Source organism: Gordonia sp. PP30 (assembly GCF_023100845.1).
Classification (GTDB): Bacteria; Actinomycetota; Actinomycetes; order Mycobacteriales; family Mycobacteriaceae; genus Gordonia.
This window is the reverse complement of record NZ_CP095864.1, coordinates 56,402-171,206: the sequence shown is the minus strand read 5'-3', so window position 1 is coordinate 171,206 and position 114,805 is coordinate 56,402. Positions and strand designations below refer to the sequence as shown.

Annotated in this window: 98 protein-coding genes and 5 pseudogenes (2 of these 103 cut by a window edge); 38 read left to right on the top strand and 65 right to left on the bottom strand. The window is 69.6% G+C overall.

Features of this window, described 5'->3' with window-relative positions:
- On the top strand, window positions 1-2,119 hold the 3' portion of the coding sequence (locus MYK68_RS00790; RefSeq protein WP_247865737.1) for an arabinosyltransferase domain-containing protein. Its footprint begins 1,253 nt before the window's first position; only the last 2,119 of its 3,372 coding nucleotides appear in the window; its start codon lies off the left edge, out of view; the stop codon is at window positions 2,117-2,119.
- A gap of 184 nt (window positions 2,120-2,303) precedes the next feature.
- Window positions 2,304-2,624: a putative quinol monooxygenase gene (locus MYK68_RS00785; protein ID WP_247865736.1), complete on the top strand. Its 321-nt coding sequence runs from the start codon at window positions 2,304-2,306 to the stop codon at window positions 2,622-2,624.
- Window positions 2,625-2,747: 123 nt separating this feature from the next.
- Here MYK68_RS00785 and MYK68_RS00780 read toward each other — a convergent pair whose 3' ends face one another.
- Window positions 2,748-3,227: a DUF2231 domain-containing protein gene (locus tag MYK68_RS00780; protein ID WP_247865735.1), complete on the bottom strand. Its 480-nt coding sequence runs from the start codon at window positions 3,225-3,227 to the stop codon at window positions 2,748-2,750.
- 101 nt (window positions 3,228-3,328) lie between these two features.
- Here MYK68_RS00780 and MYK68_RS00775 point away from each other — a divergent pair, with 101 nt between their 5' ends.
- Window positions 3,329-4,060, top strand: a complete 732-nt coding sequence (locus tag MYK68_RS00775) for a VIT1/CCC1 transporter family protein (protein WP_247865734.1) — start codon at window positions 3,329-3,331, stop codon at window positions 4,058-4,060.
- Window positions 4,061-4,296: 236 nt separating this feature from the next.
- Here MYK68_RS00775 and MYK68_RS00770 read toward each other — a convergent pair whose 3' ends face one another.
- The 17 genes from MYK68_RS00770 to MYK68_RS00690 form a co-directional block, all read right to left on the bottom strand.
- Window positions 4,297-5,850 carry an acyl-CoA carboxylase subunit beta gene (locus MYK68_RS00770; protein WP_247865733.1) on the bottom strand — a complete coding sequence of 518 codons (1,554 nt, stop codon included), beginning with the start codon at window positions 5,848-5,850 and terminating at the stop codon, window positions 4,297-4,299.
- Window positions 5,847-11,318, bottom strand: a complete 5,472-nt coding sequence (gene pks13 / locus MYK68_RS00765; RefSeq protein ID WP_247865732.1) for a polyketide synthase Pks13 — start codon at window positions 11,316-11,318, stop codon at window positions 5,847-5,849. The genes MYK68_RS00770 and pks13 overlap by 4 nt, the downstream gene beginning before the upstream one ends.
- 96 nt (window positions 11,319-11,414) lie before the next feature.
- Window positions 11,415-13,319, bottom strand: coding sequence for a long-chain-fatty-acid--AMP ligase FadD32 (gene fadD32, locus MYK68_RS00760; RefSeq protein ID WP_247865731.1), 1,905 nt, complete (start codon window positions 13,317-13,319; stop codon window positions 11,415-11,417).
- Between the two features lie 144 nt (window positions 13,320-13,463).
- Window positions 13,464-14,462: a TIGR03621 family F420-dependent LLM class oxidoreductase gene (locus MYK68_RS00755; protein ID WP_247868138.1), complete on the bottom strand. Its 999-nt coding sequence runs from the start codon at window positions 14,460-14,462 to the stop codon at window positions 13,464-13,466.
- A gap of 145 nt (window positions 14,463-14,607) precedes the next feature.
- Complete coding sequence (locus MYK68_RS00750) at window positions 14,608-15,573, bottom strand: cutinase family protein (RefSeq protein ID WP_247865730.1); 966 nt, start codon at window positions 15,571-15,573, stop codon at window positions 14,608-14,610.
- Window positions 15,574-15,576: 3 nt separating this feature from the next.
- Window positions 15,577-16,119, bottom strand: a complete 543-nt coding sequence (locus MYK68_RS00745) for a DUF732 domain-containing protein (RefSeq protein WP_247865729.1) — start codon at window positions 16,117-16,119, stop codon at window positions 15,577-15,579.
- A gap of 141 nt (window positions 16,120-16,260) precedes the next feature.
- On the bottom strand, window positions 16,261-17,715 hold the full coding sequence (locus MYK68_RS00740; protein WP_247865728.1) for an alpha/beta hydrolase-fold protein: 1,455 nt from the start codon (window positions 17,713-17,715) through the stop codon (window positions 16,261-16,263).
- Between the two features lie 163 nt (window positions 17,716-17,878).
- On the bottom strand, window positions 17,879-18,892 hold the full coding sequence (locus MYK68_RS00735) for an alpha/beta hydrolase (RefSeq protein ID WP_247865727.1): 1,014 nt from the start codon (window positions 18,890-18,892) through the stop codon (window positions 17,879-17,881).
- A gap of 305 nt (window positions 18,893-19,197) precedes the next feature.
- Window positions 19,198-21,315 carry an arabinofuranosyltransferase AftB family protein gene (locus MYK68_RS00730; RefSeq protein ID WP_247865726.1) on the bottom strand — a complete coding sequence of 706 codons (2,118 nt, stop codon included), beginning with the start codon at window positions 21,313-21,315 and terminating at the stop codon, window positions 19,198-19,200.
- Entirely contained in the window at window positions 21,302-22,219 is a 918-nt protein-coding gene (locus MYK68_RS00725) for a decaprenyl-phosphate phosphoribosyltransferase (protein ID WP_247865725.1), read from the bottom strand. Before MYK68_RS00725 ends, MYK68_RS00730 begins: the two co-directional genes overlap by 14 nt.
- A 10-nt stretch (window positions 22,220-22,229) precedes the next feature.
- A complete protein-coding gene (locus MYK68_RS00720; protein ID WP_247865724.1) occupies window positions 22,230-22,859 on the bottom strand; it encodes a phosphatase PAP2 family protein in 630 nt (209 codons plus the stop codon).
- Window positions 22,840-24,750 (bottom strand): glycosyltransferase, encoded by a 1,911-nt coding sequence (locus MYK68_RS00715; protein WP_247865723.1) that lies wholly within the window; start codon window positions 24,748-24,750, stop codon window positions 22,840-22,842. Before MYK68_RS00715 ends, MYK68_RS00720 begins: the two co-directional genes overlap by 20 nt.
- Window positions 24,751-24,764: 14 nt before the next feature.
- Complete coding sequence (gene glf / locus MYK68_RS00710) at window positions 24,765-26,003, bottom strand: UDP-galactopyranose mutase (protein WP_247865722.1); 1,239 nt, start codon at window positions 26,001-26,003, stop codon at window positions 24,765-24,767.
- Between the two features lie 259 nt (window positions 26,004-26,262).
- On the bottom strand, window positions 26,263-28,014 hold the full coding sequence (locus MYK68_RS00705) for a SpoIID/LytB domain-containing protein (protein ID WP_247865721.1): 1,752 nt from the start codon (window positions 28,012-28,014) through the stop codon (window positions 26,263-26,265).
- A gap of 484 nt (window positions 28,015-28,498) precedes the next feature.
- Window positions 28,499-29,350, bottom strand: a complete 852-nt coding sequence (locus MYK68_RS00700; RefSeq protein ID WP_247865720.1) for an HAD family hydrolase — start codon at window positions 29,348-29,350, stop codon at window positions 28,499-28,501.
- Complete coding sequence (locus MYK68_RS00695) at window positions 29,347-30,123, bottom strand: lysophospholipid acyltransferase family protein (protein WP_247865719.1); 777 nt, start codon at window positions 30,121-30,123, stop codon at window positions 29,347-29,349. Before MYK68_RS00695 ends, MYK68_RS00700 begins: the two co-directional genes overlap by 4 nt.
- A gap of 1 nt (window position 30,124) precedes the next feature.
- Entirely contained in the window at window positions 30,125-30,919 is a 795-nt protein-coding gene (locus MYK68_RS00690) for a lysophospholipid acyltransferase family protein (RefSeq protein ID WP_247865718.1), read from the bottom strand.
- Window positions 30,920-31,149: 230 nt separating this feature from the next.
- Here MYK68_RS00690 and MYK68_RS00685 point away from each other — a divergent pair, with 230 nt between their 5' ends.
- Together MYK68_RS00685 and MYK68_RS00680 are read left to right on the top strand one after the other, a co-directional pair.
- Entirely contained in the window at window positions 31,150-32,739 is a 1,590-nt protein-coding gene (locus MYK68_RS00685; RefSeq protein ID WP_247865717.1) for an MBL fold metallo-hydrolase, read from the top strand.
- Window positions 32,739-33,935 (top strand): CaiB/BaiF CoA transferase family protein, encoded by a 1,197-nt coding sequence (locus MYK68_RS00680; protein WP_247865716.1) that lies wholly within the window; start codon window positions 32,739-32,741, stop codon window positions 33,933-33,935. The genes MYK68_RS00685 and MYK68_RS00680 overlap by 1 nt, the downstream gene beginning before the upstream one ends.
- Window positions 33,936-34,531: 596 nt before the next feature.
- On the opposite strand, the gene MYK68_RS00675 is transcribed toward MYK68_RS00680, so the two are convergent.
- The 3 genes from MYK68_RS00675 to MYK68_RS00665 form a co-directional block, all read right to left on the bottom strand.
- Window positions 34,532-35,149: an AMIN-like domain-containing (lipo)protein gene (locus MYK68_RS00675; RefSeq protein WP_247865715.1), complete on the bottom strand. Its 618-nt coding sequence runs from the start codon at window positions 35,147-35,149 to the stop codon at window positions 34,532-34,534.
- A gap of 100 nt (window positions 35,150-35,249) precedes the next feature.
- On the bottom strand, window positions 35,250-36,251 hold the full coding sequence (locus MYK68_RS00670; protein ID WP_247865714.1) for a hypothetical protein: 1,002 nt from the start codon (window positions 36,249-36,251) through the stop codon (window positions 35,250-35,252).
- Between the two features lie 90 nt (window positions 36,252-36,341).
- A complete protein-coding gene (locus MYK68_RS00665) occupies window positions 36,342-37,166 on the bottom strand; it encodes an MBL fold metallo-hydrolase (RefSeq protein ID WP_247865713.1) in 825 nt (274 codons plus the stop codon).
- 120 nt (window positions 37,167-37,286) lie between these two features.
- On the opposite strand from MYK68_RS00665, the gene MYK68_RS00660 reads away from it, so the two are divergent.
- The 5 genes from MYK68_RS00660 to MYK68_RS00640 are packed head-to-tail and all read left to right on the top strand — an operon-like array spanning window position 37,287 to window position 41,335.
- Entirely contained in the window at window positions 37,287-38,336 is a 1,050-nt protein-coding gene (locus tag MYK68_RS00660; protein ID WP_247865712.1) for a FecCD family ABC transporter permease, read from the top strand.
- Window positions 38,333-39,439, top strand: a complete 1,107-nt coding sequence (locus MYK68_RS00655; RefSeq protein WP_247865711.1) for a FecCD family ABC transporter permease — start codon at window positions 38,333-38,335, stop codon at window positions 39,437-39,439. Before MYK68_RS00660 ends, MYK68_RS00655 begins: the two co-directional genes overlap by 4 nt.
- A complete protein-coding gene (locus MYK68_RS00650; RefSeq protein WP_502798291.1) occupies window positions 39,436-40,326 on the top strand; it encodes an ABC transporter ATP-binding protein in 891 nt (296 codons plus the stop codon). The genes MYK68_RS00655 and MYK68_RS00650 overlap by 4 nt, the downstream gene beginning before the upstream one ends.
- 23 nt (window positions 40,327-40,349) lie before the next feature.
- On the top strand, window positions 40,350-40,817 hold the full coding sequence (locus tag MYK68_RS00645) for a TroA family protein (RefSeq protein WP_247865710.1): 468 nt from the start codon (window positions 40,350-40,352) through the stop codon (window positions 40,815-40,817).
- The gene (locus MYK68_RS00640; RefSeq protein WP_247865709.1) at window positions 40,814-41,335 is read left to right on the top strand and encodes a TroA family protein; all 522 of its coding nucleotides are present in this window, start codon (window positions 40,814-40,816) and stop codon (window positions 41,333-41,335) included. Before MYK68_RS00645 ends, MYK68_RS00640 begins: the two co-directional genes overlap by 4 nt.
- A gap of 643 nt (window positions 41,336-41,978) precedes the next feature.
- Here the strand turns inward: MYK68_RS00640 and MYK68_RS00635 are convergent.
- From MYK68_RS00635 to MYK68_RS00620, 4 genes are all read right to left on the bottom strand, one after another.
- Complete coding sequence (locus tag MYK68_RS00635) at window positions 41,979-42,782, bottom strand: CPBP family intramembrane glutamic endopeptidase (protein WP_247865708.1); 804 nt, start codon at window positions 42,780-42,782, stop codon at window positions 41,979-41,981.
- Between the two features lie 34 nt (window positions 42,783-42,816).
- Window positions 42,817-44,031: a hypothetical protein gene (locus MYK68_RS00630; RefSeq protein WP_247865707.1), complete on the bottom strand. Its 1,215-nt coding sequence runs from the start codon at window positions 44,029-44,031 to the stop codon at window positions 42,817-42,819.
- Window positions 44,032-44,099: 68 nt separating this feature from the next.
- Window positions 44,100-44,780 (bottom strand): class I SAM-dependent methyltransferase, encoded by a 681-nt coding sequence (locus MYK68_RS00625; protein ID WP_247865706.1) that lies wholly within the window; start codon window positions 44,778-44,780, stop codon window positions 44,100-44,102.
- The gene (locus MYK68_RS00620) at window positions 44,777-45,520 is read right to left on the bottom strand and encodes a DUF2470 domain-containing protein (RefSeq protein ID WP_247865705.1); all 744 of its coding nucleotides are present in this window, start codon (window positions 45,518-45,520) and stop codon (window positions 44,777-44,779) included. The genes MYK68_RS00625 and MYK68_RS00620 overlap by 4 nt, the downstream gene beginning before the upstream one ends.
- Window positions 45,521-45,637: 117 nt before the next feature.
- On the opposite strand from MYK68_RS00620, the gene pheA reads away from it, so the two are divergent.
- Both pheA and MYK68_RS00610 read left to right on the top strand, forming a co-directional pair.
- Window positions 45,638-46,570, top strand: a complete 933-nt coding sequence (gene pheA, locus MYK68_RS00615) for a prephenate dehydratase (RefSeq protein WP_247865704.1) — start codon at window positions 45,638-45,640, stop codon at window positions 46,568-46,570.
- Window position 46,571: 1 nt separating this feature from the next.
- A complete protein-coding gene (locus MYK68_RS00610) occupies window positions 46,572-47,216 on the top strand; it encodes a histidine phosphatase family protein (protein ID WP_247865703.1) in 645 nt (214 codons plus the stop codon).
- 39 nt (window positions 47,217-47,255) lie between these two features.
- On the opposite strand, the gene MYK68_RS00605 is transcribed toward MYK68_RS00610, so the two are convergent.
- On the bottom strand, window positions 47,256-47,942 hold the full coding sequence (locus MYK68_RS00605) for a TetR/AcrR family transcriptional regulator (RefSeq protein WP_247865702.1): 687 nt from the start codon (window positions 47,940-47,942) through the stop codon (window positions 47,256-47,258).
- A 61-nt stretch (window positions 47,943-48,003) separates the two neighbouring features.
- On the opposite strand from MYK68_RS00605, the gene MYK68_RS00600 reads away from it, so the two are divergent.
- A complete protein-coding gene (locus MYK68_RS00600; protein WP_247865701.1) occupies window positions 48,004-48,759 on the top strand; it encodes an SDR family oxidoreductase in 756 nt (251 codons plus the stop codon).
- Window positions 48,760-48,791: 32 nt separating this feature from the next.
- Window positions 48,792-49,118, top strand: a complete 327-nt coding sequence (locus MYK68_RS00595; protein ID WP_247865700.1) for a nuclear transport factor 2 family protein — start codon at window positions 48,792-48,794, stop codon at window positions 49,116-49,118.
- 111 nt (window positions 49,119-49,229) lie between these two features.
- Here MYK68_RS00595 and MYK68_RS00590 read toward each other — a convergent pair whose 3' ends face one another.
- Both MYK68_RS00590 and MYK68_RS00585 read right to left on the bottom strand, forming a co-directional pair.
- Window positions 49,230-49,580: a metallopeptidase family protein gene (locus MYK68_RS00590; RefSeq protein WP_247865699.1), complete on the bottom strand. Its 351-nt coding sequence runs from the start codon at window positions 49,578-49,580 to the stop codon at window positions 49,230-49,232.
- 2 nt (window positions 49,581-49,582) lie between these two features.
- Entirely contained in the window at window positions 49,583-50,692 is a 1,110-nt protein-coding gene (locus MYK68_RS00585) for a septum formation family protein (protein WP_247865698.1), read from the bottom strand.
- 57 nt (window positions 50,693-50,749) lie between these two features.
- Here MYK68_RS00585 and serS point away from each other — a divergent pair, with 57 nt between their 5' ends.
- Window positions 50,750-52,006 carry a serine--tRNA ligase gene (gene serS / locus MYK68_RS00580; RefSeq protein ID WP_247865697.1) on the top strand — a complete coding sequence of 419 codons (1,257 nt, stop codon included), beginning with the start codon at window positions 50,750-50,752 and terminating at the stop codon, window positions 52,004-52,006.
- Between the two features lie 398 nt (window positions 52,007-52,404).
- On the opposite strand, the gene MYK68_RS00575 is transcribed toward serS, so the two are convergent.
- The gene (locus tag MYK68_RS00575; RefSeq protein WP_247865696.1) at window positions 52,405-53,595 is read right to left on the bottom strand and encodes an RtcB family protein; all 1,191 of its coding nucleotides are present in this window, start codon (window positions 53,593-53,595) and stop codon (window positions 52,405-52,407) included.
- A gap of 132 nt (window positions 53,596-53,727) precedes the next feature.
- Between MYK68_RS00575 and MYK68_RS00570 the strand changes: the two genes are divergently transcribed.
- A complete protein-coding gene (locus MYK68_RS00570) occupies window positions 53,728-55,296 on the top strand; it encodes an LCP family protein (RefSeq protein ID WP_247865695.1) in 1,569 nt (522 codons plus the stop codon).
- A gap of 60 nt (window positions 55,297-55,356) precedes the next feature.
- Here the strand turns inward: MYK68_RS00570 and MYK68_RS00565 are convergent, their stop codons facing one another.
- From MYK68_RS00565 to msrA, 6 genes are all read right to left on the bottom strand, one after another.
- The gene (locus MYK68_RS00565) at window positions 55,357-56,319 is read right to left on the bottom strand and encodes a DUF5926 family protein (protein ID WP_247865694.1); all 963 of its coding nucleotides are present in this window, start codon (window positions 56,317-56,319) and stop codon (window positions 55,357-55,359) included.
- A 27-nt stretch (window positions 56,320-56,346) separates the two neighbouring features.
- Window positions 56,347-57,129, bottom strand: a complete 783-nt coding sequence (locus tag MYK68_RS00560) for a glycerophosphodiester phosphodiesterase family protein (RefSeq protein ID WP_247865693.1) — start codon at window positions 57,127-57,129, stop codon at window positions 56,347-56,349.
- Window positions 57,126-58,121: a DUF4328 domain-containing protein gene (locus MYK68_RS00555; RefSeq protein ID WP_247865692.1), complete on the bottom strand. Its 996-nt coding sequence runs from the start codon at window positions 58,119-58,121 to the stop codon at window positions 57,126-57,128. Before MYK68_RS00555 ends, MYK68_RS00560 begins: the two co-directional genes overlap by 4 nt.
- Complete coding sequence (locus MYK68_RS00550; RefSeq protein ID WP_247868136.1) at window positions 58,118-58,450, bottom strand: rhodanese-like domain-containing protein; 333 nt, start codon at window positions 58,448-58,450, stop codon at window positions 58,118-58,120. The genes MYK68_RS00555 and MYK68_RS00550 overlap by 4 nt, the downstream gene beginning before the upstream one ends.
- A 460-nt stretch (window positions 58,451-58,910) precedes the next feature.
- Window positions 58,911-59,990 carry a winged helix DNA-binding domain-containing protein gene (locus tag MYK68_RS00545; protein ID WP_247865691.1) on the bottom strand — a complete coding sequence of 360 codons (1,080 nt, stop codon included), beginning with the start codon at window positions 59,988-59,990 and terminating at the stop codon, window positions 58,911-58,913.
- 5 nt (window positions 59,991-59,995) lie between these two features.
- The gene (msrA, locus tag MYK68_RS00540) at window positions 59,996-60,715 is read right to left on the bottom strand and encodes a peptide-methionine (S)-S-oxide reductase MsrA (RefSeq protein WP_247865690.1); all 720 of its coding nucleotides are present in this window, start codon (window positions 60,713-60,715) and stop codon (window positions 59,996-59,998) included.
- Window positions 60,716-60,861: 146 nt separating this feature from the next.
- Between msrA and MYK68_RS00535 the strand changes: the two genes are divergently transcribed.
- The 3 genes from MYK68_RS00535 (at window position 60,862) to MYK68_RS00525 (ending at window position 62,497) form a co-directional block, all read left to right on the top strand.
- The gene (locus MYK68_RS00535) at window positions 60,862-61,011 is read left to right on the top strand and encodes a hypothetical protein (RefSeq protein ID WP_247865689.1); all 150 of its coding nucleotides are present in this window, start codon (window positions 60,862-60,864) and stop codon (window positions 61,009-61,011) included.
- 116 nt (window positions 61,012-61,127) lie between these two features.
- A complete protein-coding gene (locus MYK68_RS00530; protein WP_247868135.1) occupies window positions 61,128-61,751 on the top strand; it encodes a superoxide dismutase in 624 nt (207 codons plus the stop codon).
- A 230-nt stretch (window positions 61,752-61,981) separates the two neighbouring features.
- Complete coding sequence (locus MYK68_RS00525; protein WP_247865688.1) at window positions 61,982-62,497, top strand: cupredoxin domain-containing protein; 516 nt, start codon at window positions 61,982-61,984, stop codon at window positions 62,495-62,497.
- A gap of 347 nt (window positions 62,498-62,844) precedes the next feature.
- On the opposite strand, the gene MYK68_RS00520 is transcribed toward MYK68_RS00525, so the two are convergent.
- The 3 genes from MYK68_RS00520 to MYK68_RS00510 are packed head-to-tail and all read right to left on the bottom strand — an operon-like array spanning window position 62,845 to window position 66,196.
- Complete coding sequence (locus tag MYK68_RS00520; protein WP_247865687.1) at window positions 62,845-63,363, bottom strand: ABZJ_00895 family protein; 519 nt, start codon at window positions 63,361-63,363, stop codon at window positions 62,845-62,847.
- Window positions 63,360-64,115 (bottom strand): energy-coupling factor transporter transmembrane component T family protein, encoded by a 756-nt coding sequence (locus tag MYK68_RS00515; RefSeq protein ID WP_247865686.1) that lies wholly within the window; start codon window positions 64,113-64,115, stop codon window positions 63,360-63,362. The genes MYK68_RS00520 and MYK68_RS00515 overlap by 4 nt, the downstream gene beginning before the upstream one ends.
- Window positions 64,112-66,196 (bottom strand): ABC transporter ATP-binding protein, encoded by a 2,085-nt coding sequence (locus tag MYK68_RS00510; protein WP_502798290.1) that lies wholly within the window; start codon window positions 66,194-66,196, stop codon window positions 64,112-64,114. The genes MYK68_RS00515 and MYK68_RS00510 overlap by 4 nt, the downstream gene beginning before the upstream one ends.
- A 153-nt stretch (window positions 66,197-66,349) precedes the next feature.
- On the opposite strand from MYK68_RS00510, the gene MYK68_RS00505 reads away from it, so the two are divergent.
- Complete coding sequence (locus MYK68_RS00505; protein ID WP_247865684.1) at window positions 66,350-67,069, top strand: TMEM165/GDT1 family protein; 720 nt, start codon at window positions 66,350-66,352, stop codon at window positions 67,067-67,069.
- Window positions 67,070-67,274: 205 nt separating this feature from the next.
- Here MYK68_RS00505 and MYK68_RS00500 read toward each other — a convergent pair whose 3' ends face one another.
- On the bottom strand, window positions 67,275-68,912 hold the full coding sequence (locus MYK68_RS00500; RefSeq protein ID WP_247865683.1) for a TM0106 family RecB-like putative nuclease: 1,638 nt from the start codon (window positions 68,910-68,912) through the stop codon (window positions 67,275-67,277).
- Between the two features lie 128 nt (window positions 68,913-69,040).
- On the opposite strand from MYK68_RS00500, the gene MYK68_RS00495 reads away from it, so the two are divergent.
- Both MYK68_RS00495 and MYK68_RS00490 read left to right on the top strand, forming a co-directional pair.
- Window positions 69,041-69,757 carry a DUF6474 family protein gene (locus tag MYK68_RS00495; RefSeq protein WP_247865682.1) on the top strand — a complete coding sequence of 239 codons (717 nt, stop codon included), beginning with the start codon at window positions 69,041-69,043 and terminating at the stop codon, window positions 69,755-69,757.
- 26 nt (window positions 69,758-69,783) lie between these two features.
- Complete coding sequence (locus MYK68_RS00490; RefSeq protein WP_247865681.1) at window positions 69,784-70,344, top strand: Rho termination factor N-terminal domain-containing protein; 561 nt, start codon at window positions 69,784-69,786, stop codon at window positions 70,342-70,344.
- A gap of 64 nt (window positions 70,345-70,408) precedes the next feature.
- Here the strand turns inward: MYK68_RS00490 and MYK68_RS00485 are convergent, their stop codons facing one another.
- The 3 genes from MYK68_RS00485 to lysX form a co-directional block, all read right to left on the bottom strand.
- Window positions 70,409-71,962: a succinic semialdehyde dehydrogenase gene (locus tag MYK68_RS00485; RefSeq protein WP_247865680.1), complete on the bottom strand. Its 1,554-nt coding sequence runs from the start codon at window positions 71,960-71,962 to the stop codon at window positions 70,409-70,411.
- A 32-nt stretch (window positions 71,963-71,994) separates the two neighbouring features.
- Entirely contained in the window at window positions 71,995-72,483 is a 489-nt protein-coding gene (gene rraA / locus MYK68_RS00480) for a ribonuclease E activity regulator RraA (RefSeq protein ID WP_247865679.1), read from the bottom strand.
- Between the two features lie 176 nt (window positions 72,484-72,659).
- Entirely contained in the window at window positions 72,660-75,980 is a 3,321-nt protein-coding gene (gene lysX / locus MYK68_RS00475) for a bifunctional lysylphosphatidylglycerol synthetase/lysine--tRNA ligase LysX (RefSeq protein WP_247865678.1), read from the bottom strand.
- Window positions 75,981-76,068: 88 nt separating this feature from the next.
- Between lysX and MYK68_RS00470 the strand changes: the two genes are divergently transcribed.
- Entirely contained in the window at window positions 76,069-76,302 is a 234-nt protein-coding gene (locus MYK68_RS00470) for an RNA-binding S4 domain-containing protein (protein ID WP_247865677.1), read from the top strand.
- Between the two features lie 2 nt (window positions 76,303-76,304).
- On the opposite strand, the gene MYK68_RS00465 is transcribed toward MYK68_RS00470, so the two are convergent.
- From MYK68_RS00465 to gltB, 3 genes are all read right to left on the bottom strand, one after another.
- Window positions 76,305-76,463 (bottom strand): hypothetical protein, encoded by a 159-nt coding sequence (locus tag MYK68_RS00465; RefSeq protein WP_247865676.1) that lies wholly within the window; start codon window positions 76,461-76,463, stop codon window positions 76,305-76,307.
- A 202-nt stretch (window positions 76,464-76,665) separates the two neighbouring features.
- On the bottom strand, window positions 76,666-78,120 hold the full coding sequence (locus tag MYK68_RS00460; protein WP_247865675.1) for a glutamate synthase subunit beta: 1,455 nt from the start codon (window positions 78,118-78,120) through the stop codon (window positions 76,666-76,668).
- On the bottom strand, window positions 78,113-82,693 hold the full coding sequence (gltB, locus tag MYK68_RS00455; RefSeq protein ID WP_247865674.1) for a glutamate synthase large subunit: 4,581 nt from the start codon (window positions 82,691-82,693) through the stop codon (window positions 78,113-78,115). Before gltB ends, MYK68_RS00460 begins: the two co-directional genes overlap by 8 nt.
- Window positions 82,694-82,929: 236 nt before the next feature.
- Here gltB and MYK68_RS00450 point away from each other — a divergent pair, with 236 nt between their 5' ends.
- Together MYK68_RS00450 and MYK68_RS00445 are read left to right on the top strand one after the other, a co-directional pair.
- Window positions 82,930-83,940, top strand: a complete 1,011-nt coding sequence (locus MYK68_RS00450) for an alpha/beta hydrolase (RefSeq protein ID WP_247865673.1) — start codon at window positions 82,930-82,932, stop codon at window positions 83,938-83,940.
- 253 nt (window positions 83,941-84,193) lie between these two features.
- Window positions 84,194-84,436, top strand: a complete 243-nt coding sequence (locus MYK68_RS00445) for a hypothetical protein (protein WP_247865672.1) — start codon at window positions 84,194-84,196, stop codon at window positions 84,434-84,436.
- Between the two features lie 312 nt (window positions 84,437-84,748).
- Here the strand turns inward: MYK68_RS00445 and MYK68_RS00440 are convergent, their stop codons facing one another.
- Together MYK68_RS00440 and MYK68_RS00435 are read right to left on the bottom strand one after the other, a co-directional pair.
- Window positions 84,749-85,408 carry a hypothetical protein gene (locus MYK68_RS00440; protein ID WP_247865671.1) on the bottom strand — a complete coding sequence of 220 codons (660 nt, stop codon included), beginning with the start codon at window positions 85,406-85,408 and terminating at the stop codon, window positions 84,749-84,751.
- A 23-nt stretch (window positions 85,409-85,431) separates the two neighbouring features.
- The gene (locus MYK68_RS00435) at window positions 85,432-85,905 is read right to left on the bottom strand and encodes a hypothetical protein (RefSeq protein ID WP_247865670.1); all 474 of its coding nucleotides are present in this window, start codon (window positions 85,903-85,905) and stop codon (window positions 85,432-85,434) included.
- A gap of 149 nt (window positions 85,906-86,054) precedes the next feature.
- Between MYK68_RS00435 and MYK68_RS00430 the strand changes: the two genes are divergently transcribed.
- The 3 genes from MYK68_RS00430 to MYK68_RS00420 all read left to right on the top strand — a co-directional run bounded on the left by MYK68_RS00430 (window position 86,055) and on the right by MYK68_RS00420 (window position 89,269).
- Window positions 86,055-86,648: a DUF937 domain-containing protein gene (locus MYK68_RS00430; protein ID WP_247865669.1), complete on the top strand. Its 594-nt coding sequence runs from the start codon at window positions 86,055-86,057 to the stop codon at window positions 86,646-86,648.
- 167 nt (window positions 86,649-86,815) lie between these two features.
- Window positions 86,816-88,630, top strand: coding sequence for a DUF2207 domain-containing protein (locus tag MYK68_RS00425; RefSeq protein WP_247865668.1), 1,815 nt, complete (start codon window positions 86,816-86,818; stop codon window positions 88,628-88,630).
- 66 nt (window positions 88,631-88,696) lie between these two features.
- Entirely contained in the window at window positions 88,697-89,269 is a 573-nt protein-coding gene (locus MYK68_RS00420; RefSeq protein ID WP_247865667.1) for a LemA family protein, read from the top strand.
- Between the two features lie 157 nt (window positions 89,270-89,426).
- Here the strand turns inward: MYK68_RS00420 and MYK68_RS00415 are convergent, their stop codons facing one another.
- Complete coding sequence (locus MYK68_RS00415; RefSeq protein ID WP_247865666.1) at window positions 89,427-89,678, bottom strand: hypothetical protein; 252 nt, start codon at window positions 89,676-89,678, stop codon at window positions 89,427-89,429.
- Window positions 89,679-89,729: 51 nt separating this feature from the next.
- Here MYK68_RS00415 and MYK68_RS00410 point away from each other — a divergent pair, with 51 nt between their 5' ends.
- On the top strand, window positions 89,730-90,131 hold the full coding sequence (locus tag MYK68_RS00410) for a YccF domain-containing protein (RefSeq protein WP_247865665.1): 402 nt from the start codon (window positions 89,730-89,732) through the stop codon (window positions 90,129-90,131).
- 84 nt (window positions 90,132-90,215) lie between these two features.
- On the opposite strand, the pseudogene MYK68_RS00405 reads toward MYK68_RS00410, so the two are convergent.
- From MYK68_RS00405 to MYK68_RS00395, 3 genes and pseudogenes are all read right to left on the bottom strand, one after another.
- A pseudogene (locus MYK68_RS00405) lies at window positions 90,216-91,910 on the bottom strand (SulP family inorganic anion transporter); the annotation flags it as partial.
- Window positions 91,911-91,932: 22 nt separating this feature from the next.
- Window positions 91,933-92,454: a Rho termination factor N-terminal domain-containing protein gene (locus MYK68_RS00400; RefSeq protein ID WP_247865664.1), complete on the bottom strand. Its 522-nt coding sequence runs from the start codon at window positions 92,452-92,454 to the stop codon at window positions 91,933-91,935.
- A 125-nt stretch (window positions 92,455-92,579) separates the two neighbouring features.
- Window positions 92,580-93,734: an N-acetylglucosamine-6-phosphate deacetylase gene (locus tag MYK68_RS00395; protein WP_247865663.1), complete on the bottom strand. Its 1,155-nt coding sequence runs from the start codon at window positions 93,732-93,734 to the stop codon at window positions 92,580-92,582.
- 230 nt (window positions 93,735-93,964) lie between these two features.
- Here MYK68_RS00395 and MYK68_RS00390 point away from each other — a divergent pair, with 230 nt between their 5' ends.
- Window positions 93,965-94,534 (top strand): DUF2812 domain-containing protein, encoded by a 570-nt coding sequence (locus MYK68_RS00390; RefSeq protein WP_247865662.1) that lies wholly within the window; start codon window positions 93,965-93,967, stop codon window positions 94,532-94,534.
- 24 nt (window positions 94,535-94,558) lie between these two features.
- Here the strand turns inward: MYK68_RS00390 and MYK68_RS00385 are convergent, their stop codons facing one another.
- Both MYK68_RS00385 and MYK68_RS00380 read right to left on the bottom strand, forming a co-directional pair.
- Window positions 94,559-94,972: a PIN domain-containing protein gene (locus MYK68_RS00385; RefSeq protein WP_247865661.1), complete on the bottom strand. Its 414-nt coding sequence runs from the start codon at window positions 94,970-94,972 to the stop codon at window positions 94,559-94,561.
- The gene (locus MYK68_RS00380; protein WP_247865660.1) at window positions 94,969-95,172 is read right to left on the bottom strand and encodes a type II toxin-antitoxin system VapB family antitoxin; all 204 of its coding nucleotides are present in this window, start codon (window positions 95,170-95,172) and stop codon (window positions 94,969-94,971) included. Before MYK68_RS00380 ends, MYK68_RS00385 begins: the two co-directional genes overlap by 4 nt.
- 249 nt (window positions 95,173-95,421) lie before the next feature.
- Here MYK68_RS00380 and gdhA point away from each other — a divergent pair, with 249 nt between their 5' ends.
- Complete coding sequence (gdhA, locus tag MYK68_RS00375) at window positions 95,422-96,765, top strand: NADP-specific glutamate dehydrogenase (RefSeq protein ID WP_247865659.1); 1,344 nt, start codon at window positions 95,422-95,424, stop codon at window positions 96,763-96,765.
- Between the two features lie 293 nt (window positions 96,766-97,058).
- On the opposite strand, the gene MYK68_RS00370 is transcribed toward gdhA, so the two are convergent.
- Both MYK68_RS00370 and MYK68_RS00365 read right to left on the bottom strand, forming a co-directional pair.
- Window positions 97,059-97,493: an AMP-binding protein gene (locus tag MYK68_RS00370; protein WP_247868134.1), complete on the bottom strand. Its 435-nt coding sequence runs from the start codon at window positions 97,491-97,493 to the stop codon at window positions 97,059-97,061.
- 117 nt (window positions 97,494-97,610) lie between these two features.
- A pseudogene (locus MYK68_RS00365) lies at window positions 97,611-98,453 on the bottom strand (IS256 family transposase); the annotation flags it as partial.
- A gap of 52 nt (window positions 98,454-98,505) precedes the next feature.
- Between MYK68_RS00365 and MYK68_RS00360 the strand changes: the two are divergent.
- The gene (locus MYK68_RS00360) at window positions 98,506-100,011 is read left to right on the top strand and encodes an IS1634 family transposase (RefSeq protein WP_502798338.1); all 1,506 of its coding nucleotides are present in this window, start codon (window positions 98,506-98,508) and stop codon (window positions 100,009-100,011) included.
- 16 nt (window positions 100,012-100,027) lie between these two features.
- On the opposite strand, the pseudogene MYK68_RS00355 reads toward MYK68_RS00360, so the two are convergent.
- The 4 genes and pseudogenes from MYK68_RS00355 to MYK68_RS00345 form a co-directional block, all read right to left on the bottom strand.
- Window positions 100,028-100,483, bottom strand: a pseudogene (locus MYK68_RS00355) (transposase); the annotation flags it as partial.
- Between the two features lie 128 nt (window positions 100,484-100,611).
- Entirely contained in the window at window positions 100,612-100,773 is a 162-nt protein-coding gene (locus tag MYK68_RS00350; RefSeq protein WP_247865658.1) for a hypothetical protein, read from the bottom strand.
- Window positions 100,770-101,405, bottom strand: a complete 636-nt coding sequence (locus MYK68_RS20860) for an AMP-binding protein (protein ID WP_502798287.1) — start codon at window positions 101,403-101,405, stop codon at window positions 100,770-100,772. The genes MYK68_RS00350 and MYK68_RS20860 overlap by 4 nt, the downstream gene beginning before the upstream one ends.
- A gap of 134 nt (window positions 101,406-101,539) precedes the next feature.
- Entirely contained in the window at window positions 101,540-102,595 is a 1,056-nt protein-coding gene (locus MYK68_RS00345) for a zinc-dependent alcohol dehydrogenase family protein (RefSeq protein ID WP_247865657.1), read from the bottom strand.
- A 407-nt stretch (window positions 102,596-103,002) separates the two neighbouring features.
- Here MYK68_RS00345 and MYK68_RS00340 point away from each other — a divergent pair, with 407 nt between their 5' ends.
- The 4 genes from MYK68_RS00340 to MYK68_RS00325 all read left to right on the top strand — a co-directional run bounded on the left by MYK68_RS00340 (window position 103,003) and on the right by MYK68_RS00325 (window position 108,365).
- A complete protein-coding gene (locus tag MYK68_RS00340; protein ID WP_247865656.1) occupies window positions 103,003-104,877 on the top strand; it encodes a sigma-54-dependent Fis family transcriptional regulator in 1,875 nt (624 codons plus the stop codon).
- Window positions 104,878-105,085: 208 nt separating this feature from the next.
- Window positions 105,086-106,555 (top strand): circularly permuted type 2 ATP-grasp protein, encoded by a 1,470-nt coding sequence (locus MYK68_RS00335; protein ID WP_247865655.1) that lies wholly within the window; start codon window positions 105,086-105,088, stop codon window positions 106,553-106,555.
- Entirely contained in the window at window positions 106,552-107,520 is a 969-nt protein-coding gene (locus MYK68_RS00330) for an alpha-E domain-containing protein (RefSeq protein WP_247865654.1), read from the top strand. Before MYK68_RS00335 ends, MYK68_RS00330 begins: the two co-directional genes overlap by 4 nt.
- The gene (locus MYK68_RS00325; RefSeq protein ID WP_247865653.1) at window positions 107,517-108,365 is read left to right on the top strand and encodes a transglutaminase family protein; all 849 of its coding nucleotides are present in this window, start codon (window positions 107,517-107,519) and stop codon (window positions 108,363-108,365) included. Before MYK68_RS00330 ends, MYK68_RS00325 begins: the two co-directional genes overlap by 4 nt.
- A 3-nt stretch (window positions 108,366-108,368) precedes the next feature.
- On the opposite strand, the gene MYK68_RS00320 is transcribed toward MYK68_RS00325, so the two are convergent.
- From MYK68_RS00320 to MYK68_RS00295, 6 genes and pseudogenes are all read right to left on the bottom strand, one after another.
- The gene (locus MYK68_RS00320) at window positions 108,369-109,121 is read right to left on the bottom strand and encodes a hypothetical protein (protein ID WP_247865652.1); all 753 of its coding nucleotides are present in this window, start codon (window positions 109,119-109,121) and stop codon (window positions 108,369-108,371) included.
- A gap of 56 nt (window positions 109,122-109,177) precedes the next feature.
- Window positions 109,178-110,446, bottom strand: a complete 1,269-nt coding sequence (locus tag MYK68_RS00315; RefSeq protein WP_247865651.1) for a PucR family transcriptional regulator — start codon at window positions 110,444-110,446, stop codon at window positions 109,178-109,180.
- Window positions 110,443-110,598, bottom strand: a pseudogene (locus tag MYK68_RS00310) (FAD-dependent oxidoreductase); the annotation flags it as partial. The gene MYK68_RS00315 and the pseudogene MYK68_RS00310, both read right to left, overlap by 4 nt.
- Window positions 110,598-110,954, bottom strand: a pseudogene (locus tag MYK68_RS00305) (DUF3556 domain-containing protein); the annotation flags it as partial. The pseudogenes MYK68_RS00305 and MYK68_RS00310, both read right to left, overlap by 1 nt.
- A gap of 46 nt (window positions 110,955-111,000) precedes the next feature.
- Window positions 111,001-112,467, bottom strand: a complete 1,467-nt coding sequence (locus MYK68_RS00300) for a class I adenylate-forming enzyme family protein (RefSeq protein ID WP_247865650.1) — start codon at window positions 112,465-112,467, stop codon at window positions 111,001-111,003.
- Window positions 112,468-112,592: 125 nt separating this feature from the next.
- On the bottom strand, window positions 112,593-113,411 hold the full coding sequence (locus MYK68_RS00295) for an acyl-CoA thioesterase (protein ID WP_247865649.1): 819 nt from the start codon (window positions 113,409-113,411) through the stop codon (window positions 112,593-112,595).
- Window positions 113,412-113,460: 49 nt separating this feature from the next.
- Here MYK68_RS00295 and MYK68_RS00290 point away from each other — a divergent pair, with 49 nt between their 5' ends.
- Together MYK68_RS00290 and MYK68_RS00285 are read left to right on the top strand one after the other, a co-directional pair.
- Window positions 113,461-114,033 (top strand): TetR/AcrR family transcriptional regulator, encoded by a 573-nt coding sequence (locus tag MYK68_RS00290; protein ID WP_247865648.1) that lies wholly within the window; start codon window positions 113,461-113,463, stop codon window positions 114,031-114,033.
- Window positions 114,034-114,042: 9 nt separating this feature from the next.
- Window positions 114,043-114,805, top strand: partial view of a hypothetical protein gene (locus MYK68_RS00285; protein WP_247865647.1) — the 5' portion only. The gene runs 11 nt beyond the window's last position; 763 of the gene's 774 nt are visible here — the first part of the coding sequence; it begins with the start codon at window positions 114,043-114,045; the stop codon falls past the right edge of the window.

Genomic DNA, 114,805 nt, shown 5'->3' with positions numbered 1-114,805 from the left:
CATCGCGACCCGCCGGCTGCTCCCCTACGCGGTGGCGGCGATCGTCGGCGCGTTCACCCTGGCCGTCGCCCCCGGCGGCCTGATGGCGGTGGCCGCTCTGCTGGCCGGTCTGCGTCCCGTAGTGCGCGGCATCGTGTCGCGCCGCACACGCGACGGCCTGCTGCCGCTGCTGGCCCCGCTGCTGGCCGCCGGTACCGCGGTGCTGTTCGCGATCTTCTACTGGCAACCGCTGATGCCGCTCATCGAGGGCAGCACCGTCGCCAGCGACGTCGGGCCGACCCTCGAGTGGTGGCAGGAACCGGTCCGCTACTACTACCTGATCCTGCAGACCGGCGACGGCACCTTCTCCCGCCGCTTCGGCATCCTGGTGATGTTCCTCTGCCTGATCGTGGTGATCTTCCGGCTGCTGTCGAAGAGCCGCCTCAACGGCGTCGCCCGGGCCCCGATCTGGCGCCTGGTCGCGATCATGCTCGGCACCATGTTCTTCATCTCGTTCACGCCCACCAAGTGGACCCACCACCTGGGCATCTACGCCGGTATCGGGGCCGCGATCGTCGCCGCCACCGCGGCGATGATGTCGCCCGCGCTGCTGCGCTCGCGGAGCAACCGCGCGTTCTTCACCGCGGCCGTGCTGCTGGTGACCGCCGTGTCGGCCACCGGCACCAACATGTGGTGGTACGTCGGCAGCTACGGCGTCCCGTGGTGGGACCGCCCGATCTCGGTGGCCGGCATCAAGCTCGGCTGGGTGGTCCTCGCCCTGGCGCTCATCGCCACGCTGGTGGGCCTCTGGTACTACTTCCGCAACGACTACGTCGACGAGGAGAAGCGCACCGGCTACCAGCGCACCGGCCTGAACCGGTTCAAGGTCTCGCCGCTGCCGGTGATCGCCGCCCTCGTGGTGCTGTTCATGCTGGCGTCGTTCGCCAAGGGCGCCTGGACGCAGCGCGACAGCTGGTCGTGGGCCAAGTCGAACGCCCGCGCGCTGGCCGGCAACGAATGCGGCCTCGCCAACGACGTCCTCGTCGAGTCGGACGTCAACGCGTCGATCCTGCGACCGGCCGCGACCGGCGGCAAGCCCGCCCCGTCGCCCACCGCCGCTCTCGCCGGGACCAACGACGGTTTCACGCCGAGCGGTGTGCCGTCGGACGTGTACATCGACCCGCTGGAGCAGAAGAGCAGCAGCGACACCACCGACGACGACACGGCCACCACCACCCTGCCGACCACCGAAGAGGTGACCGGTGAGGACGCGGATCACACCGATCAGACGCAGAGCGCCCCGGCGACCGTGGTGCGTCTCCCGTACGGCCTGAACCCGGCCACCACCCCGGTCCTCGGCAGCTACGGGGCCACCGGCACCGCGTCGGTGACCACGGACTGGTACCAGCTGCCCTTCGCGGCCGGGAAGGCCCCGGAACAGTCGCCGCTGCTCGCGGTGGCCGCCGCCGGATCCGTCCAGGCCATCGACCCGCTGGGCGCGGTGATCCCCGGCCGCAAGCTGGTCGCCGAGTACGCCCGCACCGGTCCGGACGGCCGCGTGGTCCCGGTCGGCCATCCACAGATGCCGATCGACGCGATGGCGCTCAACCCGTCGTCCACCTGGCGCACCCTCCGCTTCCCGCTGAAGCAGGCACCGCCCGGTGCCACCATGGTGCGCCTCAACGTGGTCGACGACGCCGCCGCGAGCGCCGAGTGGGTGGCCTTCACGCCCCCGCGCGTGCCCGCGCTGCGCACGCTGAACGACGTCGTGGGCCGCACCGTCCCGGTGTTCATCGACTGGCTGCCCGGCCTGGTGTTCCCGTGCCAGCGCCCGATGGCCGTTCGCGACGGCGTGCTGGAGCTGCCGCAGTGGCGGATCATGCCGGACGCCGACGCGACGCAGAAGAACAGCCAGTCGTGGCAGGCCGGCAAGTCGGGCGGCCCGCTGGGCATCACCGACGCGCTGCTGTCGAACACCCTGGTGCCGACCTACCTGCGGAACAACTGGGGTCGTGACTGGGGCGGCCTGGAGCGGTTCACCCCACTGGTGCCGAACGCGAAGCCCGCGGACCTGGAGCTCGGCTACCGCACCGTGAACGGCTTGTGGAGCCCGGCCCCGATGCGCTCAGCCGGCTACTGACCCCGAGTCCGCATTCCGTCCGTCCCCCTGGTTTCCGCTCGTCCACCCGGTCTATTCCGTGTGGACGAACGGAGTGCCAGTGGACGAACGGAGTGCGAGTGGGTAGGCGGAATCCGGCCGACGACCGGACGGCGGGCGCGCCGTACGGGCCCGTAGGGACGGGCCGCGCCGTAGCGTGGGCGACATGCAGATCGTGACCGTTCGCTTCTACGTCAAACCCGAACTCGCCGACGAGTTCCCGTCCGCCCTCACCGAGCTCACCGAGGCCACCCGGAACGAGCCGGGCAATCTCTGGTATCTGTGGTCGCGCAGCCTCGACGACCCGAACGAGTACGTGGTGATCGAGGGTTACACCGACGACGGCTTCGCGGCGCACGCGACCAGCGAGCACTTCCGGTCCGGCGGTGCGCTGATCCACCCGTTCCTCGCGCGCACCCCGGACATCATCGCGCGGCGGGTGGAGGGCGACGGCTGGGATCGGCTGACCGTCCTGGCCGTCGACTGATCCGCCCGCATTCCGTCCCTCCCCCTGAACTCCGTTCGCCCACTTCGATTCCGTTCTGCCACCCGGACTATTTCGGCTGGCAGAACGGATTCGAAGTGGAGCGACGGATTCCGGCGACGAGGGTCAGCCCCAGACGGCGCGGGCGCCGCTGTCGCCGGCCAGGATCACCATGGTCAGCGAGGCGACGGCGGCGGCGATCACCGCGAGGGCGGCGAACCGGCGCAGCCAGCGCAACCGGGTGTCACCCGCGGTGCCGTCGGGGCGGTCGATCAGCGCGGTGACCGCCGGGCGGTAAAGCAGCCACTGCATGGCGATCGCCCCGAACATCGGGCCCACCGCCAGGATCAGCGAGTCGCCGATGGAGGCGTGGTGGGCGACGTCCGCCGGTTCGCCGAGCTTGCGATACAGGGCCTCGCCCGCGGTGGTCGCGATCGGCACCGAGATCAGCGTCAGCAGTGCCAGCACCGGCGGGAACACCCCGAGGGCGGTCCGGGCGCGGGGCCACAGCGTGACGACGATCCCGACCAGGGCGGTCACCGGCACGGCCACGACGACGAAATGCACGACCAGCGGATGTAGCGGCAGGCCCGCGAAACTCTCCATGCGCCAGACCCTATCCCGCTCCGTCTTGGCGCGCGCTGAGGACCGGAAGGCTCGCCTCGCCTTGCTTGCACTTGCCCGGCGCGGCGGGCACGGTATGAGCCATGACCGAGACCACGGCCGATCTCCCGCACTCGCACGCCGGCGAGCCGCATCGCAGCGGGCTCGCCAATCGCCTCAACTGGCTGCGCGCCGGGGTGCTCGGCGCCAACGACGGCATCGTGTCGACCGCGGGCATCGTGGTCGGCGTCGCGGCCGCGTCGAGCGACCGCGGCACGATCTTCACCGCCGGTATCGCGGCGCTCGCCGCCGGTGCGGTGTCGATGGCACTCGGCGAATACGTCTCGGTGAGCACCCAGCGCGATACCGAGGCCGCTCTCCTCGCCAAGGAACGGCGCGAGCTGCACGACGACCCCGCCGCCGAACTGGACGAGCTCGCCGGACTCTACGAGGCCAAGGGGCTCAGCCCGGAGACCGCGCACCGCGTCGCCGCCGAGCTGACCGCCCACGACGCGCTCGCCGCCCACGCCGACGCCGAACTGAATCTCGACCCGGAGGAACTCACCCGGCCGTGGGGCGCGGCGCTCTCGTCGGCGGTGTCGTTCACGCTCGGTGCCGCGCTGCCGCTGATCGCGGTTCTGCTCCCGCCGGAGAGCTGGCGCATCCCGGTCGTGGTGATCGCGGTACTGATCGCACTCGCCGTCACCGGCACGCTCGGCGCACTCCTGGGCGGCGCCAAGCCGCTGCGCCCGTGCCTGCGCGTGGTGATCGGCGGCGCGATCGCCATGGCGGTCACCTACGGTATCGGCGCGGCCTTCGGCACCGCGGTGGGCTGACTCTCGTTGCGGGACAGCTTCTTTCGACGACGGCCGGGAGGTGTTCGGCTGAGCCGGCGCGCGAGGGAGCCTCGACGCCGAGCCTCTAGAAAGGTGGCTTCGACACATCGACTCGCCCTGGCTGGCTCAGCCGGCGGAGGGGCTGCATCCTCCGACCGCCCGTTGAGATACTCCTAGCCGCCCGTTGAGCCGGATGAGCCGCTAGACGAATCCGAGTCGAAACGCAGCTCTCGCCGCTAGATCGGCATCAGGTAGTGCTTGCGGGGGGCGCGGATCACGTGCTTGTCGCGGAGCTGGGCGAGGGCCTTGCGGAGTTGCAGGCGCGTCTGCGCCGGCTCGATCACCGCGTCGATGTAGCCCTTTTCCGCGGCCAGGTACGGGTTGGCCATCATCACGTTGTAGAAGTCGATGAAGTCGCGGCGCACCTTGTCCGCGTCGTGCACCGACAGCCCCTCGGTCTGGCGGCGGGTCAGCAGCACGGCCGCCGACTCCGCGCCCATCACGGCGATCTTGGCGGTCGGCCAGGCGAAGTTGATGTCGGCGCCGAGCTGCTTGCAGCCCATCACCGCGTACGCGCCACCGTAGGCCTTGCGCAGCACCACGGTGATCTTCGGGACGTCGGCCTCGACGTAGGCGTAGAGGAACTTGCCGGAACGACGGATGGTGCCCTTGGCCTCCTCGGCGACGCCCGGCAGGATGCCCGGGGTGTCGACCAGGAAGATCAGCGGAATGCTGTACGCGTTGCAGATCCGGACGAAGCGGGTGGCCTTCTCCGATGCGTCGGTGTCGATGGTGCCGGCCATCACCGACGGCTGGTTGGCGACGATGCCGACGCTGTGGCCGTCGACCCGGGCGAAGCCGGTCAGGATGTTCGGCGCGAACAGCTCGCCGACCTCGTGGAAGGCGCCGTCGTCGAACATCTTCACGATCAGGTCACGCATGTCATAGCCGGCGTTGTCGCTGTCCGGCATGAACTCGTTCAACGACAGGTCGGACTCGGTGATCTCCGGTTCCAGCCCCGGGTTGATCACCGGGGGCCGCTCGGACCAGCTCGACGGCATGTACTCCAGGTACTCGCGGACCCACTCGAAGGCGGCCTTCTCGTCTTCCGCGACGTGGTGGATGTTGCCCCAGCGCGCCTGATTGTGGGCGCTGCCGAGGTCCTCGGCCGAGGTGTCCTCGCCGTTCACCGCCTTGAGGATGTCCGGGCCGGTGACGAACATGTAGCTCTTGTCCTCGACGCCGACCAGGATGTCGGTGTTCGCCGGAGTGTAGACGGCGCCGCCGGCGCACTTGCCGAGGATCACCGAGACCTGCGGCGACAGGCCCGACAGCAGGTCGTTGCGGCGGCCCATCTCGGCGTACCAGGCCAGCGAGGTGACCGCGTCCTGGATGCGAGCGCCGGCCGAGTCGTTGATACCGACCATCGGGCAGCCCAGCTTGCCCGCCCACTCCATGATCGCCGAGACCTTGCGGCCGAACATCTCGCCGACGCTGCCGCCCATCACCGTCTGGTCGTGGCTGAACGCGGCGACCGGCCGTCCGTGGACCAGACCGTGTCCGGTCACCACGCCGTCGCCGTACCCGGTCTCGCCCGCTCCCGGCGCCTTGACCAGCGCACCGACCTCGACGAACGTCCCCGGGTCGAACAGCATCTCCAGCCGCTGACGCGGCGAACAGATCCCCTTGTGGGCACGCTTGGCGACCGCCTTCTCGCCGCCCGGTTCCTTGGACAGTTCGAGCTTGGCGCGCAGGTCGGCGAGCTTGCCCGCGGTGGTGTGATCGGTCATGCGCCGCTTCCCTTCCGGTTCACGTCAGCGATCCGCTGCGTCAGATCGGCGGCCACCTGGGCCACGTAAGGCTCGTCGACGATCGACAGGTGGTCGCCGCCGATGTGCAGGATCTCCAGATCGTCGACCACCTCGCCCCAGCGTCCGTCCTCCGGGATGTCTGCCCACTGCGGTTCGAGTTCGATGGCGCCGTCGTGCATCTTGTCGGCCCGGTAGAGCACCACCTTGCCGCCGTACGGGGTCGGGTGGATGTTGCTCAGCGCCCGGTTGTCCAGGAACGACGTCCGCTGGTGCTCGATGATGCCGCCCGGAATCTTGGTACCGGACATCGAGATCATCTCCATGATGATGGCGAACTGCTCGTCGTCGTCGGCCTCCACCAGGCGGTCCATCGGAATCGGGATGGAGTCGTCGAGGTCGTAGGTCTTGACCGCGAAGTCCTTCCAGCGCTCCAGCCGCGCCCGCTTGGTCTCCGGGGTCTCGACCATCTCCTCGCGCGGACGCACGACGTCGATGAGGCCGACGAAGGCCACCTCCTCGCCCTGCTCGCGCAGCACCTGTGCGGCGCCGTAGGCCAGCGCACCGCCCAGCGACCAGCCGGACAGCACGTACGGACCGTGCGGCTGGATCTCGCGGAGCTTCGGCAGGTACTGGCGCACCCGCTCCTCGATGGTGCCCTCGACGCGGTCGAAACCGATCACCGGCTGATCGTCGGGCAGCCGCTTGAGCAGCGCCTCGTAGGCGGAGGTGTTGCCGCCGGCCGGGTGGAAGACCAGTAGCGGCATCGGGTCGCCTGCTTGCGTGTCGAACTCGTGCTGGCGCTTGCCGTCCTTATCGGGCACCCGGAGGTACCGCACGAAACCGTCGATGTCGGCCGCCGCCTCCATGTGCTGGCGGACGTACTCGCTCATCTCCTCGATGGTCTCGGCGGCGAGGATGTCCTCGACGTCGATGTTTCCACCGGTGCGGTCGTTCAGGCGGTCGGTGAGCTTCTTCGCGGTCGCCTCGTCGAGGACGGGGAGCTTGTTGAACACACCGCCCGCCGACTTGCCGGTGACCACGGCGTAGGCGCCGAAGGTGAGACGCTCCGGGGCGTCGCGCGGGGGCACGTCCGCGCCCGCCGCCGCGGCGACCTGGGTCTGGTCGGTCAGGTCGGTGGACTGGGGCTGCGGCGCCGGTTCGGGGGTCGTTTCGACACGGGCTCCTTCGTCGCCCGGCGGGGCGGGCTGCTGAGAAGCCGGCGGGACGGGCTGCGGAGAAGCGGGCTCGGGGGAGGTCTGCGGGGCGGGCTGCGGGGCCGTCGTTTCGACAAGGGCTCCTTCGTCGCCCGGCGGGGCGGGCTGCGGGGCCGGCTGCTCCGCGGCCTTGCGGGCGTTGGCCTCGTCGATCAGGGCGGAGAGGGCGGCGGTGTCGAGTTCCTGGCCGTCGGCGGTGCCGGAGGCGAGGAGGTCGACCTGGTCGCGGTTCTCGACCGCGAAGGTCACGAACTTGGTCACGTCGGCGAGGTTCGCCTGCCGCATGGCCTGCAGTTGCAGCTGCGGGATGTCGAACTCGTACTCGACGCGGTTCTTGATGCGCACCGCCATCAGCGAGTCCAGTCCCAGCTCGATGAGCGGGATCTCGCGCGGCAGGTCGTCCGGGTCGTAGCCCATCGACTCCCCGACGATCAGCGCGAGGCGCTGCTCGACGGTCTCCCCCGACTCCGGAGTCCACTTGCGGCCGATGTCGTCGACCACCTCGTCCTCGACGACGACCGGGCCACCGCCGAAACCGGTGTCCTCCGCGGCGGGGGGCGTGGCTTCGACGCGGGCTCCTCCGTCGCCCCGTGGTTCCTGAGCGGAGCCGAAGGGCTCAGCCGGCCGGCGGCCGGGGACGGTACCCGTCACCGCGGCCTCGAAGAGGAGGGCGTGGCCGTGGTCGGCGTCGGCGAAGACCGCGACCGCGCCGCCACCGGGATGGCGGGTGTAGACGGTGGTCAGCGTGCCGTCGCCGGGCAGGTCGCCGAGCACGTCGGCGGCCGCCACGGCGGCGTCGTCCAGCACCTGCTTGGCCGCGGCGAGGACCAGTTCGCGCGGATCGGTGACCGCGGACGCGGCCACCTCCCACGCGTGCCGCCCGTCGGGCAGCGCGACGTGCGATCCGGGGACCGAGGTCAGGCCGGAGCCGCTGCTCACCGCGGCGGTGAGCCAGTACGGCTTGCGGTCGAACCGGGTGCGCGGGACGTTCGCGTAGGGCAGGTCCTGGCCGGTGCCGAACAGCGAGCCGACATTCACCGGGTGGCCGTGCACCCACAGCTTCATCAGCGCGTTGACCACACCGTAGTTCTCGTCCTCTTTGCGGCGGAGGGTCTCGATCAGCTCGACGTCGTGCAGTCCCGCGCCGAACGCAGCGGCCGCGACCGAGATGAGCACCGCCGGGTTCGGCGAGAGCTCCAGGAAGGTCCGGTGGCCGTTCTCCACGGTCTTGGCGATCGCCTGGGCGAACCAGACGCTGTGCCGCAGGCCCTTGGTGAAGTACTCGATGGTGTGCACCGGCTCGGCACCCGGGCGGTAGAACACCTCGCGGTCGACCGAGCTGTAGAAGCCGACCGACGGGCGCTGCGGCACGATGCCGGTCAGCTCGTAGGCCAGCTCGCCGAGCAACGGATCCATCTGCGAGGTGTGGCTCGCACCCTTGGTCTGCAACTTCCGGCCGAGTTTGCCCTCGGCCTCGGCGCGGGCGACGATCGCGTCGACCTGCGGCTCCGGACCGCCGATCACCGTGTGCGTCGGCGCGGCGTACACGCAGATCTCCAGGTCGGGGTAGTCGGCCAGGACGCCGTTGATGTCGTCGGCGCTGTACTCGACCAGCGCCATCAGCCGGATGTCGTCACCGGACAGCATCGACTCGCCCTCGCCCATCAGCCGCGAACGCTGACAGATGACGCGGGTGGCGTCTTCCAGCGAGAGCCCGCCGCTGATGTACGCGGCCGACGCCTCACCCATCGAATGCGGAACCAGCACGCCCGGCTCGGCGCCGAAGTGCCGCAAGGTGTCGGCGAGCGCCACCTGAATGGCATAGATCCCGACCTGCGCGGCCTCGATGCCGTAGGTCTGCGCGTCGTCGAGGAACATCTCGACGATCGAGTAGCCGAGTTCGTTCTGCACGCGCTCGTCGACGCGATCGATGTACTTCGCGAACACCGGATTCTCCGTGTACAGCTGCTTGGCCATCTTGCGGTGCTGGCTGCCGAAACCGGACAGCAGCCACACGGCCGACGCCGCATCCGGCGAATCCGCGGTGTACACGAACGGCAGCGCCTTGCCTGCGGCGACGGCCCGCAGGCCCTTGAGCGCGTCCTCGTGGGTCCGCGCCATCACGACCGACCGGGTGCGGCCGTGGTTCCGGCGCGACAGGGTCCGGCCGATCTCGACCAGCGGAGTGGCCCGGCCCTCCTCGGTCTCGAGCCAGTCGGCGAGGTCGGCCGCGGTCTTGCGGCGGCGCGACGGCAGGAAGCCGGAGACCACCAGCGGGACCACGGAGCCCTCGACGGCGCACGGCGCGAAGCCCTCTGCCGGATCGGTCTCGGCGACCTCGGCGACGGTCTCCGGCTGCTTGGCCTGGGCGGCCAGGACGGCGCGCTCGGCTTCGGTCAGGTAATCATCGTCATCGTCCTGGTCTCGACTCCGCTCGACCATCTTGGGGTCGTCGTCATCGTCCTGGTCTCGACTCCGCTCGACCATCATGGGGCCCTGGAGGTCCGACGGGAGCACCTCGCGCACGACGACGTGCGCGTTGGTGCCGCCGAAACCGAAGCCGGACAGGCCCGCGACGGCGTGGCCGGAGTAGCGCGGCCAGTCCGAGTTCTCGGTGTTCACCTTGAGATTGGTGGCCTCGAACTGGATGTACGGGTTGGGGCCCACGTAGTTGAGCGACGCCGGGATGACGTCGTGCTGCAGCGACAGCACCACCTTGGCCAGCGCGCCCGCGCCGGCCGCCGACTCCATGTGGCCGTAGTTGGTCTTGGCCGAGCCGAGCAGCGCCGGGGCATCCGGGGTGCGGCCGCGGCCGACCACGCGGCCGAGGGCGTCGGCCTCGATCGGGTCGCCGAGGACGGTGCCGGTGCCGTGCGCCTCGATGTAGTCGACGGACCGCGGGTCGATCGCCGCGTCCCGGTAGGCGTCGCGCAAGACGTCGACCTGGGCCTCCGGGTTGGGCGCGAAGATGCCGTTGGAGCGGCCGTCGGAGTTGACCGCCGAACCGGCGATCACCGCGAGCACCTGGTCGCCGTCGCGCCGGGCGTCGGACATCCGCTTGAGGACGAACACACCGCCGCCCTCGGCGCGAATCATGCCGTCGGCATCGGACGAGAAGGCCTTGATCCGGCCGTCCTTGGCCTGGGCGCCGATGCTGTCGAAGCCGAGGGTCACCGCCGGGGTGATGATCATGTTGACGCCGCCGGCCAGGGCGACGTCCGTCTCGCCGCTGCGCAGGCTGCGCACCGCCTGGTGCACCGCGACCAGCGACGACGAGCACGCCGTGTCGATGGCCACCGAGGGCCCGCGGAAGTCGAAGAAGTACGACACCCGGTTCGCCACGATCGACGTCGCGGTGCCGGTGAGCGCGTACGCCGCGGTCTCGCTGGCGCCCTCGCCGAGCCCGAGGGTGGCGAGCATCTGGTAGTCGTTGGTCGACGTGCCCATGAACACGCCGACCGGCGCGCCCTTCAGGTCGCTGGCCGGCAGGTGCGCGTTCTCCAGCGCCTCCCAGGTCAGTTCCAGGGCGAGGCGCTGCTGCGGGTCGACCATCTCGACCTCGCGCGGGCTCATCTGAAAGAAGTCGGCGTCGAAGCCCTTCACGTCGTCCAGGTAGCCGCCGTGCACGTTGGCCTCGGCGATCACCTCGGCCAGTCGCGGATCGGCCTTGAACTCGGTCCAGCGGTCGTCGGGCAGGTCGGTGATGCCGTCGACGCCGGCGATCAGCGCCGCCCACGTCGATTCGGGGGTCTGCCCGGCCTTCGGGAAGCGGGTGGCGAGGCCGACGATGGCGATGTCGTCGTCGGCGCTGCGCTCGCGTTCCCAGTAGCGGTCGGCGTCGACGTCCAGACCCTCGTCCGGATCGCCCTCGATGATGCGCTTGGCGAGCATCGCGATGGTCGGGTGGTTGTAGGCCGCGGTCGCGGTCAGGATGACGCCGGTGCGGTCCTCGACGTCGGCGGCCAGCGCCACCGCGTCGCGGGACGAGAGACCGAACTCCTCCATCGGGCGGTCGTCGGAGATCTGCTCGATCGGCAGGCCGGTGGTGGTCGACACCCATTCGCGCAGCCAGTCGCGCAGTTCCTCGACGGTCAGGCCGCCGGCCGTCTCCCCCTCGGTGCCGGAGGCGCCGGTGGATTCGGTGCCTGCGCCCGCGGCGCCTGCGTCCTCATCGGAGGGGACGACCCCCGCCTGCGCGGGGATCTGGGTACCGGTGTTTTCAGTGTCAGACATCGCCTACAGCCTACTGATCGGGAACATTCGAGAGGTATGCGTCAAGCCCGGTATGTCGTGGACATACCGGGCCGTTCGCGGTGAAGTGCACGAGATCTAGTCGCCGGCGTCCGGGAAGGCCGTCTGCTGGTAGCCGCCGCGCAGGGTGCCGTCGATGTACGCGGCCTTGGTGGCCCGGCGCGCGATCTTGCCGCTCGACGTGCGCGGGATGGAACCCGCCGGTACCAGGAGCAGGTCGCGGACCATCACGCCGTGGCGGCCGGCGATCGCGGCGCGCACGGCGTCGGCGATCTCCTGCGGATCGGCCTTGCGGCCCGGGCCGCGTTCGGCGACGATCACCAGCTGCTCGGAGGCGTCGTCGGGATCGGCGGTCAGACCGGAGAAGCCGCCCTCGAAGACCTCGGCCGGCAGCTGGTTGGCCGGGACCGCGAACGCCGCGATGAAGCCGGGCCGCAGGTTGGCGCTGGCCTCCTGCGCGCTGAACTCGAGGTCCTGCGGGTAGTGGTTGCGGCCGTCGACGATCACCAGGTCCTTGACCCGGCCGGTGATGTACAGCTCGCCGTCGTAGATGACGCCGTAGTCGCCGGTGCGCATCCACTGCGCGCCCTCGGGGGCGCCGGCGGAGTGGCTGCCCTCGGGCAGCGGGTGCGCGAGGAGGTTGTGGAAGGTCTCCTCGGTCTCGGAGTCCTTGTTCCAGTAGCCCTTGCCGATGTTCAGGCCGTGCAGCCAGATCTCGCCGACGCGGCCGTCGGCAACCTCGGTGGCGGTGTCCGAATCGACGATGCACGCCCACTGGCTGAGCGCCACCTGACCGCAGGAGACCTGGGCGATCGCGTTCTCGGCGTCCTCGGCGACCGGGACGAACTCGCCGGCGTTCAGCTTCTCGCGGTCGACATAGCTGATCTTGGCGGCGTTGTCGCGCTGGGTGGCGGAGACGAAGAGGGTGGCCTCGGCCATGCCGTAGCAGGGCTTGATCGCCTTCGGCGACAGACCGTAGGGCTCGAAGGCCTCGTTGAACTTGCGCATCGAGCTGACGGTGACCGGCTCCGAGCCGTTGATCAGGCCGATCACGTTGGAGAGGTCCAGTTCCTCGCCCTCCCGCGGCAGGCCGCGGGCGGCGGCGTGCTCGTAGGCGAAGTTGGGGGCCGCGGCGTAGGTGGGCGCGTGATCGTCGGCGGCGGCCAGTTCCTTGATCCATCGACCCGGGCGCCGAACGAACGCGGCCGGGCTCATGATGGTGATGTACTTGCCGCCGAGCGCGGGCAGGATCACCGTCAGCAGGCCCATGTCGTGGAACATCGGCAGCCACGTGACGCCGCGGGAGTTGCGGTCGATCTCGATGCAGTCGTAGATCTGCAGGCAGTTGGCGGCGACCGCCTCGTAGGTGATCTCGACGCCGGCCGGCACGCGGGTGGAGCCGGAGGTGTACTGCAGGTAGGCGACGGTGTCGCGGTTGTGGTCCTTGCCGGCGACCGGGGCCACCCAGGTGGAGCCGACCGAGTCGGGCACGGCGTCGACGGCGATGACGCGCGGGCGCTCCTTGGCCGGACGGTCGGCGAAGAAGTCGCGAACCGCCTCGGCCGACTTGGTGGAGGTCAGGATGGCGGTCGGCCGGCAGTCGGCGAGCACCGCGGTGAGACGGTCGGTGTGCCCGGGCTCGTCGGGGCTGAACAGCGGGACGGCGATATTGCTGGCGTACAGCGCGGCGAAGAAGCCGATCACGTATTCGAGCGACTGCGGGGCCAGGATCGCGACGCGGTCGCCGGGCTTGGTCACCTGCTGAAGGCGTGCGGCCACGGCGCGGAGCCGCTTGCCGAACTGGGCCCAGGTCAGGTCTTGGGGTTCACCGTCGCGCTCGCGGCTGTAATCGATGAACCGGTAGGCGAGAGTGTCGGCCTGATCCCGGACGTTGCGTTCGACGTAGTCGACGAGCGTGGCGTCCTCGGTGAACCGAAGGTTGCCGTTCTCATCGAGAAACTGCTCGAACTCGGTATTCAGCATTCCAAACTCCTGTGCCGCTGCCGCGGCGTCTTCTCAGTCATCCTGTCGGCTCCGTTGCACTCACCCGCGGTGTCGTCGCCCTGTCCATTTCTCCCGCTCTCCGATGGTTCTCATCGGTCCGGGACACGCAAAACCGGTCTGATTCTACTCCTCGCGCAAGAGCGGGATGACGGGTGCGAATGCATCCATCTGCGTGGGGAACACACCGACGTAGCTCATCGTCGTCCGGCGACGGACCTCGCGGATGTGCTCGGCGATCTCCTTGACGGTGCCGAACGCCAGATACGGGGAGGCGAGGAGGTCGTCGACGGTCAGTTCCGCGTCGCGTTCGATGGTCGGCGGATACCCGCTGTCGAGAGCCTTCAGGGCCAGTTCGGCGGCGGCGACCCGGTCGTCGGTCGGCACGACGGCGGCGATGGTCCAGTTCAGTTCGATCTCGTCGAACCGCTCCCCGGCGGCCTCCCGGATGCGGTCGACGCGCTCGAGCGTGCTCTCGATCGTCATATCCGACAGCCGCAGCTTCCCGTCGGGCGTGGAGCGGGTGGCCACCGAGATGATGTCCGCATGCCGCGCGGCCAGTGCCAGCATCCGCGGCCCTCCGCCGCCGACCGCGATCGGCGGGCGCGGGCCCTGCCGCGGCCGTGGCGAGCCCTGTAGCCCGCTGATCCGGTAGAACTCCCCGGCGAAGTCGACCGTCTCGCCGCGCAACAGGCCGTCGAGCACGGTGAGCGCTTCGTCGAGCCGGCGGATCCGCTCCCCCGGGGGCCCGAAGTCGATGCCCGCCTGGCGGAACTCGTCTTTCAGCCAGCCTGCGCCGATGCCCAGTTCCAGTCGCCCTCGCGAGAGGACGTCGATGGTGGTGGCCTCCTTGGCCAGGATCGCCGGATGGCGGAAGCCGTTGGCCAGCACCGACGTCGCGAGCCGGATACTGCTCGTGGCCTGTGACAGCGCGCCGAGCGCCGCGAGGGGGCCGACCTGATTGCCGAGATGGTCAGGTACGGCGAAGGTGTCGTAGCCGAGGTCCTCCGCGTGCTGGGCGAGCCGGATGAAGTTGCGGGCGCCGCCCTCGTCCTTGTTGCCCTCGCCGCCGGCGCCGAATCGGAAGCGGCGCAGTCGAGAGGTGCGCGTCGCCGGATCCAGCATCGCCGTTCCGGTCACGCGTCCACCTCCTCGCCACCCCCGGCCACCGCGGCCCGCGTTCATCCGAACGGGGGACGCTCACTCAAATGTCACGAAAAGGTTAACGCAGCCGGGGAGCCGACCCCAAAGTCTTCGCGGTGTTTCCGTATCACCGATGTTTCGGGCGCGGGGCCTGCTCGATCAACGCGGTCGCCCACCTCAGCATCCACTGCGTCGCGGTGGCGCCGTCGTCACTCCAGTACTTCTTCGTGGCGTACATCGCATGCACCGGATTGTTCGCCGCATTCGCGAACTTGCCGACGGCGTCGAACGGGTTGGTGATCTGCGGGGCGTCGCAGATGAGGTCGCCGGGAGCGCAGATCGAGTAGGTCCGGTCGGTGAGCGTGCCGAAACCGCCGGTCCGCTTGCCGCTCATCGTGATCCCGGGGATCCGGAGGCCGCCGAGGCTCACCTCCGCGCCCTGCCCCTGCGGGCTCGGGCCGACGTCGTGCTGCTCGCCGGACACCCGGCGGCCGTCGGCGATCAGGCCGACGCCGAGCACCAGGTCCTGGTCGGCGGCCGGGATCGGGCCCTTGCCGTTGCCGATGTCGCTCGCGATGTCACCGGTGATCACCGCGCCCTGCGAGAAGCCCATCAGGATGTACCGGGTGAGCGGGCAGTGCTCGTGGGTCGCGGTCAGCTTGGCGTCCGCCTTCCGGCGGCCCTGGTGCCGCGACCAGTCGTAGTCGCGCTGGTTGTCGCCGAGCACGGTCGGATTCCGGAACTGCGCGACGTAGGGCACGGTGTACACCTCGGCGCGGCTGCGCGGGAACTTCTCCTGCAACGCGCGGGTCACCCGCAGCATCAGCGACTTCGGGTTGGCCGTGGGGTGATACGGATCGTCGTTCGACTTCGACTCCCAGGTGCCGGGAATCGAGAGGACCAGCACGTCCGGGCAGTCGGCGGGCTGGGCGTTCGGCCGGTGCGGGGGCGCGGACGTGGGCGGGCTCGTGGGCGGCCCGGGCGGCGGCGGGGACGGCCGCAGGAACTGAATGATCAGCACGATCACCAGAACGAGGGCGACCAGCGCCAGGAGTCCGACACCCCACGCCAGCTTGCGGGCATGGCGTCGCATGTATCAGCAGAGATTCTTCTCGGCGGCGGAGATCAGCTTGTCGGCCTTGGCGCCGGCCTCGTCCTCGGTCTTGGTCATCGGACCGATGGCGGCGCGCACGTAGACCTTGATCATCATCGGATCGGTCTTCTTCTTCTTTTCCTGGCACACGTAGTGGCCCATGGTGAGCGCGATGTTGTTGTCGTCGTCGCCCATGAACGCCACATTGTCCTGCTTCAGCGCCGCCAGGTAGCGCTTGTCCTTGTCGGTGAGCTGCTGCTGGCCCTGCTTGGAGCCCGGGAAGTTGCCTGGCACCGTCGTGGACTTGTCCGGCTTGGTGGCCGGCAGCGTGCTGGTGGCCTTCGACGCGTTGGACGCGGCCAGCTCGGAGGCCTGCTCCTCGGCCGACGAATCGGTGGTACCGCTGCCGGGCATGGTCCGGGTGGTGACCTCCTGGGAGAGCGGTGCGCTGGCGGTCGACGAATCCCCGCCGCACCCGGCGAGAGCGACCGCGGCAGCAGCCAGGGCGACGCACACGAAGACGCCGCGAGAGAACTTGCCAGTCATGGTTGAAAGGCTACCTTCCGAATCTCGCAATTCTGCACCTCGCAGGGTATTCACCTGCGTAAACACGGCAGATCCTCAGCCGATTATCAATAACGACGACGTCGCTGCGGCGCAGGTCACCGATCGTGCGCCGCAGCGGCGTCACTTCACCTCGACGCGCGTGCCGCCGGTCGGCGTCCAGCTGATCTTGCCGTGGACGAAGGTGTTGAACTTGACCTTGCCGTCCTTGCTGGTGAGTTCGTCGCTGATCGGGAGTCCCAGGCGGTCGAAGTTCGGCACATAGGCGCCGCCGATCGCACCGCCGACCACCTTGGGCCCCTTCGGGCCGGTGAAGATGCGCCCGTTGCGGAAGTCCTGCGCCATACCGCCGGGCACCGGGTACTGCGGGGTGAGGCAACCGCCGAGCGAGCGGACCTGCTTGGCCTTCTTGAAGGCGTCGCCGACCGCGCAGGCGACGCGGTCGCCGGACAGCCCGAGGGCGCTGGCGGCCTGCGGCCACGCCTGCTTCATCTCGAACTCCCAGTACGGCCAGGTGTGCGTGCCCGACGGGCGGTACACGGCCTGCGCCGGGATGCCTAGCTGATTGAGCTTGGTCGCGAACTGCTGGCTGGTGGTGCGGGCCAGCACCTCAAGGCCGACGCCCGAATAGTTGGTGGCCAGCAACGGGATCTCGCTGGGCTTGTCGTACGGCCCCACCACGCCGTTGCCGGACGAGATGTACAGGCTGGTGCCGCGCAGCTGCTCGGCCAGCAGATACGGGTCGTGCTCGGCCCACGCGGGATCGCTCGGCGGACCGAACATCTTCTGCGAGTCGTAGCCGCCGCCGTCGCGCAGCGCGAACTGCACGGCCTGCGGCATGCCGTAGGAGGTGAGCTGCAGGATGCCCGAGTACGACGCGGCGAACTTGAAGAAGCCCGGATTGCGCGCGGCCAGCATCATCGCGGCGCTACCGCCCATGGAGAGGCCCTGGACGCCGCGGACGTCGGTGGAGCGCCACTGGTTCTGCAGGATCGGCGGGAGCTCGTGGATCAGGAAGGTCTCCCACTTGTAGTTCTTGCCCTTGTCGGGCTCCTTCCAGTCCGTGTAGAAGCTCGACTCGCCGCCCACCGGCAGCACCACGTTGACGTTCTTGTCCTGGTAGAAGCGCTCGATGTCGGTGTTGATCAGCCAGCCGTTCTGATCGTCCTGCGCGCGGAGCCCGTCGAGGGTCAGCAGCTGCGGGAACTTGGCCGTCGGCTTGTACCACCAGTCACGAGCCAGCAGCAGCTGCACCTGGATCTCGGTGTTCATCGCCGGGGAGAACACCCAGATCGCCACGCGCTGGCTGCTGTACCAGACGATCTTGGTGACGCGGGCGGGCGCGGCCGGGGCGGCCGGCGGCGCGGCCGGCGGGGCCGGCTTGTCCGCGGGCTTGGCCGTCGGCGGAGCGGGCTTGTCCGCGGGGGCGGCGGGCGCCGCCGGCGGGGCCGCGGGCGCCGGATCGGCGACGACGGTGCCGGCGAACGGTGCCACCAGCACGACACTCAGCGCCGCGGCGACCGCCGCCACGGTCACCCGTCGACCACGCTTGCGCTTCGTCGTACTCCACACCGTCACGTGCTGCTCCTTCAACTCACTCACGAACCCCGCGGGTCGCCGCGCATCCGACGATGCGAAACGCCCCACGTGTGTTCTTACACGTGGGGCGTCTCGTTGTCCGTGCGCCACGCTGTGACGCATGTGAATTGTGTGACTAAAGTTTCTCAGCCACGGCGGCGGGTCAGTTGAAGAAGCCCTGCCGCTTCGCGTTCCAGACCATGTCCTGCCAGTAGCCCCACGCGTGGGTACCGTTGGCGTAGTAGGTCATCGGGTTCAGACCCTGGATCCGCGCGCTGGTCTCGAAGGCCTTCGCCTGGGTGAACGCGAGCAGTTCCAGCGGGGTGCCCTTGAAGAGGTCGTCGCCGACGTTCTGCGGGTAGTTGTAGCGACCGAAGAGGCCGTTGCCCGAGCCGATGAACAGCTTCAGACCGTGCATGCGGTTGATCAGCATGGTCGGATCGTTCTGCACCCAGCGCGGGCTCCACGGCGGGCCCCACATCGAGTCGACGTTCCACGGCTGCGGCGCGACGTCGAGCATCGCGAGCCGGATCATGGTGCGCATGCCGGGCGCGCTCAGGTAGTCGTAACCCGACATCGAGGCGGCGGCGTAGTAGAGGTCGCGACGCTGTGCGGCGTGGGTCAGCGCGGCGTTACCACCGGCCGAGATACCCATGATGGCGTACTTGCCACCCTTGCCCGGCAGGGCCGGCAGACCGGAGCGGCCGCTGCGGAGGTTCGCGGCGAGGCGGTCGATGACGCAGCCCCACTTGTAGGCCTGGCGCTGACCGTTGAAGTTCGACGGCGCATCCCAGTTGGTGTAGAAGCTGGCCGGGCCGCCGATCGGCTCGACGACGTTCACGCCCTGCTTAGCCAGGTTCTGGATGTTGGTGTTGATCTCCCAGCCGCTCAGGTCGTACTGGGCGCGCAGGCCGTCGAGCATGATGACGGTGCGCTTGTTACCCGGCTTGGCCCAGATGCGGACCTTGACGTGACCGGGCTTCATCGACTTGTTGCCGAACGCGCCGTTGGTCGGCATGCCGCACGAGTCGGTCCAGTAGGTCTTGCCTCCGGGCGCCAACGCACTGGCCTCACCCGTTCCGATCGCGGTGCCCACCAGACCGAGGACGGTCAGGACGGCGACCAGAACCGCCGTCAGCCGGCGACCGGCCTGCGGCTTGCTCTTAGCTACGCGCATTGCTGCTCTCTTCCTTGAACTTACTCAGCTGCCAGGATCCGCTCAGGATCACCCACAGCCGCCTCGTTTGTGTCAGCCGCCTCGCAACTCACACACGCCTCATCCGTAACCGGATGGACGGAAGCCTATCTCTCTCGCCCTCACCACTCAAAAACTGTGACGCTGATCACAGTGTCGGTGCTGGCATCTCCGTCATTCAGGCCTCATGATCTCGCGATCCGCGGCCGTCCCGACATTGATTCCATCGAGGGCTCGACGTAGGACGTTACCTTTTCGAGATCAAATCCGCCATTCTGTGGTCACCGTCACTGGGGACGGTCGGTCACCGGTTTGAGCCCGCACCGCAGGATCTCGTACTCGGGAGTACGTGAGATGCGGTAGCTGTTGAACTCGAACGACTGCCGCAGATTGTGCCGGAATCGGGCGAACGACCACACACCCTTGTACGAGCTGAACCGAGCCTGAGTGGCCGGACACGTCAGCGCCACGTTCGCCTCCCGCACATCGATCGACTCCACGTACGCGGGCAGTCCCGGGCCACCGGACACGCCGCCCGACTCGGCGATCACCCAGGCCGTCGGCAGGTTCTTGTCGTGCCCGATGCGGCCGTCCTTGAGTCGCTCGGTGTGCGCGGCCAGCGGATAGGCCAGCCCCATCTGGTCCACCACGCGCACGTCCAGCGGCGCGTTCATCCCCGTCATACCCAGATTCAGGAAGTACACGGTGGTCTTGTCCTTCTGCCCCGCGGGCAGACCGCCGCGCAGCCGCGCCACATACCACTCGTCGTAGTTGCCCGAGGGCAGGATGATGCCACCGGTCCCGTGGAGCTCGTTGATCTTCTCCACCATCGCGCGCATGCGCGGGTATTCCAGATAGTCCTTCGCCGTCACCGGGTTCTCGATCGCCATGTTGGCGACGTAGAACCGGCGCTCGTCGACGATGCCGTTGCGGCTGATGTCCATCGGCGCCTGGGAGAGCACCTTCTGGGAGACCGCCGCACCCCACCAGACGGTGCCGCCGACGCACAGGATGATGAACGCCGCCGCGGCGAGCCGCCAGCGCGACACCGCGGTGCGGGCCGTCGCCGGGATCGTCGCGGGCACCACCATCACCGGCAGCAGCAAGATGAACAGCGGGGCCAGCAGCACCCGGCCGTGCATGAAGTCGCCGCCCTGGCGCAGCCAGTAGAGCGTCAGCAGCACTCCGGCCACCAGGATCGTGATGACCACGGTCGACGGCTGCTGCAGGCGGGCCTGGAAGTCGATCCACCGCGCCGCGAACCGGCGGGGCGACGAGTCGACCGGCTCCAGAATGTCCGGGATGTCGTCGGCGATGTGGTCGTGCGGATCGATCTGCTCGGGGTCGTGGCTGCTCCGTCGCGGCCCGGTCACCGCGAGCACCACGCCGACCAGAATCGCCAGGATGACCGGAAGCAGAAGAATATAAGGACTGAACAGATTGTCCAGATAGGTGAAGCCCTGCCCCCACTTGGACCCGCTGGCGTCCTTGGCGATCGCCGGGTTGGGCACCAGGATGGCGTAGTAGCCCATCCGGAAGATCTGATAGCCGACCGGCACCACGGCCGCGACCACCACCATCGACACGCGCAGCTTCCAGCCGATCGGCGCGCAGAACAGCACCAGCAGCACCAGGCCGCCCAGCACGGTGATCTCCGGCCGGATCAGCGGCGCCAGGCCGGCCACGAAGGAGAGGCCGAGGAAGGCCGTGCGCGCCCGCCAGTCTGTCCGCTCCGGGTCACGGCGCGACCAGGCCAGGAACAGGCACCACAGGCAGGCGATCCAGAAGATCACCAGACCGTTCTCCAGGCCGCTGGTCGCGAAGTCGCGGGCCGGCGGCAGCGAGATGTAGACGATGGAGCCGAGCGGCAGCAGCAGGGTGACGCCCGCGGCCGCCCGGCCGCGCGCGCTGAGCCAGCGGTCGCCGTACAGGCGGGCCGTGCCGTACATGGCGATCGGGATCGCCGCGACGGACAGCACCAGGGCCACCCAGAGGGCGACGTACTCGAGGTGCCCGTCACCCGTCCCGTTCGCATCGCTCCCGGCCCCGGTGACCCAGGAGAAGAACCACAGCAGATAGGTCCACGCGGTCGAGGTGTTGGCCTCCACGCGCTCCCCGGCGTTGAAGACCGGGCCGTTGCCGGCCAGCAGATTCCGGATGGTGCGCAACACGATGAGGCCGTCGTCGGCGATCCAGCGGCGCTGCCACGCACCGATCGCGAAGAAGACGGTGACCAGCACGGTGCCGATCAGCCACGACAGCCCGGGACCCAGCAGCCGGCGGTCGCGCCACGCCGGGCGGGTCGCTGAGGCATCGCCGGAGTCCGGGGCGGGGGCGTCACCCGGCACGTCACGCCGGGACCCCGGCACGTCACGCCGGGACCCCGGCACGTCACGATGGGACATAGACCGCAACCGCCACGAGCACCACCCAGGCCACCGCGAGGAACTGCAGGACGCGGTCGCCGAGGGCGATCTCCTCCGGCTCGCCGGCCTCGCCGCCGTCGACGTCGACCGCGTACCGCAGGATCGCCACGGTGAACGGGACCACCGAGATGGCGTAGAAGACGTTCTGGCTGTGCTGGCCGTCGAACGCCCACAGGCCGTAGCAGAGCACCACGGCCGTGGCCGACAGCGTCCAGACGAAGCGCAGGTAGGTGGTGGTGTAGTACTCCAGCGACTTGCGGATCTTGGCGCCGGTGCGCTCGGCGAGCTGCAACTCCGCGTAGCGCTTGCCGGCGGCCATGAACAGCGAACCGAAGGCCATCACCAGCAGGAACCACTTGGACAGATCGATCTCGGCGGCGACACCACCGGCGATGGCCCGGAGCAGGAAGCCCGAGGAGACGATGCAGATGTCGACCACGGCCTGGTGCTTGAGCCCGAAGCAGTAGGCCAGCTGGATCGCGAGATAGACGGCGATGGTGACCGCGGTCTGCCAGTTGGCGATGAACGAGATGCCGATCGCCGCGGCCATCAGCACCACGGCCAGCACATACGCCAGGCTCTGCGGCACCACCCCGGCCGCGATCGGGCGGAAACGCTTGGTGGGGTGCTGACGATCGGCCTCGACGTCGAGCGCGTCGTTGATCAGATAGATCGACGACGCCGCGAGACAAAAGGCGACGAACGCGATACCGACGCCGGCCATCTTGTGACCGTCGGTGAGCGCGTCGGTGCCGGCGACCAGCGGTGCGGCCAGGACGAGGACGTTCTTCACCCACTGCCGCGGGCGCAACGCCTTGACCAGGCCGGTCGCCAGGTTCTTCGGCGGCCCCACGACCTTGCCCTCGATCGGCTCCTCGCTCATCAGCAGTTCCTCACTTGGTCGGTGCCGACGGCGCGAACCGGTCGGGCAGATGCTTGTCGGCCGCGATCACGGCACCGGCGCTGAGCCCGCCGATCAGCGCGCCCGCCGCTACATCGGAAGGGTAGTGGACGCCGAGCACCAGCCGGGACAGCAGCATGGGCGGAACGATCACCGCGGGCAGGACCGCCGGGTTCAGTCCGGCGGCCCGCCCGAGCAGGATCGCCGCCGCGGTGGTCGACGTCGCGTGGCTGGACGGGAAGCTCAACTTGCTCGGTGTACCCACGCCGACGGTGATCGCCGGGTGATCCGGGCGGCGGCGCCGCACGATCCGCTTGATGATCACCGAGGCCGCGTGGGCGCCGAACGCGCCGATACCGGCCTCGGCGTATCTGCGCACGCCCACGTCGTCGCCGCGCCGGGCGGCCAGCAGCCCGCCGGCCGCGGCCAGGGCCAGCCAGCCGAGGGAGTGCTCACCGAAGTGGCTCAGGCCGCGAGCGCCGGAGACGGCGCCGGGCACGGTCAGCAGCGCTGACTGCACCGCGACCAGTGCCTTCTCCTCACCGCGCGGCGGCACTGACAGGAACTCCCGGCCGGCCGATCCCTGGCCGGCCGATTCCCGGTCAGTCGATTCCGTAGACATGCGCCCAACTCTCCTTGCTGGCCAGTTCCTGGTGTGCGGCCCGGTACTGCGCCCGCATCTCGTCGAACCGCTCACGCAGCTGCTTCTGCAGCCGCGCCGACTCCATGCCCAGCGCGAGCATCTTCTCCCGGTCGCGCTGACGGTAGACCACGCCGCGGCCGTCGGCCGTGGTGACCGTGACCCCGTCGACCCGGCCCAGCGAATACCAGCGCGCCTCGATCGGCGGGTAGTTGGCCTGCGGGACCTCGTGGTGCCGCGGATCGGCTGGTCGTGCGTTGTTCACGACCGCACCCAGCAGCGCCTTCACCTTGGCGACCGGGCCCTTGGGCTCGTTGACGCCCAGGTGCGTGGCCTGCCCGGTGGTCTTCGGCAGCGACTGCGCCGACGGCAGCACGACGGCGTCCGGGTACTCCTTGCGGATACCGGCGACCTTGCCCAGTGCCGACGGCAGGATCTCGCGGATGTGCATGGGGCCGGCGAGGAAGTCGCGGATCGCCTCGTTCTGGATGGCGACGGTCGAGTACTCCAGGCACAGCAGATGCTTGGCGGTGGCCTTGGTCATCGACGTCAGGATCCCGTTGATCGGCCCGTCGGTGTAGAGCGAGGCCACCACCAGGCGATTACGCAGGTGGAAGTAGGCCTGCCAGTCGATGGCATCGTCCTTGTCGCTCCAGGCCATGTGCCAGATCGCGATCCCCGGCACGGTGGCCGTCGGGTACCCGGCCCGGCCGGCTCGCAGCGCGTACTCCCAGTCGTCCCACTTGATGAACAGCGGCAGCGGCAGCCCGATCTCCTCGGCGGCGGCGCGCGGGATCATGCACATCCACCAGCCGTTGCCTTCGACGTCGATGCGCCGGTGCAGGTTCTTGGAGTTGTCGCGGTCGCTCAGCGGGTACTTGCTGAAATCGTGGTCGTACTCGACGAACGGCGCGGCGGTCCACATGAACTTGTGGTGGTCGATCACCTCGCCCATGCAGTGCAGATGACTGCGGTCCTGCAGGTTCAGCATCTGGCCGCCGACCAGCATCGGGGTCTTGGCGAAGCGGGACAGGGCGAGGGCGCGCAGGATCGAGTCGGGCTCGATCATGATGTCGTCGTCCATGTACAGGATGTACGGGCTGTCGGTCAGCCGCAGCGCCTCGAACATGATGCGGGAGTAGCCGCCGGAGCCGCCGAGATTGCCCTGGTCGAAGATGTGCAGGCGATCGCCGAGGGCATCCGCCGCCTCCGGATAGCCGTCCTGGTCCTTCACCTTGCGGGTGCCCTGGTCGGGCATGATCACCGCGTCGATCACCGCGTCGACCAGCGGATCGGAGGTGAGCGCCGCGAGCGCGGCCACCGCATCGGCGGGGCGGTTGAAGGTCGGGATGCCGACGGTGACGTTCGGCGATCCCTGAGTCGGCGCCTGCGGCGCGTACCAGCCGGCCGCGGTGATCTCGGTCGCGGTGTCGGTGGTGACGTCGAACCAGATCCAGCCGCCGTCCTCGAACGGCCCCAGATCGGTCTCGAACTCGAAGACGCCCTTGCCCTCGTCGTCGATCTCGACGAGGTCGCCGCCGATGGCGATACGGGAACCGTCGATCTTGGAGCGGTACAGGTCCACCCGCGCGCTGCCGGTCAGCTCGATGCGCAGCACCACCGACTCCAGCACCGACCAGCGCCGCCAGTACGACGCGGCGAAGGCGTTGAAGTAGGTCGCGAAGCTGATCTCCGACTCGCCGCCGATACGGACGCTGGTGCGGTCGGGGGCGTGGGCGCGCGACTCGTTGCGATCGGACTCCACCAGGTAGAGCGAGCGCACGTCGAGCGGCTCGCCGGGGCGCGGGAAGATCACCCGCTGCAGCAGGGACACGGCCCGGCTGCCGGTGGTACCGGGATCGGTGGAAGTCATGGGTGGCAGCTCCGTCAGTCCGCGTCGGGCCGGTCCGCCAGCGGCGCACCGTCACGCAGGTGCGGGGCCAGCGTGTTGTCGAACATGGTCAGCGCACTGGCGATCGCCATGTGCATGTCGAGGTACTGGTAGGTGCCCAGGCGGCCGCCGAAGAGCACCTTGTTCTCGGCGGTCTCGGCCTTGGCGAGCTCGCGGTAGGCGGCGACGCGCTCCCGGTCCTCGGGGGTGTTGATCGGGTAGTACGGCTCGTCGTCCTCGCCGGCGAAGCGGCTGAACTCGCGCATGATGACCGTCTTGTCGTTCGGGTATCCGGTGCGCTCGGGGTGGAAGTGCCGGAACTCGTGGATCCGCGTGTAGGGCACGTCGGCGTCGTTGTAGTTCATCACCGGGGTGCCCTGGAAGTCGCCGGTCGGCAGCACCTCCAGCTCGAAGTCCAGGGTGCGCCAGCCCAGGTCGCCCGCCGCGTAGTCGAAGTAGCGGTCCAGCGGGCCGGTATAGACCACCGGCGCATCCGGGTTGGCCGCGCGCAGTTCGTCGCGCACCTCGAACCAGTCGGTGTTCAGGCGGACCTCGATGCGCTCGTCGGCCGCCATGTTCTCCAGCCACGCGGTGTAGCCGTCGACCGGCAGGCCCTCGTAGGTGTCGTTGAAGTAGCGGTTGTCGAAGGTGTAGCGCACCGGCAGCCGGGTGATGTTGCCCGCCGGGAGATTCTTCGGGTCGGTCTGCCACTGCTTGGCGGTGTACGCCTTGATGAACGCCTCGTACAGCGGGCGGCCGATCAGGCTGATCGCCTTCTCTTCCAGATTCTTCGCGTCCGCGGTGTCGATCTCGCTGGCCTGCTCGGCGATCAGCGCGCGGGCCTCGTCCGGGCTGAAGTAGCGGCCGAAGAACTGCGACACCAGGCCCAGCCCCATCGGGAACTGGTAGGCCTGGCCGTCGTGCATGGCGAAGACCCGATGCTGGTAGCCGGTGAAGTCGGTGAACTGGTTGACGTAGTCCCACACCCGCTGGTTGGAGGTGTGGAACAGGTGCGCACCGTACTTGTGGACCTCGATACCGGTCTCCGGCTCGGCCTCGGAGTAGGCGTTGCCGCCCAGGTGGTGCCTGCGCTCGACGACGAGGACCCGCTTCCCCAGTTGCGAGGCGGCCCGCTCGGCCACGGTCAGGCCGAAGAAGCCCGAGCCGACGACGATCAGGTCCACGCTCGGGGTCGTCGTCCCCGTCGGATCCGGGTGATTCGCACTGTCAGTCACAACTGTTCAGGCTATCGGACCGAACCTGAGTATTTCGCGAGGCCGTGTCTCCTACGTCGTCTCCTCCGTCTTCTCCGAAGGCATCGGTGGATCAGCCGGGCGGCCGGCAAGGCGGAGGAGGGAGCCATAGCGGCGCCATACCGTCCGACCACAACGCCGCCAGGCGCTGCGCGGGCCGCCGAGGACCGGAAGAGACTCGGGAGACACGGCCCGGGCACGACGGACTCGGCCGCCGGGGACAGCCGGTCCCGCCTGCGGCTCAGCGCAGCGCGTCCTGGGTCGGGAAGCCCAGAACCTTCAGGCCGCCCGCATTGAGGAAGTCGGTCAGCGCCTGACCGAACAGCGCGTGCGCACCGGTCAGCGGGCTGTAGTAGATGACGCCGTTCTGCAGCACCTGGACCAGCCCGTGGATGCCCTTGCCGTCGGTCACCAGTTCCGGCTTGGCGACGGTGCCGGTGGAACCCTGCGAGTTGTCACTGCGGGGCTCGCTCACGGTGCCCATCGAGCCGTTGGCGTTGTCACTGCGATCGCGGCTCACCGTGCCCATGGAGCCGTTCGCGTTGTCGCTCCGGTCGCGGCTCACGGTGCCCGTCGAGCCGTTCGAGTTATCGCTGCGTTCCAGGGCGACGCGCTTGCCGGCGAGTACCCCGGTGCCGGTCGCGATCATCTGCTGGATGAGCGGGGTGAGCTGGCCGGTGACGGCCGTCATGTCGCTGAGACCGAACGCGGACAGGTCCGGGAGCTGGCCGGACAGCAGATCGGTGAGCGGGCTCAGATCGAGCAGGTCGAGCAGGCCGCCGCCACCCGGAGCCGCCGGACCCACCGGGGGCCGCACGATCTTCGGCATCGTCTTCTGGCCCTGCACCGAGAACCAGTCGGACTTGAGCTGCAGTTTCTGCCGGACCTCGTCGCCCGTCGCCTCGACGGTGCGACCGGTGCCGACCACCCGCACCTTGCCGACGCGGCCGCTGCCCTCGCCGAGCCCGTTGGCCTCGATCACCTCGAAGCTCTTGAGGGTGCCGACGCCGAACGCCGACGCGATGCTCGACGGGCTGACCGTGGCCGTCCAGGAGTGGGTCGGCGAGATGGAGTCACCGGCGTCGACGACGGCCGGGAAGTCCCCGCCCGCGGTGTATCCGCCGGTGGACGCCGAGAACTCGGTGAGCGCGGGCTTGCCGTTCCGCATGCGGACCTGGCCCGCGGTGGCATCGGCGGCCCGGTTGGTGCGCGGGTCCTCGCCGGAGGCTCCGTGGTACATCTGCGACTGCTGCGTGTTGTCCATCTTGCGGCCGGCGGCCAGGCCTGCCAGCACATACGACCGCGCGGCCACGGCCTGCGCCTTCAGCGCCTCGAAGCCACCCGCATCGGCCCACGCCGGCAGCGATTCCTTGGGGATCACACCCTTGACGTAGTCGTCGACGCCGACCTTGTTCAGCACGCCGTCGGGCCCGGTCCCGATGGAACCGCGGTACGCGTCGCCGCCGTCGCAGAAGGTCAGAAGTTCGTTCGCCGGGCGGCTCGGTCCCGGGTTGATCGGATCCACCCACTGAGCAGGCACCGTCTTGACCACGGCACCGCCGCAGCCCTGAGTGATGGTGGCGTTGCCCCCGGACAGGCTGACTGCCTGCCCGGGAGCCACCGTCTGGCCACCCACCTTGGCACCCGCGTCCGCGCGGACACTCACCGACTTCTTCTCGCTCAGCGAGACCGTGACGTCGGTGTTGCCCACCTTCCCGGCGGTCGTGTTGCCGTAGTAGTGGCTCAGGATCTTCTCCGCGTTCCAGCCCTGTTTCGCGTAGCCGAACGCACCCCACTGGCCCATGCCGCGACCGTGGCCGTTGCCGTGTCCCTGCAGCGTGATGGGGGTATCCGCGCGCAGCGAGATACCCGCATCCTCGATCCACTGCCCGCCACCGGCGGCGAGACCACCGGCCAGCAGGACGGGCGCCAGCCCGAGGGCGGCGTAGGTGAGGGTCCGCTTCTTGGCTCGGCCGGGTCGGGTCTTGGGCACTGCACTACCTCGTTCGCGCGGGACCCCAGCTGCAGCATGTGGCCCGTGTGATTAATGGGACTCCTGTGACAATAGTGATTTTTGGGGCCGCCCCACAAGCCGACGCGGTCACAACCGGGTCACGCTTATCGAACAGGAATCGAACAGTCCAGGTGGCGTCGGCCGGCCGGCGATCCGCGACGGCGTGGCACCGCGGGGAACGACGCCCGCAGCGATCCGTCGCGGATCGTGTCGGGGCCGAAAATCCGTCGCGCATCCGATACGAGACTCGCCGGAATCCGCGACATCTGTCCGCCGGCGACAGCATCCGCGACAGATCGCGCCCGTCCGGTCGAGCGGCGCGCCGCTCCCGGCCGTCAGCTCCGGGATCACCCGCCGAGTCGACGCGGCCACGGCCGCCGCGTCACGACGGCCGACCGATCATGACGGCCCGCATCCAGCACCATCTCCAGCACGCGGAGCGCCCTGCTCCGTCGGCCGGCGGCTAGAACCAGCGTTCGAGGACACGCGCGAGGCCGTCGTCGGCGTTGGAGAGCGCCACCTCGTCGGCGGCGGCGATCGCCGCCTCGTCGCCGTGACCCATCGCCACGCCGAGACCGGCCCAGCGAAGCATCTCGATGTCGTTGGGCATGTCGCCGAACGCGATCGGGGACTCACCGGCGACGTCGGTGTGGGCCATCAGCCACGACAGTCCGCTGGCCTTGCTCACCTTCGGGCGCGACAGCTCGATCAGGCCGGTGTCGATGGAGAACGTCACCTCGGCGAGTCCGCGCAGTGCGGGACGCACCCTGTGGGCCATCTCGCGCGAACTCAGCTGCGGCACCCTGGCCAGCAGTTTCACCGCGGGCGCGGCGAAGATCTGCTCGTCGCTAACCTCGACGTGGTCGGGGTTGAGCCACGCGTGCTCGTACCCGGCCGTCGCCACGAAGGGCGCGGTCGCCGCGTCGGCGCTCGCCAGGTCGGCGAGCGTGCCGACTCGTTCGACCGCCAGGCCCGGGGCGGGCAGCCGCTCGGCGACGATGTCCGCGAGCCGCCGCAGCACGGCGGGTTCCAGCACGTCGCGATAGAGGATCCGGTCGGCGGCGACGTCGTACACGATGGCCCCGTTCGCGCAGATCGCGTACCGGACGGCGGCCGGCGAATCGGCGAGCTGGTCGGCGACCTGCGGGATCCACCGCGGCGGGCGGCCGGTCGCGAGCACCAACTCGACACCCCTGGTCCGGGCCCGCTCGAGCACCGCGCGCGTACGCGCGGACACCCGCTCGGCCGGATCCAGCAGCGTGCCGTCGACGTCCGACACGATGACGCTAGGCGGACCCCAGTCGCGGGCCGTCATCGGTCCTCCGCTTCCCGCGCGGCCTTCTCGGCACGACGCCGGGCCTTCTCGACGGCCTCCGCCTCCTCGATGGCATGCGCCTCGTCGGGGGTGGGCGCGCTGCCGCCGAGCCGGGCCGGCAGCCAGTCCGCGCCGCGCGGCGCCTCCGGATAGCCGGCCTGCACACGATGGAGCAGCGCTTCCATCACGTCGTACAGCTCTCGGGTCGCCTGGTCGACGTCGACGTCCGGCGCGTAGTGGACCGGTGCGCCGTACCGGACGTCGACCGGGATCCGCGCGAAACCCATGTGCCGCGCGGTGCCCTTGCTCCACTGCCGCTGCGCACCCCACACGACCGCGGGGACCACCGGCATGCCGGCCTCGGCGGCCATCCGGACGGCGCCGTTCTTGAATTCGCGCAACTCGAAGCTGCGGCTGATCGTGGTCTCCGGGTAGACCACGACGGCCTCGCCGCCGCGCAGCGCTTCGACGGCGGCCGCGTACGCCGCGCCGCCTGCCGAGCGGTCCACCGGCACCGCTCGCGCATGATTCACCAGGAATCGCATGATCGATATGTCCATCACCTCGGACTTGATCAGGAACCGGCCGCGTCGTCCGGCGCGGTAGAGCCCCAGCCCGGGCGCGATGAAGTCGGTGTATCCGGTGTGGTTCAGCGCGAGCACGAACCCGCCGGTGGCCGGGATGTTCTCCAGCCCGAAGTAGCGCCGCCGCATGCCCTGCACACGGACCAGCGTCCCCGCGGTCAGCTCCAGTGCCCGGAAGACCGGTTCCATGTCAGGCCTCCCCCGCGCCGCCCTCACTCGCCTCGTCACGCGCGGTGCGGCGCGCGGCCTTGGCCTCCGCGTCGGCGGCATCCATCGCGTCGGCCTCGGCCAGCGTCGGAGCGCCACCGCCGAACTTAGCGGGCACCCAGAACTCACCAGCCGGGTAGGGCCCGTTCCACTCCGCGTACATCTCCTGCAGCTCGGCCAGCTTGGCCGACATCGACTCGTGCAGGCGCGCGGTGATCTCATCGGCGGTGCCGGTCGGCAGGATCGGCTCGGCGACCCCGATCGCGATCTTGAACTTGTTGCGGCCCATCGCCTTCGGATGACCCTTGGTCCAGATGCGCTGCGCGCCCCAGATCACCGTCGGGATGATCGGCGCCCCGGACTCCAGCGCCATCCGCGCGGCGCCGGACTTGAACGCCTTGATCTCGAAGCTGCGGCTGATCGTCGCCTCCGGGTAGACGCCGACCAGTTCACCGCTCTTCAGGTAGTCGACGGCCATCTGATAGCTCGCCGCACCGTCGCCGCGATCGACCGGGATGTGCTTGAGCGCGCGCATGATGGGGCCGCCGACCCTGTTGTCGAAGACCTCCTTCTTCGCCATGAACCGCACCTTGCGCTTGTGCTGCAGGAAGGCGGGGATACCGGCGAGCGTGAAATCGAGGTAGCCGGTGTGGTTGATCGCGACCACTCCGGGGCCGTCGACCGGGACGTTCTCCACCCCGGAGATCTTGAACTTCAGGCCCTGGGCCAGCCACAGCGTGCGGGCGGCACCGATCACCGTGTCGTATACGGGTTCCATGCGACCCGAGCTTAGTCGGTTCCCGGCCACCCACCAGGTGTCCGCCGCGCGGCGAGGCCGCCGCCGCCCGGCAAGCGGCTACTCCGGCGGTCCGGCACCGGGCCGCGATCCTGCGACGAAGCTCACCGCCGCCGGGGTCCGCACGCGGACCAAAGCCCCGGGCACGGCGCCGCGGGGCCCCGATAGGCTGGTGGGTACAGCCCTTGCTCTACCCCGAAAGGTCGCAGCCCGTGCAGATCACCTCCATCGGCCACGCCGGCTTCCACATCGAGACCGCGGCCGGGTCGATCCTCTGCGACCCGTGGGTCAACCCCGCGTACTTCGCGTCGTGGATCCCCTTCCCGGACAACACCGAACTGGACTGGAAGGCCCTCGGCGACTGCGACTATCTGTACGTTTCCCACCTGCATCGGGATCACTACGACGAGCAGAACCTGATCGAGAACGTCAACAAGAACGCCACCGTTCTGCTGCCCGACTACCCGGTGCCGGACCTGAAGCGCGACCTCGAACGCCTCGGCTTCACCAAGTTCGTGGAGACCCAGGATTCGGTGAAGCACACCGTCTCCGGCCCCAAGGGCGACCTGGACGTCATGATCATCGCCCTGCGTGCGCCGGCCGACGGCCCGATCGGCGACTCCGGCATCCTGATCGACGACGGCGAGACCGTCGTCTTCAACATGAACGACGCCCGCCCCGTCGACCTCGACGTGGTCAAGGAGGAGTTCGGGCACGTCGACGTGCACCTGCTGCAATACTCCGGCGCCATCTGGTACCCGATGGTCTACGACATCCCGCGCAAATCGAAGGCCAACTTCGCCAAGCAGAAGCGCCAGCGCGGCATGGACCGGGCGCGCAGCTACATCGAGCAGGTCGGCGCCACCTGGGTGGTTCCGTCGGCGGGGCCGCCGATGTTCCTGGACGACGACCTGTACGGCGTCAACGACTTCAACACCGGCAGCGAGGCCGACCAGGCGTCGATCTTCCCGGACCAGGCCGAATTCCTGGAGCAGATGACGACGCACGGCACCGACGACGGTGAGCGGCACCGCGGCCTGATGATGGTGTCCGGGTCGACGGCGACGTTCACCGGGTCCGCGCTCGACGAGATCGAGCACCCGTACCCGCCGGAGCAGGTCTTCGGCGAGAACAAGAAGCCGTATCTGGACCGCATGAAGGAGAAGTTCGCGCCGATCATCGCGGCGGAGAAGGCCACCTGGGCCCCGGCCGACGGCGATCCGCTGCTGCCGCAGCTCAAGGAGCTGTTCGAGCCGATCATGGCGCAGTCGGACCTGATCTGCGACGGCATCGGCTACCCGGTCGGGCTCGTGGTGGGCGACGAGACGTTCGTCCTCGATTTCCCGAACCGTGAGGTCCGGATGAAGCAGGACGGCGACGGCAAGTACCGCTACGGCTTCCGGATCGCCCCCGAGCTGGTCCGCACCGTCCTGCGCGACAACGAGCCGGACTGGGTCAACACCATCTTCCTCTCGACCCGCTTCACCACCTGGCGGATCGGCGGCTACAACGAATACCTCTACACCTTCTTCAAGTGCCTCACCGACGAGCGGATCGCGTACGCCGACGGCTGGTTCTCCGAGGCGCACGAAGACGACGCGTCCGTCGAACTCGACGGCTGGGTGATCCAGCGCCGCTGTCCGCACCTCAAGGCCGACCTCGGCAAGTTCGGCGTGGTCGAGGGCAACAAGCTCACCTGCAACCTGCACGGCTGGGAGTGGGACCTCAATTCCGGGCGCTGCCTCACCTCGAAGGGCCACGAATTGCGCGCCGAGAAGGCCGGCGAGCCCGCCACCAGCTGATGAGCCTCCCGCTCTCCGGTTACACGGTCGTCTCGGTCGAACAGGCGGTGGCCGCACCCCTGCCGACACGGCAGCTCGCCGACCTCGGCGCACGGGTGATCAAGGTGGAGCGGACCGACGGCGGCGACCTGGCCCGCGGCTACGACCACTTCGTCGAGGGCACGGCCGCGCACTTCGTGTGGCTCAACCGCGGCAAGGAGTCGCTGGCCGTCGACCTCAAATCGGACCGCGGGCGAGCGATCGTCCGGCGTCTGATCGACGACGCCGACGTCTTCGTCCAGAATCTGGCGCCCGGCGCGGCCGACCGTCTGGGACTGGGTGCGGCCCGGCTCCGCGACGCGCACCCCGGGCTGATCGTCGTGAATCTGTCGGGCTACGGCAGCGGCGGACCCTACGAACGGCGCAAGGCGTACGACATGCTGGTCCAGGCCGAGGCCGGGCTGATCTCCATCACCGGCACCGCCGACCACGCGGTGAAGACCGGTATCCCGACCTCCGACATCGCGTCCGGCATGTACTGCGCACAGGCGGTGCTCGCCGCCCTGCTGCGGCGCGAGCGCACCGGGGAGGGCGCCGACATCGAGGTCTCGATGTTCGAGTCCACCTTCGAGTGGATGGGCTACCCGATGTATTCGCAGCTCTACACCGGCCAGCAGCCGCCGCGGATGGGCGTCGGCCACGTGTCGATCGCACCGTACGACTCGTATCCGACCTCCGACGGCGAGATCCTGATCGGTATCCAGAGCGACAACGGCTGGCGCGCCCTGATGACCGAGGTGTTCTCGCGGCCCGACCTGGTCGACGACCCCCGCTTCGCCACCAACGTCGACCGCGTCGCGCATCGTGCCGAATGCGACGAGGTGGTCGCCGGGCTGACCGCGGCGTTCACCGCCGACGACCTCTCCGCGCGCCTCGCGCGGGCCGGTGTCCCCGCCGCCGAGATCCGCGACGTCGGAGCGGCCGCCGGTCATCCGCAGCTGACCGCGCGCGACCGCTGGCGCCGGATCCGCACGGAGAACGCCGAGGTGGATGCGCTCCTCCCGCCGGCCACCTTCGCCGACCACGAAGCCCCGATGCGCGACGTGCCCGCCCTCGGTCAGCACACCCGCTCCATCCTGTCCGCCGCTGGCCTCTCGGACGACGAGGTGGCCGCCGCTTGTGCCGAGGGTGTCGTCCACGCGCCCCCAACCCGGTGATCCCGGCGAATCGGCCGGCCCCACCACCCCGCGACCCAGACCCACCACCAGGCTGAGCCCGACAACCAGCCCCCACCACCCGCTAAACCCGGCAACCAGCCCCAACACCCGCTAAGCCGGGCGGCCCGCCACCGCCGCCCGTTGAACCCGGCAACCAGCCACCAACACCCGCTAAGCCGGGCGGCCGCCCCCGCAGCCCGTTGAGCCCGGCAACCAGCCACCACCGCCCCCTGAGCCGGGCGACCCGCCACCGCAGCCACTTGAGCCGTGGGCCCGCCTCCGCAGCCCGTTGAGCCGGGCGGCCCGCTAGGGCCGTCCGTGTCGAAACGACCCTTTCAGCCGGTCCCCGAGCGAAGGTGACCCGCCCGGCCGCGAAATGTCGCGGATCCTGTCGCCGGTCAGCAGACGTCGCGGATCTTGCCGGATCCACCGTCCAAGTCGCTACCGATTTCGGCCCGACAAGGTCCGCGACAGATCACGCCGGCCCGCTCAGCCGACGTTCGGGAGCAGCGGGTTCCATCCCGCGGGCGGGGTGACGCCGCCCGGCGAGGCGACCTGACCGCTCCGGCCGCACCCGCCGGTGGTCCGGCCTGATCTCAGCGAGCGATGTCGACGACGAGCCGCGTGGGACCGCTCAGCGTGGTGATCCGCACCCCCGGGCGGTCCGCGGCCACCCCGATGAACGCGTCGGCCTGCCCCTCGAAGACCCCGGTCAACGTGACGCGGGTGATTCCGCCGGTGCCGGTGACCGGGTTCGGCCCGGCGTACGCGGGAACACCGGTGTCGGCCGGGTAGCCCAGACCGAGGATCGTCAGCGCGATCACGGTCCTTCCGGGCACCTCGACGGGGTCGCCGCTTCCGGGCCGGCGCGGGTCGTCGGTGAACGACGCCCGCCACCCCGGCGTGCCACGACCACCGAGTTCGAAGACCACGCGATCGAAACCGTCATGACGTCCCACCCGGACATCGGTCACCGAGAGCCGGGCATCGCCGGAGGCCGCCCGGGATTGCGGCAGCGCGCCGGTCGGCAACGGCTCCCCCACCGTCGGCGTCAGGGTCTCGACGCTCGTGACGGTGCGGGTCGTGGTCGCGGTGGACACCGGAGCCACCGGCGAACCGCTGGCCTGGCTCGATCGCCCATCGTCGTCACCGCAGCCGGCCAACAGCACCGTCGCACTCGCTCCGGCAGCCAGCACCGCCACGTATCTCCGCATATGCCCGGTTTACTCCTCCGCGCACCATTCCGCGAGCATCGAACTCGTCTCGCTGTTCCTCCGGAACCGGGCCGGATCAGCCCGGCCCCGCGGCACCTGGTCAGCCGCGGCCCGGGGGCATCGGACCCCAGCCCGGCGGCGGGGTCACGCCGCCCGGCGAGCGCGGCGACGGATACCGCCCGGTCGGCGGGTACTGCCCGGTCGGCGGATACTGCCCCGTCGGCGGGGGCGCCCACGGGCGGGGCGAGCCCGGCATCGTCGTTCCGGGCAGCGGCGCACCCGGCATCGTCACGCCCGGCCCGTATCCGCCGGGAACGGGCGGCACCGGAGCCTGCGCGCGCGGACGGGCGAAGACCCCGTTGTACAGCGCGTATCCGGCCACCGCGAGCAGCGCCAGCGACACGATCAGCGCGAAGATCAGCGCCCAGCCAGCGCTCTGATCGACGTACATGTTGCGCCTGAGCACGCCGTCGGCCTCCCCGACGGCCTTCGTCGGCGTGACGTAGTCCGCGTACGTCGACGCGTCAGCCCGATCCACCACGGCGGTGCCGGGAAACGGCTGTACGGCGACCGCCCCGGCCGGGTCGGACATGAACACCGCGGTCGCGATCAGCACACTCACACCGGCGGCCCCGCCGATCAGCGTGGCGATCGCCGGCCGCAGGCCCCACGCGATCAGTCCACCCGCCGCGACGACCACCAGCCCCAGCACCAGCAGCGTGACGCCGGGGGCCGCGCCCGACCAGCTCTCGAGCGCCGACCGGATGTCGGCCTGGTCTTCCCGCAACCGCTCCCGGCTGTCGGAGGTGCCGGTGATCTCGGCGGTGGCCGAGCCCCAGCCACTGACCGAGATCGAGACGGTGCCGCGGTCGTCGGTGTCTTTGGAGATCAGCTCACCGTCGAACCAGCTGCCCAGCGGCAGCAGGATCAGCAGCACGCCCAGCGCCGCCGTCACGATTCCGAGCACCAGCTGAAGCTTGGGCGAGCCGGCCACATCGAGCCGCCGCAGCGGGCCCGGCGACGGCGGTACCGGTGGGACCGGTCCGCGCGGCATCGGTCCCGGCGGGCCGTACGACCACCCCGGTCCAGCGGGAAACGACACGGTACGGCTCCTCACTGCCGGGACGGCGCGACCGAACATCCCGGCGAATCGTGCTTCAACCTACCAACCGCGCGAACCGGACACCCCGGCTCAGCCCATCTCGGCGAGGTGCCGCTCGATCGTGGCCTCCTCGACCGCGTCGGCGTACCAGGGACGACGGCCCCCGACCCGGTACACGACACCGCGGCCCAGCATCTCCCCGGCCGTCGTGTGACCCTCGTCGAGCAGTGCCCGGATACGGTCCTCGCGGGCGCCGAGCGCCGCGGTGTGCGCGGCCAGATCCCGCAGGTAGTCCGCCCGATCGAGGTACGGGCCCTTGTGGTGGAAGGTCGCGTAGACGGCCGCGTCGATCTCGGCACATCGGGCCAGCGACGCCCGCACCTCGGGCAACCGCGAATCGAGGTCGGCGTAGACCGGCCCGAACGACATCAGATCGACGTCGGCCAGGAAGAACACCCCGTCCGGTTCGATGAAGAACCCGCAGTGGCCGCCGGTGTGACCCGGCAGCGGCACCACGCGAATGGTCACCCCGCCGCCGACGTCGATCACCTCGTCGTCGTCGAACGCGGTGGCCCGGGTGAGCGGGGACCAGCGGAATTCCCGTCGCAGCTCCTCGCCGACAAGACCGTCGGGCACGTTCATGTAGCGGCGGAAGGTGTCCCAGTCGGCCACAGCGGGCAGGTCCCGGTGGTGGACCGCGACCGGGACATCGGTCTCGCCCAGGCCGACCACGTGATCCTCGTGGTAGTGGCTGAGGAGCAGCAGATCGGCCGGCCACCGGGTGCAGTCCAGTGACGAATCGAGCTGGACCGTCGTCTGGCCGCCGGTGACCCGGAGCGGATTGCCGTGCGGGTACGCGCCACCGCCGCTGCCTCGAAGTACCACGACGTGTTCGCTGAGCCGCACTTCCTCCATGCCGCCGACCCTAATCCCCGGGCCGCGAACACACCGCCGAACCATTCCCTCCCCACCCCGAGTAAGGCTAGGCTCACTGAAATAGTGGGGCCGCGGGTCCCTCGACACAGAAGGGACGACGTGACCCAAGCAGTCGCTCCTGCCCCGGCGCCCGCCCCACCGGATCGGGCGCCGCGCCGCGGGGCGCTGACCCGCGCCACCGTGATCGGCGGCCTGCTCGCCCTCCTCGTACTCCTGCTGCTGGTCGGGCTCTTCGTCGGCAGCGGCGACATCACCGCGGGTCAGGCCTGGAACGCGCTGTGGGGACACGGTGATCCGACCGACGTCATCATCATCCGCGACGACCGCGTGCCCCGCACCCTGCTCTGCGCGGTGGTCGGTGCCGCCCTCGGTGTGGCAGGCGCCGTGATGCAGGGACTGACCCGCAATCCGCTCGCCGACCCCGGCATCCTCGGCGTCAACGCCGGCGCCTACTTCGCCATGGTGGTCGGCTCGGTCGCCTTCGGCGCGGCGGGTGCGAGCTACACGTGGTGGGCACTGCTCGGCGCGTTCGCCGCGTCCGGCCTGGTCTACTTCGTGGGCTCCCGCGGACCCGGAGGCGCCAGTCCGGCCAAGCTGGTGCTCACCGGCGTCGCACTCGCCGCCATGCTGAGCGGACTCGCCTTCGCGCTGACGATGATCCATCCGAGCACGTTCGACGCCATCCGGGGCCTGCTGATCGGCACGCTCGACGGCCGCGGCTGGGATCAGCTGACGATCGCCTGGATCCCGGTGCTCGCCGGTCTCGTCGTCTCGGTGGCCCTCGTCGGCTATCTCAACGCGCTGGCGCTGGGCGACGATCGTGCCAGTGCCCTCGGTGTCCCGGTCACCGCCGTCCGCGCGATCGGCTTCGTGGCCGTCACCCTGCTCTGCGGCGCGGCGACCGCCGCCGTCGGGCCGATCACCTTCGTCGGGCTGATGGTGCCGCACGCCGTGCGCATGCTGCTCGGCCCGGACAACCGCTGGGTGGTGCCGGTGTCGATGATCGGCGGCCCGATCATCATGGTCGCCTCGGACCTCATCGCCCGGGTCGCCACCCCGAGCGAGCTTCCGGTCGGCATGGTGACCGCGTTCCTCGGTGCGCCCGTCCTGATCTGGCTCGCCCGCAAGGATCAGGGGCCGAGCCTGTGACGACCTCCCGAAGCCGGTCGAGCGACGTCGAGACCACCGCCCCGCCCCCGGCGCCCTGGCCGCGCCGCATCCGGTTCCTCCGGCTCGGCCCGGTCAGCCTCAAGATCGATCTGCTCGCCACCGCGGTGACCGTCGTGCTGGTGGTCGCGACCGCACTGATCGCGCTCTGGTCGCTGGGGATCTCGACCACGTCGTCGCCGAACCTCGGCCTCGGCGAGATCTTCCGCGTGCTCGCGGGCCTGCAGAGCGGATCGGCGGCCGATCGCGTGGTCGCCGCCGCCCCCGCGGTGATCGTCGCGGTGCTCGGCGGCATCTCCCTCGCACTGTCCGGTGCGATCTTCCAGACCGTCACCCGCAATCCCCTCGGCAGCCCCGACATCATCGGCTTCACCACCGGCGCCTACACCGGCGCGCTGGTCGCCATGCTGGTCTTCGGGCTGGGCAGCGCCGGGACCACGGTCGGCGCGCTGATCGGGTGTCTGGCCACCGGCGTCGCCGTCTACTTCCTCGGCATGCGCGGCGGTACCGGGAACTACCGGTTCATCGTCGTCGGCATCGGCATCTCGGCGATGCTGGTCTCGTTCAACGGCTACCTGGTCGCCACCGCCGACGTACAGAACGCCGGGTCGGCGGCGGCCTGGGGCATGGGCAACCTGCGCGATCTGACCATGAGCGAGACCGTTCCGGTGTTCGTCGTCCTGGCGATCCTGCTTCCCGTGCTCGCCGTCGTGACGCCCCGGATGCGGATGTTCGAGCTCGGCGCCGACTCGGCACAGAGCAAGGGCGTCAACACCGGGCGCACCGAACTACTGCTGCTGGTCGTGGGTGTCGGCTTCGCCGCGGCGACGACCTCGGTCGCCGGCCCCATCGCCTTCGTCGCCCTGGTCGCCCCGCAGCTGGCCGCGCGGCTCACCCCGAGCGCCGGTATCCCGCTGGTCACCTCGGCGGCCGTCGGGGCCACCCTGCTGGTGTCCAGCGATGCCATCGCCCGCACCGTGCTGGCCCCCACCACTCAATTGCCGGTGGGTGTGGTGACCACCGCGCTCGGCGGCGTCTACCTGCTGTTCCTCCTCATGGCCCAGGCACGAAAGGCCCGACTGTGAATCCGCCCGCCCAGCCACCCTCGAGCCCGCCCGCGAACCGGTCGACCCCGGCCCGGCTCACCGTCTCCGGACTGCGCGTCGGCTACGGCGACCGCGTCATCATCGAAAACCTCGACGCGGTGATCCCGGACGGCTCGTTCACGGTGATCGTCGGACCCAACGCGTGCGGCAAGTCGACGCTGCTCCGTTCGCTCTCCCGGCTGCTCAAACCGGCCGCCGGCGAAGTGCTGCTCGACGGGCGTCCGGTGGGCTCGTTCAAAGGCAAGGCCTTCGCCCGGGAGATCGGTCTGCTGCCGCAGCAGTCCCTCGCACCCGAGGGCATCACGGTGATCGACCTGGTGTCACGCGGCCGCTTCCCCTACCAGTCGATGTTCCAGCAGTGGACCGACGACGACCAGCGCGCCGTCGACCAGGCGCTCGCCGCGACCCGGCTGACCGAGCTGTCGACCCGCACCGTCGAGGCGCTGTCCGGCGGTCAGCGGCAACGCGTCTGGATCGCGATGGCGCTCGCCCAGGAGACCCCGATCCTGCTGCTCGACGAGCCGACGACCTACCTCGATCTGGCCCACCAGCTGGAAGTGCTGCAACTCTGCGCGGAGCTCAACGCGGCCGGTAAGACACTGGTCGCGGTCCTGCACGACCTCAACCAGGCGGCTCGCTTCGGCACCCACCTGATCGCGATGCGCAGCGGCGCGATCATCGCCAGCGGGGCGCCCGCCGACATCCTCGACGCCGCGCTCGTCGAGCGCGTCTTCGGTGTCCGCTCGCAAGTGCTGCCCGATCCGGAGACCGGCACGCCGATGGTCGTGCCGCTCGCCGAGAGCCCCGTCGACTTCCGTTCACTGCCCGGTGACACCGCGAATCTTCTTGCCACCCAAGACAACTGAATCCCCCAAGGAAAGGACCCACCATGTCGAAACGGCGTCTCGGAGCGCTCCTCGGCCTCCTGGCAGCACTCCTCCTCGCACTCACCGCCTGCGTCAAGACCGACGACGACGGCTCGAAGGACGTCTACAACGACCCGTCGGCCAATCCGGGGTTCTCCCTCCCGGACAATCCCCGCGTGGTGGCCCTCGGCTGGTCCGACGGCGGCATCGCCCTAGAACTCGGGGTGAAGCCCGTCGCGCTCTACGATTGGATGGCCTTCGGCCCGGAGACCAAGGGCGTCGGCTCGTGGGACGCCGCCAAGTTCGGCGACGTGACCCCGACGCTGCTGTCCGCGCAGAGCCAGGGCGCCTTCAACTACCAGCAGATCGAGGAGCTCAAGCCCGATCTGATCCTCAACGTGCGGGCCAAGGACGACCCCAAGGTCACCGACCGGCTGGCCAAGATCGCGCCGGTCGTCACCGCCCCGAAGGCAGCGGCGACTTCGCGGTGAACTGGAAGACGCAGACCGCGCTGATCGGCAAGGCGCTCGGCAAGTCGGATGCCGCCGACAAGCTGATCGCGGACACCGAGGCCACCTCGAACCGTCTGAAGGCCGCCAACCCCGCGCTGAACGGCAAGACCTTCGTGAACGCGGTGAAGTACGGCACCGCGTACGGCGCCTACCTCGCCGGCGACGCCCGCTTCGACATCTTCGCCGGTCTCGGTCTGGTCCAGAACCCGCCGGTCACCAAGCTGGCGAGCTCCGGCTTCTTCGCCAGCGTCCCGGTGGAGCGAGTGGGCGACCTCAACGCCGACGTCGCCCTGTTCTCCACCATCAGCCTGCCGTTCAGCGATCTGCAGAACGACGCCCGCCTGAACTCGCTGGCCGTCGTGCGTGACGGCCGCGCCGTGGAGATCCCCGAGGACGACCCCGCCAACAAGGGTCTCGCCGCCGGCACCCCGGTGTCGCTGAAGTTCTCGCTGGACGAGATCACCCCGAAGCTGGCGACCGCCGTGGCCAAGCTGTAGCGATCCCGCCGCGGCACGCGGCGGGCTCGACTGCCTGGTCGGGCCCGCCGCCTGCCGGGCTGGTCGAGCCCACATCGCTCAGAGTCCAGCGGTCGGGCCGTAAGGCGAGACCGTTCCGAAGGCACGCCCCAGACCCGACCGGCTCGCCTACCCGGTCTCCATCTGTCGCGGATCTTGCCGCCAGCCGACAGACGTCGCGCATCCTTTCGGATCCGTCGACATATCCGCGACAGATTTCGACCCCGGCAAGATCCGCGACACCTCACTCCGGCACAGCCTCCGGGGCCGGAGCCGCCACGTCGCGCCTCGACCTAGGGCTCACGCCGTCGCTGGACCGGCCGACCGCGCCCCACCTAGGCCTTCGCCTCCGCTCGGGAACCACCGATCGGGCCCGCACACGCTTGAGAGCCGGTTGAGCCCCCACGCATCTGAACAGGTCACGCCCACGCCGCCTGAGCCCCACGACTCCGCCCAGGGACCACCGGTCGACCGGGGAGCGAGACCGCGCCAGAGGCACATCCCGGTTCGGGCTGACCGTACTGTGGCGTAGTTCCCGGGCCCGGCTCGCCGGAGTCGGCATCCGCGCAGGTCGGCACCCGGTCGGATCACCGGCCGCGGAATCTACGTCACAGTACGGTCGTTCTCAGCCGGTGAGCCAGCCGAGGTGCGGGGCGAGCAGGGCATAGCCGACGAAGGCGACCACGTCGATCACCGCGTGGGCGATCACCAACGGCCACACCCGCGCGGTGGCCTGATACCAGCGGCCGAAGACCAGGCCCATCACCACGTTGCCCAGACCCGCGCCGAAGCCCTGGTACAGGTGATAGCCGCCGCGCAGGATCGCGCTGCACGCCAGCGATCCGTTCGGGCCGAGGCCGAGCTGGCGCAGTCGCACCAGGAAATAGGCGACCACGATCACCTCCTCGGCCCACGCGTTCCCGATCGCGATCAGCACCAGCGTGAGGTACTGCCACCAGGGTCCGTCCGTCGAACTCGCGACCAGCTGCGCGTTGATCCCGAGCGCCCGGGCCACGGCGACCAGTCCCAGTCCGGGCAGCCCGATCAGCGCGGCCAAGGCCAGGCCGGGCGGCACGTCGCGCCGGGCCGGCCGGGTCAGTCCCACCTTGCCGAGCGCGATCCCGCCGCGCCACAGCAGGTAGACGCCGAGCGCGCCGATCGCCAGCAGCCGCCCGGTGCGCATCAGCTGCTCCAGGAAGTCGATCACGCCGACGGTCGACGCGCTCGGATTCAGCGCGACGGTGGTACCGCCGATCCCGCCGCGCAGCTGAGCATCGAGCAGGTCGAGGAGAGCGGACAGCGCGGAAAAGCCGAAGGTGAGCGTCCCGACGATCACCAGCTCGATGATCAGCGCCCGGCGTGCACGCGGATCGATCTCGACCGGCACCGCCGGTTCGGGGGCCGCACGCACCCGCTCCCAGAAGCTCACTCGTGTCAGCGTAGAGGCGGGCGCCGCCGGCCGGTCAGCGCCCGTCCCGGTACTGCTCGCGGATCCGCACGCTCTGCGGACTGAAATACTCCCGCGTCCTCCGGTTCCACAACAGATACGAGAAGAAGATCGGCACCACGAGGACGAGCGCCAGGAAGACCACGACGAGGACCACGCTCGGTCCCACGGCACCGCCACCGCCCGTACCGTCGGCCGCCGTGAACAAGACGAGACCGGACAGCACGAGGAGCACGACCAAGAGCACCAGCGCGATACCCACCGTGACCAGGTTGATGATCGTGATCACCGTGAAGTAGATGTACGCCCCGCGCGAGCCACGCAGCAGCAGGAGTCCCGCCCACAGCTGAAGTCCGGTGGTCACCAGGGCGATGATGTCGAGCACCATCACGACCGTGCCCCAGCCGGCCAGCCACGAGTCGTAGTAGGCGTAGTCGTACCAGTACGACGCACCGGTGATCGTCAGCACGAGAAGTGCGACGCTCGTCAGGACCCCGACGACGGCGCCGATGATGCACCACCAGGCGAGGAAGGTCGTCTGCCACGGACGTTTCAGCGCCGTCTCGATCGCCCGCCCCTGCCCCCACGGATCGGCCAGCGAATACGGCATCGCGACCGGAATCGGCGGCGGAGCGACGGGAACCGGCGGCGCGGCGACCGGGTCCGGGAGTGCGGGCACGGCGAGCGGCGCTGCCGGGGTCGCCACCCGGGTCGGCGGGCGTTCCACGGCCGGACGTGCGGCGGGCACCGGAGGCCGTCGCACCGGACGCGGCGGAAGCGGTGCGACCGAACGTGCCGGAGGCGGCGTGACCGGACGAGCCGACGGTGGAGTGGGCCGGGCCGACGACCGGGGTTCCGCCGAGGCGGTCTGCGGCGGCCGGGCGCCCAGGGGCGGGATCGGCCGCTGTGGCGCGGGCGGCGGGGTAAGCCGGTTCTGCGACGGCGGCGGAGTGGGCCGATTGTTCACCGACGGCTCGCGGGGAGGCGACGGAATCGCCGGGCCGGGGCCGCGGTTCTCCCGCGGATCCGGGCGGTCTGCGCCGCGCGGATCCAGCGGCTCGGCCTCGTCGCCCGCGGCGGTGGGCGTCGACACCGCCATGACACGCGTCGCCCCGTCGGCCTCCGGTGCGGTACGCGCGGGAATGCGGATCAGGCGCACATCGTTGACACCGTGGTCGTGCGGCAGGTCGGGGTCCGACGACGGCGCCGATCTTCGTTCGTCGGACGGCATGAGGTGATCCTAAGACGTGGCCGCCGAACCGCGCGTCACCCATTCGGCCGAATCGGGCGGCGAGCCGGTCAGGACCGGCGCAGCTCGTTCGCCACGAAACTGACGCCCCGGAAGAACGGCCGCGGCGCCGCGAAGCCGGCCGCCGCACCGAGCGTCCGCAGCTCCGGTTCCGCCAGCGGATGGAAGTCGGTCTGCAACCGCTCCCGCATCGCGGCCAGCCCCTCCGGCGCCACCCCGCGGGCGGCGGCGTATTCGGCGATCACGTCGAGGTCGTCCTCGTCATGCTCCATCAGGTCGCAGAGCAGCAGCGACGCACCCGGACGCAGCCGCCCGGCGATGGCGGCGAGATAGTCACGCTTGGCGTCGTGCCCGGCGACGAAGTGCATCACGAGCAGGCTCACCGCCGCATCGAACGGTTCGCCGGACGGCAGGTCGTCGACGTAGCCCTCGTGGAAGCGCACCCCGCTCAGGCCCGCCGTCGCGGCGCGGCGCCGGGCCACGGCGAGCATGTCGGGTGACGGGTCGACGCCGACCAGCTCCCAGCCGGGGTTGGCCTGCGCGAGCGCCAGCGTCTCGGTGCCGGTGCCCGCGCCGACCACCAGCACCCGGGCGCGTTCGGGCAGGCGCGCGGCGAGGACCGCCGCACTGATCTCGTGGAGTTCCACATAGCCGGGGACGAGATTGACGATCCGGGCGTCGTAGCCGAGGGCGTTGCTCGCCGCGAACCGGTTGCCGAGAGTGCTGGTCACGCCTCGACCACCAGCTCGTGAAGGGCGGCGGAGAGGTCGCCCACTTCGGCGCACGGCCGCACGAACGGCAAGCGCACGTCGGCGTCGTCGGTGGGGGTCTCGATGCGGAAGGTGATACCGAACCGGTCCAGGCCGAGCGGCCGGACACGACCGCGCTGCAAGTGCTTCGGGAAGCGGCTCGCCAGGCGGTACACCAGATCCTGGTGGTCGGCGTCGAGGTGCGAGAGCCACTGGCCCTCGTACTCCCAGAACGGATCCGGCTGCGCGCCGGAGAGGGCCGCGGCATCCACCGACGACGCCCCCGCCGCGGTGGCGATCACCGCGTTGTCGAGATGCAGCCGGAGCAGGCAGTGCCCGTGTCCGACGTCGAGCAGCCGGGAATCGGGATGGTCGCCGGCGATCTCGATCGCCAGTTCGCGCTCGAGTTCGGTGGGCACCGAGTGCACCCGGCCGGACAGCCAGATCAGCGATCGCACGCGCTCGCGGAGGCTGATCGGCGCGCAGTCGGCGAGTTCGAGCATCGCCGGCACCCCGTCGAGGGCGGGTCCGGCGAGCGCGCGGGCCGGGGCATCGTCGGGCACCACCATGAAGGCCTCGGACTCTAAGAGATGCACCATCGCGACGGCCGCGGGCGCGCAGCCGTCGACCGACAGCGTGCCCTCGTGGGCGCGCCGGCACGCGGTCTGGATCCGCTCGGCGTCGCACGGAACCGCCATCGCGGCGGCGTCGGTTCCCTGCATTGGTCGACCTCCCCGGTCTGATTTAGGTGAGCCTTACTTATGGTCACCTAACTTAGACGCGCGCCGGGCGGGCCGTCAACAACCATCCACCGATCAGGGACCGACTACCCTGGGCTCGTGCCCACCTTCGCTTACTTCGGCCCCGCCGGAACCTTCACCGAGATGGCGCTGAAATGCCTGCTCGACCGAGGCGCGGTCGCGGTCGACGACGCCGCCCAGACGGTCGCCGCGGGCTCCCCCACCGCCGCCGTCGCGATGGTGCGAGACGGCGCCGCGGACTACGCCTGCGTGCCGATCGACAGTTCCCTGGAGGGTTCGGTCCCCGCGACGATGGATGCGCTGGTCCCGAAGGGCGACGAGCACCGGGTCCAGGCGTACGCCGAGGTCGCCCTCGACATCGCCTTCACGATCGCCGCCCGCGGGGACATCCCGGCCGGCGACGTCCGGACCATCGCCGCCTATCCGGTCGCCTCGGCACAGGTGCGCGAGAGCGTCGCCGCGGCGTTCCCGAATGCGGAGTTCGTCCTCGCCTCATCGAATTCCGGCGCGGCCCTCGACGTGGCCGAGGGCCGGGCGGATGCGGCCGTCACCACGCCGATCGCGGCAGAGTTGCACGACCTGACCCCGCTCGCCGAACACGTCGCCGACGCCGACGACGCGGTGACGCGTTTCCTTCTCCTCGGACGTCCCGGCACCCCGCCGGCGCGCACCGGCGCGGACCGCACGTCGGTGATCCTCGATCTGCCGAACGCACCCGGCAGCCTGGTCGCGGCGATGACCGAGTTCTCTTCTCGCGGAGTCGATCTCACGCGCATCGAGTCCCGCCCGCGCGGAGCCGGCGCGGCCGGCCAGTACCGCTTCTACCTCGATGCGGCCGGGCACATCGATGACGCCGCGGTGGGCGAGGCACTCCGCGCGCTGCACCGGAGCGTCGAGCGCGTGGTGTTCCTCGGCTCCTGGCCCGCGGACCGCAACGGCGGCGCCACGCCGCCGCCCGACCACTCGGAGAGCGTCACCTGGTTCGCGGCGCTGCGCGAAGGCGGCGACTGACATGGCGCGGCTTCATCTGGTCCGCCACGGCGAGACCACCTCCAACGTCTTGCAGCGGCTCGACACCGCGCTGCCCGGTGCGAACCTCACCGATTTCGGCGCCCGCCAGGGGATCCGGTTCGGATTGACCAATCCGCTGACCGCCCCCGCCGTGCTGCTCAGCTCACAGGCGCGCCGGGCACGACAGACCGCCGAGCTCATCGCCTCCGCGTGGGGGATCGACACCGCCGCGATCGACGACGTCCACGAGGTCCAGGCCGGCGACCTCGAAGACCGCAGCGATCGCGAGGCGCACGAGACCTTCCGCCAGGTGGTCCACGCCTGGCACCGCGGCGACCTCGACACCCGGCTGCCCGGCGGCGAATCCCTGGAGATGCTGCACCGGCGGTACCTGCCGGTGATCGACCGTCTCGCCGCGGAGAACCTGCGCGGGGACGCCGCACGCGACGTCTACCTGGTCTCGCACGGTGCCGCCATCCGCCTGATCGCCGCGCATCTGGCCGGCGTCGACGCCGAGTTCGCCCTGCGCAATCACCTCCGCAACACCGACTCGGTGGACCTGGAACTCACCGACGACGGCTGGCGACTGCTGCGCTGGGGCAACCGCACCGACTTCGTGTCCGACGACGTCGAACCCCTCGGCTGAGACGCGCCCGCACCGGGGTCCGGGAGATCCGCCCGGGCCTCACCTGCCGGCCGACGCGTCCAGCATCCCGAGCCATTCGATGAGCAGACGCGTCTCGGTCCCGCCCAGAACCTCGGGGTTCGCCGCCGCGATCTCGATCGCGGCGGCGAGCGGACTGTCGGTCCGCACGCCCGCGCCGGTGATCGCGGCGAGTGTGGCCTCCCGCACGGCGTCCGAGAGCGCCGGATCGGGGGTCGCCTGGATGATCTGGCGCAGGGTGACGCCGATGTTGGTCGCCAGCACGTGCGCCGCCGCCTGCTCGGCGGGCACCGCCAGCCTGCCCTGTCGTGCCGCCCGCTCGGTGAGCGCGCCGAGGATCGCGGTCGCCCTCCCCTGCGCGGCGGGCGAGTAGCCGGGGCGGACCTTCCCGTACATCAGCGTGTAGAAACCCGGGTTGTCCAGCCCGAAAGCCACGTGCGCATCCCAGCCCGCACGGATGTCCTGAATCGGATCGCCCGACGACTCCATGGCGGACTTCTCCCCGAGATACAGGTCGAAGCCCCGCTCGATCACGGCCTCGATGAGCCCCTGCTTGGACCCGAAGAAGTGATACAGGGTGGGCATCTTGACGCCCACGGCGTCGCAGACCGCACGCAGCGAGAAGTCCTCGCCGGGCGCCGAGGCGATCAGGTCGGCGGCGGCGACGATCATCCGCTCCCGTGTATCACTGTTCGCAGTCTCTGTCATGTTGCTATGCTAGCGTCTGTATCACCGATATGGTGCTACATACCAACGATATGGAGCAGACATGGCCGAGTACACACTCGCGGGAAAGAACGTCCTCATCGCCGGCGGCGCCAAGAATCTGGGCGGCCTGATCGCCCGGCAGTCGGCCGCGGCGGGGGCGAACGTCGCCATCCACTTCAACTCCGAGGCGAGCCGCGCGGATGCGGAGGAGACCTTGGCCGCCGTCCAGGGCGCCGGGGTCAAGGGCGTGCTGATCCAGGCGGATCTCACCGTTCCCGACAACGTCACGCGGCTGTTCGAGGAGGCCGAAGCCGGAATCGGGACGATCGACGTCGCGGTCAACACCGTCGGCAAGGTACTGCGCAAGCCCATCGTGGAGACCACCGAGGACGAGTACGACTCGATGTTCGACGTGAACGCCAAGTCCGCGTACTTCTTCCTCAAGGAAGCCGGCACCCGCCTCGCCGACCACGGCAAGGTCATCACGATCGTCACGTCGCTGCTGGCCGCCTTCACCGACGGCTACTCGACCTACGCCGGCGGCAAGTCGCCGGTGGAGCACTTCACCCGGGCCGCCGCCAAGGAATTCGCCGACCGCGGCATCTCGGTGACGGCCGTGGCGCCCGGCCCGATGGACACGCCGTTCTTCTACGGTCAGGAGACGCCCGAGCGCGTCGCCTTCCACAAGTCGCAGGCCATGGGCGGCCAGCTGACCCGGATCGAGGACATCGCACCGATCGTCGCGTTCCTCGCCACCGACGGATGGTGGATCACCGGTCAGACCATCTTCGCCAACGGCGGCTACACCACCCGCTGAACCCGATCACCCGCATACGACAGGAGAGTCCCATGACACCACCCATCCCCGAACCCGTCGCCGCCTTCCTCGCCCGGGTCAACGCGCACGACGAGGACGGCTTCCTCGACGCCTTCACCGACGACGGCGTGGTCGACGACTGGGGCCGGATCTTCACCGGCCGGGCGGCGATCAAACAGTGGAGCGACAAGGAGTTCATCGGCTCGAACGGCACCCTCACCGTCGAGGAGGCCGACGCGGACGGCGGCCGGGTCACCGTCGTCGGCGACTGGCGCTCGACGCACGCGAACGGCCGCTCGAAGTTCGTCTTCGACGTCGACGGAGACAAGCTCACCAGGATGACCATCCGCGAAGGCTGAGCCACGGGGCCCGTCGATCGGGTCCGCGACGGCCGACGACGCCGACGAGGCACCCGGCACCATCCGAGTCACCCGCCACCGTCTCGGATGTCGGCGGGTGCCTCGTCCGCCTCAGCCCCAGCCGTGGTCTTCCAGCCAGTGGTCGTCGATGCCGAAGTGGTGGCCGATCTCGTGGAGGACGGTGATGGCGACCTGCTGGCGGACCTCGTCGGGGGTGCGGCAGACGGACAGGATGATGTCGCGGTAGATCTCGATGGTGTCGGGCAGGAACCCGGCGTACTGGGTGGTGCGCTGGGTCAGCGCGACGCCGGTGTAGAGCCCGAGCAGGTTCCGGTTCTCCGGGTTGAACGGCTCGATCATGATCACCACGTTGTCCATGGCGCGCATCAGCTCCTCGGGGAGCAGATCGAGCGCTTCACCGACGAGGATCTCGAAGTTCTCGTCGGACATCGCGACGGCCATCGTCACCCTCCCGAGGGGGCCGGGACTTCCTGGCCGTTCGGCGAATACCCGGGCGGCAACGGCACCGGGGTCGGCAGCGCGCGTCCGGGCGGACCCTGGGCCGGCGGCACCGGAAGCTTGCCGTTGACCAGGACCTGCTGGCGGGCGTCACCGACCAGCTTGGCGAAGCCACCACGATCGGGCACGGCGACGTAGCAGACCACGCGACGGCTGCCCGTCATCCAGCTCACCTCGGAGATCACCGACCACTGGACGTTGAGGGTGGTGTTATCGAACTTCTTGGCGCCGCCGAAGAATCGGTTGGTCTGGTTGGGACAGATCGTCTTGAGATAGTCGTTCTGCGCGGCGACGCCCGGCCACGGCTTGCCGGAGTCACGGGAACCGAAGCGCTGCGACAGGTCGACCACGCCGGTGGTCTGGAAGGCGTGCGGTTCCGCGCAGTCGACCGGCTCGCCGGTCGGCTTGCGGGTGGCGTCGTCGAATCCGATGCAGGTGCCGTCGGGCCAGGCGAACGACTGGTCGGTGTCGGCGGCGCGACCGGCGAAAAGCTCCTGAGCGCCATTCGGGCCGGGCTGCTCGATACCGCAGCGCAGCACGCGCGCGCCGCGCTCCCACTGCGCCTTCGGCGGGTACATCAGGCCCACCGCGAGCCGGCCCTGCGGATCCAGGCCACCGCCGAGGTAGCGGTCGACGATCACGCCGCACTGTTCGTCGCGGATGGCGGCGAACCGCTCGGGTCCGGGCCACGGCGCCGTCGGGCCGAATTCCGATCCGGGGAACTGGGCGGTATCGACGGTGCCGGCCACCTCGAACCGGTGCTGGTCGGCGCAATCGACCTTCGCCGGGGTGCCGGCCGCGCCGTCGCCCCAGGTGAGGCAGTCGCCGGCCTGCGAACGGGTGAAATCGGTCTCGGTGTACGAGCTGCCCTCGCCGATCACGGTGTCGCCGAGCTTCGCGCTGTCGGAGAAACCACCGCGGGCGAAGAGCACCCCGCCGGCCGCCACCGCGCCGACCAGCACCGCGACCAGCGCGACGACCAGGCGGGTCGCCGAGATGCGGCGCGCGGGAGCGGCGTCACCGGCGTCGCGGTTGTCTTCTTCGGGAGAACTCATCGTCGTCCATCATGCCTGGTGCTGGTGGAGGGTGCGTCGCGAGTAGGCTAGTGAGTCGTGATTGACCTGAAGATTGCGCGGGAGAACCCCGATCTGGTCCGCGACTCGCAGCGTGCCCGTGGTGAGGATCCCGGCCTCGTCGACCAGCTGCTGGAGGCCGATGCGGCGCGTCGTGCCGCGATCGCCGAGGCCGACGCCCTCCGCAACGAGCAGAAGGGCTTCGGCAAGCTCGTCGGCAAGGCGTCCGGCGACGAGAAGGCCGCGCTGCTGGCCCGCGGCAAGGAGCTCGCCGAGCAGGTCAAGGCGGCCGTCGCCCGTCAGAACGACGCCGAGCAGACGTTCACCGCCGCGCACCGCGCCATCTCGAATGTCATCTCGGAGCAGACCCCGCCGGGTGGCGAGGACGACTACGTGGTCCTCGAGCACGTCGGCTCACCGCGGGAGATCGCCGACCCGAAGGACCATCTCGAACTCGGCGAGAAGCTCGGCCTGATCGACATGGGCCGCGGCGCCAAGGTCTCCGGCTCGCGGTTCTACTTCCTCACCGGCCCCGGCGCCATGCTGCAGCTCGGCCTGCTGAACATGGCCGCCGCGAAGGCCACCGCCGCCGGTTTCACCATGATGATCCCGCCGGTGCTGGTGAAGCCCGAGGTGATGGGCGGCACCGGGTTCCTCGGTGCGCACGCCGACGAGGTCTATCACCTCGACAAGGAGGACCTGTACCTGGTCGGGACCTCGGAGGTGCCGCTGGCCGGGTACCACGCCGACGAGATCCTGGATCTGTCCGACGGTCCCAAGCGGTACGCCGGCTGGTCGACGTGCTTCCGCAGCGAGGCCGGGTCGTACGGGAAGGACACCCGCGGCATCATCCGGGTCCACCAGTTCGACAAGGTGGAGGGCTTCGTCTACTGCAAGCCGGAGGACGCCGAGGCCGAGCACCGGAAGCTCCTCGACTTCGAGAAGTCGATGCTCGCCGCCATCGACGTGCCCTACCGGGTGATCGACGTCGCCGCCGGCGACCTGGGCAGCTCGGCGTCGCGCAAGTTCGACTGCGAGGCCTGGATCCCCACGCAGAACACCTACCGCGAACTCACCTCGACGTCGAACTGCACCACGTTCCAGGCACGACGGCTCGCCACCCGCTACCGCGACGAGAACGGGAAGCCGCAGACCGCCGCGACCCTGAACGGAACGCTCGCGACCACCCGGTGGATCGTGGCGATCCTGGAGAACCACCAGCAGCCCGACGGCTCGGTGGTCCTGCCCGACGAGCTGGCCACCTTCACCGGTTTCCAGGTCCTCGAGCCGCGCTGACCTCGAGTGGATCGAGTCGTAGGCGGGCCGACGACTCGATCCGCGGGGCGTTTCGACACGGTTCGTCGCGAAGTTTATCTAGAGCCCCGTCGAAAGGCTCCTCACCGGCGGGGCGGGCTACGAGGGGTCCCCGACGGGCGGTAGCGGGGCCCTCGCCACGCTACGAGGAGATCCGCGAACGGGCCGCAGCGGGGCCCTCGCCGCGCTCCGAGAGGTCCCCAACAGACCGCAGCGGGACCCCCGTCGCGCTACGAGAGGTCCACAAACGGGCCGCGACAGACCCTCGCCGCGCTCCGAGAGGTCCCCAACGGGCCACGACGGAACCTTCGTCGCGGCCCGTTGAGGGGGTCCTCACGGAGTAGCCGGGGTCCGGCGAGCGCGGTTTCGATGATGATCGATCAGCCCTTGACGCAGAGGATGGTCCGGAGGCGGGTCACCACCTCGACCAGGTTCGACTGCGCCTCGATCACCGAGTCCAGGTCCTTGTAGGCGCCCGGGATCTCGTCGACCACGCCGGCGTCCTTGCGGCACTCGATCCCGTCGGTCTGCGCGCGCAGGTCGTCGACGGTGAAGGTCCGCTTGGCGGCGGTGCGGCTCATCCGCCGGCCGGCCCCGTGCGACGCCGAGTAGAGCGACGCCGGATTGCCGAGCCCGCGGACCACGTAGCTGCCGGTGCCCATCGACCCGGGGATCAGCGCGAGGTCGCCGGAGCCCGCGCGGATCGCACCCTTGCGGGTCACCACGTACTCGGCGCCGTCGACCGTCTCGCTGCCCACGTAGTTGTGGTGGACGTTGATCTCGTCGGTGAAGGCCGCCTGCGGGAACTGCTCGGCGACGACACCGCGGAACAGCGCCATCATGACCGCGCGGGAGTGGGCCGCGTAGTCCTGCGCCCACCGCAGGTCGTAGAGGTAGGCGTCCATCTCCGCCGAACCCGACAGGAAGTAGGCCAGGTCGCGATCGGGCAGGTCCTGATTGTGCGCCAGGCCCTTCGCGGTCGCGATGTGCCGCTCGGCGAGCTCCTTGCCGATGTTGCGCGAACCCGAGTGCAGAGTCAGCCACACCGCGTCGCCGTCGTCCAGGCACACCTCGATGAAGTGATTGCCGCCGCCGAGGGTGCCGACCGCCTTGGGCGCCCGGTCCATCGCACGAGACACGTTGGCGTGCAGCCCCTTCGCCGCCTCCCAGAGGTGATTGGACTGCCGCTCGACGGCGCCACCGAACCGGCGGGTGCGCACCTGCTGCTTGTGCACCTTGAAGCCGACCGGAATGGCCGCCTCGATCGCCGAGCGCAGCGCGCCGAGGCCATCGGGCAGGTCGGACGCGGTGAGCGAGGTCTTGACCCCGGCGACGCCGCAGCCGATGTCGACGCCGACCGCGGCGGGCGAGACGGCGTCTTCCATCGCGATCACGGAGCCGACCGTGGCACCCTTGCCGAGGTGGACGTCGGGCATGACGGCCACCTGTCGCACGGGGTCGAGCCGGGCGATGTTGCGCAGCTGATTCAGCGCGGCCTGCTCGATCTGGTGCTCGTGGGCCCAGAGGCGGACATTGGACTGACCGGTGAGTGTCACCGGGAACGCGGACATGATTTCTTGCCTTTCCGATTGATTGCCCGCGACACGCTACGGCACCGCGCGTGCGGCGCGCCACGCATTTTCCCTGCGCATTCCCCCGCCGGATTCAGCCTCTTCTGATCACCCGCCGGTACTCTTGCGACGATGAACGCTCAGCCTCCGCAGCCGCCGCGCATGCCTGGCGACGGCGGCCGCCGCGAGGGAGCCCCGAACAATCCGCCCGGCAGGCCGCCGCGACGACCGGTGCCCCCGCCCGCGCAGGGCCGGCCCGCACCGGCACAGCCCGCGCCCGGCCGTCCCCTGCCGCCGCCCCCGCGGCACCCCGCCGGTCAGCAGCAGCCGCCGCCCGCCCGCGGCCAGCACGAACGGCCCCGGCACGTCGAACCGCCGACCGCCTACGCCCCGGGCCCGGTGGCACCCCCGCCTCCGCAGGCCTGGTCCGCCGATCCGCCGCCCCGACCGGGCCCGCCCCGTCCGGATCCGCGCTGGGCGCGCACGCTCCCCGGCGCCCCCGACGACCAGCGCGAACCCCTCCCCGCGGTGGCCCCCGACGGCTACGCGCCGCGGCAGGAACCCGAACCCGTTCCGGGCGGCCCGCGACCGGCCGGACGACGCCCCGCCGACGCCCGCGGACCGTCACCCGCCGAGCGGTCGGCCGGTTCCCGCAGCCGTCGTCCCCGCGACGGCGGCGACGGGCGCCCGCCCGCCGGGCCGGATCAGGGCTCGGCGAAGAAGCCGAAGAAGGTCCGGCATCGCCGCCGCAAGCGCCGGATCCTGCCCTGGTTCCTGGTGATTCTGCTGGTGCTGGTGATCACCCCGGTCGGCCTGATGTTCTACTACGACAGCAAGCTGCACCGCACCGACGCGCTCGCGTCGTACAGCGGCCGGCCGTCGAACACGCCCGGCACTACCTGGCTGATCGTTGGCACCGACTCGCGCGCGGATCTGAGCCAGGCGCAGAAGGACAAGCTCGCCACCGGTGACAGCGACGGCGCCCGCACCGACACGATCATGCTGGCGCACCTGCCGCCGCGCGGGAAGCCGATGCTGATCAGCATCCCGCGCGACCTCTACGTGCCGATCCCCGGCATGGGCAGCCACAAGATCAACGCGGCATTCAACGAGGGCGGGCCGAAACTGCTGGTGCAGACCGTCGAGAACCTCACCGGCCTGCGCATCGATCACTACGCGGAGATCGGCTTCGGTGGTTTCGACCGGCTGGTCGACGCCGTCGGCGGGGTGACGATGTGCCTGGACCAGCCGTTGCACGACCCCAAGGCCGGCCTTCATCTGAAGGCCGGCTGCCAGAAGCTCAACGGCGCGCAAGCGCTGGGGCTGGTGCGCACCCGCGCGTTCCCGAACGCCGACCTGGAACGCGTGGTGAACCAGCGCAAGTTCCTCACCGCGCTGATGCACAAGGGGTCGAGCCCGGGTGTGCTGCTGAACCCGTTCCGGCTGTTCCCGTTCCTCAACGGCGCGGTGGACTCGCTGACCGTCGCCGAGGGTGACCACCTCTGGAACCTGGCGTGGCTCGCCTACAAGCTGCGCGGCGACACCATCACCACGACGGTGCCCACCGGCGGCCCGGAGTACACCGACGACGGCGACTCACTGGCCGTCGGCCAGTCGACGCACGACTTCTTCGACTACCTGCGCAGGGGCCAGTCGATCCCGGCGGACCTGCTCTCGGACACCGGCGGCGCGGTGTCGTGAACGGCGGTCGCCGTTCGACCTCGCGATCGGCGCGGACTCCACCCGACCGGCGCGCGGGCGTCAGCGCAGGGTGACCTGCCGGCCCAGGATCCCGGCGCGCGAGCTGCGCTCGGCGGCGGTGAGGTCGGAGTCGTCGGCCAGGGCCTCGGCGAACGCCTTGTCCAGCGCGTCGAGCGCGCCGTACCACTCCTCGTGGTGCCGCTCGTTGTCCAGGTCGAACACCGGGACCACCAGACCGTGCGTGCGGAACGACCCGGCGAACCGCGAGCCCTCGCCCATCGTCAGCCGGCCGGCCGCGTGCAGTTTGGCCATCGCCTTCATCAGCGCGTCCTCGTCCTCGGGACGCACCCAGCGCAGATGCGCGCGGTCGCCGGCGTCCACCCACCACGGGGCGCCGACACCACTCGGCGGCGTCAGCCGCGCGGTCGGCATGATGGTCTCGTTGGCGCGCTCGAGCATCGCCCGCACCTGCGGGGTCACGTCGGCGTCGTCGCCGAACCACCAGTCGAAGTCCGGGTAGACGATCACGTCGAGGGCGGCGGACGGATCCACGACACCGGCCAGGCCGCCCGGCGAATCCGCGCCGCGGAACTCACTGCCGGACGCGGCCTTGGCCGCCCAGCCGAGCACGGTGGCGAGGGAATCGGCCAGGTCGGCGGGCTCCGGATCGGTCTGCAGGGCGGCCAGGCCCTGCGTCACGATGCCGGTCAGGCCGCGCTCGGCGGCGAACTTCCCCCACTTCGACGCGTCCCGGGTCCGCACCAGACCGGGCACCGCGCCGGGGAGGATGGTCACGAAGTCCACCTCGTTGGGGGCGTCGAACCCGTCGACGAACCGCACCTGTGCCGTCGCCGACGCGATGAACGCGCGCATGGCCACCAGATCGCACTCCGCGGTCGGCAGCGCCGCGAAGGGCCGCACCGGCCCGGCGAGCGCCGCCGCCTGCCGTGCCTTGCGCGCCGCGACGCGCTCGGCGCGGTTGCTGCTTCCCGACGGTGCTCTCCGCTTGCTCTTCTTAGCCATGCTGCCTAGCTTCTCATCCCGCCCGGATCAGTCGACGGTGACCAGCCAGTCGCGCACCTGCGCCGGGTGGTTGGTGGCGATCCAGCGCACCCCGAGGTCGGCGCACAACTGCACGTCGCTGCGCTCGTCGACGGTCCACGCGTAGGTGACGCGGCCGCTCGCCGCGGCCCGATCCACCAGCTCCGGATGGCTGCGCAGGGTCTGCACGGACGGTCCGACGCCGGTGGCGCCCACCGCGGTCGCGGCACCGGCGCTGATGCCGCGCAGGGTCTCGCCCAGCAGGATGGTGGGGAGCATCGGCGCGGCGCGGCGCACCCGCCAGATCCCCGACGCCGAGAACGAGATCACCACGGCCCGGCTGTGATCGGCGGACGGCGGCGCACCGACCCGGAACTCGTGCAGGGTCTCCAGCAACCGCTGTTCCACCAGGCTGCCGAAGCGCACCGGATGCTTGGTCTCGATGAAGAGCCGCACCGGGCGCCGCCAGTCGAGCGTCAGTTCCAGCAGTTCCGGCAGGGTCAGCACCGACGCGGGCTTACCGCCCTTCCACGACCCGAAGTCGTACTGGCGCAACTGCGCGAGCGTCATCTCGCTGACCACGCCGACGCCGTCGGAGGTGCGATCGATGGTGCGGTCGTGCACGCACACCAGCTGATGATCGGCCGTCAGCCGGACATCGCATTCCAGGCCGTCCGCACCCTCGGACAGCGCGGCCTCGTAGGCGGCGAGCGTGTGCTCGGGATGGTCGGCCGACGCACCCCGGTGGGCGACGACCGCCGGCTTCCCCGAGCGGGACACGTCCGAGTTCATGCCGCCACCACCAATCGTCGCGGCGGGGCCGAGGCGACCTCGTCGCCGGTCACCACCACCTTGTCCAGGCGCGGACCGAGCCACCGGGCGAACACCGCGGAGGCCGCGAAGGCGAGGGTCGCCCAGGCCATCGCGTCGGCGCCGGTCTGCACGCTGTCGGTGAACAGGCAGGCGATGCGGTAGGCGAGCGCGATCGCGCCGATCAGGTTGACCAGCCCCCACGCCACGGCCACCCGCCGGACGGCCCGCTCCACCCGGGCGACGCCCGGACCACCGGCCGCACGCGCCGCTTCGACCAGCGCGAACGGCGCACCCACGACGTTGACGAAGATCAGCGCGGTCATCAGCAGCACGGCCCATGCCGGTCGTGGATCGCTCCGCCCGGCCAGCGCATACGAGTCCGCACGCACCTGGATCATCCAGCGCGTGAAGTAGTAGAGCCCGACCACGACGCCCGCCGCGGCCACCCAGCCGCACAGCATCACCAGGGCCAGCGTGCCCAGATCCCACCACGCGGGGATGGGGCGCGAGCGGTTGACCATCAGCGTCACGTACCGCAGGAGCTGCATCACCGCGGCCGCCACCAGGAACGGCCACAGGAACGTCAGCCAGCGGCGCAGCGACGCGGCCGGATCGGTGCCCGCCTCCTCGGCGGGCGGCGCGACGACGTCGAACAGACCCCAGCGCGGGATCTGGCCGTAGCGTGCCGGAACGGTGCGTCGCCGTGGTGCCGGGGACGGCCGCGGCGGGAGCGTGTCGGCGGGGCGATGCGCCACCCAGCGCAACCGCGGCGGCGCGGGCCGAGTCGGTGTGCGGCGGACGGCCGGAGTGGGAGCCGCCGCCGCGGCGGGGGCCGGAGCCGGGCCGCCGGCGACCGGCCGGCGAGTGGTCTCATCGAGCACGGTGAGCGGCCGGCCGCACCGCGGGCAGGTGGCGCGGCCCGGCTGGTGTTCGGCCTGGATCCGGCACGACAGGCAGACGTCGAGCATCACGCCGACTGCTCCGGGCCCGTCTCCACGGGCTTGCCCGCGGCTTCCCAGGCGACCATGCCGCCGTGCACGACGGTCGCGTCGATGCCCCGCATGGCCAGATACTGCGCCAGCCGGAAGCTGCGCCCGCTGGTGCGGCAGACCACTAGCAGGTCGGCGTCGAGGTCGATCTCGTCGAACCGCCCCGGGACGTCGTCCAGCGGGATGTGCAGTGCACCGCGCACGTGCCCGGACTCCCACTCGTAGCCCTCGCGGACGTCCAGCAGCGTGCGATCGGTGACATCGGTGAAGTCGTCCGGGAGGTCGGCGACGTCGATCTGTTCGATGTCCATGCTCACGTCGACCATGTTCCCACAGATCGCCCCGGAGGCACCGGGCTTGCCGGTCGAAGACGGGCGCGGAATCCCTACCACATCGCGGCGTGATCCGGTTGCGACGGTTCATCGAATTCGTCCCAATAGTTATCCACAGGGCGGATTCGGCCGGGTTGTCCACATGGTCCACATGCCACCCGTCGCGCTGTGCATAACCCTGTGGATTTGTGGACAACAGCGAGGTCGACAATCAAAATGTGACGCGGACCTCACATTTTCGGGCGATTTGAGACTCCCGGATGCCTGTGCGTCACCTCCGGGTTTGCCGACGGCCACCCGGGCGTCCCACACCCCGGCCTGTGGACAACGTGTGGACAACACTCGCAACGACACTCTGAAGCAGTGCTTGCGAGTTGCGTGTCGCGGTGGTTTCTGCGGGTCCACCGATCGTGTGACGCCCACCGCGGAACGCTTCGGGTCACCCCGCCGCGAACTCCGCCAGCAGTGCGGCTTCGCGCTCCACCTCGGCGCGCTGAGCGGGGTGCAGGTCGACCAGTTCCGTCAGCTCGACGCTTCCCGAGCCCAGTCGCCAGGTCCCGGCGAGCCGGCCGTCGACGAGCACGAACCCCGGCGAGCGCCCGTTGGCCGTCACCGTCCGCGCGTACACGTCCCGATCGGCGACGCGGTCACGGTCGGCGTTGGCCACCAGTACCCCGTCGTACGGCGCGAGCAGACGCACCGGCACCGGCTGATCGCCCTCGGCGATCGCCAGACCGTCCAGGTCGTACAGCTCCCGGCCGTCCGGTCCGGCGAGCTTCACCAGCTCCCAGTCGGCCTCCATCGCGTCGAGCAACGGACGCAGACCCGACAGCCCACTCCAGGCGGCCACCGCGGCGGCCGACGCCGGCCCGTGGCCGCGCAGGTACATGCGGATCAGGTCCTTGCGCGCCTCGTCGCCGATCAGCGCGGGCTCACCCGGCCCGATCCAGTGGTCGAGGAGCACGTACGACGGCGCGCCGCTGCGGCCCCACAGTCCACGCGGTGGAATCTGCACCAGCGGCAACCGGGCGCGCGCGACGGACGTCAGCGAATCCGCCGGCGCCTGCGGCCACCGCCCGGTCAGTTCCGTGCGCAGCCGCGCGGCCGAGATCCCGTGCTCGCCGCCGTCGTCGTCGAACAGCCGCCGGGCCGCCTCGACGACGGCCGCGGGGTCCACGTCGCCGAGCTTGCGCAGATGATTGCTCGTGAGCGACGCCTCCAGCGCGGGCTGCACCGCCCCGCGGATCCATCGGGCGTCGAGGCCGTCCATCAGGAACACGGTGCCGCGCTGCAGCGCCATCCGGACCACCTCGCGGTCGGTCAGGAGCGCGTCGAGCTCCGCGGGGTCGAAGCCGTCGATGCGGGACCAGAGCGCGAAGAACGCCGCCCGCGGATCCTGCGACTGCACTCCCACGCAGCGGTCGATCACCTCGATGGGTTCCTCCGCGACCCGCTCCACCAGGTGCTGACGCACCAGCAGGGTCCGGTTCCACTGTTCGGCCGAGATGCGCTCGGTCACCGGGACTAGCCCGCGGTCGGGAACGTCAGCCCGGTCGCCGCGTGACAGCGGTAGCCGTTGGGATTCTTGTGCAGGTACTGCTGGTGATACGGCTCGGCGTAGAAGAAGCGGCCCGCCCCAGCATCGTCGAGGAGGGATATCTCGGTGGTCACCGGGCCGTAGCCGGCCTCGGCGAGGACCGGCTCGAAGCGCCGCGCGGCCGCCACCGCGGCCTCGTTGTCGTCCTCGGCGAAGGTGAAGACCGCCGAGCGGTACTGGGTGCCGATGTCGTTGCCCTGCCGCATCTCCTGCGTCGGATCGTGCGCGGTGAAGAACACCGCGAGCAGTTCGTCCAGGCTGACCTGCGCCGGATCGAAGACGACGAGCACCGATTCGGTGTGGCCGGTCTTGGCGGTGCACACCTCCTCGTACGTCGGGTTCGGGGTGTAGCCGCCCGCGTAGCCCGCGGCCGTCGTATACACGCCCGGCACCCCCCACAGGATCTCCTCGACGCCCCAGAAGCAGCCGCCGGCCAGCACCACCGCACGCAGGCCGCCGTCGAAGGTGCCGACGCCCCCGTTCGCGTACGACCCGTCCGCCTCCGGTTCGCCGCGCAACGGGTGCCCGAGCACCGCGTGAACGGCCGGCACCGGCATCTCCTCGTCGCGTCCCGGCAGGGCGTGCGCGGGATCCACCATCACGCGCTTGACGTCGGCGGCGGCTTGCAGGCGATCGAAGATGCTCATGCCTCCAGCGTACGACTCCCCCCGGCGCCTCCGGCGGTGCGCCGCGGGGCCCGGGGTTTCGCCGAACGGTCCGCACCGGTAGCCTGTGGGCACCATCGCACCTGTGAGGTGCGTCACCACCTGTGACCGAGAACGAGGATGACGCCGTGACGACGAGGCAATCGGTGACCCGGTCGGGCTCAGTGACCCGGCGGTCCGAATCGTGGCCGGTCTACAACGTGGGCGGTCAGTGCCTGGCGATCGCCGCGACCATCGCTCTGATCATCGTCGCGATCGCGCTGATCATCCTTCTCTGACCCTTTTCGCGGACGCGGCGGGGGCCCGGGCGCAACCCTTGCGCACCGCCGCGGGAAGGGGAAGGGTAGAAATTGGACCGAGTACGAATAACGCACAGCGAAAGAAGAGGATGACCGTGGCTGTCTACACCCTGCCCGATCTCGACTACGACTATGGCGCCCTGGAGCCGCACATCTCCGGCAAGATCATGGAGCTCCATCACGACAAGCACCACGCCACCTACGTGGCCGGCGCGAACACCGCCCTGGAGAAGCTGGAAGAGGCCCGCGCGGCCGGTGACATCCAGGGCAAGGTCTTCGGCCTGAGCGCCAACCTCGGCTTCCACCTCGGTGGTCACACCAACCACTCGATCTTCTGGAAGAACCTCTCGCCCAACGGCGGCGGCGAGCCCACCGGCGACCTCGCCGAGGCCATCGGTCGCGACTTCGGCGGCTTCGAGCCCTTCAAGGCGCACTTCACCGCCGCGGCCACCACCCTGCAGGGCAGCGGCTGGGCGATCCTCGGCTACGACACCATCGGCAAGCGCCTGGTGATCGAGCAGCTGACCGACCAGAGCGGCAACACCTCCGCCGCCCTGATCCCGGTCGTCATGCTCGACATGTGGGAGCACGCCTTCTACCTCGACTACCAGAACGTGAAGCCGGACTACGTCAAGGCCTGGTGGAACGTCGTCAACTGGGAGGATGCCGCCGCGCGGTTCGCTCGCGCGACCGCCGCGGACGGCCTGATCGTTCCGTAACGACAGACCTCACCCGCAGTTCGCAGTACGACGACGGCGCCCACTCCGGAAACGGAGTGGGCGCCGTCGTCTGCTCCCTGCCCTGAGAAGTGGGGGCGCCCTGAACAGCACTTTCCTCCCTTTCGCCGACATACAACGCGATGTGCGATCCCTAGGTTGAATGGCGGACTGCCAGGCAGTCGCCCCGAGAACAGCTCGTTCTACCGCGAACCCAGGGAGGGAATTCCCCCATGACCAGCCGTACCCGCCTGATCGGCACCGTCGCCGGCGCCGCAGCCGCCGGCGCGATGCTCATCGCCCCCGCCGCCGCCCACGCCGACGGCACCAAGGACCCGCGCTACAGTCGGCCGCCGACCACGAGCCAGCCGAAGAAGAAGCAGGATCCGACCTACACCGCGCCCGTCCGGCCGTGTGGCAAGGTGACCGTTCCGAACGGCGGCTACGACGCCCGGCCGCAGAATTTCCCGGTGAACCTCGGTCGCAGTGGTCCGACCGCCTTCGACATCACCTACGACATGCAGGATCAGCCCGACAAGCTCGATGTGATCTACCAGGGACGCCAGATCGCGACCACCGGATGGCGCGGGTCGGAGAGCAGGAACAAGTTCAACCACCCGCTGGCGGGTCCCGGCGTGGGCTCGCTGACCGTCAACGTCCCGCCGGGCGCGTCGAAGGAGGTCACCGTCCGCGTGACCGCCGACCAGGACGGCACGGCCTGGAGTTTCACCGCTCACTGCCCGAGCTAACCCGGCGGCACGTCGGCCGTTGCCGAATACCGGGTCACGAGGGGAATGTTCCCCCGTGGACCGGTATTCGGGGATGCACGACATGCCGACCACACGACCGGGCTCGGGCAGCATGTCGGGGGTCGTTTCGACACGGTTCGTCACGAAGTTTATCTAGAGCCCCGTCGAAAGGTTCCTCACCGGCTCAACGGGCTATCCGGGGCTTCGTCCGCTCGGATCGCGCGGCGCGCTACTCGTCGTGCGCGATTCGCAGAACGTCGCGGATGCGGGAATCATGACCGCATCCGCGACGGTCTACCGGCACCCCCGGCGCACGGAGTACCCGGCCGGTCCCCGATCGGCGCCGCTCAGCGGCGTTTGGCGGCCTGACGCTCCAGGTAGCGGGTGCGGTTCCGCAGCGATCGCCTCGGCCACCAGGCGTAGCCCGCCCAGATCGCGAGGAAGCTGACCGCGGCGCCGATGACCAGCAGGATCGGCAGCCAGACACCCATCTCGTCCCAGATCTGACCGGCGTATCCCGATGCGGCCAGCACCGTCCCGCCCACGACCACCGCCCAGGCGACGGTGATCCCGAACGACCACCAGATCAGCCACCACTTCTCGGCCGGGGTGAGGACCCGCAGGTGCCGCTTCACGAAGGCGTCGACGGCGGTGGCCGCCGCGAAGAACGGCACCAGCGCACTCACCCCGCTCACCGAGCCGCCGATCACGCTGTCGATCACCGCGAAGATCGCGCTGAGCAGGATCGACATCCCCACGAAGATCGCGAGGTACTTCCAGAGCCGGTCGCTCTCCCCGGTGGCGGGCGCCCCCGGCGCGACGGGCGCGGGCGTCCCGGACGGCACCGGTCCGGGCTGCTGCGTCATCGGAGCACCACCGTGAGGGTGATGGCCGCCGCGCACGCCGCGGCCACCAGGATCAGCGTGACGGCGTCGGCCCGGCCCGGCCGCGACGGGTAGGCGGTGAGCCGTCCGGTGCCGCCGCGCGCGGTGATCGCCTCGCCCATCTCGGCGGCCCGGCGCATCGCCGAACTCAGGGCGGCGACCACCAGGTCGATGATCGTCATCTCGGCCGATGGATGCCCGGACTTCGGCGACGACGTCGGGCGCAGCCGGTGCGAGGCCCGCAGCATCCGCATCTCCTCCATCAGCATCGGCAGACCGCGGAGCGACAGCGCGATGGTCACCGCCCATTCGTCCACCGGGAGACGCAGCAGCCGCAGCGGTCCCATCAGGCGGGCGATCGCCGGAGCGATCTCGGCCATCGGCGTGGTCCAGACGACGAGGATGCTCATCGCCAGCACCACCAGCCCAAGCACGGTGCTGCGCAGGAAGACGACGACGCCCGATCCCCCGCTGGACAGCGCGGTGACGCCCATACCGACCAGGATCAGCACCCAGAACCACCACGGCGGACGCGGGATGGCGCCGAGCGGGATCCCGGCGACCACGGCGAACACCAGGACGCAGATCGCCACGAAGATCAGGCTGGGCCAGCTCGGCAGCACCCACGTCATCACGCCCAGCGCGAGCACGACGATGAGTTTGGTGCCCGCCCAGAGCCGGTGGACCGGGGAGTCGCCGGGCAGTTGCCGCAGCGGCGGAGTGCGCATGGTCATCGTCGTGCCTCCAGGACGCCGTCGATCAGTTCCACCCGGCGGTTGCAGACGCGGTCGAGCGCCTCCAGGTCGTGGGAGATGATGATGATGGTGATGCCGCCGCGCCGCAGCCCGGCGAGCACATCGAGGACCTCCTCGCGGGCGCCGGGATCGAGGCCGGCCAGCGGCTCGTCGAGCACCAGCACGTCGGGCTCGGCGGCGACCAGCGAGGCCAGCACCACGCGCCGCATCTGGCCGCCGGACAGCGAGTCGACGCGGCGGGTGGCGATCTGCCGGGGCAGCGCGACGAGGTCGAGCACCCGGCCGACCTCGGTGGTGGTGACCGATTCGCCGCCGACCGCCATGATCTCGTCGCTGACGGTGGTCTTCTGCAGCTGCAGTCGTGCGTGCTGGAATCCGAGGCCGACGCTGCCGACCTGATCGGTCATCGGCTCGTCGTGCAGCAGCACCTCGCCGCCGGACGGCTCGATCAGCCCGGCGATGATCCAGGCCAGCGTGGTCTTGCCCGAGCCGTTCCCGCCCACGATCAGCAGTCCGTCACCCCGGTTGACCTGCAGGCTCACGTGGTGCAGCGCGGTCACCTCCCACGGCGATCCGGGCAGGTACGTGTGCGAGACGTCGTGCACCACCAGCAGCGGATCGTGGTCGGGCGTCACCGCGGGCAGGGCAGGCGTGTGCTCCTCGGGCCGCATCCACTCCGGGGAGTGTTCGACGATCCGCCCGCCCTCCAGGTGGATCACCCGGTCGGCGGCGCGCGCCTCGGAGTCACGGTGCGTGATCAGCACGACGGTGATCCCGCGGGTGCGCGGCAGCGCGGCGAGGATCTCGATCAAGTCGTGGCGCCCGGCCGGGTCGACCATCGAGGTCACCTCGTCGGCGATCAGCAGCTTGGGCCGCCGGGCCAGGGCGGCGGCGACCGCGAGTCGTTGCTGCTGGCCGCCGGACAGATCCGAGGTCTCCCGTTCGCCCAGCCCACCGAGGCCGACCTCCTCGAGCAGCGCGTCGATGTCGACGTGCGCGTCGTCGGGCAGACCCCAGACCAGGTCGTCGGCCACCCGCGAACCCAGCATCTGGGCCTCCGGCCGCTGCAGCACCATCGCGGTGCCGCCCAGCCTGCCGAGTCCCGGGTCGCCGGGACGGTCGACGACACCGATGGTGGCCGGGGTGCCGGCCAGCAGCTTCGACAGCGTCGACTTGCCCGAGCCGTTCGCGCCGACGACGGCGACGAACTCGCCCTGGAGCAGCGTCAGGTCGATTCCGGTGAGGACGTCGACGCCGGTGTCCGGGTAGCGGTAGCCGACACCGACCATGCGCAACGGCAGCGGCTCGATCGGCTCGTCGGCGGTGAGGTCGCCCTCGGCGTCGAGCGTGTCCTGCATGCGGATGTGGGCGAGCCGGTCGACCACGCCGTGCAGGATCCACCAGGCCACCAGCAACGACAGGAACGAGCCGACAGCGCCGGAGATGAGCATCCATGCCCACCAGTAGTCGACGATGTTCTTGCCGAGTCCGGCGAACCAGTCGCCGGCGCCCTGCCACGACACGGTGGCCTCGGAACCCGCGGCGTGCAGGCCGCGCGTGATCGCCTTGCCGATCCAGACCAGGACCTTGCCGACACCGCTGATCAGGTTCTCCAGAACCTCGAGCGCCAGCTTCCGCAGCGGCACCAGGATCCACAGGGCCAGCACCGAGACCGCGGAGAGCAGCGGTGCCACGATCAGCGAGACCAGCAGGAGCATCAGCAGCCCACCGCCGCGCCGACGGACGTCGCCGACCACCGCGCCGACCACCGCCGCGGCCAGCACCGAGAGCGCGGCACCGAGGCCGGCGACCGCGAAGGTCACCGCCGTCGAGGTGACCGACGCGGCGACGACGGCACGCGGCCGGGTACGAGCGGCGATGAGCGCGATCGGGACCGGGGCCAGCAGGCCGGCGGCCTGCCCCATCGGGATCACGGCGGCGACCACCACGGCCACCACCGTCAGGCCCGACAGGATGGCGACGATCGCGATCTCCAGCGGGCGCAGCGGGCCGGTGATCGGGCGCGCTCGCGTATCGAGGGCATGAGACACAGCTGCCATTGTGCCTGGTGCCCGCGACGGCCCCGGCGACGCCGGGTACCCCGGCCGACTCCGTACGGGTACCCGAATCTCTTCTTGCGGCGCTCCTACCTGCATATATGCGGCTATTCCATCTGTTGCGGCCCCGGGGCAGGCATGCCTAGCCTGGTTCACATGACAGCGGCACTCCTCCTCGGCTTCGGCGTGATCTTCGTCGCCGAACTCGGCGACAAGTCGCAGCTCATGGCGCTCACCTACGCTCTCCGCTACCGCTGGTGGGTGGTCCTCGGTGCGATCCTCGTCGCCACCACGCTGGTGCACGCGGTGTCCGTGTTCTTCGGCCACTACCTGGGCCTGTCGATCCCCACCCACCTGATGTCGATCGCCGGCGGCCTCGCCATGCTGGCCTTCGCGCTGTGGACGCTGCGGGGCGACGAACTGTCGGACGACGAGTCCACCAAGGCCGGCCGTGTCGGCGGCTCGGTGTTCCTCGCGGTGATGAGCGCGTTCATGCTGGCCGAGTTGGGCGACAAGACCATGTTCGCCACCATCACGCTGGCCACCGACCACAACTGGCTCGGCGTGTGGATCGGTTCGACGCTCGGCATGGTGACGGCCGATGCGGTGGCCATCCTCGTCGGGCGGCTGCTCGGGAAGCACCTGCCCGAGCGCACCATCGCGCTGGCCGCCGCCGCACTCTTCTTCGGCTTCGCGATCTGGCTGCTCACCGAGGGCCTGCTCGACGCGAGCGGTCCGCTGATCGGCGGCACCGTCGCTGCGGCGGTCGTGATCGCGGCCGCCGGCGCGCTGGTGATCGTGCGGACCTGGCGTCGCCGCGCCCAGGAGGCGGCGCGGAGCGTGGAGCATGACGACGAGGTCAGCCTCAACGCCTGACCGCAAGGCGGCGGCGCCGGACCCGGGGTCCTTTCGACCCTTCGACCGCGCAGGGCCAGACACGGGCCGATATGGCCGTCGGCCGAGCCCTTCGACTTCGCTCAGGAACCACCGGTCGAGCCCGCAAGGGCGAGACCGGGTCGGCCCTTCGACCGCGCGTCGTCGCAGGCTCCGCCGCACATGCTCAGGACCCGCCAAGCCCCCGTCAGGCGAGGAGGTCGTCGACCGTGGGGAGGCGGAGGATCTGCTCGGAGCTGAGCCACTCGCGCAGCACCTTGGTGGCCTGCACGTCGTCCTCGTTGTAGCGAAGCAGGCGGTCGCGCTGGGTCAGGTCCATCGGTCCCCCGCCGAGGCCGACCGCGGCGGCGTACCACTCCATGGAGGCCTCGCCGCTCGCCTCGTCGTCGCGCCAGCCGAAACCGGCGACCGGCGCGATCCGCTTGAGCCCCTTGCCGTTCGGGCAGATGAAGTTCTTGTTGACGGCCTCGTAGACGTCCACCCACTCGGGCGAGGAGATGAAGGCATCGACCTCCTCGCGGGCCGGAACCCCGGGGATCGATCCGAAGCGGTCGGCGCTCGCGCGCAGCCACCGGTTCTCCGCCTGCTGCGAGTAGCAGTACGCCGCGAAGGTCTTGCCCGCCTCGTGGGCCAGCCGCCGCCGTTCCATCAGCCACGACCAGAAGCGCCCGAAGGCGTGGCCCTCGTCGTCGGTGGGCAGCGGATCCCAGGTGACGAAGGGCCGGTAGAGCACCGGCTCGCCGTCGACGTTGTCGGTGAGCAGCGTGCCCCACAGGTAGGCGCCGCGCTCGCCGTAGCTCTCCATGTCGACGTCCACCTCGACATCGGCGCGCCGCACCCGCGGCCGGTCCAGCCGGCGGACCAGCGGCACCTCACGGCGCCGGCAGTTCGCGGCGACCACCACATCGAGGAAGTTCATGTTGCCCGGCCACTCCTCGGGCGGATCTCCCCGGTACGCCGACAACTGCGTGACGGTGCTGATCCCCGCGTCGAGCAGCGCCGCGGTGCCGGTGCCGCCGACCACCAGGCTCACGTCGTCCCGCGCCACCAGTTCGGCCTCGCAGTCCGGCCACCATTCGCAGCTGCGGCACTCGTTGATCCGGCGGGGCACCGTCCGCACCAGTCCGTCGGCCACCGCGCGGCGCCGGGCGAAGATGTCGTCGTACTCGGGCATCACGGCGCCCAGCGGCACCATCAGGATGCAGTCGGCATCGACCCCGATCACCCCGCCGGCCCAATCCGCGCGATCCGGCGCGGCCGCCAGACCCAGGCCGTCGAGCATCGCGGCCAGCTGAGCCAGGCGCAGCGTGTCGCGCCGGTTGCGGCGCGAGGCACGCGACGGATCGGGTTCGGGCCGCCACTCGCCGAGCCCGCTGGTGCACAGCGCGGCCGGCTCGGCCGGGTCGCGGTCGGGCTTGGCCGGATTGGTCACCCGGTGGTTGACGACGATGAGCGGCACGTACCCGGCCCCGTGCCGGATCAAGGCCTCGGCGTGCCCGCGACGACCCGCGGCGGCGTCGACGGGCAGCGCGGCGGAGAAGATCCAGTCGGCACCGGCCTCGCACGCGGCGAGCGTCGCCGCCGCGCGCTCACGGTGCGGCAGGTCCGGATCGATCGAGACGACGCTCGTGCCCCGCTCGGCCTGCAGTGCGCGCAGCGTGTCGAGCACGGCGCGACGATGCTCCTGCGCGGCCTCGATCCGGCGCAGCGCCTCGGGGGTCTCGCCGATCGGCGTCGCCCGGGCGTCGGACGCCAAGGCGGAATCCAGCGCCAGTCGATGCTCGCAACCGGACAAGTCGCGCGCGCCGAGAATCGCTGCACCCACCCGCTGCCTGCCTCTCGTCGCCGATCACCGCCGTGTGGCGGTGCTGCGCCACAGTCTCATCCCCCTACGACACTATGCAAAACTGGTTACAGTCACGGCCACGCCGGTCGTCCCGCGGAAAGGACACCATGGGTTTCTTGTCGTCCCGCAAGGCTCGTCGCGTCGAGCGCAAGGCCGAGGCCAAGATCCGCAAGGCCGAGGAGAAGGCCCTCAAGACGCGAGTGCGCCTCGAGGCCAAGGTGCACTCGCACGAGGAGACCAAGCGGCATCGCAAGGCGCTGCGCGAGAAGCACAAGTTCCACAAGAAGGCGCAGAAGGCCGAGCGCAAGACCGCGAAGACCACCTCGAAGGCCACCCAGAAGGCGCATGCCGCCGAGGCGAAGACCGCCCAGGCACAGGCGAAAGCGGCCGAGAAGGCGGCACTGTTCGGGCCGGCGCGGGTGAAGCGCTACCTGACCGTCGCCAAGATGCTCGCGCCCATCGCCGGACCGATCCTGTACCGCGGCGCGATCGCCGCACGAGAGCAGGTCACCGCGGTGCAGGCACGACGCGCCGGTGTCCCGGCCGGTCTGCTGACCCAGTACGGCGGCCCGAACGCCGCACTGCGCGCCCGCATCGCCGCCGCGCAGAACTCCGCCGACCAGGTCGCCGAGCGGGAGAGCACCGCCGAGGGCAAGGACTTCGTGACCGCCATGCGCGGGCGTCTGGACAATCTGGTCGTCGCGACCGACGCCGCCGACACCATGCCGCCGGCCCAGCGCCGCGCCGCGCAGCGGGCGATCAGCAACGAGCTGACCGCGATCGACAACGACCTGCTCGCCCGACTCAACGTTCACCCCGCGTGACACCGCCGAAGGAGACTGCCCCGACGATGGCCGACACCGACCCCGTCCTGCCCACCGACGATGCCCCGTCCGCCGACGCCCCGTCCGCGCACCGCGACCACACGGTCGCCGAACTGCGCGCCGAAGCGAAGGCCCGCGGCCTGCACGGCTACTCGACGATGAAGAAGGCCGAGCTGCTCGCCGCCCTCGACGCCGCACCGGCCGCCGAGCTCCCGGCACCCGCGGACGCGATCCCGGCACCGTCGCAGGCACCGCCGGCCGCCGAGGCCACCCCGGCCATCGAGGCGCCCGCCGAGCGGCCCGCACTGTCGGCGGCCGACCCGGCGCCCGCGCTCGAAGCCGCACCGGCGGCCGCCGACGTGCCGGGCGACGACGAGTCCGCGACGACCACCGCCACCCCGTCGCCGCACGACGACACCGTCGCCCAGGCCGACGCCGCCCGCGACCTGTTCGCCCAGTTGCGCCGCACCGCGCCGACCCAGCTGCCCGGGGACCGGGTGAGCCCGGCGATGGTCGCCGCCGGCCTCGGCGCGCTCCTCGCGGTGATCCTGCTGCTGCGCCGGCGCGCCCGCCGTCGTCGTTCCTGATCGGCACCCCGTACGACAAGAGCGGCCCCACCGCGAAAGGTGGGGCCGCTCTTGATCTTTCGGCTTACCGGCCGGGCAGGTACTTCAGCGTGCGGATCGCCAGCGGCGTCAGCTTGAGGAAGACGTCACGCGGCACGCCGGGCATACCGTCCAGGCCCATGAAGCGCTGCGCGGCGATGGTCTGCGGCTCGGTGTACTTGAGTAGACCCTCCTCACCGTGACGGCGGCCCACACCCGAGATGCCCATGCCGCCCATCGGCGCGGCGGTGGAGCCCCACGCGGCGGCGTAGCCCTCGTTGATGTTGACGGTGCCCGCCCGCAGCTGCTCGGCGATCTTCTGCGCCTGCGCGGCGTTCCCGGCGAAGACGCTGGCGTTGAGGCCGTACTCGGTGTCGTTCGCGCGCTCGATCGCCTCCTCGACGGAGTCCACCGGGTAGATCGACACCAGCGGCCCGAAGGTCTCGTTGCGGAAGCACTCCATCTCATCGGTCACGCCGGTGAGGACGGTGGGCGCGTAGAACAGCGGGCCGAGGTCGGCGCGCTTGCGGCCGCCGGCCAGCACGGTGGCGCCCTTGGCGACGGCGTCGGCGACGTGCGCCTCGATGGTCTCCACCTGGGCGGCCGAGGCGAGCGAGCCCATGTCGGGCGCCAGGTCGTAGGTACCGTCGAGCTTCATGTTCTCCACGAATTCGGCGAACTTGCGGGAGAACTCGTCGGCGATCGCCTTCTCGACGTAGATGCGCTCGATCGAGATGCACAGCTGGCCCGAGTTGGAGAAGCACGCGCGGGCGGCACCCGCGACGGCATGGTCGACGTCGGCATCGGCGGTGATGATCAGCGGGTTCTTGCCGCCGAGCTCGGCGGAGAAGCCGATCAGACGCTTGCCTGCCTGCTGAGCGAGGGTGGCGCCGGTGGCCGAGGAGCCGGTGAACATGACGTAGTCGGTTTGCTCGACGATCGCCTGCCCGACCACCGAACCCGGACCGGGGACCACGGCGTACAGCTCGCGCGGCAGCCCGGCCTCGTACAGCAGCTCGGCCAGCGCGAGCGCACAGTACGGGGTGTTGCTGTCCGGCTTGATGACCACGGCGTTGCCGGCGATGAGGGCGGCGACGGCGTCGGACACGGCCAGCGTCAGCGGGTAGTTCCACGGGCTGATGACACCCACGACACCCTTCGGCTGGTAGCGGACGCGCACGTCGGTGGCGCCGGGGATCATGCCCGCGGCCTTGCGGTCGGCCAGCATCTTGGGTCCGTGCGTGGCGTAGTAGCGCGCGGTGAGGGCGACGTCGAGCACCTCCTCCTGCGCGTAGATGCGCGCCTTGCCGGTCTCCGCCTGCGCGACGTCCATCAGCTCGTCGGCGCGGCTGTGCACCAGCTCGGAGAAGGCGTTGAGCACCTTGGCGCGCTCGGCCGGCTTGCGCGCGGCCCACGCGGGCTGCGCGGCGCGGGCGCGCTCGACGGCGCGCGTGAGGTCGTCGGCGTCGCCGACCGGGATGGTCGCCATCTCGGTGGCGCTGTAGGCCTCCAGGACGGGCTTGGTGGGGCGAGCGGCCGGGTCATCGATCGCGGCCAGCGCGGCGAGCCGCTCGAAGTAGGCGGAAGTGGGCTTCGGCATGGGAACTCCTGGGAGGGTGGAGGCAGGCGGGGTCAGGCTTCGGGGGTCACGACGACGATGCCGTCGTCGTCGGAGAACAGGTGGTCGCCGGGCTCGATCACGATGCCGCCCAGCTCGATCGGGACGTCGCGCTCACCGGCACCGGTCTTGGTGGACTTGCGCGGGTTGGTGCCGAGGGCCTTGACGCCGATCTCCATGCCGCCGATGGTCTTGGCGTCCCGGATCGCGCCGATCGCCACGATCCCGGCCCAGCCGTGGCTGCGGCCGAGCTCGGCGATGAGGTCGCCGACCAGCGCCGTGTGCACCGAGCCCTCGCCGTCGATCACCAGCACCCCGCCCGGATTGTCCTCGGACAGGATGGACTTCAGCAGCGCGTTGTCCTGGAAGCAGCGGACCGTGGTCACCACGCCGGCGAACTCGCGGCGCCCGCCGTACTGGGTGAACTGGGTGTCGCAGCTGCGGACATCGGGACCGATCTCGTCGACCAGGTCAGCGGTGGGTGTGAATTCAGGCACGGTCATAGTCCGCCAGTCTATGCCGCCGGAGCAGGTGTCCGTACCCCGCGGTAACAGACGTCACGCCGTCCGTCGCCACGGCGCGACGCCAGGCCGTCGAGGCCGGTCGCGAGAGTGTCCCCTTTGTCGGTCGGCGACCGAAGAACCGGACGGTGTCGGCGCGACCTCCCCCCGCATGTGATTCAGCGGGGCTTCACCAGCGGGAAGGTCAGGACGTCGCGGATCGGGCGGCCGGTCAGCAGCATCACGAGCCGGTCGACACCGAGGCCGAGGCCGCCGGTGGGCGGCATCGCGTATTCGAGGGCGGTGAGGAAGTCCTCGTCGAGTTCCATCGCCTCGCGGTCCCCGCCGGCGGCGCGGAGCGACTGCTCGGTGAGCCGCCGCCGCTGTTCCAGCGGGTCGGTGAGCTCGGAATACGCGGTGCCGAGTTCCATCCCCCAGGCGACCAGGTCCCAGCGCTGCGCGAGACGCGGGTCGTCATCGCGGCTCCGGGTGAGCGGCGACGTGGAGGCCGGGAAGTCGAGATAGAAGGTCGGGAAGGTGGTCGACGACTCCACGAACTGCTCATACAGTTCCTGGACCAGTTCGCCCGCATCCCAGCCCGGCCGGTACGCGACACCGCGTTCCCGGCAGATCTCCCGCAGCGCACCGGCCCCGGTGCCCGGGCCGACGGTGCGGCCGACCGCCACCGAGACGGCGTCGTACACCGAGACCACGGGCCAGCGTCCGGAGAGGTCGACGCGCGTGCCCGATTCACCCGGCGAGACCAGCACCGGTTCGCCGTACACCGCGGTCGCCGCGGCACAGATCAGCTCCCGGGTCAGATCCATCATCGAGAGGTAATCCCCGTGCGCCGCATAGGCTTCCAGGCTGGTGAACTCCGGATTGTGACTCTGGTCGACGCCCTCGTTGCGGAAGTTCCGGCCGATCTCGAAGACCCGCTCCATCCCGCCGACGCACAGCCGCTTCAGGTACAGCTCGGGGGCGATCCGCAGATACAGGTCCAGGTGGTAGGCGTTGATGTGCGTGCGGAACGGGCTCGCGTTGGCGCCGCCGTGCACCTGCTGCAGGATCGGCGTCTCGACCTCGATGTAGCCGTCATCGCAGAGCGTGTCGCGCAACGCCTTGACCACCTTGCTGCGGGCGACCAGCAGATCACGACTGTCCCGATCGGTCGCCAGCGCCAGATAGCGGCGCCGCAGCGCCATGTCGGCGTCGGTCAGGCCGCGCCACTTGTCGGGCAGCGGGTGCAGGCATTTGCCGTTCAAGCGCCATGCCGTGACCAGCACCGACACCTCGCCGGAGCGGCTGACGCCCATCGTGCCGGACGCCTCGACCAGGTCACCGAGGTCCAGACTCCCGGCGAAATCGGGGCCGTCGAGCGACGACGGCTCCACCAGCAGCTGCACCGTGCCCGACTGATCGCGCAGCCCGGCGAACACCACGCCGCCGAGATCGCGCAGGGCGACGATCCGCCCGGCCACCGTCACCGGGGTCCCCGGGTCGGCCTCCCGCGCAGCGGCGGCCGTATGCGTCGGCGACTGGGCCGTCGGATACGGATCAACGCCCTCGGCCCGCAGCCGCTCCAGCTTCTCCAGACGCACCCGCACCTGACCGGCGCGCCGCGGCTGCGCCGCCGACACCGCGCGCGCGGCGCGATCGAGGTCCGCGATCAGCGCGTCGACGTCGACGCCCACCGGGATCGACGACGCGCCCGCGTTACGCGGCGGCGGCGACATCGAGGGGATGAATCCCTCGGTGATCAGCGCGGCCGCCCCGACCCGCAGGATCGACCGGCCACCGCCGAAGCACAGGAAGCGCGGCACCCATTCGGGCTGATACTTCGCGTTGGACCGGTACAGCGACTCGATCTGGAAGTAGCGCGAACTCAGCGACAGCACCCGGTAGAGCAGGTGCACCACCGGGCCGGCGCCGACTTCCTCATGCTGCGAGAAGATGCCGCGGAACGCCGCGAAGTTCAGCGAGATACGGGTGACACCGACCTCGTCGGCCTCGGTCGCCAGCGCGCTCACCATCGCCTCGACCACCCCGTTGGGACCGCTCCGCTCCCGGCGCATCACGTCGAGCGAGGCCCCGGAACGTCCCCAGGGGACGAAGGTCAGCAGACCGATCTCGCGGCCGTCGTCGCCGACCGCCTCGACGATCAGGGTGTCGTCGTCGGCGCGGTCGCCCAGGCGGCCGAGGGCCATCGCGAAGCCGCGCTCGGTCTCACCGTCGCGCCAGGCATCGGCACGTGCGGTCAGCGCGTCGAGTTCGCTGTCCGGCAGTTCCGCCATCCGGCGGATACGGACGGTGATGCCCAGGTTGCGGATACGACTGGCCGCGCCGCGCACGGCCTTGAACTCCGGCCGCGAGAGCGCGAAGTCGTCGGGGTGCACCACGGCCTCGTCACCGATGTTGAGGCTCCGCATGCCCGCCGCCTCGTAGGCGCGTGCCCCGCGGACACTGGCGCCGAGCACCGCGGGCCGCCACCCGTAGGTCTCGCAGAGCGCGATGAACTCGGCGATCGCATCGGGCCAGGCGTCGGGGTCGCCGATCGGGTCGCCGCCGGCCATGCAGGTCGCCACCTCGACGCGATAGGTGATCACCGCGCGGCCGTCGGGCGAGAAGACGGCGGCCTTGTCCCGGCGGGTGGAGAAGTAGCCGAGCGAGTCGTCCTCGCCGTACGTGCGCAACAGCGCGCGGATCAGCCGTTCGTCGTCGGGGGTGATGAGCGATGCCAGGCGCTGGGACCGGAACAGCACGAACGCCGCGGCGATCAGCGCCAGCGCGCCGAACAGGCCGAGCAGCCAGGTGACCCAGCCGGGCGCGTGGTGTTCCAGCAGCGGCCGCGCCTCGATCGACGCGAAGGCCACCACGTGGTCGAACGAATAGGCCAGATACCGGCCGCGTTCGACGCTGCCCGGCGCCAGGGCGACCAGCCCCCAGCCGAGCAGCGTCCCGGCCACCAGCCCGACGGCCAGCACCGCCAGGGAGCTGCGCAGCGCGCCGCGCCGCACCCGGGTCGGGAACTGCGCGTAGCCGAGCACTAGGATCACCAGGCACACGCTGGTCACCGCCAGCCCGACACCCAGCTTCGGCGGGCTCTCGTGCCGCCGCGCGGAGGCCAGCAGCAGGTCTTCCAGATTCGAGACCGCCATCACCGCCACGATTCCGGTGGTCACCGCCCAGGCGATCCGTTTGCGCAGCGACAACGACACCGCGAGCAGGCCGAGCACCACGACCCACGCCAGGCTGGTGCTCGGCAGCGGGAACAGGTAGTGGTCCACGAACGCGCGCGGCACCGCGATCCAGTGGCGGAACGGCGGCACCAGCGCCGAGATCAGCCCGATGAGCGCGAGCAGACCGACCACTGTCGCGGTGCGTTGCGGCAGGCGACGGCCGAAGCCGTCTGGGGAAGCGATACGCGCGAGCCCGGCCAGTGAACGGCGGTTCGCCGTCGCCCGCCGACTGTCCTGCTCGGTCCGCACTGAATTGGTCATGATGGCCCCATCTAACCCGCAGGTCGATGAGGGCAGACTGAGAACGGCGGCCACGCGTCCGGTACGCGTCGTTTATCCGTGCGGCACAATGACCGGTGTGGACGATGTCACGATCCGGGACGAGAGCATCCGGCTGGGCCAGTTTCTGAAGCTGGCGAATCTGATCGAGACCGGCGCGGACGCCAAGGCGGTGCTGGGCGACGAGCTGGTGACGGTGAACGGCGAGACCGAGATCCGGCGCGGGCGTCAGCTCCGCGACGGAGACGTCGTCGAACTCGGCGGGATCGAGGTCCGGGTCAAGTCCCTGGCTGCCGGGAGCTGAACTCAGCCGGCGCGACGGAGACGGCGGAACTCCTCCGTCGTGACCAGGCGCTCGTGCTCGGCGGCGAGCGGACGCGGGGCGCGCACGCGGCCCCAGAAGGTGCGCGCGGCGGTGCGGCCGCCGCGGCGACGGCCGCGGTCGGACGGGAATGCGGCGTGCATGCAGACCTCCGGCAGGATCGGGACACGGCCGGCTTCCGGCCTCGCCGAGTATGTCGGCGGCGGGGCGCGAGACGTTACCCCGAGTCGCAGTGAGCGACGTCTCAACGACCTCGGCGCCAGCCGCTCTGGAGAGCAGTAGCAGCGCAGATGCACAGAAGCAGCGCTCGCGAGCGCTGCTTCTGTGACGATCCGCTGCTACGACCTACCGCTGGGCCACCGTGGTCGGCTCGATCGGGGCCGGCAGCTCCGTCGACACCGTCAGGTACGCGTCGACCGCGGCGGCGGCCGAGCGGCCCTCCGCGATGGCCCACACGATCAGCGACTGGCCGCGGCCGGCGTCACCGGCGACGAACACTCCGGGGACGCCGTTGGCCGCGAAGTGTGCGTCACGCGCGACGTTGCCGCGCGGGTCATAGGAAACACCGAGCTTGTCGAGCAGGTCGCCGCGCTCCGGGCCGACGAAGCCCATCGCCAGCAGGACCAGGTCGCACTCCAGCTCGAAGTCCGAGCCCTCGACCTTCTCGAAGCGCCCGTTCACCATCTTCACCTCGTGCGCCTTGAGGCCGGTCACCTGACCGTTCTCACCGACGAACTGCTCGGTGTTGACGCTGAAGACGCGTTCGCCGCCCTCCTCGTGCGCCGACGACACGCGGTACATCAGCGGGTACAGCGGCCACGGCGTCACCTCGGCACGCTCGGCCGGCGGGCGCGGCATGATCTCGAACTGGTGCACGATCTCCGCGCCCTGCCGCAGCGCGGTGCCGAGGCAGTCGGCGCCGGTGTCGCCGCCACCGATGATGACGACCTTCTTGCCGTCGGCGCGGATCTGGCCGGGGACCTCGTCGCCCACCGCGAAGCGGTTGGACTGCGGCAGGTACTCCATCGCCTGGTGGATGCCGTTCAGCTCGCGGCCCGGGATCGGCAGGTCACGGCCGATCGTGGAGCCGTTGGCCAGCACGACGGCGTCGAACTGGGCACGGAGCTCGTCGACGGTGACGTCGACGCCGACGTTCACCCCGGTGCGGAAGACGGTGCCCTCGGCCTCCATCTGCGCCAGCCGACGGTCGATGATGTGCTTCTCCATCTTGAACTCGGGGATGCCGTAGCGCAGCAGGCCGCCGATCCGGTCGGCCCGCTCGAAGACGGTCACCGAGTGTCCCGCGCGGGTCAGCTGCTGGGCGGCAGCCAGGCCGGCCGGGCCCGAACCGATCACGGCGACGGACTTGCCGGTGTACTCCGACGGCATCACCGGGGTCACGTCGTCGTCCTCGAACGCCTTCTCGACCAGCTCCACCTCGACCTGCTTGATGGTCACGGCGGGCTGGTTGATGCCGAGCACGCACGACGCCTCGCACGGCGCCGGGCACAGTCGCCCGGTGAACTCGGGGAAGTTGTTGGTGGCGTGCAGGCGATCGATGCCGGCGTCCCACCGTCCCTTGTAGACCAGGTCGTTCCACTCGGGGATCAGGTTGCCCAGCGGACAACCGTTGTGGCAGAACGGGATTCCGCAGTCCATGCAACGGCTGGCCTGCGTCTGCAGGGTGCCGCGGTCGAACTTGTTGTAGACCTCTTTGTAGTCCAGCAGCCGCAGTTCGACGGGACGCCGGGTGGGCGTCTCTCGCTCCGTATTCTTGAGAAAACCTCTCGGATCAGCCACGAGCCGCCTCCATGATCGCTTCGTTCACATCTCGTCCGGTGCGCTCGGCGACGTCGATGGCGTCAAGCACTCTCTTGTAGTCGCGAGGCATCACCTTCACGAACTTGGTCTGGGCCACCGCCCAGTTACCGAGGATCTTGGCCGCCACCGGCGACCGCGTCTCGTCCCGATGCTCGGTGAGCATGTCCTGCAGGTACTTCAGGTCATCGTCGTCGAGCGTCTCGAGGTCGACGAGTTCGGTGTTCAGGTTCTGCTCGAACGTGCCGTCCTTGTCGAAGACGTAGGCGACGCCGCCGGACATGCCTGCCGCGAAGTTGCGGCCGGTCTTGCCCAGGACGATCACCCGGCCACCGGTCATGTACTCGCAACCGTGGTCACCGACGCCCTCGACGACGGCCTGCACGCCCGAGTTGCGCACGCAGAACCGCTCGCCCGCGACGCCGCGGAGGAAGATCTTGCCCGCGGTGCCGCCGAAGCCGATCACGTTGCCGGCGATGATGTTCTCCTCGGCGACGAAGCCCGCGGGCGCGTCGACCGACGGCGCGACGACGATCTTGCCGCCCGACAGGCCCTTGCCGACGAAGTCGTTGGCGTCGCCGGTCAGGCGCATCGTGATGCCGCGCGGCACGAAGGCGCCGAAGCTGTTGCCCGCCGAGCCGGTGAGCGCGATGGAGATGGTGCCGTCCGGCAGCCCCTCCGCGCCGTACACCTTGGTCACCTCGTGGCCGAGCATGGTGCCGACCGTGCGGTTGACGTTGGTGATCGGCGACTCGATGAACACGCGGGTGCCCGACTCGATGGCCGGCCGCGCCTTCTCGATCAGCTCGTTGTCGAGCGCCTTCTCGAGCCCGTGATCCTGCTTGCCGGAGCAGTACAGGTCCTGGTTCATGAACGGCGACTCCGGCATGGTCAGGATCGGCGTCAGGTCGAGCTTGCCGGCCTTGGCGTCCTTCCAGTGCGCGATGGCCTTGGACGTGTCGAGCGCCTCGACGTGCCCGACGGCCTCCTGCAGCGTGCGGAAGCCCAGGCGCGCCAGCAGCTCGCGCACCTCCTCGGCGATGTAGAGCATGAAGTTCTCGACGAACTCCGGCTTGCCGGTGAAGCGCTCGCGCAGCAGCGGGTTCTGCGTCGCGACGCCCACCGGGCAGGTGTCGAGGTGGCAGACGCGCATCATGATGCAGCCCGAGACGACCAGCGGCGCGGTCGCGAAACCGAACTCCTCACCGCCGAGCAGCGCGGCGATCATCACGTCGCGGCCGGTCTTGAGCTGACCGTCGACCTGCACGACGATCCGGTCGCGCAGACCGTTGAGCAGCAGCGTCTGCTGGGTCTCGGCCAGGCCGATCTCCCACGGGGCGCCGGCGTGCTTGAGCGAGGTCAACGGGCTGGCACCGGTGCCGCCGTCGAAGCCGGAGATCAGCACGACGTCCGCGTGCGCCTTCGAGACGCCCGCGGCGACGGTGCCGACACCGAGCTCGGAGACGAGTTTCACGTGAATCCGAGCGGTCGGGTTCGCGTTCTTCAGGTCGTGGATCAGCTGCGCCAGATCCTCGATCGAGTAGATGTCGTGGTGCGGCGGCGGCGAGATCAGGCCGACGCCGGGCGTCGAGCCGCGGACCTCGGCGACCCACGGGTACACCTTGTGCGGCGGCAGCTGGCCACCCTCGCCGGGCTTGGCACCCTGCGCCATCTTGATCTGGATGTCCGTGCAGTTGGTCAGGTAGTTGCTGGTGACACCGAACCGGCCCGACGCCACCTGCTTGATGGCACTGCGCCGCCAGTCACCGTTCTCGTCGTGGCTGAAGCGCCGCGGATCCTCGCCGCCCTCACCCGAGTTGCTCTTGCCACCGAGACGGTTCATCGCGATGGCGAGGGTCTCGTGCGCCTCGGCGGAGATCGAGCCGTAGCTCATCGCGCCGGTCGAGAACCGCTTGACGATCTCGCTGGCCGGCTCCACCTTGTCGAGCGGGATCGGATCCCGGTCGCCGAAGTTGAAGTCGAACAGACCGCGGAGGGTGCCGATCCGCGCCGACTGGTCGTCGACCAGCTTGGTGTACTCCTTGAACACCGAGTACTGCCCGGTGCGCGTGGAGTGCTGCAGCTTGAAGACGGTCTCCGGGTTGAAGAGGTGGTACTCCCCCTCGCGCCGCCACTGGTACTCGCCGCCGACCTCGAGTTCGCGGTGCGCGCGCTCGGACGGCCGCTCGCTGAAGGCGAGGGCGTGCCGGGCGGCCACCTCGTCGGCGAGCTCGTCGAGCCCGATGCCGTCGAGCTGGCTGCGCAGGCCGGTGAAGAACTCGTCGACCAGTTCCTGGCTCAGGCCGATGGCCTGGAACAACTGGGCGCCGTTGTACGACGGGACCGTCGAGATGCCCATCTTGCTCATCACCTTGAGCACGCCCTTGCCGGCGGCCTTGATGTAGTTGGCGCGTGCCTTGGCGAAGTCGGCCGGGCTGGTGATGGCACCCGAGTTGATCATGTCCTCGATCGACTCGAAGGCCATGTACGGGTTGATCGCCGCCGCGCCGAAACCGATCAGCAGCGCCATGTGGTGCACCTCGCGGGCGTCGCCGGATTCGACGACGATCGAGGCGCGGGTCCGCGTCCGCTCGCGCACCAAGTGGTGGTGCACGGCCGCAGTCAGCAGCAGCGACGGGATCGGTGCCAGGTTCTCGTCGGACTCACGGTCGGACAGGACGATGATCTGCGCACCGTCCGCGATGGCGGCCGACGCCTTGGCGCGGACGTCGTCGAGCGCCTTGCGCAGGCCGGCGCCGCCCTCGGCGACCGGGTACAGGCCGTGGATGTGCACCGACGGGAAGCCGCTGGCCTCGCCGTCGATGTCCACCAGCTGGGCCAGCTCGTCGTTGTCGAGGATCGGCTGACGCAGCACGATCTGCTTGGCCGACTCCGGGGTCGGGTGCAGCAGGTCGCCCTCGCTGCCCAGCCGGTGACCGATGCTGGTGACGATCTCCTCCCGGATCGCGTCGAGCGGCGGGTTGGTGACCTGGGCGAAGAGCTGCTGGAAGTAGTCGAACAGCATGCGCGAACGGGCCGACAGCACCGCGATCGGGGTATCGGTGCCCATCGAGCCGATCGCCTCGGCGCCGCTGGCCGCCATCGGCTCCACCAGCAGGCGCAGGTCCTCGTTGGTGTAGCCGAAGAGCTGCTGCCGGTGGGCGACGCGCGCGTGGTTCATGTGCACGTGCGGGCGCTTGGGCAGCTCCTCCAGGCGGACCTGGTTCTCGTCGAGCCACTGCTGGTACGGGTGCTCGCCCGCGAGGTAGTCCTTGACCTCCTCGTCGTCGACGATGCGGCCCTGCTTGGTGTCGACCAGGAACATCTTGCCCGGCTGAAGGCGCTGGCGGGAGACCACGTCGGCCGGGTCGATGTCGAGCACGCCGACCTCCGAACCCAGCACGACCAGGCCGTCCTTCGTGACCCAGATGCGCGACGGCCGCAGACCGTTGCGGTCGAGCACGGCGCCGACGTAGCTGCCGTCGGTGAAGCAGACCGAGGCCGGGCCGTCCCAGGCCTCCATGAGCGCCGAGTGGTACTCGAAGAAGGCGCGGTGCTCGGGCTTCATGTCCTCGTGGCGCTCCCACGCCTCCGGAATCATCATCAGCACGGCGTGCGGCAGGCTGCGGCCACCGAGGTGCAGCAGTTCCAGCACCTCGTCGAAGCGGGCCGTGTCCGACGCGCCCGGGGTGCACACCGGGAAGATCTTCTCGGCGGCACCGGCCCCGAAGGCACCCGTGTCGATGAGCGCCTCACGTGCGCGCATCCAGTTCTCGTTGCCGGTGACCGTGTTGATCTCGCCGTTGTGGGCGACCCGCCGGAACGGGTGGGCCAGCGGCCACGACGGGAAGGTGTTGGTGGAGAAGCGCGAGTGGACCAGGCCGAGAGCGCTCTCCACGCGCTCATCCTGCAGGTCGAGGTAGAAGTCGCGCAGCTGCGGGGTGGTCAGCATGCCCTTGTAGACCATGGTCTGGCCCGACAGGCTCGGGAAGTACGCGGTCTCGCGGCCGGGGCCGTCCTGGCCGGCGCCCTTGTTGCCGAGCTCGTACTGGATGCGCTTGCGGACCACGTACGCCTGCCGCTCCAGGTCCATGCCCGACGCGCCGCCGATGAACACCTGGCGGAAGGTCGGCATGGCGTCGCGGGAGAGCGCGCCGAGCGAGGCGTCGTCGACCGGCACCTCGCGCCAGCCGAGCAGCTCGAGGCCCTGATCGGCGATGATCTTCTCGATGCCGTCGATCGCCTCGGTCACGTCGCTCGCCGACTGCGGGAGGAACGCGATACCGGTGGCGTAGTCGCCCTCGGCGGGCAGCTCGAAGTCGACCACCTCGCGCAGGAAGCGATCCGGGACCTGAATCATGATCCCGGCGCCGTCACCGGTGTTCGGCTCGGCACCGGCCGCACCGCGGTGTTCGAGGTTGACCAGCGCGGTGATGGCCTTCTCGACGATGTCGCGGCTGCGTCGTCCATACATGTCGACGACGAAGGCAACGCCGCACGCATCGTGCTCGTTGATCGGGTCGTAGAGCCCGACGGGCCCCGGCAAGTGCATCATGGATCTGCCTACTCCGTACGCCACGCTGCGCACTCATACGTACTGGAGAAGTCCCGGAAGAATCAGCGCGAGTGCGCTGCCGGGGAGATCAGCTTCGTTGCTGGCCCGCTCGGTGAACAAATCATCGAGCGCAGTGCTACTTATTCTGCCACGGCCGCGACCCCGGCGGCAAAAGCGGCCGTCATCGCGACGAAACACCACCGTAATGAGGCAGATCAGTCGTATCGTCTCATCCCATGGGCGATACCGAGGTGGCCGACGGACTGACCGGACGTGGATCCGTGCGCGCCCGCACGCTGAACGGCTATGTGTGGCGGGCGGCTCGCCCGGCGATCGGCATCGCCGGGCACGTCCCGGTGGTCGGGCCGTGGGGGGTGACGGTGGCGCGACCCGCGCTGAACACCTCCCTATCGGCGATCAGCCCGGTCCCCCGCGGCACCCGCAGCACCGGGTTCCGGGCGGCACACGACGGCGGGCAGGTGCGCGGCGAATGGGTGCACGAGGCCGACCGGTTCGGCGGCGGCATCCCGGACCCGGCGAGCGGTCGCAGCGTGCTGTACTACCTGCACGGCAGCGGGTATCTGATCTGCTCGCCACGCACGCACCGGGGGCTGGTCGCCCGGCTGACCCGGCGATCCGGGATCGGCGCCTTCAGCCTCGACTACCGGATGGGACCGCGGCACCGGTTCCCCGCCGCGGGCGACGACGCCGTGCGCGGCTACCGCTGGCTGCTCGAACGCGGTTTCTCCGCGGATCGGATCGTCATCGCCGGTGATTCCGCGGGCGGCCACCTGGCCCTGGACGTGCTCGCGTCGAACCATCGCGACGGGGTGCCGCAGCCCGCCGCGATGCTGATGATCTCGCCGCTGTACGACCCGAGCTTCGAACTCGCCTGCGCCCTGGAGCGCTCCGGCGTCCGCGATCCGCACATCCACGCCGCCGGCGCCCAGCGCCTGCTGTCGATGTACACCGGCGACGCCTCCCCCGATCATCCGCGGATGCGCGTCGCCCTGACGCCCGACATGGACCTTCCCCCCACCCTCATCCAGTTCGGCGGCCGCGAGGTGATGGCCGACGACGCCCGCACCATCCACGCGAATCTCCGTGCGGCTGGCGGCGATTCGACCCTCCAGGAGTGGCCCGGCCAAGGGCACGTCTTCCAGATGTTCCCGTACTTCACCCCCGAGTCCCGAAAAGCGGTCCGGGAGGCGAAAGACTTCCTGGATGCGCATGTCGTGGGCGGCTGAGCTTCCGCCGGCCGGGTCTCCGATGCCGAGCCCCATCGCCGGCTGAGCCTGTCGAAGCCCCCCGCCCCCGAATACCGAGTCACGGGGGACGATTCCCGTCGTGACCCGGCATATGGGGGTGGCCGACCGCCTCGTGACGATCGAGCGGAGTCGAGACACCCACCCCGACGGTCGAGCCTCCGGCCCACCGATCCCCGATCCTGCACAATGACACCACCGACGCCGAGCCGAGGAGCACGACACGGGTTCCCCTTTGACGCCGCGCGAGCATTCGCGCGCAATCCGGATCGCCCGGCGTTCGGCGATCGAATCACGTCATTCGCTGTTCCTCATCGCCCCCATCCAGTACCGCAGGTACGTCAAATCCACCGACGGCACACCGATGAGCTGGCCGGAGTGGCACTGGCACTACCGCGCGGCCTACCGGGGCACCCCGTCGATCCGCGACGGCTACAACACCCCGGATCGCTCGACTCAGGCCTCCGCCTTCGATTGACGGCGCTCGCTCCTGCGCGGATCGGCAAGGCGCTGACGTCACGCGATCCGGTTCGGAGCGCGGCCGCCGCACGACACCAAGAACGCCCCACGACACATAATCTCAGGGTCAGCAAGGGAAGAGGTGCGACGACGTGGCGACCGAACTGACTCCCTACGAGCGATTGCGCGCGATCCGGATAGCTCGTCGTGCCGCATACGAATCGCAGCACTCGGTGTTCCTCACCGCGCGAATCCAATATCGCCGGTACATCAAGACCACCACCGGTACACCGATGGACTGGCCGGAGTGGCGCAGGCACTATCGCGACGCCTACCGCGAGACGCCGTCACCCGAGCGCCCCAACGACACCCTCGCCCCGCATGAGGGTACCGACTTCCAGTGAAGGTTCTCCCGCCGCGCGCCCGGGCACCCGTCGACGCTCCTGGTCCATCGGCGTCGCATTCTCTGCCAATCTCTCCTGGCGAGTGATTCGACCAACCTCTTCTGCACACGCCACCGCGTCTTCCACGCGTGATCCATGTCGCTGCCCGGCTGCAGGAGTGCCGCATCGCCGCTTTCGCACAGCAACGAAAGCAGCACGGCCAACCCGCGGATCCGCCGGAGAGGCGCGCGCGGTCGCGCCGCGCGCCGCGGATCGCCACCCGCGATGTACACGATGCCGACCCACTCCTCCGGCGAAAGGTCACCGCACGCCCGCGTATGCGCCAATGAGTACAGCCACGACGCGACGTCGTGATTCGCCTGGATGTCGCCGAGCTCGTCGTCCACCGCGGCCAGCCTCGCAGTGGCGGTCAGGACGAGGTGCTCTTCGATCTTCTTGATGAACTTCGACGACGTGCCCTCCGCCGCGGCCAGCGACTCGAGCACCACGTCGAGGTCACCCGTCCAGCAACTGTCGATCAGGTCCGCCGCCCACCAGCGCACCGCCTCGCGGTCGGTCACCGTAGTCGTGCCGGGATCAGTGGTCATCGTCGTCCCACGCTCCGTTCCGGTCATCGGTCACGTACCTCTCCTTCACCGAACGAATCCCGGTCCTCACGCAGGCCCTCGTCGTCGACCGGTGACAGGACCGCGACGAGGGCGAGCGCTCCCGGGATCAGGTACTGCTCACTGCCGTGGTGAGACCGCTCAGGGTCAACGAGACCCGCTGCGATCGAGTACATGTCCTCCGGACCGACCCCGCACATCTCCCACACCTCCTGCCCGGTGACCGAGACGAACCGGTTGAGACGGGCAGCGTCGACTCCGTCCGGGAAGCACCACCGCAGGCGGTCGCGCGCGGTGAGGAGGATGTCGAAACACAGGTAGTCCAGGAATTTCGAGTTCTCGGTCTTCGTGTAGTCGAGTCCGTCGATGACCTCTGCGACGAAGTCGAATGAGCCCCCGTCTCGCAGGTACCCGATGGTCTCGATCAGGAAGTCCGACGCCTGACTCCGCACCGACTCCGGCACGCCCTTGAGATTCATCCGCCACGCCCCCTCTGCCCCGGTCCCCGGTATCTCCGACAACCCTCGCATACGGACGTCCGGCCGAGCCTGGTGAAACGCCTCGAAGGCACATGCGAGAATCCGACTAGCCGCGGCACCGGCCGCACCGAAACAAGAGCGAGAGCACCATGGCCGACCTGAACGACCTTCTCAACCGCCTGCCCATCGACGACATCGCCAAGCAGGTCAGGGCGAGCCCCGACGAGGTGCGTGCCGCCGCGGCGGCGGCGCTGCCGACGATGGTCGCCGGACTCGCGGCGCAGACCGGGGACGAGGCGTCGTCGGAGAAGCTGGCCGGAGCGCTGGCCGAGCACGACAACGACCTCGCCCAGGGCGACATCGACGTGACCCAGGTCGATACCGCGGACGGGCAGAAGATCGTCGGGAAGCTCTTCGGCGATCAGGCCGACACCGTCGCGCAGGGCATCAGCGGCGCGGTGCCGGCGGCGGGCGTCGACCAGGGCCTGGTCAAGAAGCTGCTGCCGATCCTCGCGCCGATCGTGCTGAGCTACGTGATGGGGCAGTTCACCGGCAAGAAGGGTGGCGCGCCGGCGTCGGGCGGGCTCGGCGACATCCTCGGCGGCCTGCTGGGCGGCGGATCCGGCCACTCCGGCGGACTGGGCGACATCCTCGGCAGCGTGCTCGGCGGCGGCACCAAAGGCACCGCCAAGAACGACAACCCGCTCGGGTCGATCCTCGGCTCCATCCTCGGCGGCAAATAGCGCCCGAAACACTCCGCGGATCGGCGCGCCACGCCGTCCGGTCCGCGGATCGGCGCGCTCGGCGAGCGGATCCGCGGAATGGGCCGACGGCCACGGGACCCGACCGCACTGGGTGCCAAACATCGGAGTGCCTCGACCGGGCCGTCACCGAACCATAGGATCGACCCATGAAGCGCGTCCTGCTGTCGCTGGCGGTGCTGATCCTCACGGTCTTCGGGGTTCTGCTGCCGCTGGTGAACTTCTCGTCGTCGGGCTCGGTCGCGGCCGACCCGGTGACGATCACCGACTACCGGGCCGACGTCACCGTCGACAAGAACGGTGACCTGCAAGCCACCGAGCAGGTCACCGCCGACTTCCCGAGCGGCCGGCACGGCATCTACCGGTTCTGGGACATCTCCGACACCAGCAACCGCGGTGTCCGGTACCCGCCGCGCGACATCTCCATCAGCCTCGACGGCTCCTCGGTCCCGTACGAACTCAGCTGGGAGCAGGGCAAGCGCTACCGGGTGGCGAAGATCGGCGACGCCGACCGCCTGGTCAGCCCCGGCAGCCACACCTATGTGCTCAAATACCGCATCACGGGCGTCCTCGCGAACGGCGGTAGCGCCGCCCACCGCGGCGACACCTCCAGCTGGGGCAGCGATGCGACGTCGCGGCTCATCTGGCGCGTCGTCGCCGACGGCTGGCAGATGACGATGCAGAAGACCGAGAGCACCATCCACCTGTCCGCCGAACCGCTGTCGTTCACCTGCGCCACCAACCGCGGGATCGACTGCACCATCAGCAGCCCCGATCCGAACACCCGGGTGGTCACCACCGGCGAGCTTCCGCCGATGACCGGCGTCGCCGTCCGCGCCGATCTGCCGTTCCCGGCGCCGTCGCGCACCATGCTGCCCTGGTCGATCCGCTTCGATCCGATCCTCGGCCGGTCCGTGGCGGGCCTGATCGCCGCGCTCGTCATCTCCGCGCTCACCTTCGGCGTCGGCCTCTGGTGGACCCTCCGCAGCCGCGAGACCCCGCCGCTGCGCCCGGTGATGTACGGCCCGCCGGAGGATCCGCAACAGGCAGGCAAGGTCCTCGGCCCGGCGCAGACCTTCTACGTCGCCAACGAGGCCATGCCCAAGCGCGCCCTGGTGGCGACGCTCTTCCACCTCGCCGAGATCGGCGCCGTGAAACTCGAACGGCACGGCGGCGACTGGGCCGTGCACTCGCAGGCCACCCCCGAGGTGACGGCCCGCCTCGATGCGGCCGACCAGGCACTGCTGGCGACGCTCGGCCTGAGCACCCCCGGCAGCACCTTCTTGGCCGACGGCTCCGTCTCCGCCGGCCAGACGCTGAAGACCAGCCAGGGCTCGCTGGAGAGCGCGGTCAAGGGCTGGGGGGCGTCGAGCGGCACCGTGGTGAGCAGCAATTCGGAGAACATCGGGCGCCTGCTGGTCGCGGTCGCCTTCGTGATCGGCGCGGGCCTGCTGATCTTCGGCGTCCTGCCCGCCACCGTCTGGGCCCTGCCGTTCGCCGGGTTCGCGATCGGCGGCGCCGGACTCTGGACGTCCGGCGTCGGCACCCGCCGCACCCGGCTGGGCCGCGAGGTGTGGTCGCGGGCGGCCGGCTTCGAGCGTCTGCTGTCGACCCGATCCAACCAGGAACGACTCGACTTCAGCGCCCGCAAGGACCTGTTCACCGACTACATCCCGTACGCCATCGCCTTCGACTGCGCGGACGCCTGGGCCGACAAGTACCGGTACGCCACCGGCCAGGAACCGCCCGATCCGGTCTGGTTCGGCGGCGGCTTCTACACCGCGCACGGCATCGGCGGCTTCGGCGCGGGCGGTTCCGCGTTCGACAGCTTCGAGTCGAGCCTCAACTCCTCGCTGTCGGCGTACTCCGCGTCGCAGTCGTCGTCGAGCAGCGGCGGAGGCGGCGGCTTCGGCGGCGGATTCTCCGGTGGCGGAGGCGGCGGCGGAGGCGGCGGGTCGTGGTGACGCCGCGCCGGTCTCCCCGGAACCACGCATAATGTCAGTCAGTCCCCGAACCGGAAGAGACTTCCCATGAGCACCGCCGTCATCATCCTCATCGTCGTAGTCGTCATCATCGTCCTGCTGGTCCTCTTCGGGATCATGGGCTTCAACAAGCTGCGCAAGGCCGACATCGCTGCCGAGGAGGCCATGGGCGGGATCGACGTTCAGCTGACCCGCCGCGCCGACCTGATCCCTAACCTGGTCAACACCGTGAAGGGCTACGCCTCACACGAGGCCGGCGTCCTCGAGGCCGTCACCGCCGCCCGGGCCGGCCTGCAACAGGCCGCACAGGGATCCGACGTCGCCGCGAAGGCCGCCGCCGAGGCGCAGATGAGCGGCGCACTGGGCCGGCTGTTCGCCGTCGCCGAGAACTACCCGCAGCTGCAGGCCGCGCCGAACTTCATGGCGCTGCAGACCGAGCTGGCCGAGACCGAGAACAAGCTGTCGTTCGCGCGGCAGTACTACAACGACGCGGTCTCCCGGCTGAACCAGCTGGTCAAGACGCTGCCGTGGATGTTCTTCGCCCCGATGGCCGGAGTCAAGGCGCGCGAGTTCTACCAGGCCCCGGCCGGGAACACGCAGGTCCCGAACGTCCAGTTCTGAGTTCCGCACGCAGCCGGATTCCGTCCCACCACCTGCTTTCCTTACCACCCACCGCAATAGAGCGGGTGCGGGAACGGGATCCAGGTGGACGAACGGAATCCGGGTGTGGGGACGGAGTCCGGGGAAAGCCGGGAGCTGGGGAAAGCCTGCGCCGGGGTCAGGGTTCCCAGCGGTCGTGGTTCGACGGGTAGCGCACCCGGAGCACGCTGTACAGGTAGGTGCTGACCAGCAGCAGGGCGACGGAGCCCAGCGCCCACCACAGCCAGCCGTTGAGCAGGGTGTCCCGGACCGCGGCGATCAGCCACAGCAGCACGAAGGCGATGGTCGCGAGGGTCGCCAGAAAGCGCACGACCAGTACGGGCGTCGCCAGTGCCGACCACAGAGCCTCGCGCCCGGGTCTGTTCGTCATGGGCCAACCTTAACCGCTCACGACCCGCTCATCCTGGCGCACAATGGACCCATGAAGACGATCCTGAACATCCTCTGGCTGGTGCTGTGCGGCTTCTGGATGGCGCTGGGTTACGCGCTGGCCGGCATCGTGTGCTTCATCTTCATCGTGACCATCCCGTTCGGGATCGCGTCGTTCCGGATCGCCAACTACGCGCTGTGGCCGTTCGGGCGGACCGTCGTGCGGAATCCGAGCGCCGGAACGCCGTCACTGATCGGCAACGTGATCTGGGTGATCGTCGCCGGTATCTGGCTGGCCATCGGCCACATCACCACCGGGCTCGCCCTGTGCTTGACCGTCATCGGCATCCCGCTGGGCATCGCGAGCTTCAAGATGGTGCCGGTCTCGCTCCTTCCCCTCGGGGTGGACATCGTCAGCAACGACGACCCCCGGGCCCTCGTCCCCGCCTACTGACACCGGCTGCCGGTGGTGGGTCCGGCGTGCGACGACGTCGACGCCCGCGTGCTTCTTGCGCGTGCCGTTCTTCTTGTACCCGAACTCCTTGCGGTAGGCGCGGATCGCGTCGCCGACGGTCGGATACAGGCGGTGTGGCTCGAAGTCCTCGATCAGCCGGGCCGTCCGCAGCGACTCGGTCAGCTCCGGGGTGACGCCGGCGAGGATCAGTTTCGCGTGCAGCCCGTGCAGGAAGTCCATCAGGTGCTTCAGCTCGTGGGCGGCGGAGTAGTCGACGTCGGAGATCGCCGAACAGTCGAGCACCAGCCACCGCACCGGATCGGGTGCCCCCTTGACCAGCCGCATCACGCTGTCCGAGAACCGTCCGATGTTCGCGTAGAACAGGTCGGCGTCGTACCGGAAGACGATCAGGCCGGGCATGGTCTGGTGGCCGGGCCGCGCGCTCTCGTACACCCGGCGGCCACCCTTCCCGACCCCGACGACGAACCGCTCCGGCCGGTACTGGCGGTGGATGATCTGCAGCAGCGAGAGCACCATCGCGCTGATGATGCCGGTCAGCACGCCGAACCAGATCACCGTGACCGCGGTGACCACCGCGATGACGAATTCGATGCGCCGGATCCACCAGATCCGGCCGAACGCGGTCACGTCGATCAGGTCGATCCCGACCACGAAGACGATCGCCGCGATCACCGCCTTGGGCAGATGTGCGAGCGGCACATTGAGGGCGACCGTGGCGATCAGCACCACCGCCGCCATCACCAGGTTGGTCACCTGGGTGCGCCCGTGCTCCTGTTTGACGATGGCGGTCTTGGTGGGGCTGCCGTTGACCACGAAGGCGCCGGTGAAGCCGGCCGTCAGATTGGCCGCGGACAGGCCGAGGATGTCGCGGTTGACGTCGACCACGTCGCCGGACTGCTGCGCGAAGCTCCGGGCGGTCGCCGCGCTCTGCGCCAGGATCACCAGCACGCAGCCGAAGGCGATGGTCATCACCAGCGGCAGCCGGGCCAGCAACTGATCGGTCGGCAGGGAGACCGTCGGCAGTTTCCCGCCGAAGTCACCGACGACGCCGACGCGGCGGTCCCAGCCGCACGCCCAGCACACCGCGATCGACACGATCACCATCACGATCGGCACCGGAACCGGCAGCTTGCGCGGTGACAGCCGCACCCCGACGATCGCGACGAGGGTAGCCAGCGCGAAACCCAGTGACCACCAGTTGATCTCGCCGAGCGAGGTCAGCACGTGCCACCACTTGACCAGCACGTTCGGGTTCTCCGCCTCGGTGTGGCTGATGCCGAGCATGCCCGGGAGCTGCTCGGTGAGCACCAGGAAACCGACCCCGGCGAGGAAACCGACCTGCACCGCCGGCGACAGGAAGTCGCCGAGGAAACCCAGTCGCAGCAGCCGGGCGATGAGCAGCATCAGCCCGGTGGCGACCGCGATCAGTCCGGCCCAGCCCAGCCAATCGGCGGTGAACGGGGCCAGCCCGGCGATCGACAGGCCGGCGATGCCCGAGGCGAGCAGCGCGGCGGTGGCCGAATCGGCGCCGACCACCATCATCTTCGACGACCCGATCAGCGCGAACGCGATGGTCGGCACGATCATCGCGTACAGGCCGGCGCTGACCGGGACCTGCGCGATGGAGCTGTATCCCATCGCCTCCGGAATGGCGACGGCGGCCAGCGCGATGCCCGCGAAGAGATCGGCACGCAGCCAGGCGGGCCGATAGCCCCGCAGGGCCGGCGGGGTCAGTGCGCGCAGGATCCGATGGCTCACCGGCCCCCTTCCGGCAGGAGAATCAGGCGAGCGCGGCGATCAGCTCGGCCTTCTTCATGGTGGAGTAGCCCTTGACGCCCTTGGCCTTGGCTTCGGCGCGCAGCTCGGCGACGGTCTTGGCCTTGGCGGCCGGCTTCTTCGCGGGAGCCGGCTTCTCGGCAGGAGCGGACTTCTTCGCCGGTGCCTTCTTCTCGGCCGCGGCGGGCTTCTTCTCGGCGGCCGGCTTCGCGGCGGTCTTCGCCGGAGCGGGCTTCTTCTCCGCCTGCTTAGCGGCGGGCTTGGCCGCGGCCTTGGTGTCGGCGGCCTTCTTGGCCGCGGGCTTCTCGGCGGCGGCCGGCTTGGCGACGGCGGCCTTCTTCTCGGCGGCCGGCTTCTTCTCGACGACCTTGGCCGGCTCCGTCTTCGTCTTCGTCGACGCCGCGGCGGACTTGTCCTTGCCCCGCCCGGTCATCTGGTCCCGGAGCGCCACCACCTCGTCGCTGACGCGGCGGATCTCCTTCTCCAGTCGCTTGATCACGCTCTCGGTGCGGCTCTTCGGACTCATCGCTACCCCTTTTTCGGTGTGTCTCGGGCGGTCGGTCGAGGGTCGACCTGCCCCATTGTGACCCGCGCCGACGCCGATGCCCAGCAACCCGGCCGCATTCGCGCGGGTGACTCCGGCGAAAGCGGTCACCGCTCGCAATGCACGTGGACCACCGCAAAGGCGTCGTCGACGACGACGAAGTCGGCGCGGCGCCCCACCTCCAGGACCCCGATGTCGGGGCGGCGCAGCGCCCGCGCCTGATTGCCCGCGGTCATCTCGGTGAGGCCCACCAGCGCGGCATCCGGCAGTCCGTCGTCCCCGGTCAGACTCTCCGCGCCCCGCCGGAAGAGCAGTTCCATGGTCGCGGTGCTCCCGGCGATCGCACCGCCGTGCCGCAGCCGCGCCACCGCGTCGACGACGTCCACGTCGAGCGAGCCGAGCCGGTAGGCGCCGTCGGCCATCCCGGCGGCGGCCATCGCGTCGGTGACCAGCGCGACGCGCCGGTAGCCGACGGCCTGTTGCAGGTCGCGGACCAGGGCCGGGTGCAGGTGGACGCCGTCGCCGATCAGTTCGACCAGGACTCGGGGGTCTTCCAGCAGGGCGAGCGCCGGGCCCGGCTCCCGGTGGCCGAGGGGGGCCATCGCGTTGAAGAGGTGGGTGGCCACCCGGGCACCGCGGTCGATGGCCTCGCGCGCCTGGTCGTACGTCGCCTCCGTGTGACCGACGGCCACCAGCACGCCGGCGTCGGCGAACCGGGCGACCGCCGCCATGCCGCCCGGCAGCTCGGGCGCCAGGGTGACCATCGCGATGGTGCCGCGGCCGGCCGCCAGCACCCGGTCGATCTCCGCCGGCTCGGGCGCCCGCAGGGCCTCCGGGTCGTGGGCGCCGCAGCGATCGGCGCTGATCCACGGACCCTCCAGGTGGATGCCCGCGCTGATCCCGGCCTCCACCAGGTCGGCGAGCCGCGCGACGATCGCCAGCAGGTCGTCGGGTTTGGCGCTCACCGTGCTGGTGATGGTCGTGGTGGTGCCGTGCCGGCGGTGGAAGGCCGCTGCCGTCTCGACCTCGTCGGCGAGCCCGTCCGTGTACGACGCGCCGCCGCCCCCGTGCACGTGCAGATCGACGAATCCGGGCACCACGGTGCCGCCGGGGAAGTCGAGCCGCGGGCCGTCGTGCGACGGCGGTTTCCCCGCCCCGAGTCCGGTGATCCGGCCGTCGCGGGACCGCAGCCAGCCCGGCCGCAGGACGCTCGCACCCGCCACGATCGCGCTCGCTGTGACCAGGGTGCCGTCGCCGCTCATGCTCACCGACCTTAGTTCGCGCGGCACCCGGTGACCGGCGGATCGGCGCGGACCGATCCGTTTCCGGGGGCCGTCGGGCGCCGCCGCCTGAAATCTCCTCCGCCACAGCCGATCCGGCGCTGAGACGTTCGTTACGTTACGTCTCAGTAGCCTTGCCTTCCGGCTCCGCCCGCTCGCAGGATGGAACAGATAGGGACGTCTGTTCCACCCCGGATGCAGGAGGTACTCCGATGACTACGACCGCCTGGCTGGCACCCGTCCGCCACCTGTCCCCCGATTCGTTCGAGCTCTACCTGGAGCGCCAGGCCGCCCGCGGTCGGCACGTCGCCGGGATCGACGGCCTCAGCCCGCTGCGTCTGCACTTCGACGACGCCGAGCCCGCCACCGTCCGGTACGTCGTGGACCGCCGCGCCAACCCCGCGCCGATCGACTACTACACGTTCCGCGAGAACCTCGGCTGGGAGCACGTCGGCGTGGTCGCCGACCTGCACCTCTGGCGCCGGGAGTACCACGGCGAACGACCCGCCTCGTTCGTCGGCGACGACATCTACCGGCGGGCCGGCACCTGGAGCGTCGCGCTGGCCGCCGTCGCCGCCCTCACGCTGCTCGGCGCGGTGGCGCTCGGCATCCTGGCCGCCGTCGATCCGGTGACCGGCGCGAGTCCGCGCGATTTCTGGGCCCCGGCGATCGCGCTCGCCGTGGTCGGCGTCGCGTCGGCCGTCGTCTCCCTGCAGCTCAGCGTGTCGCACTACGCCGCGAGCCGGTCGCAGACCGTCGCCATCCAGCCTGACGGCTTCTGACCCGCGGGCCGGCGGACGGCCGGGTCACCCGGACGGCGCCACGTACTCGTGCTGCAAGTCGACGACCCTCGCGATGTGATCGAAATCCCGGTCGGCGGCCAGCACTGTCGCCGCGTTGACCATGGCATAGCCGGCGATAAGGATGTCTAGAGCTCCGGCCGCGCGCACCAGACCTGAAGTCCACAACGCGTTCTGGATGTCGAGCACGAGCGACTCATCGGGGGCCCGTTCCAACGGGAACCCCAACGACATTCTGGCGCGGTACGCCACGTACTCCTCTGGCGAGCGGGCGCTGTGACAGAACTCGAGCACCTGCGGCGGGCAGGTGACGAAGAGATCGGACGGCGCCCGCTCGATCCGGCGCAACCGAGCGGTGATCGCCTGATCCCCGGTGGACAGGCGTGCCCACACCGAGTTGTCGACCAGGAAGTCGGTCATTCGGGTGACGCCACAGGTGCACCCAGTCCGTCTGCCAGGCCCTCCAATTCGGCGATGCCCTCAACCATCGCGCCCTTCTGTTTCGACGCGATGAGCCTGCGGAGCGCAAGATCCAGGACCGCACGATTTGACCTTTCGCCAGTCAGTTCGCGCGCCCGCGCGATCAGTTCGGGATCCAGATCCACGCTGGTGACTGCCATCGTTCCACCTCTATATATAGATAGATATATAGGCAATAGTAGCGGCGGTCTGCCACGCGCACCAGTGCCGCGGCGCCGGACCGATCGATCCGGACAAGCCGCGCATCCCTCCTTTTTCGCTGGTGCCGATTTCGGGGAACGAACCTAACGCCGATACAGTTCAAGCGGAACAAACCGGCCGGACCGGGCGCGATGACGTCCCGGGCCGGAGGCGAACTGCCGCAATGGAGCGGCGAAGGAGTTGCAACCGTGAGTGAATTCAGTGGGCCCCTCCAGGACGTGTACGACGTCGTGATCCGCCGGAACCCGGGCGAGCCCGAGTTCCACCAGGCCGTCGAAGAGGTCTTCGAGTCGCTGACCCCGGTCGTCGACCGCCACCCGGAGTACCTCGACGTACTCACTCGCATGTGCGAGCCGGAGCGGCAGATCATCTTCCGGGTGCCGTGGGTCGACGACGCCGGCAAGCTGCAGATCAACCGCGGTTTCCGCGTCGAATTCAACTCGGCACTCGGCCCGTACAAGGGCGGCCTGCGTTTCCACCCGTCGGTCAATCTCTCGATCGTGAAGTTCCTCGGCTTCGAGCAGATCTTCAAGAACTCCCTCACCGGCCTGCCCATCGGCGGCGGCAAGGGCGGCTCGGACTTCGACCCGAAGGGCCGGTCCGACCTGGAGATCATGCGTTTCTGCCAGAGCTTCATGACCGAGCTCTACCGCCACATCGGCGAGTACACCGACGTCCCCGCCGGTGACATCGGCGTCGGCGGCCGCGAGATCGGTTATTTGTTCGGCCAGTACAAGCGCATCACCAACCGCTACGAGTCGGGTGTGCTCACCGGCAAGGGCCTGTCGTGGGGCGGGTCGCAGGTCCGTCCGGAGGCCACCGGCTACGGCACCGTCTTCTTCGCCTCCGACATGCTCGGCGCCAAGGGCGACAGCTTCGAGGGCAAGAAGGTCCTGGTCTCCGGCTCGGGCAATGTCGCGACCTACGCGATCGAGAAGGTCCACCAGCTCGGCGGCACGGTGATCGGCTGCTCGGATTCGTCCGGCTACGTGATCGACGAGAAGGGCATCGACCTCGGCATCCTCAAGGAGGTCAAAGAGGTCCGGCGTGCCCGCCTGAGCGAATACGTGGAACTGCGCGGAAACGGCGCCACTCTCGGCACCGAGGGCAGCCTGTGGCACGTCCCGGCCGACATCGCCCTGCCGTGCGCCACCCAGAACGAGCTCGACGCCGACGACGCCGCCGCGCTCGTGAAGAACGGCTGCCTGGCAGTCGCCGAGGGCGCCAACATGCCCACCACCCCGGACGCGATCAAGATCCTGCAGGGTGCGGGCGTCGCCTTCGCCCCGGGCAAGGCCGCCAACGCCGGTGGTGTGGCGACCAGCGCCCTGGAGATGCAGCAGAACGCCTCGCGCGACTCCTGGAGCTTCGAGTACGCGGAGGAGCGGCTGCGCGGCATCATGGGCGCCCTGCACGACAACTGCCTGGCCACCGCCGCGGAGTACGACGCTCCCGGCGACTACGTGGTCGGCGCGAACGTCGCCGGCTTCACCAAGGTGGCCGACGCCATGGTCGCCCTGGGCGTGATCTAGAACGACGGTTTCGACGCGCCCCGCGGACTCCGCGGGGCGCGTCGCCGTATGTGCTGTAGGCGCCGTACGCACCGGGTCAGGCCTTCTACTCGGGCGTCTTTAGCTCGAAGCGCCGGACCTTGCCGACCGCCGTCTTCGGGAGTGAGTCGATGATGTGCCACGCCCGAGGACGCGCCGATCCGGCGAGGTGCTCTTCGCCCAGGCGCGCAGTTGTTCCACTGGTGGCGGATGAGCGGGGTAGGCCGCGACCACGTACACGATCGGCACCCAGTCCCGCAGTTTGTCGGTCGCGGCTACCGCCGCGACTCGAGCACGCCGGGGGCCTCCGCGACCGCGGATTCGATCTCCGCCAAAGACACGTTTTCGCCGGCCACCTTGATCACATCGTCGACCCGGCCGACGAAGACGAGCTGTCCGTAGGCCGTGCGGCGAACCAGGTCGCCAGTCCGAAACCACTCCTCCCCGTCCGGGTCGGGCGGACAGTCAACGCCGACCGGCGCGGTCGCGAATGCATCGGCTGTCAGTGCGGGATCGTCGACATAGCCGGCGAACAGATCCACGCCTCGCCGTCCCCGGACCAGTAATATTCCCGGAGCATCGTCGGGCACCGGCACTGCAGTCGCCGGATCGACGACGGCGGTACTCCTGCCTCCGAACGGCAGACCGATCGCGCCCGGATCCCCGGCTCCCGGCGGATTGACGGTCACCGCGGCGACCGTCTCGGTCATCCCGTAAAGCTGCCGCTGCGCGACCCCGCACAGCCGTTCCAGGTCAAGCCCCAAGTAGTGGTGTAACTCGTTGTTGATCCTTCGGTGGTGGTCAGGCTGGTATTGCATCAGGTCATCGGTGGTCACCTCCGTCGTCGAGTCGGTGTTTGTGTCGGTGGTCAGGGTCAGCCTGCAGCGGCTCAGGACTTCGAGGCCGAGGTATCGGCGGCCTTCGGCCCATTCGTCGGTCTGCTCGGCCAGGACGGCGCCGATGAGCCTGATGATCGCGTCTCGGTTGGGGAAGATCCCCACGACGTCGGTGCGGCGTCGTATCTCACAGTTGAGGCGTTCGGTGGGGTTGTTGGACCAGATCTGACGCCATACGTCGTCGGGGAACGCGGTGAAGGCCAGCAGGTCCTCGCGGGCATCGTCGAGGTGGTCGGCGACCTCGGGCAGCCTGTCTTCGGTGTACTCCAGGAGCCGGTCGAACTGCTCATGCACCGCGGTGGCGGTGGGCTGGTCGTAGACGCTGTGCAGCATGGCTTTCACGGCCGGCCACATGCTCTTGGGGCAGGTGGCCATGAGGTTGGCGGCGTAGTGGGTGCGGCAGCGCTGCCAGGCGGCGCCGGGCAGGTTCGCCGCGATCGCCTCGACCAGTCCGGCGTGGGCATCGGAGGTCACCAACCGGACTCCGTCCAGGCCGCGGGCCACCAGGTCGGCGAAGAAGGTGTTCCATGAGGCCTTGGTCTCACTGGTGGCCACCTGCATCCCGAGGACTTCGCGGTGGCCGTCGCCGTTGACGCCGGTGGCCAGCAGCACTGAAGCCTTGACGACCTGCTTGTTCTCGCGGACCTTGATCGTCAACGCATCGGCGGTGACGAAGGTGAACGGGCCGGCCTCGTCCAGGCGGCGGTGTCGGACCTGACTCGTGCCACTTTCGGGTGAGTTGGATCGGCGGGCTCTCGCTACCTGGGGTTTCGTTCTGATTTAGTGTCATTTTGGGTCACTAAATCAGGTGTCTACGATCGTCGGTGTGGGCCTGTTCGTCCGGAAGGTACGTACCGCGTCGGGTGCGACTGCGGTGCAGATCGTGTCGAAGGAACGCGGCGTGCGCCGGATCGTCGAGCACATCGGCTCGGCGCACACCGACGACGAGCTCGCTGCCCTACTCGAGGTCGCCGATACGAAGATCCACGCAGGTCAGCTCGCATTCGATCTGAACTCGCTGTCGCCGGCTAAGGTTTCTTCCATTCCGGAGGTCGCCGGTTCGCAGTCGCGTGTCCTGTGGGAAGTCCTCGACAACGCCTACCGTGATCTCGGGTTCGACCAGGTCGGTACCGAGACGTTCAAGCAGTTGGTGTTGGCGCGGATCGTCGAGCCGACCAGCAAAGCCGACACGATCCGCGTCCTGGCCGATCTCGGCGTTCGGTCGCCGTCGCTGCGGACGATCTGGCGCACGCTCAATCGCAGCATCGCCGAGGACTGGCGCAGCCAGCTCGCCGCGGCAGCGTTCGCGCACGTCACCGCCGACGGCGCGCTGTCGATCGTGATGTACGACGTGACCACCTTGTACTTCGAGGCCGAGAACGAAGACCGGCTCCGCAAGGTCGGGATGAGCAAGGAACGGCGAGTCGATCCGCAGATCCTCATCGGGTTGTTGGTCGACCCGACCGGGTTCCCGCTGGAAGTACACGCCTTCGCCGGCAACCGCGGTGAGACGACGACCCTGCTTCCTGTGTTGAACGGGTTCCGCGAACGGCACGGACGAGCCGACGTGGTCGTTGTCGCTGACGCCGGTATGCTCTCGGCAGCGAACCTCAACGCGCTCGAGGAAGCCGGGTTCGACTTCATCGTCGGATCCCGAACCGGTTCAGCCCCAAGGGATCTGGCCGACCACTACGACCGGGTCGGGAACTTCTTCGCCGATGGCGCCACCGTCGAGACCACCCGGGAGATGGGAACCGGCCAGGCGAAGCGGACTCGGCGCGTCGTGTGGCACTACTCGCGGGCCCGCGAACGCCGCGACAACATCACCCTCAACAAGCAGATCGAGCGCGCGCAAGACATCGCCGAAGGACGACGGCCGCCGAAGAAGGACCGGTTCGTCTCCCTCGGCACCCGACCCGGCGTGAACTGGGATGCCGTGGAGAAGGCCCGCGAGTACCTCGGGCTGAAGGGCTACGTCACCAGCATCTCCACTGAGAAACTCGCTGGTGACAAGGTCATGGCCGCCTATCATGATCTGTTCAAGGTCGAGGCGTCGTTTCGGATGGCCAAGACCGACCTGAAAGCGCGGCCGATGTTCCATCACGAGCGTGACTCGATCGAGGCACACCTGACGATCGTGTTCGCCGCACTCGCAGTCACCCGACACCTGACCGAGACTTCCGGCTACTCGATCAAACGCATCATCACCGCGCTACGCCCAGTCCGGGATGTCATGATCCGGATCCGCGGCCAGCACGTCATGGCCGAAACACCGCTCGAGGGCGACGCCGCCGACATCGTCGCCAAGCTCCGAGAGTCAGCAGGGCACTAAAGTGGCACGAGTCAGGTCGGAAGGCGGCGACCTGCTCGTCCAGTTCGGTGGCCATGCGGGAGACCTGGGATTTGGACAGTGAGTCGATGCCCAGCGTCTTGACCAGTTTGTCCATCCGGCGGGTCGATACTCCGGCAAGGTAGCAGTCCGCCACGACGGTGATCAGGGCGGATTCGGCCCGCTTGCGGCGCTCGAGCAGCCACTCGGGGAAGTACGAACCCGAGCGCAGTTTCGGGACGGCGACATCGACGGTTCCGACGCGGGTATCCAGGGGCCGGTGGCGGTAGCCGTTTCGGTAGTTGGTGCGCTCAGCCGAGCGGGCGTTCCACTCGGCGCCGCAGACAGCGTCGGCATCGGCGGAAAGCAGGGCGTTGATGATGGTTTGCAGCAGCTCGCGCATCAGATCCGGTGACGCGTCGGCGAGGGCTTGGCCAAGCAGGCCTGCAGGGTCGACAATATGAGGTGCGGTCATCGTGATGACTCCGTTCGAGGATTCTTTAGACGGTTGACTCGAAGGATCACACGGTGGCCGCTCTACGTCCGTCCCGACACGAAGTCGGAGACGATCTCGGCCACCGAGTTACACCACCTTATGGGGCACTACTCCGTTCGTTCCATGGCGCGCCATTGCTCACGAGCGAGATTCTGCGCGAACCACACCAACTCGAGTTTCAGTGGGGCCGCCTCCTCGATGTCGCCTGCCACTTCGCGTTGCGCCAAAGTCATCCGGATCGGAGCGGCGAACAGACTGGCATGCGTCACCTCGAACTCCGCAACCTGGGCGTGCCAGCGACTCGCGCTGAACCTAGTGACAAACCCACCGAGGAACCCTCGGCGATCGCCGAGGCAAAGCAGTAGTACTGCGCATTGGCATGGAACAGCGGAAGACAGACGAACCATCTGTGCGACTCCCACAGCTCAGCCACGGCCGCCATCGTCTCGGCGACTTGCCGATAGTTGGCTTGAGTGAGGATCACGCCCTTGAGCGTCGGCGTGGTCCCAGAGGTCAGCATGACGGCGAGTCGATCCGCGGCGCAGGGCCGTATCCAGGACCCCGCGGCCCCGGCCCCCGGCGGGCACAATGGTCCCCCGGGGGCGAGGGCGGCTGCGGTCTCACTTACCAGGAGCACACGATCCGGATCGATCTCTGCGTCGTCGACTGCTGCCCGCCGTTCCCGACCGCATACCGAGACCTTGGGTACGCACCGACCTCGCTGCGCAGCGAGGTCCCGGGCACTCGACTCCGGATCGACCGGAACCATCCACGCTCCCATGCGAGATGCCGCCAGCCAGAGCGCGACGAACGCCGGACAATTGCGCAGCACCAGATGCACCGCGTCCCCAGCCTTCACCCCCCCTCTCGGCCAGAACCCCGGCGGCCCTGTCGACCGCATCGTCGAATTCCCGATAGGTGTAGACAGTGCAGTCTCCGCCGAGATCGCGGAACAGCAGGAACGGCCAGTTCGGATGGCGCGATACGGCCGTGTCCCACAGGTCGGCAAACGTCCCGATCATGTTCGGCCCCAGGTCAGTTCGTCAGCAGGATCTTCAGGGCCTTGGTCTCACTGGCCCGGGCAAAGACGTCATAAGCCTCCTCGATCTCGCCCAGCTGATAGGTGTGGCTGACGAACCTGCCGACGTCGAGCTTGTGCTGCTCCACCATCTTCAGCAGAGTCGGCGTGGTGTTGGTATTCACCAAGCCCATGGTCACATCGATATTCGCGATCCAGAGGTCCTCCATGTGCAGGGTCATCGGGGCTCCGTGGACGCCCACATTGGCCACCGTGCCGCCAGGCCGGACGATATCGAAGGCCATCTGCAAGGTCGACGGAATGCCGACCGCTTCAATCGAGACGTCGACGCCCAGTCCATCAGTCATCGCCATGACCCGCTCTTTCCAGTCCTTCGCGCTGGCCAGGACGGTATCGGTCGCGCCGAATTCCAGTGACTGCTCGAGGCGATTAGCATCCAGATCGATCGCGATCACCCGGGACGGGCCGTACAGTTGCGACGCGGTGATCGTCGCCAAACCCACCGGGCCCACACCGATCACGGCGATGACATCACCGGCCGCGACCTTTCCATTCAGTGCGCCCATCTCGTGCCCGGTAGGGATGATGTCGGACAGAATGACGGCTTCCGCGTCCGAAATCGAATCCGGAAGCTTGTGCAGTGAGGTCTCTGCGTAGGGGATGCGCACGTACTCCGCCTGAGTTCCGTGAACAAGATGCCCGAGCAACCACCCGAGCCCGGACACGCCCTCGTCTCCGAGGCAGTGCGAGTAGGTGCCGGCCCGGCAGTACGAACACTTGCCACACGAGGAGATACACGAGATCAGGACCCGGTCGCCGACCATGAGGTCGCTCACCGCGCTACCGATCTCGGTAATCACTCCGACACCCTCGTGCCCGAGAACGCGGCCCTCGGGAACCGTCGGGACGTCGCCCTTGAGGATATGCAGGTCCGAGCCGCAGATTGTGGTGGCTGTCATTTTGACGATCACGTCGGTGGGCTTCTCGATCACCGGATCGGCGACCTCCTCCCAGGACTTCTGACCGGCTCCGTGGTAGACGAGTGCTTTCATTGACTTTCCTTTCAGAGATGCGATACGGAATCATCGGGTGATGATCCGCGTGTGATGAGATCGGCGGTGACGGGCGCGGCCGTTGCGGAGAGCACCTCATCCACGGTCACGTCTCCCCCCTTGTCGATATTGATTAGCGTTTCCATGCCGGTCCGTTCGTCAGAGGTTCGTTGCAGTGGCGGCCGCTCAGTGGCTCCACTCGGTGTGAGGCGCCAGACGCTGTCAGCCAAACGCGAGCCAGGGAGTCCTAGGATGCGTTCAGCCACCACTGTGACCCATGTCCGCAACCGCATACGTGTCCCAACTTTGGACAGTCGGCCGGTGGCTATTTCGGTCTGCGGTGAGTCACTATGTGATGTGGACCACGGCGGATCCGTCTTCGCCGTCGGCTCTGGATACGGAGTGCCATGCCAAACACAAGCAACGAATTGCTGCGCGTCGCTGCAGCTAGAGCCGATTTTCTCGACTCCGGCGACCCCCGATCAGACGGTGTCAAAGATGTCGTCGCGGCATCCTGGAAGCGCAGTCATGCAGCCGGAGTGGATGCGTATGGCGCACAGTCGGCATTCACCGAGGACATCGACCCCGGGTCACTTCTGGCGCGCTGTGCCGCACCTGTCCTGGAACAGTTGGCCAATGACACCGCGGACATGCCGCTGGTCATCGCGCTCACCGACAACCGGGCCCGTCTCGTCCGCCGCATCGACTCGTCGTCGGCTGTCGGCCGGGTGCTTGACCGTGTCGATTTCGCTCCCGGTTTCACCTACGCCGAATCCACGATGGGCACTAATGGGATCGGGACGGTCTTCGAGGCCGGCCGGCCGATCAGCGTCGTCGGCCCCGAACACTTCACCGAACAGCTACAGCCCTTCGCCTGTTCGGGCGCCCCGATCATCGACCAGGCCACCGGACGCGTGGAGGGAGTGCTCGATGTTTCGACTCTCACGCACAACTGGAGCCCGATCATGCATGCGCTGGTCAAGAGCGCAGTCGCCGACATCGGGCGCAACCTGCTCATCGATCGCAGCCAGGCCCAGCAGGCGGTGTTCGCGACCTACCTTCGCGCTTCCACACGATGGCCTAATCATGCGGTTCTCGCCTTCGGTAGCTCCTTTTTCATTGCCAACAATCCGGCGCAGCAGCTGTTCACCGCCAGCGAGCAACTCGTGATCCGCGAGCATGCCGAGTTTCTGACGACACGCCGGAACGAGGTGACAGACACCCTCGCCCTGCCCGATGCCCGCCTGGTGCACCTGCGCGGAACGCGAATCATGGCAAGTTCACAAGTGGCGGGCGTAGTCGTGATCGCGGAGATCGTGGCGGCGCGGCTGACGAGCAGGCCCGACGACTTCGATGACGAACGCCTCCCCCGAGTCGCCGTCGCCACGCCCGCATCTCCGTCGATCATCGATGGCCTCAATCACCCTCGGAAGCTCACCGGAAGCAGATCGCCGACCTGGATCCGTGCCTGGGACAGTTTGCACAAGGCGCTCACCGATCAGCGGCCGTCGCTCGTGCTGGGGGAGACCGGGACCGGCAAGTTCACCATGGTCGCCGAGCTCTTCCATTCCATCTATGCCAACGCCCGCAGCATCAACATCAACTCCTCGTCGTTGAGCACCAGCGAACCAGCAGACAGTTCCCCGGCAGTCGCTTTCGCCTTCGAGAGCTTCCGAGCTCAGCTGGAACGCAACTCAGTGCCGACCCTGCTTGTCTTTCGGAACCTCGATCAATGCACCACCGAGAGTGCCACGCGGATCGACGAGTTCCTCACCACCCTGCGACAATCTTCGCTTGCGGTCTGGGTGGTGGCCACCCTCTCCGATTCCTCACTGAATTCTCCACTACCATTCCGCCAGCTCCTGACCCACTTCGCGGTATCGATCACCTTGCCGCCGTTGCGGCTGCGTGCGATCGACTTGCCCGAGATCACCGAAGCCACCCTGCAGTCCCTGGCGCCGGACCGTCAGGTCCGTTTGAGTCCCGAAGCCGAACGGATCATCGCCAGATACTCGTGGCCCCGCAATATCTCCCAGCTCCGCACGGTGCTCGAACACGCGCTGCGGCGGCGGCCCGTCGGTGAGATTCAGTCGGAAGACTTGCCCGCCTACTGCCAGTCGACGGTATGCCGGAACCTCACTCCGCTCGAGGAGGCCGAACGCACGCTCATCGTAGACATGCTTCGTGAAACCGATGGCAACAGGGTGGCGACCGCCCGCCTGCTGTCGATGTCACGTTCCAGCCTGTACCGAAAGATCAAGCTGTACGGAGTGGTGACGTAGTCTTCGGATTCGCCGGGTCCGCACTGAGAACGAGGATCGTCTCGGTACCACCAGATCGCCGTCCCCTGCGGTTCACCGGCGCGGTTGACTGCGCGACGGAAGCACTCAACCGCTGCCAGACCGTAGATTTAACGTAGCGTCGACGGCGCAATATTGACGACACATTCCGATCACACAGCGCGCCGTTGGCAGCGGCACGATTCTTGCTATGAACGCGCTGCCCACCCCGACCTCTGCGGCCGCTTTCGCCCATTACGCCGGCGGCATCGAACAGTCAGCACTCGATGAGATGTTCCGCCCCGACGGCACCGTCCGGCCGTCGTACCGCGGTATCGCGACCGCCCTGTCGGAGATCGAACCGGCCGATCTGAGCGCCCGGCTCGAGGCCCTCGGCCGGGCCTTCATCGACCAGGGCGTCACCTTCTCCCTCTCCGGGAAGGAGCGCCCGTTCCCGCTCGACCCGGTGCCCCGGGTGATCAGCGCCGCCGAGTGGACCCGCCTGGAAGCCGGTATCGCACAGCGCGTCCGGGCGCTGGAGATGTTCCTCGACGACGTCTACGGCGAACAGCAGATCCTGTCCGACGGCGTGATCCCGCGCCGGCTGATCAACTCGTGTGAGCACTTCCATCGGCAGGCCGCGGGGATCCGCCCGCCGAACGGGGTGCGTATCCATGTCGCCGGGATCGACTTGATCCGTGACGAGAACGGTGAGTTCCGGGTGCTGGAAGACAATGTGCGTTCGCCGTCCGGGGTGTCGTATGTGATCGAGAACCGGCGGACCATGGCCCGGGTCTTCCCCGACCTCTTCGCCGCGCATCGGGTCCGCGCGGTGCGCGACTATCCGCGGCATCTGCTGCGCGCGCTGCGCAGCGCCGCACCGTCGGGTGTCAGCGAGCCGACCGTCGTCGTGCTGACGCCCGGTGTGGCCAACTCCGCGTACTTCGAGCACTCGCTGCTCGCCCGCCAGATGGGCGTGGAACTGGTCGAAGGCCGCGACCTGTTCTGCCGCGACAACGTGGTCTACCTGCGCACCACCGACGGCGAGACCCGCGTGGACGTGATCTACCGCCGCGTCGATGACGAGTTCCTGGACCCGATGCAGTTCCGGCCGGACTCCATGCTCGGCGTCGCGGGCCTGGTCAACGCCGCCCGGGCGGGCAACGTGGTGATCTCCAGCGCGGTCGGCAACGGCGTCGCCGACGACAAACTCGTCTACACCTACGTGCCGGAGATCATCCGCTACTACCTGGATGAGGAGCCGCTGCTCGACAACGTCGAGACGCTGCGCTGCTGGCTGCCGGACGAGTGCGCCGAGGTGATCAGCCGGCTCGGCGAGCTGGTGGTGAAGCCGGTCGAGGGCAGCGGCGGCTACGGGATCGTGTTCGGTCCCCGCGCGACCCGCACCGAGCTCGACGAACTCGCCGCCAAGATCCTGGCCAACCCGCGCGGATGGATCGCCCAGCCGATGGTCTCGCTGTCGACCAATCCGACCATCATCGGCGACGACGTGGAGCCCCGCCACGTGGATCTGCGGCCCTTCGCCGTGAACGACGGCGAATCGATCTGGGTACTCCCCGGCGGCCTCACCCGGGTCGCGCTGACCAAGGGCTCGCTGGTGGTGAACTCGTCGCAGGGCGGCGGGTCCAAGGACACCTGGGTGCTCGGAGGGGAACGATGATGCTCGCGCGGAACGCCGACTCCCTGTTCTGGATCGGACGCTATGTGGAACGCGCCGACGACACGGCCCGGATCCTGGACGTGTCCGTTCAGCAACTCCTCGAAGACCCGACGGTCGACACCGACGCGATGGTGAGCCATCTCCTGACCGTGCTCGGCATCGACCCGGGCGACGGCCCGCATTCGGTGTGGACGCTGGCCGACCGGGTGGCCTACGACCGTCTCGCACCGGACTCCATCGCCGGCATCCTGCACGCCGCCCGGGAGAACGCCCGCGGTGCCCGGGAGGTGATCTCCAGCGAGATGTGGGAGTGCCTCAACGCCACCTACATGGGCCTCGGGGACGCCGAACGACGGGCGCGGCGGCTCGGCCCGCACGACTTCCTCACTCACATCAAGGGCCGCGCCGCGATGTTCGCCGGGCTGACCGATGCCACGCTCAGCCACGACGACGGCTACAGCTATCTGCTGCTCGGCCGGTCCATCGAACGCGCCGACATGACCGCGCGCCTGCTGCTGACGCCACGCGGCGACCAGCCCGGCGTCACGTCGTGGATGGGGGTGCTGACCGCCGCCGGCGGCCAGGACACGTATGTCCGCGCCTACCGCGGTGCCGTGGAGGCGGCGAACGTGGTCGAGTTCATGCTGGTCGACCGGCTGTTTCCGCGATCGGTCTTCCACACGCTCCGCGTCGCCGAGCAGTACCTGGCCGAACTCGACAAGCGGCCGGACCGGGTGGGCGGGCAGTCGGAGGCGCTGCTGCTCCTCGGCCGGGCCCGCAGCACGCTGGAATTCATCGATCCGCACGAGCTGGTCAGCGATCTGCCCGGCTATCTGCGCGGGATCCAGCAGACCTGCCGCGGGGTGAGCGAGTCGGTGGTGGCCGAGCACTTCCACGTCGCCCCGTACGTGTCGTGGACCGACACCGGTCTGGCGACCGGATTCGACGGAGAGGGGACTCGATGACCACCCGCCTGCGCGTGGTGCACACCACCGGTTTCAGCTACTCGGCGCCGGTCGCGACCAGCTTCAACGAAACCCGGATCACACCGCGCGGCGACAGCAGGCAGGTGGTGGTGGCCGAGCACGTGGACACCGCCCCGACCGCCCGGCAATACCGGTACACCGACTACTGGGGAACGCAGGTGATCACCTTCGACCTGCACGTCCCGCACGATCGGCTCGAGGTGATCAGCAGCGCGGTGGTCGAGACCGAGGACGAGGTCCGCCCGCCGGAGGCGGTCGCCGCGGACTGGAAACGACTGCGGTCGGCGGAGGTGGTCGACGCCTGCGACGAGATGCTGTGCCCCACGCCCTACACGCCGCACACCGACGAGCTGGCGGCGCACGCCCGCGAGGCCGCCGGCGACCTCGCCCCGGCGGCCGCCGCGGAGGCGGTGGTCGCCCGGGTGAACGCCGAGATGCGCTACCTGCCGGGCACCACCGAGGTCCACACGACCGCCGCCGACGCCTGGGAACGACGCTCCGGGGTCTGCCAGGACTACGCGCACATCACTCTCGCGATGCTCCGCAGTCTCGGCATCCCGGCCCGCTACGTCTCCGGCTACCTGCACCCGAAGGCGTCGGCCGCGATCGGCGAGACCGTCGCGGGTGAGAGCCACGCGTGGGTCGAAGTGTGGACCGGCGGCTGGTGGGGCATCGACCCCACCAACGCCACCCCGGTCGACGGCCACCACATCCTGATCGGCACCGGGCGCGACTACGCGGACGTGCCGCCGATCAAGGGCATCTACACCGGCGGCGGCACCTCGGAACTCGACGTGAGCGTGCGGATCACCCGGCTGGCCTGAGCCCTACCCGGCCTTCTCAGCGACCCGGTTCACGGCCTTTGCGAAGACATCGTCGAAGGTCGCCTCGTCGACCGCCTGACCAGTCATCGACGACCCCTGGACCGACACCTGGTAGCCGTCGACCAGGGCCAGGCCCACACGGCTCTTCATCGTCTGGGTCTTGCCCGCGACGGAGATCACCGTGGTCTGCTCGACGACCATCGCGTCGTCGGCCTTGGTCTTGGGGGCCTTCACGACCTTCTGGTTCACCTCGCCCTTCGCGCCCTGCGCCGGGCCGGAGGCGAACTCCATGGTGAGGTGCTGGCACTTGCCCGTCGCCGAGGCACGCTGCTGCGCCATGGTGGTCTGCGGGCCGGCGACGACGGACGTGCCGAGGGTCTCGGTGCCCTTGGTGGCCACCGCGAGACCCACCTTGCTGACATCGAAGTGGTCCGGCACCAGGTTCAGCTGCGCGCACGACGCCGGGCTCACCTTGGCGCCCTTGGTGCTCGCCAGGATCTGGTCGGTCATCTGCTGCAGCTGCGACTCGGGGATCTCCTGCACCTGGAATCCGGCCGGGAACTGGTCGGCCGGGAGCACCAGCTGCTGGACCGGGAGGTCCTTGCGGGCGGTCGTGCTCGATGCCGTCGTGCTCGACGCGGCCTTGTCCGACGACGATCCGCCGTCGCTGGAGCAGCCCGCGAGCGCGAGCACCGCGCCGCCGGCGAGCACCGCGCCGCCGATCCGCCGGGTCAGTCCGATCCTGGTCACCGTCATGAGAAAATCCTTAGAATGGGAGAGTTCGCACGCCGAATGTACCGTGCGGTAACCGGTCACGGTGTCAAGACCTCCGACCCGAGGTGATCGCAGACCGTCAGCGCCAGCGCCAGGTCCATCCGGTCACCGGGCCGGGGCAGCGCTTCCATCGCCTTGCCGATCCGGTACTTGACGGTGTTGCGGTGCAGGGTCATCCGCTCCGCGGTACGGACGTGGCTCTCGCCGCATGCGAGGAACACCGACAGCGTCGCGCGCAGCACCTCGGCACCGGGAGTGTCCGCGGCCAAGGGGCCGAGCATGTCCCGGATCCACGCGCGCGTCGACGGCAGGTCGCGGGCCATCACCGACACCACCGCGATGCCGCGGTCGCCGTAGCCGACCACCACCGGCTCGGTGCGCGGCACCACGGTGGCGACGTCGTACGCGGCGCGGGCCTGCTGATGCGAGCGGCGGAAGCCGGCCACCCCGGCACCCGACAGTCCGAGGGCCAACCGCAATCCGGCCGGTAGCCGGACCTGCCCGGCGACGGTCGCCGAGTCCACCGACGGCACCCGCTTGCCGAAGGGGACCCACGCCCACACCGTGCTGCGGTCCACCGCGGTGATGATGGGCGCGGCGCCGGAGTGCAGGGCGACCACCAGCGAGCGGGCGGCGCGGTCGATCTCGGTGAGCAGCACGCCGGGATCCGACGACCACAGGATCAGCGCGAGATGGGTCCGGTCGAGCCGGTACCCGGTCTCCGTCTCGAACGACTCGATCTCGTACGAACCGGGCTCGTCGTCGCCGTCGAGCAGCTGGTTCACCGTGGACGACAGGACGTTGCCCTCGGCGCCGATCCAGCGGCGCCGTTCGCCCTCGTACGCCTGAAAGACGTACTGGCTGATCCAGTCGATGTACTCGAACACGATCCTGGCGAGCTCGCTCGCGGCGCGGATCACGACCTCCTCGGAGAGCTGGAGCTCCTTCAGGAATTCCAGGCCCAGGCGGTTGTACTCGTACTCGCCGATCCGGTAGGCGCGCATCAGCGAATTCGACGGCACCTGACGCTGCGCCAGCCGCAGCGCGTACTCGACCGCGGCGGTGGTGGGTTGCAGATGAGCGATGGGGATGTCGTTGGCGAGGACGTGGTTGATGGTGGTGATGTTGCCTTCGACGCTGGCGCGGAGCAGATCGACCAGGACGGGATCGCCGTCCAGATGGTCGATCTCCAGCATGCCGGCGGTCATCCCGTCGATGATCTGCTGCTCCATCGCCCGGAAACGAGTGGCGACGATGCCGATGGCCGCCCGCACCTGGGCGTCCACCGGCCCCGTCGCCGTCGTCATCGGAGCTCGACGCCGGCCTTGCGCAGCGCCGAGTTCGCCGCGTGGAAGCCGCACAGACCGTGCACTCCCGCACCCGGCGGAGCGGACTGCGAGCAGATGTACACGCCGTCCACGCCGGTGGCGTAGGGGTTGATCGCCGGCCGCGGCCGCAGAAGAGCACGCCGCCGGTCATCGGGGAGAACTTGCCGGCCAGCGGCCCCCACGAGCCTGCGAGGCCGAGCGTCTCGAGGAGGACCGTCCAGAGGACCAGCTTCTGGTACATGATCGGCTGGTTCCAGATCTCGCCGATGTGCACCGGGTTGAGGTGCGAGGTCAGTGCGGCGAGGCACCAGCCGACGACGATGTACAGGATGCCCACCTTGAGCAGGTAGATCGTGTGCACCATCTTCGGAGTGCCGAAGCCGTACTCCGCCCAGTGGGTGGCGAGAGTGCGGACTCGGTCTCGCAGTGGTTCTTTCAGGAATTCCGGCGGGTTCACCGGCGGGAAGTCACCTTCTTTGAATCCCATGGTTCTCTAGCTCCTTCGTGCTGGTTCGGTGGGGATGGATGGATGTTCAGGCCTGCGCGCGCAGGCGCAGGCGGAGTCCGGGCTTGTCGATCTTGCCGACGGGGTTGCGGGGCAGCGCCTCGACGAGATGGATGTCCTTGGGCTGCTTCACGCGGGTGAGCAGCGGCTCGAGGAAGGCGGCGAGTTCCTCCGCCGTCACCGCGGCGTCGGGGTAGGTCACGACATACGCGACGGGCACCTCGCCGAACATCGGGTCCGGCGCACCGACCACCGCGCATTCGAGGACCACCTCGTGCCCGGCGAGCGCGACCTCGATCTCCTTGGGGTAGATGTTCTCGCCGCCGCGGATGATCATGTCCTTGATCCGGTCGACGATGCGCAGGTAGCCGTCTTCGTCGAAGACGCCGATGTCGCCGGTGTGCAGCCAGCCGTCGACGATGGTCTCCGCGGTGGCCTCCGGGCGGTTCAGGTAGCCGCGCATCACGGCGGGTCCGGCGATCACCACCTCGCCGCGCTCACCGACCGGGACCTCGTCGCCCTGCGGGTCGACGGTGCGGACGGTCTGGCCGGGGAGCACCGGACCGACGGTGCCCAGCTTGCGCGGGCCGTGGATCGGGTTGCAGCACGACGCACAGGTGCCCTCGGTCAGGCCGTAGCCTTCGACGATCGGTACCCCGAACAGCTGCTCGGTCTTGTCGAGCAGTTCCTTGGAGATCGGCGCCGCCCCGCAGATCGCGAAGCGGAGCGAGTCGAGCGCGCCCGCCGGGACGTCGCCCTTGGACACCAGCATCGCGTAGATGGTGGGCACGGCCGAGAAGAAGGTCGGCCGCAGACGGGCGACGTCGTCGAAGAACCGGCCGACCGAGAAGTGGCCGGTGATGCTCACCTGGCCGCCGACGGCGATCGAGGTCAGGACCGTGACGCAGATGGCGTTCACGTGGAAGAGCGGCAGGATCAGCAGGCCGTGCGTCGAGCTGTCGTGCTCGAAGAACTCGATCGAACTCTCGGTGAAGAACCGCAGATTGTCGTGCCCGAGCCGGACGCCCTTGGGACGACCGGTGGAGCCCGAGGTGTAGATCAGCAGCGCGTCGTCCGCGGCGGTGGGCGGCGCGGGCGGCACCCATCCGTCGCTGGGCCGCTCGGCGAGCCGGTCCACGTCGAGGAAGATGCGGGCCTCGCGGTCGCCGATCGGCGCCTGCCCCACCACCACCTTGGCTGCCGAATCGCCCAGCTGGTATTCGGCCTCGGAATCGGTGAAGCCCGGATTCACCGGGGTGCCGATCGCCCGCAACCGCCACGCGGCCATCAGGGTGATGACCAGTTCGACGCGATTCGGCAGGAACGTCGCCACCACGTCACCCGGTCCGATTCCGAGACCGGCGAGTTGCTCGGCCACGGCGTCGACGCGCTCGGCGAACTCCCGGTAGCTCAGTTCCAGCCGGTCGTCACGGATACACGGTGCCGCTCCCCGGGACGCCAGTTCCCACGCGAAGTACGTTCCCGCTTGTGTCACAGTCATCACCCTTCAACTTCAATGTGATGCTTGACACTATTGAGTTGAGGGGGACGACGAAACGGCCTAGAGATACGAAATCCGCCCCGGTTGTTGTCCCCGGAGCACAAATATCACCGCGGCGGCTACCCGGGGTTCTTGAAGTACACCAGCTGGTGCGTGGTCGCCAGCAGCACGGCGTCGTCGCCGGTGCCCGACCAGATCTGGCCGTCGGCGTCGAAGTGACCGTTGCCGAAGCGGGCCGCGCGCACGGTGGCGAGGACGTGCCGGTCGCCCTGGGCGGCGAGCTCGTCGGGCGTGGCGTGGAAGTACGTGGTCAGCGTGATGGTCCCGGCCGGCATGTAGGTGCCGTGCCGCAGGAAGACGCGCGGGTAGAAGTTGTCGGTGATCGACGTGAGCGACGGATAGTCGAGCGGCCGCTCGGGGGCGTCGCGGATCCACAGGGTCGACGTGGAGTCGTCGCTCTTGCCGTCCGGGCCGGCCGCGAGCGCGCCGGTGACGAAACGCTTGTCGTAGTTCGCGGCCCACGCGATGAAGTCCGGAAAGTCCACAGCGTCGACCTCGTCGGCGGCGGGAACCGCCGGCGGCACCGATTCGGTGCTCTCCCAGGTGGGGCGATGCAGGCCGAAGACCGCGCTGCCGGTCGAGACCGTCTGGCCGTTCTGCACCAGGTGGAACACCCAGTGCTGGTTGGTGCGGTTGGTGCGGATCACGCTCGGATGCAGTTCCCAGTCCCCGTCGCCGATCGGCGCCGCGTAGTTGAGGGTGAGGGCGAGCGGATGGCCGAGGACATCGGGGCGGGATTGCAGGGCGTGGACCACCGTCGCCGCGGTGATGCCGCCGAACGGCCCGACCATGTTGGCGTACGCGGGGTGGGCGTGCGCACGGAAGGCACCGTCGTCGAGAGCGGTGACCGCGATGGCGTCGTCGAATACGTGGCTCATGCTTCCGGACTCTACAGAACGATCGGTCTACTTCGCTAGACTGGGCGTCGTGACCAGTCCCCAGACCAGCGTGCGCGACCGGCTGGTCCGGTCGGCGATCACGCTGCTGCGCAGCCGCGGCGCCGACGGTTTCGGGATGAGCGAGTTGCTGCACGACAGCGGCGTGGCCCGGCGATCGATGTACCAGTACTTCCCGCGCGGCAAGGCGCAACTGCTGGAGACCGCCGCCACCGAGGCCGGCGCGCGTATCGGCGCCGAACTCGACGCCGTGCTCGCGGAGCTGCCACCGGTCGACGCCCTCGCCGCCTGGGTCGAGCAGTGGAAACGGGCACTGACCGGCAGCGACTTCCGGCTCGGCTGTCCGCTCGTGGCGGCTGGGCAGAGTGCGCAGGACTACCCCGGCGCCGCTGCCGCCGCGGCGCGCGCTTTCACGTCGTTCCGGGACAGGATCGCCGCCGCCTTCGTCCGGGACGGGATGCCCGCCGACGAGGCCGCCCGCACGGCCAGCGTGCTGGTCAGCGGAATCGAGGGCGCCATCATCACCTCCCGGAGCCTGAAATCGGTGGCTCCGCTCGACGATCTGGTCGCGCACGCGCGTCACTTTCTGTCGTCCTCGCCGTAAACTCAGCGCATGAATCGTTCGATGGCCGCCGTGACGGCGGCCGCCGCCCTGCTGCTGACCGGCTGCTCGTCGAACGACCACGCGACACTGTCCGGATCGGCGGCGTCATCGACCTCGGTGGCCGATCCGACCACCACGGCGCGCTCGGTGACCACCACCTCGGTCCGGCTGGCGCCGTCGACCGACGGTTTCACCACCGGCAGGCGCACCGTATCGGGATCCCTGGAGAACGGCTCCACCTGGCGCTTCACCGTCCCGCAGATCGACGGCGGCGACAGTACCGTCCGGCACGCGTTCAACAACGCGATGAACGACGACGCCCGCGCACTGACCGGTCCGGCCGCGGCCGCCAAGATCACGATCGACGACGCCGACCTCGGCGAGGCCGACCATCCGCGCGCGGTGAAGGCCACCTCCACGCTGTCCGGCGTGATCATCGTGATGCCGTACGCGGCCGGCGCCGCCCATCCGACGGTGGAAGTCGACACCGTGGTGGTCGACGCCGGTTCCGGCGCGGTGCTCGGGCTCGACTCGATCCTGGCCGACCCCGCCGCCGGCCGGCAGCAGCTCGCCACCCTCGCCGTCGGCGCGGACACGTCCGGCCGCCTCGCCGGATCCACCGTCAGCGCCGCCGAATTGAACCAGTGGATCGCGCTCGACGACGGCCTGCACCTGTACGTCCCGGTGCCGCACGTGCTGGGCGACTACGTCCCGGTCACACTGCCGTGGTCGTCGGTCATGGAGCTGATGAATCCCACCGGCCGGGTGCTCT

What these genes read in the sequence shown, in the direction of transcription:
- MYK68_RS00720 (WP_247865724.1), bottom strand. Translation starts at nt 22,859, where the DNA reads ATGTCTACGGAATCGACTGACCGGGAATCGGCCGGCCAGGGATCGGCC.
- MYK68_RS00560 (WP_247865693.1), bottom strand. Translation starts at nt 57,129, where the DNA reads ATGAACTCGGACGTGTCCCGCTCGGGGAAGCCGGCGGTCGTCGCCCAC.
- MYK68_RS00430 (WP_247865669.1), top strand. Translation starts at nt 86,055, where the DNA reads ATGGCCGACCTGAACGACCTTCTCAACCGCCTGCCCATCGACGACATC.
- MYK68_RS00420 (WP_247865667.1), top strand. Translation starts at nt 88,697, where the DNA reads ATGAGCACCGCCGTCATCATCCTCATCGTCGTAGTCGTCATCATCGTC.
- MYK68_RS00315 (WP_247865651.1), bottom strand. Translation starts at nt 110,446, where the DNA reads ATGACGACGGCGACGGGGCCGGTGGACGCCCAGGTGCGGGCGGCCATC.
- MYK68_RS00745 (WP_247865729.1), bottom strand. Translation starts at nt 16,119, where the DNA reads ATGACTGGCAAGTTCTCTCGCGGCGTCTTCGTGTGCGTCGCCCTGGCT.
- MYK68_RS00485 (WP_247865680.1), bottom strand. Translation starts at nt 71,962, where the DNA reads ATGCCGAAGCCCACTTCCGCCTACTTCGAGCGGCTCGCCGCGCTGGCC.
- MYK68_RS00450 (WP_247865673.1), top strand. Translation starts at nt 82,930, where the DNA reads ATGGGCGATACCGAGGTGGCCGACGGACTGACCGGACGTGGATCCGTG.
- MYK68_RS00665 (WP_247865713.1), bottom strand. Translation starts at nt 37,166, where the DNA reads ATGGAGGAAGTGCGGCTCAGCGAACACGTCGTGGTACTTCGAGGCAGC.
- MYK68_RS00735 (WP_247865727.1), bottom strand. Translation starts at nt 18,892, where the DNA reads ATGCGCGTAGCTAAGAGCAAGCCGCAGGCCGGTCGCCGGCTGACGGCG.
- MYK68_RS00550 (WP_247868136.1), bottom strand. Translation starts at nt 58,450, where the DNA reads ATGGACATCGAACAGATCGACGTCGCCGACCTCCCGGACGACTTCACC.
- MYK68_RS00780 (WP_247865735.1), bottom strand. Translation starts at nt 3,227, where the DNA reads ATGGAGAGTTTCGCGGGCCTGCCGCTACATCCGCTGGTCGTGCATTTC.
- MYK68_RS00425 (WP_247865668.1), top strand. Translation starts at nt 86,816, where the DNA reads ATGAAGCGCGTCCTGCTGTCGCTGGCGGTGCTGATCCTCACGGTCTTC.
- lysX (WP_247865678.1), bottom strand. Translation starts at nt 75,980, where the DNA reads ATGACCAATTCAGTGCGGACCGAGCAGGACAGTCGGCGGGCGACGGCG.
- MYK68_RS00520 (WP_247865687.1), bottom strand. Translation starts at nt 63,363, where the DNA reads ATGACGCAGCAGCCCGGACCGGTGCCGTCCGGGACGCCCGCGCCCGTC.
- MYK68_RS00505 (WP_247865684.1), top strand. Translation starts at nt 66,350, where the DNA reads ATGACAGCGGCACTCCTCCTCGGCTTCGGCGTGATCTTCGTCGCCGAA.
- MYK68_RS00620 (WP_247865705.1), bottom strand. Translation starts at nt 45,520, where the DNA reads ATGCAGGGAACCGACGCCGCCGCGATGGCGGTTCCGTGCGACGCCGAG.
- MYK68_RS00495 (WP_247865682.1), top strand. Translation starts at nt 69,041, where the DNA reads ATGGGTTTCTTGTCGTCCCGCAAGGCTCGTCGCGTCGAGCGCAAGGCC.
- MYK68_RS00755 (WP_247868138.1), bottom strand. Translation starts at nt 14,462, where the DNA reads ATGCTGGATCCGGCGACGCGCACCTCTCGACTGCGCCGCTTCCGATTC.
- MYK68_RS00585 (WP_247865698.1), bottom strand. Translation starts at nt 50,692, where the DNA reads ATGAGTTCTCCCGAAGAAGACAACCGCGACGCCGGTGACGCCGCTCCC.
- MYK68_RS00770 (WP_247865733.1), bottom strand. Translation starts at nt 5,850, where the DNA reads ATGACCGATCACACCACCGCGGGCAAGCTCGCCGACCTGCGCGCCAAG.
- MYK68_RS00595 (WP_247865700.1), top strand. Translation starts at nt 48,792, where the DNA reads ATGACACCACCCATCCCCGAACCCGTCGCCGCCTTCCTCGCCCGGGTC.
- MYK68_RS20860 (WP_502798287.1), bottom strand. Translation starts at nt 101,405, where the DNA reads ATGCGGTCGACAGGGCCGCCGGGGTTCTGGCCGAGAGGGGGGGTGAAG.
- fadD32 (WP_247865731.1), bottom strand. Translation starts at nt 13,319, where the DNA reads ATGCTGAATACCGAGTTCGAGCAGTTTCTCGATGAGAACGGCAACCTT.
- MYK68_RS00525 (WP_247865688.1), top strand. Translation starts at nt 61,982, where the DNA reads ATGACCAGCCGTACCCGCCTGATCGGCACCGTCGCCGGCGCCGCAGCC.
- MYK68_RS00675 (WP_247865715.1), bottom strand. Translation starts at nt 35,149, where the DNA reads ATGCGGAGATACGTGGCGGTGCTGGCTGCCGGAGCGAGTGCGACGGTG.
- pks13 (WP_247865732.1), bottom strand. Translation starts at nt 11,318, where the DNA reads ATGTCTGACACTGAAAACACCGGTACCCAGATCCCCGCGCAGGCGGGG.
- MYK68_RS00715 (WP_247865723.1), bottom strand. Translation starts at nt 24,750, where the DNA reads ATGACTTCCACCGATCCCGGTACCACCGGCAGCCGGGCCGTGTCCCTG.
- MYK68_RS00345 (WP_247865657.1), bottom strand. Translation starts at nt 102,595, where the DNA reads ATGAAAGCACTCGTCTACCACGGAGCCGGTCAGAAGTCCTGGGAGGAG.
- MYK68_RS00440 (WP_247865671.1), bottom strand. Translation starts at nt 85,408, where the DNA reads ATGACCACTGATCCCGGCACGACTACGGTGACCGACCGCGAGGCGGTG.
- MYK68_RS00575 (WP_247865696.1), bottom strand. Translation starts at nt 53,595, where the DNA reads ATGTCCGCGTTCCCGGTGACACTCACCGGTCAGTCCAATGTCCGCCTC.
- MYK68_RS00410 (WP_247865665.1), top strand. Translation starts at nt 89,730, where the DNA reads ATGAAGACGATCCTGAACATCCTCTGGCTGGTGCTGTGCGGCTTCTGG.
- MYK68_RS00695 (WP_247865719.1), bottom strand. Translation starts at nt 30,123, where the DNA reads ATGGAACCGGTCTTCCGGGCACTGGAGCTGACCGCGGGGACGCTGGTC.
- MYK68_RS00380 (WP_247865660.1), bottom strand. Translation starts at nt 95,172, where the DNA reads ATGGCAGTCACCAGCGTGGATCTGGATCCCGAACTGATCGCGCGGGCG.
- MYK68_RS00700 (WP_247865720.1), bottom strand. Translation starts at nt 29,350, where the DNA reads ATGACGGCCCGCGACTGGGGTCCGCCTAGCGTCATCGTGTCGGACGTC.
- MYK68_RS00295 (WP_247865649.1), bottom strand. Translation starts at nt 113,411, where the DNA reads ATGAGCCACGTATTCGACGACGCCATCGCGGTCACCGCTCTCGACGAC.
- MYK68_RS00340 (WP_247865656.1), top strand. Translation starts at nt 103,003, where the DNA reads ATGCCAAACACAAGCAACGAATTGCTGCGCGTCGCTGCAGCTAGAGCC.
- MYK68_RS00785 (WP_247865736.1), top strand. Translation starts at nt 2,304, where the DNA reads ATGCAGATCGTGACCGTTCGCTTCTACGTCAAACCCGAACTCGCCGAC.
- MYK68_RS00725 (WP_247865725.1), bottom strand. Translation starts at nt 22,219, where the DNA reads ATGAGCGAGGAGCCGATCGAGGGCAAGGTCGTGGGGCCGCCGAAGAAC.
- MYK68_RS00470 (WP_247865677.1), top strand. Translation starts at nt 76,069, where the DNA reads ATGACCGGTGTGGACGATGTCACGATCCGGGACGAGAGCATCCGGCTG.
- MYK68_RS00775 (WP_247865734.1), top strand. Translation starts at nt 3,329, where the DNA reads ATGACCGAGACCACGGCCGATCTCCCGCACTCGCACGCCGGCGAGCCG.
- MYK68_RS00730 (WP_247865726.1), bottom strand. Translation starts at nt 21,315, where the DNA reads ATGTCCCATCGTGACGTGCCGGGGTCCCGGCGTGACGTGCCGGGGTCC.
- MYK68_RS00750 (WP_247865730.1), bottom strand. Translation starts at nt 15,573, where the DNA reads ATGCGACGCCATGCCCGCAAGCTGGCGTGGGGTGTCGGACTCCTGGCG.
- MYK68_RS00330 (WP_247865654.1), top strand. Translation starts at nt 106,552, where the DNA reads ATGATGCTCGCGCGGAACGCCGACTCCCTGTTCTGGATCGGACGCTAT.
- MYK68_RS00385 (WP_247865661.1), bottom strand. Translation starts at nt 94,972, where the DNA reads ATGACCGACTTCCTGGTCGACAACTCGGTGTGGGCACGCCTGTCCACC.
- MYK68_RS00390 (WP_247865662.1), top strand. Translation starts at nt 93,965, where the DNA reads ATGACTACGACCGCCTGGCTGGCACCCGTCCGCCACCTGTCCCCCGAT.
- MYK68_RS00400 (WP_247865664.1), bottom strand. Translation starts at nt 92,454, where the DNA reads ATGAGTCCGAAGAGCCGCACCGAGAGCGTGATCAAGCGACTGGAGAAG.
- MYK68_RS00645 (WP_247865710.1), top strand. Translation starts at nt 40,350, where the DNA reads ATGTCGAAACGGCGTCTCGGAGCGCTCCTCGGCCTCCTGGCAGCACTC.
- MYK68_RS00570 (WP_247865695.1), top strand. Translation starts at nt 53,728, where the DNA reads ATGAACGCTCAGCCTCCGCAGCCGCCGCGCATGCCTGGCGACGGCGGC.
- msrA (WP_247865690.1), bottom strand. Translation starts at nt 60,715, where the DNA reads ATGAGCATCTTCGATCGCCTGCAAGCCGCCGCCGACGTCAAGCGCGTG.
- MYK68_RS00610 (WP_247865703.1), top strand. Translation starts at nt 46,572, where the DNA reads ATGGCGCGGCTTCATCTGGTCCGCCACGGCGAGACCACCTCCAACGTC.
- MYK68_RS00490 (WP_247865681.1), top strand. Translation starts at nt 69,784, where the DNA reads ATGGCCGACACCGACCCCGTCCTGCCCACCGACGATGCCCCGTCCGCC.
- MYK68_RS00415 (WP_247865666.1), bottom strand. Translation starts at nt 89,678, where the DNA reads ATGACGAACAGACCCGGGCGCGAGGCTCTGTGGTCGGCACTGGCGACG.
- MYK68_RS00320 (WP_247865652.1), bottom strand. Translation starts at nt 109,121, where the DNA reads ATGACGGTGACCAGGATCGGACTGACCCGGCGGATCGGCGGCGCGGTG.
- MYK68_RS00600 (WP_247865701.1), top strand. Translation starts at nt 48,004, where the DNA reads ATGGCCGAGTACACACTCGCGGGAAAGAACGTCCTCATCGCCGGCGGC.
- rraA (WP_247865679.1), bottom strand. Translation starts at nt 72,483, where the DNA reads ATGACCGTGCCTGAATTCACACCCACCGCTGACCTGGTCGACGAGATC.
- MYK68_RS00565 (WP_247865694.1), bottom strand. Translation starts at nt 56,319, where the DNA reads ATGGCTAAGAAGAGCAAGCGGAGAGCACCGTCGGGAAGCAGCAACCGC.
- MYK68_RS00395 (WP_247865663.1), bottom strand. Translation starts at nt 93,734, where the DNA reads ATGAGCGGCGACGGCACCCTGGTCACAGCGAGCGCGATCGTGGCGGGT.
- MYK68_RS00680 (WP_247865716.1), top strand. Translation starts at nt 32,739, where the DNA reads ATGAGCCTCCCGCTCTCCGGTTACACGGTCGTCTCGGTCGAACAGGCG.
- MYK68_RS00510 (WP_502798290.1), bottom strand. Translation starts at nt 66,196, where the DNA reads ATGGCAGCTGTGTCTCATGCCCTCGATACGCGAGCGCGCCCGATCACC.
- MYK68_RS00465 (WP_247865676.1), bottom strand. Translation starts at nt 76,463, where the DNA reads ATGCACGCCGCATTCCCGTCCGACCGCGGCCGTCGCCGCGGCGGCCGC.
- MYK68_RS00370 (WP_247868134.1), bottom strand. Translation starts at nt 97,493, where the DNA reads ATGACCGAGACGGTCGCCGCGGTGACCGTCAATCCGCCGGGAGCCGGG.
- MYK68_RS00630 (WP_247865707.1), bottom strand. Translation starts at nt 44,031, where the DNA reads ATGCCGTCCGACGAACGAAGATCGGCGCCGTCGTCGGACCCCGACCTG.
- MYK68_RS00605 (WP_247865702.1), bottom strand. Translation starts at nt 47,942, where the DNA reads ATGACAGAGACTGCGAACAGTGATACACGGGAGCGGATGATCGTCGCC.
- MYK68_RS00325 (WP_247865653.1), top strand. Translation starts at nt 107,517, where the DNA reads ATGACCACCCGCCTGCGCGTGGTGCACACCACCGGTTTCAGCTACTCG.
- MYK68_RS00690 (WP_247865718.1), bottom strand. Translation starts at nt 30,919, where the DNA reads ATGGAACCCGTATACGACACGGTGATCGGTGCCGCCCGCACGCTGTGG.
- MYK68_RS00590 (WP_247865699.1), bottom strand. Translation starts at nt 49,580, where the DNA reads ATGGCCGTCGCGATGTCCGACGAGAACTTCGAGATCCTCGTCGGTGAA.
- MYK68_RS00435 (WP_247865670.1), bottom strand. Translation starts at nt 85,905, where the DNA reads ATGAATCTCAAGGGCGTGCCGGAGTCGGTGCGGAGTCAGGCGTCGGAC.
- gltB (WP_247865674.1), bottom strand. Translation starts at nt 82,693, where the DNA reads ATGATGCACTTGCCGGGGCCCGTCGGGCTCTACGACCCGATCAACGAG.
- MYK68_RS00515 (WP_247865686.1), bottom strand. Translation starts at nt 64,115, where the DNA reads ATGACCATGCGCACTCCGCCGCTGCGGCAACTGCCCGGCGACTCCCCG.
- MYK68_RS00335 (WP_247865655.1), top strand. Translation starts at nt 105,086, where the DNA reads ATGAACGCGCTGCCCACCCCGACCTCTGCGGCCGCTTTCGCCCATTAC.